General features: G+C 60.8%; 75 protein-coding genes and 1 pseudogene (1 of these 76 running past the window's edge). 31 read left to right on the top strand and 45 right to left on the bottom strand.

Annotated features, from left to right (window positions below):
* Window positions 1–219: 219 nt before the first annotated feature.
* Entirely contained in the window at window positions 220–1,275 is a 1,056-nt protein-coding gene (locus J7E41_RS00875) for a permease (protein WP_214989533.1), read from the bottom strand.
* 84 nt (window positions 1,276–1,359) lie between these two features.
* The gene (locus tag J7E41_RS00870; protein ID WP_214989532.1) at window positions 1,360–2,061 is read right to left on the bottom strand and encodes a histidine phosphatase family protein; all 702 of its coding nucleotides are present in this window, start codon (window positions 2,059–2,061) and stop codon (window positions 1,360–1,362) included.
* Window positions 2,062–2,303: 242 nt separating this feature from the next.
* On the opposite strand from J7E41_RS00870, the gene J7E41_RS00865 reads away from it, so the two are divergent.
* The 3 genes from J7E41_RS00865 (at window position 2,304) to hemB (ending at window position 4,968) form a co-directional block, all read left to right on the top strand.
* Window positions 2,304–3,002: a glutathione S-transferase N-terminal domain-containing protein gene (locus J7E41_RS00865; protein ID WP_214989530.1), complete on the top strand. Its 699-nt coding sequence runs from the start codon at window positions 2,304–2,306 to the stop codon at window positions 3,000–3,002.
* Between the two features lie 24 nt (window positions 3,003–3,026).
* On the top strand, window positions 3,027–3,869 hold the full coding sequence (locus J7E41_RS00860) for a PhzF family phenazine biosynthesis protein (protein WP_214989529.1): 843 nt from the start codon (window positions 3,027–3,029) through the stop codon (window positions 3,867–3,869).
* 124 nt (window positions 3,870–3,993) lie between these two features.
* Window positions 3,994–4,968 (top strand): porphobilinogen synthase, encoded by a 975-nt coding sequence (gene hemB / locus J7E41_RS00855; RefSeq protein WP_214989528.1) that lies wholly within the window; start codon window positions 3,994–3,996, stop codon window positions 4,966–4,968.
* A gap of 67 nt (window positions 4,969–5,035) precedes the next feature.
* On the opposite strand, the gene J7E41_RS00850 is transcribed toward hemB, so the two are convergent.
* On the bottom strand, window positions 5,036–5,650 hold the full coding sequence (locus J7E41_RS00850; protein WP_214989527.1) for a LysE family translocator: 615 nt from the start codon (window positions 5,648–5,650) through the stop codon (window positions 5,036–5,038).
* 136 nt (window positions 5,651–5,786) lie between these two features.
* Here J7E41_RS00850 and J7E41_RS00845 point away from each other — a divergent pair, with 136 nt between their 5' ends.
* Together J7E41_RS00845 and J7E41_RS00840 are read left to right on the top strand one after the other, a co-directional pair.
* A complete protein-coding gene (locus tag J7E41_RS00845) occupies window positions 5,787–6,872 on the top strand; it encodes a DUF1615 domain-containing protein (protein WP_214989526.1) in 1,086 nt (361 codons plus the stop codon).
* A 162-nt stretch (window positions 6,873–7,034) separates the two neighbouring features.
* The gene (locus J7E41_RS00840; RefSeq protein WP_214989525.1) at window positions 7,035–7,445 is read left to right on the top strand and encodes a PaaI family thioesterase; all 411 of its coding nucleotides are present in this window, start codon (window positions 7,035–7,037) and stop codon (window positions 7,443–7,445) included.
* Between the two features lie 189 nt (window positions 7,446–7,634).
* Here J7E41_RS00840 and J7E41_RS00835 read toward each other — a convergent pair whose 3' ends face one another.
* From J7E41_RS00835 to J7E41_RS00825, 3 genes are read right to left on the bottom strand one after another with little or no spacing between them, the layout of a single operon-like run.
* Complete coding sequence (locus J7E41_RS00835; RefSeq protein ID WP_214989524.1) at window positions 7,635–8,816, bottom strand: acetyl-CoA C-acetyltransferase; 1,182 nt, start codon at window positions 8,814–8,816, stop codon at window positions 7,635–7,637.
* 11 nt (window positions 8,817–8,827) lie between these two features.
* A complete protein-coding gene (locus tag J7E41_RS00830) occupies window positions 8,828–9,493 on the bottom strand; it encodes a CoA transferase subunit B (protein ID WP_169353960.1) in 666 nt (221 codons plus the stop codon).
* 34 nt (window positions 9,494–9,527) lie between these two features.
* A complete protein-coding gene (locus J7E41_RS00825) occupies window positions 9,528–10,226 on the bottom strand; it encodes a CoA transferase subunit A (RefSeq protein WP_155584608.1) in 699 nt (232 codons plus the stop codon).
* Between the two features lie 133 nt (window positions 10,227–10,359).
* On the opposite strand from J7E41_RS00825, the gene J7E41_RS00820 reads away from it, so the two are divergent.
* Entirely contained in the window at window positions 10,360–11,265 is a 906-nt protein-coding gene (locus J7E41_RS00820) for a LysR family transcriptional regulator (protein ID WP_214989523.1), read from the top strand.
* A gap of 73 nt (window positions 11,266–11,338) precedes the next feature.
* Here the strand turns inward: J7E41_RS00820 and J7E41_RS00815 are convergent, their stop codons facing one another.
* From J7E41_RS00815 to J7E41_RS00790, 6 genes are all read right to left on the bottom strand, one after another.
* The gene (locus tag J7E41_RS00815) at window positions 11,339–11,668 is read right to left on the bottom strand and encodes a hypothetical protein (protein WP_155584606.1); all 330 of its coding nucleotides are present in this window, start codon (window positions 11,666–11,668) and stop codon (window positions 11,339–11,341) included.
* Window positions 11,669–12,131: 463 nt separating this feature from the next.
* Complete coding sequence (locus J7E41_RS00810) at window positions 12,132–12,977, bottom strand: NAD-dependent protein deacetylase (protein WP_214989522.1); 846 nt, start codon at window positions 12,975–12,977, stop codon at window positions 12,132–12,134.
* 7 nt (window positions 12,978–12,984) lie between these two features.
* Complete coding sequence (locus tag J7E41_RS00805; protein WP_214989521.1) at window positions 12,985–13,425, bottom strand: CBS domain-containing protein; 441 nt, start codon at window positions 13,423–13,425, stop codon at window positions 12,985–12,987.
* 134 nt (window positions 13,426–13,559) lie between these two features.
* Complete coding sequence (locus J7E41_RS00800; RefSeq protein WP_214989519.1) at window positions 13,560–15,509, bottom strand: DNA topoisomerase III; 1,950 nt, start codon at window positions 15,507–15,509, stop codon at window positions 13,560–13,562.
* Window positions 15,510–15,819: 310 nt separating this feature from the next.
* A complete protein-coding gene (locus tag J7E41_RS00795) occupies window positions 15,820–17,442 on the bottom strand; it encodes an MFS transporter (protein WP_214989518.1) in 1,623 nt (540 codons plus the stop codon).
* Window positions 17,443–17,506: 64 nt separating this feature from the next.
* Window positions 17,507–19,153, bottom strand: a complete 1,647-nt coding sequence (locus J7E41_RS00790) for a GMC family oxidoreductase (protein WP_214989517.1) — start codon at window positions 19,151–19,153, stop codon at window positions 17,507–17,509.
* A gap of 129 nt (window positions 19,154–19,282) precedes the next feature.
* On the opposite strand from J7E41_RS00790, the gene J7E41_RS00785 reads away from it, so the two are divergent.
* On the top strand, window positions 19,283–20,179 hold the full coding sequence (locus J7E41_RS00785) for a LysR family transcriptional regulator (RefSeq protein ID WP_214989516.1): 897 nt from the start codon (window positions 19,283–19,285) through the stop codon (window positions 20,177–20,179).
* Window positions 20,180–20,287: 108 nt separating this feature from the next.
* Here the strand turns inward: J7E41_RS00785 and J7E41_RS00780 are convergent, their stop codons facing one another.
* The 6 genes from J7E41_RS00780 to J7E41_RS00755 form a co-directional block, all read right to left on the bottom strand.
* Window positions 20,288–21,385, bottom strand: a complete 1,098-nt coding sequence (locus J7E41_RS00780; RefSeq protein WP_214989515.1) for a DNA alkylation repair protein — start codon at window positions 21,383–21,385, stop codon at window positions 20,288–20,290.
* A gap of 130 nt (window positions 21,386–21,515) precedes the next feature.
* Window positions 21,516–22,862 (bottom strand): glutamine synthetase family protein, encoded by a 1,347-nt coding sequence (locus tag J7E41_RS00775; protein ID WP_214989513.1) that lies wholly within the window; start codon window positions 22,860–22,862, stop codon window positions 21,516–21,518.
* 33 nt (window positions 22,863–22,895) lie between these two features.
* Complete coding sequence (locus J7E41_RS00770) at window positions 22,896–23,453, bottom strand: helix-turn-helix domain-containing protein (protein WP_214989512.1); 558 nt, start codon at window positions 23,451–23,453, stop codon at window positions 22,896–22,898.
* A 135-nt stretch (window positions 23,454–23,588) separates the two neighbouring features.
* Window positions 23,589–25,751, bottom strand: a complete 2,163-nt coding sequence (locus J7E41_RS00765) for a WG repeat-containing protein (RefSeq protein WP_251029280.1) — start codon at window positions 25,749–25,751, stop codon at window positions 23,589–23,591.
* Between the two features lie 37 nt (window positions 25,752–25,788).
* Window positions 25,789–27,690: a M48 family metallopeptidase gene (locus tag J7E41_RS00760; RefSeq protein ID WP_214989505.1), complete on the bottom strand. Its 1,902-nt coding sequence runs from the start codon at window positions 27,688–27,690 to the stop codon at window positions 25,789–25,791.
* Between the two features lie 21 nt (window positions 27,691–27,711).
* On the bottom strand, window positions 27,712–28,311 hold the full coding sequence (locus tag J7E41_RS00755; RefSeq protein WP_214989503.1) for a LemA family protein: 600 nt from the start codon (window positions 28,309–28,311) through the stop codon (window positions 27,712–27,714).
* A gap of 176 nt (window positions 28,312–28,487) precedes the next feature.
* Between J7E41_RS00755 and J7E41_RS00750 the strand changes: the two genes are divergently transcribed.
* The gene (locus J7E41_RS00750) at window positions 28,488–29,672 is read left to right on the top strand and encodes an MFS transporter (protein ID WP_214989501.1); all 1,185 of its coding nucleotides are present in this window, start codon (window positions 28,488–28,490) and stop codon (window positions 29,670–29,672) included.
* Between the two features lie 453 nt (window positions 29,673–30,125).
* On the opposite strand, the gene J7E41_RS00745 is transcribed toward J7E41_RS00750, so the two are convergent.
* The 3 genes from J7E41_RS00745 to J7E41_RS00735 all read right to left on the bottom strand — a co-directional run bounded on the left by J7E41_RS00745 (window position 30,126) and on the right by J7E41_RS00735 (window position 32,469).
* Window positions 30,126–30,395: a DUF1652 domain-containing protein gene (locus J7E41_RS00745; protein ID WP_214989499.1), complete on the bottom strand. Its 270-nt coding sequence runs from the start codon at window positions 30,393–30,395 to the stop codon at window positions 30,126–30,128.
* Between the two features lie 10 nt (window positions 30,396–30,405).
* Window positions 30,406–30,657: a CsbD family protein gene (locus J7E41_RS00740; protein ID WP_214989497.1), complete on the bottom strand. Its 252-nt coding sequence runs from the start codon at window positions 30,655–30,657 to the stop codon at window positions 30,406–30,408.
* Between the two features lie 315 nt (window positions 30,658–30,972).
* Entirely contained in the window at window positions 30,973–32,469 is a 1,497-nt protein-coding gene (locus tag J7E41_RS00735) for a PAS domain S-box protein (protein WP_214989496.1), read from the bottom strand.
* A gap of 182 nt (window positions 32,470–32,651) precedes the next feature.
* Here J7E41_RS00735 and J7E41_RS00730 point away from each other — a divergent pair, with 182 nt between their 5' ends.
* The 4 genes from J7E41_RS00730 to J7E41_RS00715 all read left to right on the top strand — a co-directional run bounded on the left by J7E41_RS00730 (window position 32,652) and on the right by J7E41_RS00715 (window position 35,342).
* On the top strand, window positions 32,652–33,620 hold the full coding sequence (locus J7E41_RS00730) for a hypothetical protein (protein ID WP_214989495.1): 969 nt from the start codon (window positions 32,652–32,654) through the stop codon (window positions 33,618–33,620).
* A gap of 129 nt (window positions 33,621–33,749) precedes the next feature.
* Window positions 33,750–34,370 carry a hypothetical protein gene (locus tag J7E41_RS00725; RefSeq protein WP_214989494.1) on the top strand — a complete coding sequence of 207 codons (621 nt, stop codon included), beginning with the start codon at window positions 33,750–33,752 and terminating at the stop codon, window positions 34,368–34,370.
* 15 nt (window positions 34,371–34,385) lie between these two features.
* Entirely contained in the window at window positions 34,386–34,727 is a 342-nt protein-coding gene (locus J7E41_RS00720) for an FKBP-type peptidyl-prolyl cis-trans isomerase (protein ID WP_214989493.1), read from the top strand.
* A 12-nt stretch (window positions 34,728–34,739) separates the two neighbouring features.
* Window positions 34,740–35,342 carry a GNAT family N-acetyltransferase gene (locus tag J7E41_RS00715; RefSeq protein ID WP_214989491.1) on the top strand — a complete coding sequence of 201 codons (603 nt, stop codon included), beginning with the start codon at window positions 34,740–34,742 and terminating at the stop codon, window positions 35,340–35,342.
* Window positions 35,343–35,517: 175 nt separating this feature from the next.
* Here J7E41_RS00715 and J7E41_RS00710 read toward each other — a convergent pair whose 3' ends face one another.
* The 7 genes from J7E41_RS00710 to ctlX all read right to left on the bottom strand — a co-directional run bounded on the left by J7E41_RS00710 (window position 35,518) and on the right by ctlX (window position 41,666).
* Window positions 35,518–36,015 carry an Lrp/AsnC family transcriptional regulator gene (locus J7E41_RS00710; RefSeq protein WP_005787545.1) on the bottom strand — a complete coding sequence of 166 codons (498 nt, stop codon included), beginning with the start codon at window positions 36,013–36,015 and terminating at the stop codon, window positions 35,518–35,520.
* A gap of 14 nt (window positions 36,016–36,029) precedes the next feature.
* A complete protein-coding gene (locus J7E41_RS00705) occupies window positions 36,030–36,884 on the bottom strand; it encodes an ABC transporter ATP-binding protein (protein ID WP_251029279.1) in 855 nt (284 codons plus the stop codon).
* Window positions 36,885–36,887: 3 nt separating this feature from the next.
* Window positions 36,888–37,601: an ABC transporter permease gene (locus J7E41_RS00700; protein ID WP_214989490.1), complete on the bottom strand. Its 714-nt coding sequence runs from the start codon at window positions 37,599–37,601 to the stop codon at window positions 36,888–36,890.
* Entirely contained in the window at window positions 37,598–38,299 is a 702-nt protein-coding gene (locus J7E41_RS00695; RefSeq protein ID WP_214989489.1) for an ABC transporter permease, read from the bottom strand. Before J7E41_RS00695 ends, J7E41_RS00700 begins: the two co-directional genes overlap by 4 nt.
* 208 nt (window positions 38,300–38,507) lie before the next feature.
* On the bottom strand, window positions 38,508–39,287 hold the full coding sequence (locus J7E41_RS00690; protein ID WP_214989488.1) for an ABC transporter substrate-binding protein: 780 nt from the start codon (window positions 39,285–39,287) through the stop codon (window positions 38,508–38,510).
* Window positions 39,288–39,692: 405 nt separating this feature from the next.
* Window positions 39,693–40,727: an ornithine cyclodeaminase gene (locus tag J7E41_RS00685; RefSeq protein ID WP_214989487.1), complete on the bottom strand. Its 1,035-nt coding sequence runs from the start codon at window positions 40,725–40,727 to the stop codon at window positions 39,693–39,695.
* Window positions 40,728–40,739: 12 nt separating this feature from the next.
* Window positions 40,740–41,666, bottom strand: a complete 927-nt coding sequence (gene ctlX / locus J7E41_RS00680) for a citrulline utilization hydrolase CtlX (protein WP_214989486.1) — start codon at window positions 41,664–41,666, stop codon at window positions 40,740–40,742.
* Between the two features lie 284 nt (window positions 41,667–41,950).
* Here ctlX and J7E41_RS00675 point away from each other — a divergent pair, with 284 nt between their 5' ends.
* On the top strand, window positions 41,951–42,841 hold the full coding sequence (locus J7E41_RS00675; RefSeq protein WP_214989485.1) for a GNAT family acetyltransferase: 891 nt from the start codon (window positions 41,951–41,953) through the stop codon (window positions 42,839–42,841).
* A 132-nt stretch (window positions 42,842–42,973) separates the two neighbouring features.
* Here the strand turns inward: J7E41_RS00675 and J7E41_RS00670 are convergent, their stop codons facing one another.
* From J7E41_RS00670 to J7E41_RS00650, 5 genes are all read right to left on the bottom strand, one after another.
* A complete protein-coding gene (locus tag J7E41_RS00670) occupies window positions 42,974–43,993 on the bottom strand; it encodes a branched-chain amino acid aminotransferase (protein ID WP_214989484.1) in 1,020 nt (339 codons plus the stop codon).
* Between the two features lie 244 nt (window positions 43,994–44,237).
* A complete protein-coding gene (lpdA, locus tag J7E41_RS00665; protein WP_214989483.1) occupies window positions 44,238–45,617 on the bottom strand; it encodes a dihydrolipoyl dehydrogenase in 1,380 nt (459 codons plus the stop codon).
* Window positions 45,618–45,620: 3 nt separating this feature from the next.
* Window positions 45,621–46,889 (bottom strand): dihydrolipoamide acetyltransferase family protein, encoded by a 1,269-nt coding sequence (locus J7E41_RS00660; RefSeq protein WP_214989482.1) that lies wholly within the window; start codon window positions 46,887–46,889, stop codon window positions 45,621–45,623.
* Window positions 46,890–47,948 (bottom strand): alpha-ketoacid dehydrogenase subunit beta, encoded by a 1,059-nt coding sequence (locus tag J7E41_RS00655; RefSeq protein ID WP_155584576.1) that lies wholly within the window; start codon window positions 47,946–47,948, stop codon window positions 46,890–46,892.
* A gap of 1 nt (window position 47,949) precedes the next feature.
* A complete protein-coding gene (locus tag J7E41_RS00650; protein WP_214989481.1) occupies window positions 47,950–49,185 on the bottom strand; it encodes a 3-methyl-2-oxobutanoate dehydrogenase (2-methylpropanoyl-transferring) subunit alpha in 1,236 nt (411 codons plus the stop codon).
* A 195-nt stretch (window positions 49,186–49,380) separates the two neighbouring features.
* Between J7E41_RS00650 and J7E41_RS00645 the strand changes: the two genes are divergently transcribed.
* Window positions 49,381–49,866, top strand: coding sequence for an Lrp/AsnC family transcriptional regulator (locus J7E41_RS00645; RefSeq protein WP_155584574.1), 486 nt, complete (start codon window positions 49,381–49,383; stop codon window positions 49,864–49,866).
* A gap of 133 nt (window positions 49,867–49,999) precedes the next feature.
* Here the strand turns inward: J7E41_RS00645 and J7E41_RS00640 are convergent, their stop codons facing one another.
* Window positions 50,000–50,863: an MBL fold metallo-hydrolase gene (locus J7E41_RS00640; RefSeq protein WP_214989480.1), complete on the bottom strand. Its 864-nt coding sequence runs from the start codon at window positions 50,861–50,863 to the stop codon at window positions 50,000–50,002.
* Window positions 50,864–50,958: 95 nt separating this feature from the next.
* Here J7E41_RS00640 and J7E41_RS00635 point away from each other — a divergent pair, with 95 nt between their 5' ends.
* From J7E41_RS00635 to J7E41_RS00625, 3 genes are read left to right on the top strand one after another with little or no spacing between them, the layout of a single operon-like run.
* A complete protein-coding gene (locus tag J7E41_RS00635; protein ID WP_010166774.1) occupies window positions 50,959–51,294 on the top strand; it encodes an ArsR/SmtB family transcription factor in 336 nt (111 codons plus the stop codon).
* 49 nt (window positions 51,295–51,343) lie between these two features.
* On the top strand, window positions 51,344–52,588 hold the full coding sequence (locus J7E41_RS00630) for an NAD(P)/FAD-dependent oxidoreductase (RefSeq protein ID WP_214989479.1): 1,245 nt from the start codon (window positions 51,344–51,346) through the stop codon (window positions 52,586–52,588).
* A 9-nt stretch (window positions 52,589–52,597) separates the two neighbouring features.
* Entirely contained in the window at window positions 52,598–53,404 is an 807-nt protein-coding gene (locus J7E41_RS00625; protein ID WP_214989478.1) for a sulfite exporter TauE/SafE family protein, read from the top strand.
* A gap of 203 nt (window positions 53,405–53,607) precedes the next feature.
* Here the strand turns inward: J7E41_RS00625 and pvdO are convergent, their stop codons facing one another.
* The 3 genes from pvdO to pvdM all read right to left on the bottom strand — a co-directional run bounded on the left by pvdO (window position 53,608) and on the right by pvdM (window position 57,160).
* Window positions 53,608–54,435, bottom strand: a complete 828-nt coding sequence (gene pvdO, locus J7E41_RS00620; protein ID WP_237151360.1) for a dihydropyoverdine dehydrogenase — start codon at window positions 54,433–54,435, stop codon at window positions 53,608–53,610.
* A gap of 74 nt (window positions 54,436–54,509) precedes the next feature.
* The gene (pvdN, locus tag J7E41_RS00615; protein WP_214989477.1) at window positions 54,510–55,787 is read right to left on the bottom strand and encodes a pyoverdine-tailoring periplasmic protein PvdN; all 1,278 of its coding nucleotides are present in this window, start codon (window positions 55,785–55,787) and stop codon (window positions 54,510–54,512) included.
* Between the two features lie 20 nt (window positions 55,788–55,807).
* A complete protein-coding gene (gene pvdM / locus J7E41_RS00610; protein WP_214989476.1) occupies window positions 55,808–57,160 on the bottom strand; it encodes a pyoverdine-tailoring dipeptidase-like protein PvdM in 1,353 nt (450 codons plus the stop codon).
* A gap of 174 nt (window positions 57,161–57,334) precedes the next feature.
* On the opposite strand from pvdM, the gene pvdP reads away from it, so the two are divergent.
* Both pvdP and J7E41_RS00600 read left to right on the top strand, forming a co-directional pair.
* Window positions 57,335–58,939 carry a pyoverdine maturation tyrosinase PvdP gene (gene pvdP / locus J7E41_RS00605; protein ID WP_214989475.1) on the top strand — a complete coding sequence of 535 codons (1,605 nt, stop codon included), beginning with the start codon at window positions 57,335–57,337 and terminating at the stop codon, window positions 58,937–58,939.
* Window positions 58,940–59,068: 129 nt separating this feature from the next.
* A complete protein-coding gene (locus J7E41_RS00600; protein ID WP_214989474.1) occupies window positions 59,069–60,103 on the top strand; it encodes a hypothetical protein in 1,035 nt (344 codons plus the stop codon).
* Window positions 60,104–60,109: 6 nt separating this feature from the next.
* Here J7E41_RS00600 and J7E41_RS00595 read toward each other — a convergent pair whose 3' ends face one another.
* The 3 genes from J7E41_RS00595 to J7E41_RS00585 are packed head-to-tail and all read right to left on the bottom strand — an operon-like array spanning window position 60,110 to window position 64,652.
* Complete coding sequence (locus J7E41_RS00595) at window positions 60,110–61,498, bottom strand: efflux transporter outer membrane subunit (RefSeq protein WP_214989538.1); 1,389 nt, start codon at window positions 61,496–61,498, stop codon at window positions 60,110–60,112.
* A 7-nt stretch (window positions 61,499–61,505) separates the two neighbouring features.
* Window positions 61,506–63,479 carry a MacB family efflux pump subunit gene (locus J7E41_RS00590; RefSeq protein ID WP_214989473.1) on the bottom strand — a complete coding sequence of 658 codons (1,974 nt, stop codon included), beginning with the start codon at window positions 63,477–63,479 and terminating at the stop codon, window positions 61,506–61,508.
* Complete coding sequence (locus tag J7E41_RS00585) at window positions 63,480–64,652, bottom strand: efflux RND transporter periplasmic adaptor subunit (protein WP_214989472.1); 1,173 nt, start codon at window positions 64,650–64,652, stop codon at window positions 63,480–63,482.
* 273 nt (window positions 64,653–64,925) lie between these two features.
* Between J7E41_RS00585 and J7E41_RS00580 the strand changes: the two genes are divergently transcribed.
* Window positions 64,926–65,408, top strand: coding sequence for a sigma-70 family RNA polymerase sigma factor (locus J7E41_RS00580; RefSeq protein ID WP_285229482.1), 483 nt, complete (start codon window positions 64,926–64,928; stop codon window positions 65,406–65,408).
* A 126-nt stretch (window positions 65,409–65,534) separates the two neighbouring features.
* Window positions 65,535–66,872: a lysine N(6)-hydroxylase/L-ornithine N(5)-oxygenase family protein gene (locus J7E41_RS00575; protein WP_214989471.1), complete on the top strand. Its 1,338-nt coding sequence runs from the start codon at window positions 65,535–65,537 to the stop codon at window positions 66,870–66,872.
* 629 nt (window positions 66,873–67,501) lie between these two features.
* Here the strand turns inward: J7E41_RS00575 and J7E41_RS00570 are convergent.
* Window positions 67,502–68,443, bottom strand: coding sequence for a SphA family protein (locus tag J7E41_RS00570; protein ID WP_214989469.1), 942 nt, complete (start codon window positions 68,441–68,443; stop codon window positions 67,502–67,504).
* Window positions 68,444–68,645: 202 nt separating this feature from the next.
* Here J7E41_RS00570 and J7E41_RS00565 point away from each other — a divergent pair, with 202 nt between their 5' ends.
* From J7E41_RS00565 to uvrA, 6 genes and pseudogenes are all read left to right on the top strand, one after another.
* Window positions 68,646–69,683, top strand: coding sequence for an AraC family transcriptional regulator (locus J7E41_RS00565; protein ID WP_214989468.1), 1,038 nt, complete (start codon window positions 68,646–68,648; stop codon window positions 69,681–69,683).
* 77 nt (window positions 69,684–69,760) lie between these two features.
* Window positions 69,761–70,378: a transcriptional repressor LexA gene (gene lexA / locus J7E41_RS00560; RefSeq protein ID WP_214989467.1), complete on the top strand. Its 618-nt coding sequence runs from the start codon at window positions 69,761–69,763 to the stop codon at window positions 70,376–70,378.
* A complete protein-coding gene (imuA, locus tag J7E41_RS00555) occupies window positions 70,378–70,995 on the top strand; it encodes a translesion DNA synthesis-associated protein ImuA (RefSeq protein WP_214989466.1) in 618 nt (205 codons plus the stop codon). Before lexA ends, imuA begins: the two co-directional genes overlap by 1 nt.
* A gap of 7 nt (window positions 70,996–71,002) precedes the next feature.
* Window positions 71,003–72,417, top strand: a pseudogene (locus tag J7E41_RS00550) (Y-family DNA polymerase).
* Window positions 72,393–75,491, top strand: coding sequence for an error-prone DNA polymerase (locus J7E41_RS00545; RefSeq protein WP_214989465.1), 3,099 nt, complete (start codon window positions 72,393–72,395; stop codon window positions 75,489–75,491). Before J7E41_RS00550 ends, J7E41_RS00545 begins: the two are co-directional and overlap by 25 nt.
* Window positions 75,492–75,653: 162 nt before the next feature.
* Window positions 75,654–78,185, top strand: coding sequence for an excinuclease ABC subunit UvrA (uvrA, locus tag J7E41_RS00540; protein WP_214989464.1), 2,532 nt, complete (start codon window positions 75,654–75,656; stop codon window positions 78,183–78,185).
* 173 nt (window positions 78,186–78,358) lie between these two features.
* Here the strand turns inward: uvrA and tkt are convergent, their stop codons facing one another.
* Window positions 78,359–80,422, bottom strand: coding sequence for a transketolase (gene tkt / locus J7E41_RS00535; protein WP_214989463.1), 2,064 nt, complete (start codon window positions 80,420–80,422; stop codon window positions 78,359–78,361).
* Between the two features lie 188 nt (window positions 80,423–80,610).
* Between tkt and J7E41_RS00530 the strand changes: the two genes are divergently transcribed.
* On the top strand, window positions 80,611–80,832 hold the full coding sequence (locus tag J7E41_RS00530) for a DUF465 domain-containing protein (RefSeq protein ID WP_214989462.1): 222 nt from the start codon (window positions 80,611–80,613) through the stop codon (window positions 80,830–80,832).
* Between the two features lie 167 nt (window positions 80,833–80,999).
* Here the strand turns inward: J7E41_RS00530 and hglS are convergent, their stop codons facing one another.
* On the bottom strand, window positions 81,000–82,388 hold the full coding sequence (gene hglS, locus J7E41_RS00525) for a 2-oxoadipate dioxygenase/decarboxylase HglS (RefSeq protein ID WP_214989461.1): 1,389 nt from the start codon (window positions 82,386–82,388) through the stop codon (window positions 81,000–81,002).
* Window positions 82,389–82,584: 196 nt separating this feature from the next.
* Between hglS and J7E41_RS00520 the strand changes: the two genes are divergently transcribed.
* Window positions 82,585–85,227: an MGH1-like glycoside hydrolase domain-containing protein gene (locus tag J7E41_RS00520; protein ID WP_214989460.1), complete on the top strand. Its 2,643-nt coding sequence runs from the start codon at window positions 82,585–82,587 to the stop codon at window positions 85,225–85,227.
* 44 nt (window positions 85,228–85,271) lie between these two features.
* Window positions 85,272–85,865 (top strand): hypothetical protein, encoded by a 594-nt coding sequence (locus tag J7E41_RS00515; RefSeq protein ID WP_214989459.1) that lies wholly within the window; start codon window positions 85,272–85,274, stop codon window positions 85,863–85,865.
* Between the two features lie 82 nt (window positions 85,866–85,947).
* Here J7E41_RS00515 and J7E41_RS00510 read toward each other — a convergent pair whose 3' ends face one another.
* Window positions 85,948–86,262, bottom strand: coding sequence for an SCP2 sterol-binding domain-containing protein (locus tag J7E41_RS00510; protein WP_214989458.1), 315 nt, complete (start codon window positions 86,260–86,262; stop codon window positions 85,948–85,950).
* 56 nt (window positions 86,263–86,318) lie between these two features.
* Window positions 86,319–87,029: a histidine phosphatase family protein gene (locus J7E41_RS00505; protein ID WP_214989457.1), complete on the bottom strand. Its 711-nt coding sequence runs from the start codon at window positions 87,027–87,029 to the stop codon at window positions 86,319–86,321.
* Window positions 87,030–87,221: 192 nt separating this feature from the next.
* Here J7E41_RS00505 and sohB point away from each other — a divergent pair, with 192 nt between their 5' ends.
* Window positions 87,222–87,588, top strand: the start of a protein-coding gene (gene sohB / locus J7E41_RS00500; RefSeq protein ID WP_214989456.1) for a protease SohB. Its footprint extends 656 nt past the window's final position; 367 of the gene's 1,023 nt are visible here — the first part of the coding sequence; it begins with the start codon at window positions 87,222–87,224; the stop codon falls past the right edge of the window.

Genomic DNA, 87,588 nt, shown 5'->3' with positions numbered 1-87,588 from the left:
TCAAATGTGTAAACGATGTCCCCGGTTTCAGATGTAAAGGATGTCTACGGTTCTACACCCCGTTGGGCTGCGAAGCAGCCCTAAAAACAGACACTCAGTTTTATCTGAAGAAGTGTAGTGGTCTTATTGGGGCTGCTTCGCAGCCCAACGGGGGCAAGCCCCCTCGCCACAGGTTACTCGCTGCCTGTTCGATCGCCTGACTGACATAAGTTCGGGTGACTACAGAATGGCCATTCCAATCAGGCCACACACCACCCCCATCAGCATGGTCAACCCGGCCACCGTCACCAGCACCCGAGCGTCGAAGTCCTTACGCAGCATCAACAGCGACGGCAGGCTCACGCTCGGTAGAGTCATCAGCAACGCGACGGCCGGGCCAGTGCCCATGCCCAGCGTCATCATGGTTTGCACGATGGGGATTTCCGCCGCGGTCGGGATCACAAACAGCGTGCCGACGATTGCCAGGGGCACCAGCCACATCAGGCTGTTGGCCATCGCGCCATCGACATGGGGAAACAGCCAGACCCGCGCCGCGCCCAGGATCAGCACCGCCAGGATATAGACCGGAATCGTGCTCCAGAACAGCTGCCACAAGGTGCGCAGCCAGCGGCCCAGGAACGGTTGGGTTTCGACGGTGCTCGCTTCGGCGACGGCGTCCAGCGCCGCTTCCGGCACCAGTTCAGGACGCGCGATACGTTGGGCCACCAACGAAACACCCACCACCAGGACGATACCTGCTACCAGGCGCAATGCGGTAAACCCCCAGCCAAGCACAAAACCCATGAACACCAGGGTCGCCGGGTTCAGCACCGGGTTGGCGATCCAGAATGCCAGCGCGGCGCCAACCGAGACCTTCTGGCGACGCATACCGGCGGCCACCGGAGCGGCACAGCAACTGCACATCATCCCCGGCAAGGCGAACAGCCCGCCCCGCAAGGTCGAACCCAGCCCGGCGCGGCCGAACAGGCGTAGCAACCAGTCCCGGGGAATCAGCACTTGCAGCAATGAACCGAGGATCACTGCCAGCACGGCGGCTTTCCAGATGGCCAGGAAATACACCTGGGCGTAGGCCAGTGCGGCAGCCAGCGGTGCGCTTTGCTCGTCGTTGAGGATCGAGGCACCGATGCTGTGGTTATCGGCCGCAACAAAGGCCTTGAAGTAGTAGGGCGACCACTTCACGTAATAGAGGCCGACACAGGCCACCAAGAGAAACAGCGCCGGTTTCCACCAGAGGGACCAACCCCGGGCGGGGTGGGTGGAGGAGAGGTTGGACATGTTGATGATCCGCAGATGAGTCAATAGCGGCGCATCATACGCCGCTATTGCCCTTCATGCGGGTTCTCTGAGGTGTAGGAACGGTCAGGTATCGGCACTCACCTGAGTCGCCGCCGGGCACGTCTGCTCGCCGTTATCCAGCCCTTGCTTGTAATTGCGGCTGAGCAGTGTCGCTTTGCCGTTGTGCCAGGTCAGAGTCAACACATACAGCGTATCGAAATCACTGCCGGACCAGTCTTCGGTGATGGTGTGTTTTTCACCAACCGCTTCGCTCGCCACCTTGTTGATCAGCTCCGGCAGGTAGCCATGGGACCAGGCGGTGTAGATGATCGAGTTGTGGTACTTGTCTTCCACCAGTTCGTCGGCCAGGGCGCTGGTGTCATTGGCTGAGTACTCGATGTTCACCGGCAAGCCAAGTTTGATGGCGCTGGGGCTGATGGTCATCAGCGGACGAATGTAGCTGTAGGAGTTGTCGAGCTCGCCTTCCTCGACATTACGGGTCGGGTTGGCGGCAAATACATAATTGGCCTTGCCAAATTTTTCCGGCAGTACGGTGGCCAGGTTCATGGCGCGGTTCAGACCCTGGCAATTGAGCTGGCCCAGGCCGCCCGCGGGTTTTTCCCCGTGGCGCAGGAATACCAGGGTCTGTACGCCGTCCACTTGCTGAGCACGGCTTTCGCGGGCTTCCAGGGTCACGACCAGCGCGCCAACCACCAGCAGTAGCGGCAACATGACATATGAATAGCGTTTAAGGCGTTTGGCAAGGCACAGAGGCTTAAGAATCATTATGTTTTTAGTCTTCAGTGCTTAGGATTAATGCGGACAAGCCTGGTTTCAGGCGTCGAGTGGCTCTCCATATCGTTGTCGTGGTGCAGGTCCTTTTACCGGTTCGGGCGCACTTAAGAGTGCGTTTAGGGAGTTTGGTTCGCATCGACGGGATATTAACGAGGCGATGTTGCGAATTGAAGACCGATGCAGGCGGCCCGCCAGATGACTATGATGGACCCTTCTTGCCTTGGAGCTTTGCGATGAACTCACTCTCCACGTTCCCGATCACCGGCAAATGGCCGGCGCAGCATCCCGAGCGTCTGCAACTGTACTCCTTGCCGACGCCCAACGGGGTCAAAGTGTCGATCATGCTGGAAGAGTTGGGCCTGCCGTATGAGCCACACAAGGTCAGTTTCGAGACCCAGGACCAGCTCAGCGCCGAGTTCCTGTCGCTGAATCCCAACAACAAGATTCCGGCGATCATCGACCCTAATGGCCCCGGCGGACAGGCACTGGCGTTGTTCGAGTCCGGTGCGATCCTGATTTACCTGGCCGAGAAAAGCGGCCATCTCTTGCCCGAGGATCCGGCGGCGCGTTACGAGACGATTCAGTGGCTGATGTTTCAGATGGCCGGTATCGGGCCGATGTTCGGCCAGGTCGGCTTCTTCAACAAGTTCGCCGGCAAAGCCTACGAAGATAAACGTCCCCGTGACCGTTACGCCGCTGAAGCCCGGCGCTTGCTGGACGTGCTGGAAAAACGCCTGTTGGGCCGCACCTGGATCATGGGTGATGAATACACCATCGCCGATATTGCGACCTTTCCCTGGATCCGTAACCTGATTGGTTTCTATGAGTCGGGCGACCTGGTGGGTATTTCCGATTTCCCCAATGTGCTGCGGGCGCTGGATGGCTTTGTCGCACGGCCGGCGGTGATCCGTGGGTTGAACATTCCCGCCTGACAATAACCGACTGACAGGGGTCCCATGCTTTCCTTCGACTTCAAACAGCTGGATGTCTTCAGCAGTGTCGCCCTCAAGGGCAATCCCCTGGCCGTGGTGCTGGGGGCCGACAGCCTGAGCGACCAGCAGATGGCTGATTTCGCCCAGTGGACCAACCTCAGCGAAACCACCTTCCTGCTCAAACCCCGTGATCCAAGGGCCGACTACCGGGTAAGAATCTTCACCACCCTGCAGGAACTGCCGTTTGCCGGCCATCCCACCCTGGGCAGTTGCCACGCCTGGCTGCAAGCCGGTGGCGAACCCAGGGGAGAGGAGATCATCCAGGAATGTGAAATCGGCCTGGTGCGCATACGGCGCCAGGGTGATGAACTGGCCTTTATTGCGCCGCCGTTGTTGCGCTCAGGCCCGGTGGAGACCGAGTTGGTAGAGCGGGTCCGGCGGGCATTGGCGCTGGAGCCGGGGGCGATTATTCGCAGCCAGTGGGTCGACAACGGCGCGGGCTGGCTGGCGGTGATGTTGGCGGATCGTGAGGCGGTTCTGGAACTGCGCCCGGACTACTCGCAGTTGTACGGGCTGGCGGTCGGGGTGATCGCTGCGTGGAACCCTGAACGGGATGGTCTGGAGGCGCAGTTTGAAGTCCGCGCGTTTATTGCCGGCGATGGGGCCCCGGAAGATCCCGCTACCGGCAGCCTCAACGCTGGCGTGGCCCAGTGGTTGCTGGGCGAAGGCTTGGCGCCAAGTCGTTATGTGGTCAGCCAGGGCGCGGCCATGGGGCGCGCCGGGCGAATTCGGGTGGAGCAGCAGGGCGAGCATATCTGGATCGGCGGTGCGGTGGCGGTGCGCATAGAAGGGCGTCTACACCTGTAGGTCAATGCAATTGTTACCGGTGTCGCAATAAACTGTTCTGCATCAGGTGTTTGTACCGTCAGGTGCCGCGGGCATAAGCTTGCGCCCCAAAGATTTTCGCCTTGGTCCATTTTCAGGAGTCCCCATGTCCAGCCAGTTCCCCGAAGCCCGTCCTCGCCGCCTGCGCCGCTCCCCGGAGCTGCGTGGCCTGTTCCAGGAAACCGAGTTCACCCTGAACGACCTGGTGCTGCCGATTTTCGTCGAGGAAGAAATCGACGACTTCGTGCCGATCACCAGCATGCCTGGGGTGCTGCGTATTCCCGAGTCGAAACTGGCCGGTGAAATCGAGCGCTATGCCCGTGCCGGGATCAAGTCGGTGATGACCTTCGGCGTGTCACATCATCTGGACGCCAGCGGCAGTGACACCTGGAACGAACGCGGGCTGGTGTCGCGCATGTCGGCGATCTGCAAGGATGCGGTGCCGGAAATGATCGTCATGTCCGATACCTGTTTCTGTGAATACACCGACCACGGCCACTGCGGCGTGATGCATGGCGCTGAAGTCGACAACGATCGCACTTTGGTCAACCTCGGCAAGCAAGCGGTGGCGGCTGCCCGCGCCGGTGCCGATGTGATTGCACCCTCGGCCGCCATGGACGGACAAGTCCAGGCCATCCGCCGGGCGCTGGATGAGGCTGGTTTCAGCCATATCCCGATCATGGCCTATTCCACCAAGTTCGCCTCGGCCCTCTATGGTCCGTTCCGCGAAGCCGGCGGCAGCGCGCTCAAGGGCGATCGCAAGAGCTACCAGATGAACCCGATGAACCGTCGCGAAGCCGTGCGTGAATCGCTGCTGGATGAGCAGGAAGGCGCGGATGCGCTGATGGTCAAACCGGCCGGTGCCTACCTGGACATTATCCGCGACATCCGCGAAGCCTCGCGTTTGCCGGTGGCGGCGTATCAGGTCAGTGGCGAGTACGCGATGATCAAGTTCGGTGCCCAGGCCGGTGCCATTGATGAAGGGCGGATCGTGCGGGAAACGTTGGGTTCGATCAAGCGGGCCGGCGCGGACCTGATCTTTACCTACTTCGCGATGGACTTGGCTCTGGCCGGGATCTGATAAGTCGGACGACGACCTTGTGGCGAGGGGGCTCGCCACAGAAACCCGATCACTACAGGTTCCGTGCCTAGCGTTGCGCAAACGCCAGATTCAGCCCCAACCCCGCAAATGTCGCGGCAAAGCTGCGGCGCAGCCAGTTCTGTACCCGTGGTGATTCGATCACCGCGCGGCGGAACACATTGGCCAACAGGCCGTAGATTACAAACACCGCCAATGTCATCGCCATGAACACACTGCTCAGCAACAGCATTTGCACGGCCGGCGCGGTGCTGCCTGGGGTAACGAACTGTGGCAGGAATGCGAGGAAGAAAATTGTCAGTTTAGGGTTGAGGATATTCAGCAGACAGCCCCTGACCATCAGGCTGCGGGCGCTGGAAACCGTCGGCGTGTCATTCATGGCAAAGGCCGAGCGATCCCGCCAGGTGGCGTAGGCCAGGTACAGCAAGTAGGCGGCACCGGCAAACTTCAGCGCTTCGAAGGCCAGCGCACTGGTGTGCAACAGTGCGGACAGCCCGAGCACCGATGCCAGCAAGTGCGGGACGATTCCGGCAGTACAGCCCAGCGCGGCAAAGGCACTGGCTCGCTTACCAGCGGCAAGCCCCGTGGAAATAGTGAAGATAACGCCGGTGCCGGGGATCAGCACGACGATCAGGCAGGTGATGAGAAAATTCATGCTGAGCATGGCATTCAAACTCCTTGTTGGAACGGCAGGAGTCCGATCCTGTCACAGTTGCGCTGTGGCTGGCGAGTGCAGCAGGTCGGCAAACCCGCGTTAGACTTGTCCACCATGATTGCCCATCGTTGTCCAAGGAAGCCCCATGCCCTCATCCCGCCTGATTCTCTGCCTGACCACGCTGCTGGTGCTGGCCGGTTGTTCCAGCCAACGCACCCAGCAGCAACCGGAGCGTAGCGAAGCCGAGGTCAAGGCGCAGATTGTGCGGTTGTTGCCGGCTAAAGTCCCGGACCGGGCGGGTTGGGCCCAGGACGTCTACACCGCGTTCAACACCCAGAAGATTTACCCCAGCACTGAAAATATCTGCGCGGTGCTGGCGGTGACCGAGCAGGAATCCACCTATCAGGTCGACCCGCCAGTGCCGAACATGGGCAAGATTGCCCAGGATGAAATCCTCCGGCGTGCGGGCAAGGTGCACATCCCAGCCGTGTTGGTGCGTACCGCGCTGCAACTGCGCTCACCCACAGGCAAGTCCTACGCCGATCGCTTGAATGCTGCCCGTACGGAAAAGGACCTGAGCGGGATCTTTGACGACTTCATCAGCGTCGTGCCGTTGGGGAATACCTTGTTTGGTGGCTTCAACCCGGTGCACACCGCAGGCCCCATGCAGGTCAGCATTGCCTTCGCTGAAAAGCAGTCCCGGGATTATCCCTACACGGTGGATGGCACGATTCGCCGGGAAGTCTTCACCCGTCGTGGCGGCCTGTACTTCGGCATTGCTCACTTGTTGGGGTACCCGGTGAGCTACGACCAGCCGCTGTACCGCTTCGCCGACTTCAACGCCGGCTGGTACGCCAGCCGCAATGCTGCGTTCCAGGCTGCCGTGAACCGCGCCTCGGGGAAGTCACTGGCGTTGGATGGGGATCTGATCCGCTACGGCTCGATCCTGCCCGGCACGACCGAGCTGGCAGTGCGTTCGTTGGGCAAGGCGCTGGATATGCGCAACCCCAGCATCCGCAGCCAGTTGGAGCAGGGTGATCGCCTGGACTTTGAAGAGACCACCCTCTATCAACGAGTCTTTGCCCTGGCCGAGAAGGCCGAAGGCAAACCATTACCTCGGGCTATCTTGCCGGGCATCGTGCTGAAAAGCCCGAAGATCACCCGCAACCTGACCACGGCCTGGTTTGCCAAGCGGGTGGATGAGCGCTATCTGCGGTGCATGAAGCGTTAGGTGCGACGCTTGACGAAGGGGCATTCGAGAGAGGTCAGGGCGATTAAAGTGGCTCCTGCGGATTAACGCAAAGTATCGCCCGGGATTTGCGGGGCTGATCTTGATAGTCGTGATAGGGACGTCGGGTTACACCTCAAGCCAGACTCCCACGAGGAACTCGTCATGATCGCTATTCCTGAAGGTTTTATCCCGCTATCTCGAAGCAGCCCGCTGCTGGACCTGCTTGGTCCGGTGTATTGCCGTGGCGAAGGCCTGCAACTGGAAATCGGCCTGCGTGCCGACCAGCGTCATGCCAACGGGCGTGGCACCGTCCATGGTGGTGTGTTGGCAACCCTGGCGGATGTCGGTATGGGCTACGCCATGGCGTTTTCCAGTGAGCCGGCGCTGCCGTTGATTACTGCGAGCATGACCCTGGACTATATGGGCACCGTGCAGGTGGGAGAGTGGATCGAGGTGCGGCTGGAAAATCACAAGCGTGGGCGGCAGATGGCGTTTGCCACGGTCAGCTTGCAGGTGGGGGAGAAGGTGGTGGTACGGGCGAGTGCGGTGTTTGCGGTGCCGCGTGCTGACTGACAATGAAGATCATCGGTGGGAGCGGGCTTGCTCGCGAAAGCGGTGTGTCAGTCAACGAATACATCAACTGATAGACTGCATTCGCGAGCAAGCCCGCTCCCACATTTTGATCGTATTTCTTCAGGGCAACCGAGCAAAGAAAAGGCCCGGTTTTTGTGGAACAGGCCTGTTCTCTGTTGCTCGCTAAACTCAGCTGCGTTCGAGCGCCAGAGCCACACCCTGACCGCCACCGATGCACAGGGTTGCCAGACCTTTCTTGGCATCACGTTTGATCATTTCGTGGAGCAGGGTCACCAGCACTCGGCAGCCTGACGCACCGATCGGGTGACCGATGGCAATCGCGCCGCCGTTGACGTTGACCTTGGCCGCATCCCACTCCAACTCCTTGCCCACCGCCAGCGACTGCGCGGCAAAGGCTTCGTTGGCTTCGATCAGGTCCAGGTCACCCAGTTTCCAGCCGGCCTTGTCCAGGCAACGGCGGGTGGCCGAGACGGGGCCAATGCCCATGATCGCCGGGTCAACGCCGGCATTGGCGTAGCTCGCGATGCGAGCCAGTACCGGCAGGCCGAGGGACTTGGCCTTGTCAGCACTCATCAACAGCACCGCCGCGGCGCCGTCGTTGAGGCTGGAGGCGTTGCCCGCGGTGACGCTGCCGTCTTTCTTGAATGCCGGCTTGAGCTTGGCCAGGGATTCGGCCGTCGTGCCGGCACGGGGTTGTTCGTCCACCGAGAAGGCAATCGAGTCGCCCTTGCGTTGGGGAATCAGGATTGGCGTGATCTCATCGGCAAAACGCCCGGCCTCGATGGCGGCCGTGGCTTTTTGCTGGGACGCAGCGGCGAACGCATCCTGGGCTTCACGGCTGATACCGTACTTGTCCACCAGGTTCTCGGCGGTGATACCCATGTGGTAGTCGTTGAACGCATCCCACAGGCCGTCGGTGATCATGCTGTCGAGCATCTTGGCGTGGCCCATGCGCAGCCCGGTGCGGGCGGCTGGCAGGACGTAGGGGGCCAGGCTCATGTTTTCCATGCCGCCGGCGATGATCACGTCGGCGTCACCGCAACGGATCGCCTGTGCGCCCAGGTGCAGGGCCTTGAGGCCTGAGCCGCAGACCTTGTTCAGGGTCATGGCCGGCACGGCGTGCGGCAGGCCGGCGAGGATGGATGCCTGGCGCGCCGGGTTCTGGCCCGAGCCTGCGGTGAGTACTTGACCGAGGATCACTTCGTCCACTTGGGCGGGGTCAAGGCCGGTCTGCTCCAGCAGGCGGCGGATCACCGCAGCGCCCAGCTCCGGTGCCGGGATACTGGCCAGGGAGCCCTGAAAGCTGCCCACGGCGGTGCGGGTGGCAGCAACAATGACGACGTCTTGCATGGAATCTTTCCTCACTGGGCAGCGAACTGCATTTCTGGAACATGGTCCGGGACGATCAGTTTACCGGCGGTCTTGCTGACAATCTCTTCAACGCTGACGCCAGGTGCGCGTTCCTTGAGGACAAAAGCGCCATTTTCGATTTCCAGGTAAGCCAGGTCCGTCAGCACGCGCTTGATGCAGTTGGCACCGGTCAGTGGCAGGCTGCAACGGCTCAGCAGCTTCGACTCGCCGTCCTTGGAAGCGTGGGTCATGATCACGATGATGTTGTCCGCACCGGCTACCAGATCCATGGCGCCGCCCATGCCTTTGACCAGCTTGCCGGGGATCATCCACGAGGCAATGTTGCCCTGGACGTCGACTTCAAAAGCACCCAGCACCGTCAGGTCGACATGCCCGCCGCGAATCATCGCGAAGGACTCTGCGGAGGAAAAGATCGAGGCCCCAACACGGGCGGTCACGGTCTGTTTGCCGGCGTTGATCATGTCGGCATCGATGGTTTCTTCGGTCGGAAAGGGGCCCATGCCCAGCAAGCCATTTTCCGACTGCAGCATCACTTCCATGCCGTCGGGGATGTAGTTGGCCACCAGGGTCGGAATGCCGATGCCGAGGTTGACGTAGAAACCGTCCTGCATTTCGCGGGCGACGCGTTGAGCCATTTGTTCGCGGGTAAGCGCCATGTTGTGTCTCCTTATTATTCGGGCTGGGACGGGATTATTTGCGGACGGTGCGCTGTTCGATGCGCTTCTCGAAGGTGCCGCAGATGATCCGGTCGACGTAGATGCCAGGAGTATGGATCTGCGACGGATCCAGCTCGCCGGGTTCAACGATTTCTTCGACTTCGACCACGGTGATCTTGCCGGCGGTGGCGGCCAACGGGTTGAAGTTCTGTGCGGTATGACGGTAGATCACGTTGCCGAAGTGGTCGGCTTTCCAGCCTTTGACGATGGCAAAGTCGCCGGTGATGGATTCTTCCATCAGGTATGGGCGACCGTTGAATTCGCGGGTTTCCTTGCCTTCGGCCACAGGGGTGCCGACACCGGTGGCAGTAAAGAAGGCCGGGATACCGGCGCCGCCAGCGCGCATTTTTTCCGCCAGGGTACCTTGGGGCGTCAGGACCACTTCGATTTCGCCGCTGAGCAATTGCTTCTCGAACAGGGCGTTTTCACCGACGTAGGAGGCGATCACTTTGCTGATCTGCTTGCCTTCCAGCAGCACGCCGAGGCCAAAACCGTCGACGCCGCAGTTGTTGGAGACCACGGTCAAGTCACGGGTGCCTTTGCGCTTGATCTCATTGATGAGGTTTTCCGGGATCCCGCACAGGCCAAAACCGCCAGCGAGGACCGTCATGCCATCTTCCAGGCCTGCCAGCGCTTCTTCGTAGGACGCCACGCGTTTATCGAAACCTGCCATATGCACCTCTTTTATTGTTTGTGGGCCAGCCATATGCCCCGAGTGTTGCGCTGACGGATTGATTTGTTAAGTTGTTTTTTAAGGTTGATTGATTTAAAAAACAGCACAATCGTCGGTTGTCTGGAGCAGCGTCATGACAGTTAAACAGATGCGGGCCTTTCTTGCCGTGGCCCAGAGCCTGAGTTTTGCCGCCGCGTGTGAGCGCTTGCACCTTTCCCAGTCGGCCTTGAGCTTGACCATCAAAGGCCTGGAAGAGGGGTTGGGCGGGCGCTTGTTCAGCCGTAATACCCGCAACGTCGCGCTGACGCCCGAAGGTGAGTCGCTGTTGCCCCTGGCCCGGCGCCTGATTGCCGACTGGGACAACGCCGAGGACGAACTGCGCCAGCGCTTCACCTTGCAACGCGGGCGGGTAACCGTGGCGGCGATGCCCTCGTTCGCCGGCAACCTGCTGCCACCGGTGCTGAAGATCTTTCGTGCGCGCTATCCCCAGGTCAACGTCACGGTCAACGACGTGATCAACGAGCAAGTGCTGGAGATGGTTCGCGATCGTCAGGTGGAGTTAGGCGTGGCGTTCGAGCCATCCACGGGTTCGTCCCTGGCGTTTACTCCACTGTATCTGGATCGTTTTATTGCGGTCGTGCCGGGTGATTCGCCCTTGGCCCGGATGGCCGAGATCGACTGGAAAACCTTGCTGGAGCAACCCTTCATTACCTTGCAACGACCCTCCACGGTGCGGGTGATGTTGGAGGAGCACCTTGGGGCGCTGAACCTGAAACTGCCGGTGGCGTTGGAGAGCCATCAGTTGGCAACGGTAGGCAAAATGGTAGCCAGTGGCCTGGGTGTCAGTGCGGTACCAGCGCTCTGTGCGCGGCAGATGGAGGAGGCGGGTGCCCATTGCATCATCCTTCGCGACCCGGTGATCGAACGGCCGATTGGTGTCTTGACCAAACCCGGTCATGAACTGTCGGCGGCGGCTCAGGCATTATTTGATATTTTTCGGGATGAAGCGGGGAAGGGACGTTTTCCGGCTTTGTTATAACTTTCAGTCTGTCGTGCATATTAAAAAGCCTGCTCGTTTAATCGAGCAGGCTCAAGTTGTGAGTGCGTATTTATCAGCAGTATCTATCGATCACTTTAACCTGCGAATGGCCCTTGAGGTTCTGCCATTCGGTATTAAGTGTGTGGAACACCTGCTCGATAAAGTTGCGATCGGCGGCAGCCTTTTTGCCGACATAACCCTGGCCACGACGGTACATCTTCAGGCGTGCGGCCAGTTCACGGTTATTCTTGTCGAACTCTTCTTCCACGGTATGGGGCGCCAGGCAGTCAATATGGACCTGGCCCGATTTACCAATCCAGAGGATATGGTCGTCGAGCTTGTCTTTCTGCGCTGCGAACATCTCAGCCAATTCTTCGATAGTTGGTTGGTTGTTCAGATTCATGTGTAAGCCCCTTGACCAGTTGGCGATCTTCAGTTGATTCGTTAATGCACGTTAGTTATCTCCGGTTCCGAAAACCGGGCGTCAGTGACGGTCTGCCAAGTACGGGCAGGGTCTTGAACCTGATGCATGTAGTCTTGCTGATGAACTGCTACGCAATGGTTTCATAACGAAGACAAGCAGCGTTTGAGCTCCTTGTACCGATCCTTCCGGGCCGGTCAGCTTCATCAATCTGCCTTGTGGGCAGTGCACATCCGGAAAAAACAGCTCGGCGGTCAGACGAGCTTGTTCAAAACGCTTGTTACCAACGCTCCCGATCCGGGAGACGCTTGAATCATGCAATTACAAAAAGGTTACGTCAACGATTATGTAGTGATTATTTTTGCGCACTACATAAATCGTTGTGGGGACGGGAGAATGCGTGGAAACGTGACTTGTACGTCATTTTCTGGCCCTGTAGCCGCTGCTACAGGCGTGCGGCCAGCAACGGTAGCAAACGCTCACAGGAGGCTTCGATCTTCACCTGCAGGAGCTCATCACCCCGGGTTTTACCCAGGTTGATGGCAATGACAGGTTTGTCCTGGTCAACCATCGCCTTGCACAGGCGAAACGCCGAATAGGCCATCAGCGACGACCCCACCACCAACAACCCTTCAGCGTGCTCCACGGCGGCCATTGCCTTGGCTGCGATGGCTGGGGCGACGTTCTCACCAAAAAACACCACATCCGGTTTCAACCGCTGGCCATTGCAATGGGGGCAGTGGGGCACTTGGAAACGCTCTTCAAAGGTTGGATCCAGCAACGTGTCGCCATCGGGGGCCTGGATGGCGTCGATACCGGCCAGGTAGGGGTTCTCGCTTTCCATCAGGTGCTGGATCAGGTCGCGCTGGCTGTGTAAGTGGCAGTCGAGGCAGAGTACCCGGTGCAAGCTGCCATGCAATTCGATCACGTCACGGCTGCCGGCCTGGTCGTGCAGGGTGTCGACGTTCTGCGTGATCAGCCCGGTGATGAGCTGACGTTCCTGCAAGGTCGCCAGCGCGATATGGGCCTTGTTCGGCTGCGCCAGGCGCACCCTGGGCCAACCGAGCATCGCCCGTGCCCAGTAGCGCCGTCGTGCTTGCGGTGTGGCCAGAAAATCCTGGTACATCATCGGCGCCTTGCCCCGGCGCACGCCTTCGTTGTCGCGATAATCGGGAATCCCGGACGATGTGCTGATACCCGCACCGGTCAGGACCAGAAACCGCCGTTCGGCCATGGCCCGGTGCAGGATGTCGAGGTGAGTGTCGGTTTGATGGTCCGGGGTATCGAGCATGGAGCCCTCATTCGCCGCGAATGTACTGTTCCAACTGTTTGATCAGATCAGCCTGTTCGGCGATGGCTTCCTTGACCAGGTCACCGATCGACAGCAGGCCTAGGAGCTCTCCGTTCTCTACGACAGGCAGATGCCGTAGATGGCGGTCGGTCATGATATTCATGCAGGCCTCGACACTCTGGTGGGTGTCAACGGTAATCACCGGTGAGTTCATGATCTCGCAGGCCTTGGTCTTCACGGAGGACAAGCCATGGAGGATTACCTTACGGGCGTAGTCACGCTCACTGATTATCCCGACTACCTTCCCATCCTTCATGACCGGCAAGGCGCCGACGTTTTTTGACGCCATCACGATCAGAGCCTCAAACACCGTATGGTCATGGGGGACGGTGTGGACTTGCTGGTTTTGCTGGTCTTTGGACTTGAGCAGTTGCGCAACGGTTTTCATGGAGGCCACTCCGGTGTTGTTATCGTTGGGAGGTTAGCAGTTCCTACAGAATCCTAGACCGCCCGCGATGGGACAAGGTCCAAAGCGCCACATAACCAGCCGAAAAACGTCATTGTCGGGATTTTTTGGTGGTTTCAGCCTTTGCTTGCCGGTTTTGTTGCCCTTTTTGGGGCTGAGCTCGTCTTGCGTTTAGCCGGTTTGCGTTTGTTCTTCCACGGCGTAGCGCCACGTCCCGCCGGGCTGGCCGGACCGCTGATGGTCAAGCGCATGCCGGTACAACGCGTCACCTGCTTGCTCATCCATGCGGCCTGTTTGGCAACGAATTCCTCCAGGCTCATCTCACCGCTCTGGACCATGTCCAGGGCTTGTTCCCAGATGGCCGTAGTACCGGGGTCGGCAATCGCCCGTGGCACCGCATCGATAAGGCTGAACGCAGCCGGTGTTGCCGACAGAGCCTTGCCGTTTTTTACCAGGTAACCCCGATCCAGCAGCCCCTGGATAATCCCGGCGCGGGTGGCTTCGGTGCCAATCCCGGTGGTGTCCTTGAGCTTCTGCTTGAGCAGCGGGTCTTCCACCAGCTTGGCAACGTTTTTCATCGCCTTGATCAAGTCGCCTTCGGTGAACGGCTTGGGGGGTTGAGTCCACAGGTCCTTGAGGTTGACCTTGGCCACCGCGTAATCATTACCTTGTACCAGCGTCGGCAAGGACTGTGGCGCTGGCGCCTCGCGCCCTTTGGTCGGTGCCAGCGCTTCAGGCAATGCGCGCTTCCAGCCCGGTTCGACGATGACTTTACCCACTGCCCGCAAGGCTTCGCCCGCGCAATCGAAGTCAGCCTGGGTACGGTCGTATTCGTGGTTGGGCAGGAACTGCGCCAGATAGCGGGCGCGAATCAGGGTGTAGACCGCCCGGTGTTTACCCGTCAGTTGCCCGAGGTCCTTTCCGGCCCCAGTGGGGATGATGCCGTGGTGGGCGCTGACCTTGGCATCGTTCCAGGCCCGGGAGCGGCGTTGCGGTTCGATATGCGGCATCAACGCCTGGACCGCCTGATCGGCCCGACCCAGCGCAGCAAGAATGCCTGGCGCGTCGCTGTGCTGGCTCAGGGGCAGGTAGCCGCAATCACTGCGCGGATAGGTGATGACCTTGTGGGTTTCGTAGAGTGATTGGGCAACATCCAGGGTTTCCTGGGCGCCCAGACCGAGCTTTTTCGAGCAGATTTCCTGCAGCGTGCCGAGGTCGAAGGGCAGGGGCGCTACTTCGCGCATGCGCTCGGTGCGCAGCTTGATCAACCGCGCAGTGGCAGCTTTGCTCATGGCGTTGGCTGCGTCTCGGGCCAGTTGCGGATTGAGGCAACGACCCTGGTCGTCACAGGCGTCTTCGGTGGCGCGCCATTGGGCGGTGAAGGTGATGTGGTCGTGGAGCAGGTCGACATCGATGGCCCAGTAGGCCACGGGTACGAAGTCGGCGATGCTGCGGTCGCGGTCGACCACCAGGCGCAGGGTCGGGGTTTGTACCCGGCCGACCGGCAATACGCCCTGATAGCCGGATTGGCGCCCCAGCAGGGTAAACAGGCGACTCATGTTCATGCCGATCAGCCAGTCGGCCCGGGATCGTCCGAGGGCCGAGTGATACAGGCTGAAGGTTTCAGCACCGGGCTTGAGGGCTGCGAGGGCCTTGCGGATCGAGGCATCGTCCAGCGCCGAGAGCCACAGGCGCTGGATCGACCCGCGATAACGGCAATGCTCCACCAGTTCCCGGGCGATCATTTCGCCCTCACGGTCGGCGTCGGTGGCGATCACCAGTTCCTGGGCTTCCCCGAGCAGGCGCTTGACTGCCTTGTATTGGCTGGCGGTTTTGGGTTTGACCAGCATCTTCCATTTTTCCGGGACGATGGGCAGGTCGGCCAGTACCCAGCGTTTGTATTTGGCGTCGTAGGCGTCGGGCGGGGCGGTTTCCAGCAGATGGCCGATGCACCAGGTCACCGTGACGCCCGGCCCCAGCCAGCAACCGTCGCCACGACGGCTCGCGCCGAGCACGGCAGCGATATCCTTGGCCTGGGACGGTTTTTCACAGAGGAACAGCCGCATGGTCACCACATTCGAATCGGATTGATGGTGTGCAGGATGCTCAGTACGGCGGATTTCAGCAACTATTATCTGTATGGATGTACAGCAATTTGTGTGTTCACCCCAAACCTAATGTGGGAGCGGGCTTGCTCGCGAATGCCTTTGTAGCCGCTGCCGAAGAATGAGGCTGCGATGGGACCGGGGTCGCGCTCGACCGTAGCGGCCCCAGGGCGGTCCTGCGGACACGCATCGCAGCCTCATTCTTCGGCAGCGGCTACAACGGTCTCCGCGAGCACATTGGATCTCCAGCGCAATGAGACTTGGGCATTCTTCAGTTGTTATCGATGTCCACGTTCCTGGTTTCTTTCAGGCAAATCAGCCCGACAATCAAACTCACCCCGGTAATCACCACCGGGTACCACAAGCCGTAGAAGATATCGCCGGTGTACACCACCAAGGCAAACGATACGGTCGGCAGGAAGCCACCGAACCAGCCGTTGCCGATGTGGTAGGGCAGGGACATCGAGGTGTAGCGGATGCGGGTGGGGAACAGCTCCACCATCAGCGCCGCCAGCGGCCCGTAGCACATCGCGGCGATGAGGATCAGCGCGACGATCAGCACCACCACCATGGTTTTGTTGACCTGTGCCACGTCGGCCGATTGCGGGTAACCCGCCAGTGTCACTGCGCCTTTCAGGGCGGCTTCGTCATAGCCGTCGATACGCACGTCACCCACGCTCACTTGCACCGCGCTGCCCGCTGGGGCCGCAGCACTGTGGTAGGGCAGGCCCTGTTTCACCAGGAAGGTCTTGACCTTGTCGCAGGGGCTGTCGAAACGCGCCTTGCCCACCGGGTCGAACTGGAAGGTACAGGTAGCCGGGTCCGCCAATACGGTGATGGGTGCCTGGGTGCTGGCCTGGTCCATCGCCGGGTTGGTGTAGTGGGCCAGGCCCTTGAAGATCGGGAAGTACAGCGCGGTGGCCAGCAGCAGGCCGACCATCAGCACCGGCTTGCGCCCCAGCTTGTCCGACAGCCAGCCGAAGAAGATAAAGAACGGCGCACCGATCACCACGCTGATGATCAGCAGCATGTTGGCCAGGGCCGGGTCCATCTTCAGGAACTGGGTGAGGAAGAACAGCACATAGAACTGCGCGGCGTAGAACGTCACGGCTTGCCCGGCATTGATGCTGAACAGCGCGATCAGTACCACCTTGAGGTTTTCCCATTTGCCGAAGGACTCGCGGATGGGCGCCTTGCTGGTCTTGCCTTCTTCTTTCATTTTCAGGAAGGCCGGCGACTCATGCAGGCTCATGCGGATCCAGGTGGAAATCCCCAGAAGTACGATCGACAGCAGGAACGGCAGGCGCCAGCCCCAGACTTCAAATTGGTCGCCGGTGAAGTAACGGCAGGCCAGTACGACCAGCAACGACAGCAGCAGGCCGAGGGTAGCGGTGGACTGAATCCAACTGGTGTGGAAGCCACGCTTGCCAGCCGGGGCGTGCTCCGCCACGTAAGTGGCTGCGCCGCCATACTCGCCGCCCAGCGCCAGACCCTGGAGCATGCGCAGGGCCACCAGAATGATCGGCGCGGCGATGCCGATACTCGAATAGGTGGGTAGCAGGCCGACGCAAAAGGTCGCCAGACCCATCAGGATGATGGTGGCGAGGAAGGTGTATTTGCGCCCGATCATGTCCCCCAGTCGACCGAACACCAGCGCGCCAAACGGGCGCACCACAAAGCCGGCCGCAAAGGCCATCAGCGCAAAGATGAACGCCGTGGTGTCGTTGACCCCGGCAAAGAACTGCTTACTGATCACCGCCGCCAAGGCGCCATACAAGAAAAAGTCATACCACTCGAACACCGTCCCCAGGGAGGAGGCGAAGATGACCTTTTGCGTGTCGTTACTGGATCGCACGCCGATAACGGGGTCCAGGGGTTGAGCATGTTCTGACATTGGGTAGTCCTCACAGTGATTATTTATTGTTGTTCCACTGTCGACGCCGGATCGGCGCCGCTGTTCAGATTGCGGTGACGAGTTCTTTCTCCGGTGCGAGGCTCCTTGTGTTCGGCGAAAGGATTAGCTGCGCGGCTTTTTCCGCGATCATCAGCGTCGGTGAGCAGGTGTTGCCGGAGGTGATGCGCGGCATGATCGACGCGTCGGCGATGCGCAGGCCGGGGACGCCATGAACCCGCAATTGCGCGTCGACCACGGCGTCCTTGTCGCTACCCATGCGGCAGGTGCCCACCGGGTGAAAGATGGTGGTGCCGATACGTGCAGCGGCTTCTTGCAGTTGTTCTTCGGTTTGCAGAGCATCGCCGGGCAGGTATTCCACAGGTTTGAACTGTTTCAAGGCGGGAGCGGCAACGATACGCCGGGTCAGGCGAATGGCATCGGCGGCGACCCGCAAGTCTTCCGGATGGCTCAAGTAGTTGGGCCGGATCAGCGGCGCATCAGCCGGATTGGCCGAGCGAATATCGATGCGTCCACGGCTTTGCGGACGCAGGTCACAGACCGACGCGGTAAAGGCCGGGAAGGCGTGCAAGGGTTCGCCGAAGCGCTCCAGGGACAGCGGCTGCACGTGGTACTCGAGGTTGGCCGAGGTCTGCTCCGGCCCCGAGCGTGCAAACGCGCCAAGCTGGCTGGGCGCCATGGACAGTGGGCCGCTGCGGTCGTAGAGGTATCGCAGCCCCATGCCCATCTTGCCCCACAGCGTGCCTGCGATCTGGTTCAGGGTGCGAGCATTTTCCAGCTTGTAGATCAGTCGCAATTGCAGGTGATCCTGCAGGTTGCCGCCGACACCGGGCAGCTCATGCAATACCTCAATCCCCAGCGGCTTGAGCACACTGGCCGGGCCAATGCCGGAGCGTTGCAGGATGCCGGGCGAGCCGACGGCGCCGGCGCACAGGATGATTTCCTTGCGCGCCCGCCAGGTGTTCTGCTGGCCTTGCTGACGCCCGGTGACGGCGGTGGCGCGGCCGTTTTCCAGCAGCACACGGTCCACTTCAACCTCGGTCAGAACCGTGAGGTTGGGCCGCTGGCGAATCGGTTTGAGAAACGCCTTGGCTGCGTTCCAGCGCACTCCGGATTTCTGATTGACCTGGAAGTAACCGCAGCCTTCGTTATCGCCCTGGTTGAAGTCGCTGATGCTGGCGATGCCGCTTTGTTCGGCCGCATCGCGAAAGGCATCGAGGATCGGCCAGTGCAGGCGCTGCTGTTCGACGCGCCATTCACCGCCGTCACCGTGAAACGGCGAGTCGCCGGCAAAATGGTTTTCACTGTGTTTGAACAGTGGCAGCACGTCGTCCCAGGCCCAGCCGGGGTTGCCTTCAGCCGCCCAGCCGTCGTAGTCGCGGGCCTGGCCGCGCATATAAATCATGCCGTTGATCGATGAGCAGCCGCCCAGCACCTTGCCTCGTGGGTAGCTCAGGGCACGGCCTTGCAGGCCTTCCTGGGCTTCGGTCTTGAAGCACCAGTCAGTGCGCGGGTTGCCGATGCAGAAGAGGTAGCCGACGGGGATATGAATCCAGGGATAGTTATCGCGCCCGCCCGCTTCAAGCAGCAGCACGCGATGGGCAGGGTTGGCAGAGAGCCGATTGGCCAGCAGGCAGCCTGCGGGGCCGGCGCCTACCACCACATAATCATATTCAGCAGCTGCAATGGGCATCTGAGGTCTCGCTTGTTTTTCTTATTGGTTCCATCCTAGTTGTTAGTTTTCGTCTTAAAAATGTTAGTTTTTACCCACCTGCTGTGCGTTTTTAGACAGCGCTGCTCTTATTGAGTGAGGGGAGGCGAGATGTTCGACTGGAATGATCTGCGGTTCTTTCTTGAGTTACAGCGTAGCGGACGCCTGCTCACCGCCGCGCAACGTTTGAAAACCACCCACGCCACGGTGGCACGGCACATCGAGGCCATCGAAAAAAGCCTTGGCACCGCGCTGTTTGTACAGCACGCCCAAGGCTATGAACTGACGCCCTCCGGCGAAGCGCTGCTCAAGCATGCCGAGGCCATGGAAAACGTCGCGCTGCTGGCCGAGGAGGAGTTGACGCATTCCGCCGCACCCCTGGGCAAGATTCGCCTCGGCGTGGCCGAAGGGCTGGGCGTGATGTTTCTGGCTGGGCGCATGGGCGGCCTGTTCGAGCGCTATCCAGGGTTGGAAGTGGAACTGGTGGCAGTACCGCGCTTTGTCAGCATCCTCAACCGCGAAGCGGAAATCAGCATCCACCTGGAACGGCCCAGCGTCGACCAATTGGTGACCCGCAAACTCACCGACTACCGCCTGGCTCTCTACGCCAGCCGTAGTTACCTGGACCGCACGCCCCCCATCGAAAAACGCGAAGACCTGGCGGTACATGCCTGGATCGATTACGTCGATGACCTGCTGTTCAGCCAGGAACTGAAATTTCTCAGCAGCTTTTGCCGCAACCCCAAAGTGGTGTTTCACAGCACCAGTGTCATCGCCCAGCACCAAGCGGCCCGCTCGGGGTTGGGGATTGCCGTGTTGCCGTGCTTCATGGCGGCAGGGGATCCGGACCTGGTGCCGCTGTTGCCGGGAGAAAGTATCCAGCGCAGTTATTGGATCAGTTCAAGGCGCGAGCTGCACAAGTCGGTGCGGTTGCGGGTGTTGTGGGATTACGTGGTGGAGTTGTGCGCGCGGGAGCAGGGGTTGTTGTTGGGTGAGACGATGGTGTAGTCGAGCGTTTCGGGGTTGCCCATGTATAAGTCCCACAACTGGGCATTGCTCCGGTAGTTGAGCCGCTCAGAAAGGCCCGAGTTAGAAGGTTCTGTTGTGCGGGGCCGTTCAAGATTGCAGTTCGAACTCAGTGCTGGCCAGCTTTTCGCCATTCACCAGCACATGCACTGTGTGCTTGCCGGGGTAGTGCTTGCGGGTGGTCAATTCGCGTATGTGTTGGGCTCGGGTAATCGCGTGGTGTTCACCGACGCCTAAGGTGAAGGCCTTGAGTTTGAACACTTTGGCGGCGCTATGGCCGGCACTTTTCACGTAGTCGATGGCGTAATCCACCACCAGTTTCTGTGGGGCGTTGGCAATCGATTCCAGGGTGAAGGACAGGTTGATTCGCTCACCCAGTTTGACCATCGCCGGCGTCACCTTCAGGTGCCGGATGTTCACCTCGGCCCTGGCTCCCGCACCCATGATGGTCAGCGCCCGGGTGTTGCCCAGCTTGATCAGGCTGCGCAAGGCATGGCGGGCGATCCAGGCGGTGTGGGGATTATCCAGCGACCAGCTTTCAATCAAGGTCAGCACCCAGGCCGGATGGTCCTTGGTGATGTCGTTGAGGTGGTTAGCCACTGACTTGCGCACGTAAAGACTGCTGTCGGCCTTGAGGTTGTCGAGGATCGAGGCGCAGAGCGTCGGATTTGCCTGCACTTGGGCCAGGCGAAACGACCAGGGCAGCCTCGGCCTGGAACCTTCACTGGCCAGGCGTCGTACGTGCTCGTTGGCATCCAGCGACCACTGTTGCATCACCGCCAGGGTGCGCTCGAAGTCCCGTAGCAGGAAATGCCGCACAGCAAATTCGGCGGAGCCAAAGGTGGTGAAATACTTGAGGGCCGCCATGGAGCGCTTGAAGTCATCGGCACCGTAGCTCGCCACGAAGTGAGGCAGGAACAGGCTGACAAAGCTGCTGTTGATCCGGGGCGCGAGGGCATATAACAGTTTTAGCGTCTGCGGATAATCCAGCGGAATCACCGCGTGCAGGCTTTCGCTGACCCGGGCTATGCGTTGCATCACCGACAGCTCAGCCAGCCCGGCTTTGGCGTGTTTGAGGAAACCTTTGGCGTTGAATGCCGGGTACACCTGCGTCATTTCGGCGGCGATGTGCTGCAGGCGTTCGACGTTGAAGATTTCCTTGAGGGCCGGGGCGCTTTGGTCGGTCATGGGCAAGTCCTTATTGTGTAGACGCTGTCGAGGCACGAGGCTGCGATGGGTTGCGAAGCGACCCCCGAGGGCGGTCCTGCGGACACGCATCGCAGCCTCGTGCCTCGGCAGCGGCTACAGGTTTACAGATTTACAGATACCAGCGATATTCCCGCGCCTGGATCTCCTGCTGGAAGGCCAGGTGGTCCTGGCGTTTGTTTTCGCAATAGACGTCGACAAACTCTGCCCCCAACCCTTCGCGTAATATCGGTTGATGCTGCATGGCACGCACCGCTTCGAGCATTTCCAGAGGGAAGTCTGCACCGCTGTTGCGGTCTTCATTCAAGGGTGTGATGGGCTCGCGACCGGCGTCCAGGCCATGTTCCAGGCCCACCAGAATGGCGGCGAGTACCAGGTACGGGTTGGCGTCAGCACTGGCCAGACGATGTTCGATCCGCAGGTTGCGCGGGTCGGACTCAGGGATACGCACACACGCATCACGGTCCTCAAAACCCCAGCAAGCACGGGTCGCGGCGTTGACCGTGCCACCCAGGCGGCGGAAGGCGTTGTGATTGGGCGAGAAAATCGGCATGCAATGGGGCAACAGCTCCAGGCAACCGGCCACCGCGTGGCGCAGCGGTTGCTGTTGATGCGCCGCCAACAGGTTATTACCCGCCGGGTCGTACAGGCTGACATGCACATGCATGCCGCTGCCCGGATGCTGCAAGTACGGCTTGGCCATGAAGCTGGCGCGGTAGCCGTGCTTGAGCGCCACGCCGCGTGTGCTGCGGCAGAACAGCGCGGCCCAGTCGGCGGCGCGCAGGCCGTCATCCAGGTGGCCGAAATTGATTTCAAACTGGCCCGGGCCCAGTTCGGCGGTGATCACGGTGATGTCGATGCCCTGGGCCTTGGCGGTTTGCTCTATGTCGTCCAGCACCGTGCCAAAGCGCGACAGGCGCTCGATGTGCAGGTTGGGCTGATCGTCGTGGTCATCGCTCAACGGGTCGCGGGCAAATTGCGGCAGGCCGCCGTCGAGTTTTTTATCGAACAGATAAAACTCCAGCTCGAAGGCCACCACCGGGTGAATCCCCTTGCGGCTCAGGCGTTCCAGGACCTTGGCCAGTACTTCGCGAGGTTCGAACTCGATGGGCGCGTCGGTGCCGTCCGAGGTGATCAGCATCTGGCCCAGGGGCTGCGCCTCCCAGCTCACCGGCTTGAGGGTGCCGGGTACCAGGCGGCGATTGGCATCCGGGTCGCCGTCGTTGAAGCAGTAATCGCCAATCTTGAACAGCCCGCCCTGGGCGCCGAGCAATACGGCGTTCTGCGGCAATTTCAGGGGGCTGCCGGCGGCGACTTTTTCCAGCATCTCTACCGGGTAGCGCTTGCCGTAGAAGTGTCCGGGGATGTCCAGGGCGATCAGGTCGACGTAGCGCACCTCAGGATGGTTCTGGCGAAAGGTCCGGACTTCGGCCAACAGCGTGGAAGACTTGCTTTGCACGGGTGACGCTCCTTTGTGTGCCGTGATCGGCGCTCAGTTATAGACCCACAGGACGCGGGCGGGCAGATCGGTCAGGTTGCCGTAGCGGCAGTGGGCGAAGGCGGCCAGGTGAAAGCTGTCGCCAGGGCCCAGGGTCACCGAATCGGCTTCGCCTTCGACCCACAGCGTCAATTCGCCCTCCAGTACGTAGCCGGCTTGTTCGGCTCGGTCGCTCATGGTCTGTTCGCCACTGTTGGCGCCGGGGGCGAGCAAACTGTCGAGGATCGAGAACGCCCCCTGCATGCTCGGCGAGACCAGGATGTCGGTGATGCCGTTGGCGTAATACACCGTGCGCCGTTCGTTGGGCCGGGTGACCCAATCCACTGCCTTGGGTTTGGACAGGCTGTAGAAATAGGTGGTGGGCACATCGAGGGCGTGGCTGATGGCGGTCAGGTCGGCCACCGTCGGCCGGGACAAACCGCGCTCGACCTGGGACAGGAAACCCACCGACCGGTCGATCTTTTGCGCCAGTTGGGTCAGGGTGAGTTTCTTGTGCTTGCGCAGGTCATGGATCAGGATCGCCAGGGCGGCCAGTTCTTCTTGTTTGTCCATGGGGTGGGTTCGTGAAATTTTTATCAATAAATTTCATGAAAAATTACAGGATTAATTTCATGGGTGCAATGACAAAAACAATCGTGCAGCGGGCTCGTGTGGCGAGGGGCAAGCCCCCTCGCCACAGGTCAGCGCTCACTCCCGCAGATAACTGTTCGTCTGCTTGCCATCGGCATCAAACACATTGATCCGGTTTTCCTCCTTGGCATCCCACACCTGATACATCGCATCGTTGCTGTTGGCCTTGATCTCGGAATAGAGCCGATGCCCCAGCTTTTTAACCAGCGTGTTGTCCTTGTCGATCAGTACCAGGCCATCGAAGCCTTCCATTTCGACGGCCGCGAGGCTTTTCTGGAAGAAGTTGATTGCTTCATAGGTCGGCGGCACCCGCACCTTGCCGGTCAGGTCAATGGCGCCGTAACGGTCACCTTTCTTGATCACCGCCATGCCATTGGAAAAGCTCTCGACTTGATCGTACGGCAGGCTGATGGGCAGGGTTTTGCCCTGGGTGTCGATGAAGGCGAACTTGCGGGTCTTGCGCTCCTGTATCAGCAGCGGCTGGTCGTTGGCGAAGGTACCGAGCGCGGTGAAACCCGGCGGCGTGAGCTTTTTCAGCGCCAGGTCGTAGACATCGCGTTGGTCCTCGTCGATGGCAGTGGTGTAGATAAACCCGTCCTGGGCACTGATGGACCGATAACGCGGCGCCAGTAGTTCCTTGCCAGAGAGGGACCAGATGCCGTAGCGGGAGTCGGTCTGGTAGGTCTTGGTGCCAGGCCGGGCAATGAACAGTGAGCCCACCACCTCAGGATTGACGTATTTCATCGGCACCACGATCTGCTGCTTCTTGACGTCGAAGACACCATAAGGGCCATTGGTTATCTGCTCGACGACGATCAGGTCGTCGTTGATCTGTTGCTCGATAATGTCGAACGGCAGTTGCTTGAGGGTGTGGGTGCCGGGCGTGAACATGAAGTACTTGGTGATGAGCTCCCGCCACCCGTCGTCGTCGCCGAAAGGCCGTTCACCCACCACCATGCTGTAGATGCCGGGCACTTCGCTGTCCTTGGCTCGTTCAAAGCGTGGTTTCACCACCCAAACGCCATTCTTATCGATGAAGCCGTTCTTTTCGGTCTTGTTGTCGTAGGCGATGTAGCGTTCCTGGGCCGCCACACTATTGTTCATCTCCAGCGTCAGCGTCTGAGGCTGGGCCGGGTCCAGCAGATAGATCACGATGCTTTCGGGGGTGTCTTCAAAGCGGTAATGGGCCTGGATGTTGTTCAGGTCGCTGTCGGTGCTCGGCAGGTCCTTGGCGAACTGCTCCAGGTGATCCTGCACCGCTGCGGCACTCTTGAAACTCGAAAAATTGTCTTCCATGCGCAGCAACTCGTCGTAGTACGTGCGCAGGTTGGCCTTTTGCCCGGTGGTGGGCGAGGAGTTGGAGCTGTTGCCCCCACTGAACAGAGGCTTGCCGTCGGCGGTCAAGCCTTGGATCACATAGGTTTTACCCTTGGGCGTGGCCAGCAGCAGGGACGCGCAGGCGTCGGCCAGGGCGGTCAGTTGATACACTTCGCCACCGTCAGCGGTGACTTTCGGATGAGCCTTGTCCAGTACCACCTTCTTGAAACCGGGGTAGCTCTGGTAAGTGAGCGCGACACTGATGCGCTCCACCGGTTTATTCAACGTGAGCTCTACCTTGGTGGTGTCTTGCTCTTGCTCGTCGACACTGCTGTCCTTGACCGCCACCTCGGCGAATGGTCGTTGCGTGCCATCGCGAAAATAAACGGTCTGGAGCTGATAGCGATCCTCCACCCGCTGATCCGGCAGCGCGCCGCGTTTGAGCACGTCACGAATGGGCTCGACCGCCAGTTTCAGTCCTGACTGGTTGTCGAAAAAAAGCTGCTGGAACTGCATGGGGGGTTGCTTGAGGGACGCCAGTGCGGCTTGCAGGTCTTGAGTGGGGAAGGGCACGAACGGCTGCTCATATTGCAGCTCTTTTTTCTCCTGGGGATCCGCTGGCGTGGCTTTAGTCGAGGAAATCTCCAGACGCATGCCCTCGATCATCGCGATACGGTTGATGCTGTCACGCACATCGAGGACCAGGTAGTTGAGGCGTTTTTTCGCTTCCGGCAGCGACAGTGCCTTGAGGTCCTCGACGCTGCCTTCATTGAGCTGTTCTTCGCTGAACTCGACACCGCTGAGCAGGCCATTGTCCGCACGCCTGTCCATCAGGTAATACGCCGAGCCACCGATCACCGCGATGACGATCAGGGAACTGGCGAGAAGCTTGGTTCGGGTCATGGCTGTCTTCATTGTTATCAGACTCGGTGATGGGCAGTCAGGGGGTTGCCAGTAATGGCGGCATCGGGCAATCCAGCACATCGGCCACGGCCCGCATCAGTTCGGCCTCTGCCGGGGTGATTTGGCCGTCTTGTTCGATGCACACGGCCATGGCCTTGAGCAGGGTGGGCTTTTCCAGGGGCTTGAGTTGGCGCAGGCGGTTGAGGGCGGTTTCAAGGTCCTGCCATTCATTGGCGCCGGCGGCATTCAGTGCCAATGCGGGCAACGGGAGACCGGCACTGGCCTGATCGAAAGCCTTGCGTACGTGTGCAGGGTCGCTGTTGCCGGCGCGGGCGAGGGCGCCGAGCAGCAGGGCGATGTCATCCGTTACCTGGTGGAGGCTGTATTTGGCGGTGACTTTGGGCGCACCCAATACGTTGCGTTCAACGATACGCAGTAGGGTCCACTCCAGCAGGTCGATCCGGTCATCCGCCAGGATCAACAGGGCCAGGTGGCTTCTGAAGGTCTTGAACTGTTCAGTGCTCAGTTGCTTGAGGGCGGGGATGGCCAGGTCGATCAGTGGCAGACGCAGGTGTTGATCCAGGCTGGTCAAATCGGGACGCAAGGCTTCCAATTGCCGGGCGATATCCGGCGCAAGCTTGGGTAGCAGGCGCTCCATCTGCTGGGCTTGCAGCACCGGTATTGGGTCCAGCAACAGCCCGCAGATCAACGCCTGGGCGCCGTTGCTGCTATGGGCGGCTTCTCGCAGGGCGCCCGGCAGGTTGTTCAGGGCAGACTGCGCGTGGTCGAGGTGTTCAGGACCCGGCTCACCAATGGCGGCGATGGATTGTTGGATGGCCAGCAGGTCGAACACCAGCTCCTTGGCGGGAGCCGGTTCGTTCAAGCCAGCCTGGAAACCGGTGCTGGGCGGTGGTGCCTCTCCCAGGAACTCCACGGCGGGAAACTGGCCGTTCCACTGCGGGTCGACCCGCTGAATACGCACTTCCAGCGGCGGATGAGTCGCCATCATGCCGCTCATGGCGGCCTTCACGCCGGCGCCAAAATACAGATGACTGAACTCGGCCGCATGAGCTGCTTGCAATTGTGAACCCTGGGCGTGGCCGCCGATTTTCTTCAGCGCGCCGGCGATGCTCTGGGGGTTGCGGGTGAATTGCACCGCCGAAGCATCGGCGAGGAATTCCCGCTCGCGACTGACGGCTGCCTTGATCAGGTTACCGAAAAACGTCCCGGTGTAACCCAGTACCCACAGCGCGCCACCGACGGCCATAATCGCCATCGCCCCGTTGTTACCGCTCTTGTTGCTGCTTGAGGATGAACCGCGATAGGACACCCCGCGCAGGATCAACGCGCCAATCAACCCCAGCAGTAACAGCCCGTGGATCACCGCCGTCAGACGGGTATTGAGGCGCATGTCGCCGTTGTAGATGTGGCTGAACTCGTGGGCAATCACCCCTTGCAACTCTTCGCGATTGAGCAGGGCCACAGCGCCCCGAGTAACGCCAATCACGGCGTCCTGGGGCGTCAACCCGGCGGCGAAAGCGTTGATCGAGGTGTCATCCAATACGTAGACCGCCGGTACCGGCGTGCCCGAGGCGATGGCCATTTCTTCCACTATATTGAGCATCCGGCGTTCGTCCAGGCCTTGCGGGGCGAGGTTGATCAACCGGCCACCCAGGCGTTCGGCAATCACCTTGCCGCCCGCTCGTAGCTGGATGGTTTTGTAGAGGCTGCCCAGCAACACCACGGCGAACACCACGATAGAGACGTCCAGCAGCAGTTGCCAGTTGGAGAAGTTCACCGACAGGTCTTTCTGGCTGCGCAGGATCACGATCAGCACCCCGCTGGTGACGATGATCAGGCTCAGCACTGCGGCGCCCATCAACAGCACCAGACGCCCGGTGTGGCGCCGGGCGCGGTCTTGGTGTTCGAAAAAGTTCATCGGGCCATCCGTGGGCGAAGGTTAGTTGAACGACACCTTGGGTGCGTCCTGGATCTGTACGCTGTCGGCAAACTCCAGCAGGCTGGCATCGGCGCTGTGCCCGAACAGGTTGGCGAACAGCACCGGCGGGAACGTCTGCTTGTAGGTGTTGTAGGCCATGACCGAGTCGTTGAATGCCTGGCGCGAGAAGGCCACCTTGTTCTCAGTGCTGGTCAGTTCTTCGCTCAATTGCTGCATGTTCTGCGAGGCTTTGAGGTCTGGGTAGGCTTCCATGGTCACGTTAAGGCGGCCCATGGCGCTGGTGAGCGCTCCTTCGGCCTGGCCCAGTTGTGCCATCGCCTGCGGGTTACCCGGCTGGGCCGCCGCCACCTTGAGGCCGGCCAATGCGGTATTGCGCGCCGCGACGACCGCTTCGAGGGTTTCGCGCTCATGACTCAGGTAGGCCTTGGCGGTTTCCACCAGGTTGGGGATCAGGTCGTAGCGGCGCTTGAGCTGCACTTCGATCTGGGCGAAGGCGTTCTTGAAGCGATTACGCAGGGTCACCAGCTTGTTGTAGATCCCGATGGCGTAAAACACCAGCAGGACGGCGATGACCAGAATCACGATGGCGGTGACAGACATGGGGATATCCTTATCAGGTGCGAGGGAGTGATCGATCTTAGCTTATAAATAATGCATTTAATTTTTGCGTAAATGCATAAATCCGCCTTTTTTGTCCTTCATCTTGGGTTAATGTACATCCGCCCGCCGGCCGCACCAGCGTCCTTGAGCGGCGCCCTTGAAAGAATGAGAGCAGGATGCTGAAGACAATAAAAAATTACCCCCGTGCCGTAAATCTGTTGCTGTCGGCCACGTTGATCCTGACGCTGGCCAGGGCGATTACCTTTCCGTACCTGGTGATTTACCTGACTGACCAGTTTGCCCTGAGCATCAGCCAGGTCGGCCTGGTGATCGGCAGCTCGTTGATCGTCGGTTCACTGCTCAGTGTGTACGGCGGTTTCCTGGTGGACCGGATCAGCAGTTATCGGCTGTTGCTCGGTTTGAGCCTGTTGTTTGCCTTCGGATTCTTCGGGACGCTCCTGGCGCGGGGAATCGAGTCGTTCTATGCCTGCCTGATCCTGATCAACCTGGCTTACTCAGTGATCGACATCGCGGTCAAAGCCGGCTTTGCCAGCCTGCTGCCTGAAGACGCGCGCAGTGAAGTGTTTTCCATCAAGTACACCCTGACCAATATTGGCTATGCGGTGGGGCCGTTTTTTGGGGCGATGGTGGCGAAGGTCGATATCAGTCTGCCATTTATGTTCTCGGCGGGCCTGGGGGTGGCTTTTTTCCTGCTGTATTGGCGCTGGGGTGACAAGACCCTGGCCACCGCTGAGGTTGCGCAAAAGCCGGTGCCATTCCTGGCGGTTCTCCGGGTGCTGGTGCGGGATCGTCGGTTGGTGTGTTTCACCGTGGGGTGCTTGCTCAGTGCCGTGGTGTTTGGCCAGTTTACGGCGTACCTGTCTCAGTACCTGGTAACCACCAGCACAGCGGAGTATGCCTACAGCGTCATCAGCGCAGTGCTCACCACTAACGCATTAGTGGTGATCGGCTTGCAGTATGCGATTGGTCGGCGCATCTCCCATCGCCACCTCAGCCGCTGGCTGATGCTGGGCCTGGGCATGTTCATGCTGGGGTTGATCGGGTTCGCGCTGGCTACCCACCTGTGGTGGTGGGTGGCGGCGATGGTGATTTTCACGGTGGGGGAGATCATCGTGATTCCGGCCGAGTACATGTTTATCGACCGGATTGCCCCGGACCACCTGCGAGGCATGTATTACGGGGCGCAAAACCTGTCCAACCTCGGTGCCGCACTGGGGCCGGTGTTGTGCGGGCTGGTACTGGCCAGCCTGCCGGCCCACTACATGTTTTACATGCTGGCGGCGTTCATTGTGGGGGGCGGGGTGTTCTACTTTATTGGGGCGTCACTGAAGGCGCGCTGATCTGTAGATAACGTCTTGCGCGTCACCAGGCAAGAGCGCTGTCAAATCATACATTTGGCCCCTTGTAGCCGCTGCCGAGGTACGAGGCTGCGATAAGGGCCGAAGGACCTTCAGTGGTTCAAGACCCTGGCGACTGCTGCGCAGCCGATCGCAGGCTGCGCCAGCGGCTACGGTGATCGACATATTCCCTGTGATCGACACGGCTCTGTAGCCGCTGCCGAGGTACGAGGCTGCGATAAGGGCCGAAGGACCTTCAGCAGTTCAAGATCCTGGCGACTGCTGCGCAGCCGATCGCAGGCTGCGCCAGCGGCTACGGTGATCGACACATTCCCTGTGATCGACACGGTTCTGTAGCCGCTGCCGAGGTACGAGGCTGCGATAAGGGCCGAAGGACCTTCAGCAGTTCAAGATCCTGGCGACTGCTGCGCAGCCGATCGCAGGCTGCGCCAGCGGTTACAAGGCGTTCAGGGGTAAATCATCCAGATTGACCCGGCCCACGGTGTTGCTTTGCAGCTCGTAACGCAGTTCCTCGACCATCGTTTCCACGTCTTGCGAGGTTCTCAGTTTGTTGACACTGATCCCCGTCACTACCAGGTCCACCCGGCCGGTTTCGGCATCGAAGACTTTCAGGGTCAACGACGCATCCCGGCACAAGGTGAATTCGCAGGTCAGGGGCAGCAAGGCTTCTTCGATGCAGTTGCGCAGTTGCGAGAGGCTAAACATTCAGGCCCCCTTAGCGACGACGCAGCAGCAGGCCCAGCAACAGACCGACGCCGGCCACAATGGCCACGGTAGCCAGGGGTTTGTGCTTGGCAAAATCACCGACAGTCTCCAGCGCATCGCCATAGGTTTGTTGCAACTGGCCGGCCGCCTGACGGGCCAGGCCTTCGGCTTGCAGCTGTTCATCACCGGTCAGGTCACCGATAAAATCCTGAGCCTTGCCGGTCACTTTTTCGACGGTGCCTTTGACGTGTTCGCTTTTCATGGTGAATTCCTTAAAGGGCAAAAAAACGCTTTGGCACGGGATTCAAGCCCTGTGCCCACCCTTCAAGGTTAAGTAGTGCACCTTCACCCGATAAGGCGAATTTGCACCGGTCGCACTAGTGCATTTGCACCTGAATCCAGCGCCCTTCGCAGGTACCGCCTTGAACCTCACTGGACAAGATCCCGTAGCAGCTGTCGAGCGCCAGCGAGGCTGCGTGGGCCGCACCGCAGCTTTCAAGTCAGCCTGCGGCACCGAGTCGAACCTTACGCAGCCTCGCTGGCGCTCGACAGCTGCTACGAAAAAAGCTGTAGATCGTTATTTCTTGGGCTTCACTCGGTGGTCTCCGGCGAACAGACCGCGCTCCCGCGCCCACACAATCGCCGCACTGCGGCTATGCACGCCCAGTTTGGAATACACCGTCGCCACATGGTTGCGCACGGTGTTGGGCGCCAGTTTCAGGCGTGAGGCGATCTCCTTGTCGGCCAGACCCTCGCAGATCAAACCCAGCACATCGCGCTCGCGGGCGGTGAGGTCGGTGAAGGAAACGCTGGGCAGGTTGGGGCTGTTGACGTTCTTGGCGTTGGCCAGTTTTTCAATCAGTGTCTGGCTGAACCAGGAGGCGTCCTGCATGACTTCTTCGATGGCCGCCACCAGTTCCAGCTCCGAGCGCTTGCGCTCGGTGATGTTCATCAATACCAGCAGGTAGCAGGGCACGTTCTGGATACTGACGGTGTCGGCGGACAAGACGCAGTCGATCACTTCGTTGCCTTTCTTGCGGATCTTCAGGTCCAGGCTGTCGACATTGCCGGCCTTCTCCAGGGCGGCGAACACTCGGGTGCAGTTCTGGGCGCCGTCGATAAAGTCGATCTCGGCCACGGATTTGCCGATCAGTTCTTCACTGGTGTAGCCGGTGGTGTTGATGAAAGCTTCGTTGATGTCCACCACCTGCTGGTTGTCGGCGCTGCACACCAGGGTCGGTACCGGCGTCAGGCGAAAGGACTTGGCGAACCGTTCTTCGCTCTGGCGCAACGCGGTTTCGGCCTTGCGCCGGGGCTCAAGGTCGGTGAAGGAAAACAACATGCAGTCTTCCTCATTCATGTCCAACGGCTGGCCGGCGACAATCACCAGTTTGCTGCCGCCTTCGGGCAGCTTCAGTTCCGCCTGCATCTGCGGGATGGTTGCGCCTTCCCCCAGACGCTGAATCGCCAGGTCCTTGCGTTCGGCCTGTTCCAGCACATCGAGCTCATACACCGAGCGGCCGATCACCTGATCGCGGTTGTAGCCGGTCATCTCCAGGAAGCCCTGATTGACCTTGATATAACGCAGGTCGCTCAGGCGGCAGATCACGGCGGGCGCCGGGTTGGCGTTGAAGGTCTTCTCGAAACGTTGCTCGGCGCTGGCCCATTCGGTGGCATCGCTGAGGATCAGTACCAGCATTTCCGGTTCGCCGGAAGCGTCGTTGAGCACCAGGCTGCGCAGACGGTGGACCCAGGTTTTTTCGTCGTCGCCAGTGGGTGTGACTTCCACCACCACATCGCTGAATTCTTCACCATCCCCCATTCGGCTCAGCGGGTAACTCTCCAGGGGCAGCGGGTGATTGTTGCGGTAGCGCAAGGCAAAACGGGTCGCGTACTCCTGGGTGTTGGCGCCCAAGGCTTCGACGTTGTCGACACCATGCATGGCCAGCGCGGCTTCGTTGGCCCAGAGGATCGTCTGGTCGACCTCGGCAAGGATCACCCCGTCGGACAACCCGGAGATGATCTGCTGCAGTTGGCGGCGGTTGGTTTCTTTGGCGAGGACGGCCTGGCTCATGGTTTCTCCGGGGGGTAGGTCGCGTGAGAAGTACGACACCTGGGGCTCAGGATAGTGCAGAGAAAGTCCCCGGCGCGGGGTGCGAATGCACCAGTGCGCCTAGTGCAATTGTGCCGAGACCGCAGAACGCGGGCTCGACACACTGAGCCGGTCTGTACTTACTCACTGTCAAAGGATCGATCATGACCACTGTCTATGAAAGCAACCGTTCACTGTTTCGCGTGTCCTGGGGCTCGGTGTTGGCCGGTAGTGCAATTGCCCTGGTGACGTACCTGGTGCTGAGCGTGCTGGGCACCGCCATTGGTGCCAGTGCCGTCAACCCGATGGCGGCCGGCAACCCGTTGAGTGGCTTCGGCACCGGGGCCGGGATCTGGCTGTTCGTCTCAACCCTGCTGGCCATCGGCGCCGGTGCGTTTGTTGCCGGGCGTACAGCACCGGATCGCGGCGGTTTGCATGGTGTCCTGAGCTGGACCATCACCACCTTGCTGACCACTTGGTTGCTGGCAGCGTTGGCTACCAGCGTGGTGGGCGCCGCCGGGAATGTGGTCGGTAAAGGCCTGTCGGCAGCCGGCAGCGGGATTGCCGCCGTGGCACCGGGCATCAGCGACAGCGTCAAACAGCAACTGGACGAGAAGGGCATCAGCCTGGATTGGAACAGCTTGCAAGGCCAGTTGGACACCTTGCTCAAGCAGACTGGCAAACCTGACCTGGCCCCGGCCAATGTCGAGCACAAAGCTGACCAGGCTGCAGCGGATGGCAAGCAATCGGCCGCCGATGCCGCCACCAACCCGGCTCAGGCCACCGAAGAACTGAAGCAATGGTTCGAGCGGGTCAAGGCATCTGGTGAGCCAGCCTTGAATGCGGCGGACAAAGAAGCGCTGGTCAACATCGTCGCCGCCCGTACCGGCAAGAGCCAGGCCGAAGCCACCCAGATCGTCGACAACTATGCCCAGGCCTATCAGCAGGCGGTGCAGAAGGTTGAAGAACTGAAGAAGCAAGCCGAGCAGAAAGCCCGTGAGGCCGGCGAGGTTGCCGCCAAGCAACTGTCCCGTGCCGCGTGGAGCACTTTGCTGATGTTGCTGTTGGGTGCGGCGTTGAGCTTCGGTGTCGGCCGGATGGCGATGTCCACCCGTAAAGTGCCATTGGCCTGATGCATCACCGTGCAGGCGCCGGCCTGGCGCCTGCACGGTGAACAAGGCAAATTAATGTCTTATCGGCATCACCTCCCGTGAACGCGTAAACTGTCGACTTTTTTACGCGCATCACGCGAAGGTAAGCTTTTGAACCTGGCAAAAACCATAGCCCTCTTATTACTGACCTCCTTGCTGGCAGCCTGCGGTACTTCGCCGCCACGCACTCCTGATGACCTCTGCGGCATCTTCCGGGAAAAGGACGATTGGTACGACGCGGCCAAGGTCACCCAGAAGCGCTGGGGTGTGCCGATCCAGGTGCCGTTCGCCATCATGTACCAGGAGTCGGGCTTCCGGCAGAACGCCAAGACCCCGCGCAAATACCTGCTGTGGATCATCCCATGGGGCCGCGTATCCACCGCTTCCGGCTACGCCCAAGCTAAGGACGAGGTGTGGAGCGACTACCGCAAAAGCACCGGCCGTAGCTGGGCCAGCCGGCAGGACTTCGACGACGCCATCGACTTTGTCGGCTGGTACATGGACAAGACCACCACCATCAACGGCGTGTACAAATACGACGCCTATGGCCAGTACCTGAACTACCACGAAGGCTGGGGCGGCTATCGTCAGCGAACCTATGCCAGTAAGGCCTGGCTGTTGCCGGTTGCCGGAAAGGTCAAGGCGCGTTCCGATATGTATGCGCGGCAATATGCGGGGTGTAAGGCGGATCTGGATCGAGGGTTCTGGAGCCGGTTTTGGCATTGGTTGTGAGTGAGGCCTAAAGGTATGAACAACGAACTACAAATCACCGACATCCGCCTGGGCGACGGCAAAGCCGTGGTCAAGGGGGCGCTGATCACCACGCAATACACCGGCACCCTGGACGACGGTACGGTGTTCGATTCCTCCTGGGAGCGAGGCAAGCCGTTCCAGTGTGTTATCGGTACCGGACGGGTGATCAAGGGTTGGGACCAAGGCCTGATGGGCATGAAAGTCGGCGGAATTCGGACACTGTTTGTGCCGGCGCACCTGGCTTATGGCGAGCGGTCGATGGGCGCACATATCAAGCCCAACAGCGATTTACGCTTCGAGATTGAGTTGTTGGAAGTACTGACGCGGGACGATTGAGGCGTGGCAAACATGGAGGTTGCGAAAATATTGCACCTGCCCATCAGTTCCGTCGCCGGTATTCGCGTGGTCGAGCTGACAGTTCGTGATGAGGCTGAGCTACAGCAGTTGTTTGAAGACAGTCCGGGGTATTTTCTGGCGGTCAATGGCGAGCCCGCCAGGCCGTTGGAGGCTCGCGAAGAGCTGAACTTCCAATTGCCCGATGATTGGCCGCATACGCGCATGTATTGGTTGGGCTATCGCGACGCCGAGGGCGTATTGGTAGCCGTGGTGAATGTGGCATCAGACCTGTTGGCGACCGGGGTCTGGCATATCGGGTTGCTGCTGGTGGCCACCTCGCTGCATGGCACTGGGTTGGCAAATCGGTTGCACGCCGATCTTCAGAACTGGGCAATGAGCCTGGGGGCTCGCTGGCTGCGGCTGACGGTGGTGCAGGGCAACACCAGGGCCGAGCGATTCTGGCCCAAGCTTGGGTATGTGTCGGTGCGGGCCCGGGAGGGGATCAAGATGGGGCGGCAGGTGAATCGGGTGTTTATCCTGGTCAAGCCGCTGGCTGGTGCAGATATCGAAGGTTATCTGCGTTCAGTCTCGCGGGATCGCCCCGATGCTCCGTGAGTCTGAGCACGGTTAAACTGTGGGAACTGGCTTGCCTGCGATAATGTGTAGCCGCTGCCGAGGTACGAGGCTGCGATGGGACCGGGGTCGCGCTCGACCGTAGCGGCCCCAGGGGCGGTCCTGCGGGCACGCATCGCAGCCTCGTGCCTCGGCAGCGGCTACAACGTATCAAGCGTCACGCCAACTCGGTCGCGGTGTTTTTCACCACCGCCAACTCCGGATGCGCCACCAATTTATCAATGTGCAACTCATCATTGTTCAACCAGATTTCCGTCAGCACCCGGTAGTGCTCCATGTCCCGGCAGCGCATGCGCAGGCTGTAGTCGAACGGTCCGCTGATCAGTTGGCATTCGAACACTTGAGGGCAGGCTTTGACGCACGCTTCGAAGGCTTTTTGCGCCGAGCGCCCGCTCTGGTTGGAGAGGGCCACCAGCACCAGCAACGACAGCCCCGGCGAGACCATCTGCACATCGATGATCGCGCCATAACCGCGGATCACTCCCCGTCGTTCCAGTTTGCGCACCCGTTCCAGGCAGGGCCTGGGGGTCAGGTGCACCAGTGACGAGAGTTTCTCGTAGGTGATACGCCCCTGATGACGCAGCACATCAATGATGGCCTCGTCGATGCGATCCAGCGCAGGGGAGGAATGGGGTCCGTTGGCCTTGGTATCCATGGTTGGCTTCGTGTTCACTTCAAACGGTTGGAAAGAAATTGCTGCAGGCGTTCGCTGTTGGGATGGTCAAGGATCTCGGCGCCGCCGTGTTCCTCGACCCGGCCCTGATGCAGGAACAGCACCTGGCTGGACACCTGCCGGGCAAAGCCCATTTCGTGGGTGACCATGAGCATGGTACGACCTTCCTCAGCCAACGTCTGTATGACTTTGAGGACTTCTCCTACAAGTTCAGGGTCAAGCGCCGAGGTGGGTTCGTCGAACAGGATAATCTCCGGCTCCATGGCCAGGGCCCGGGCAATTGCCACCCGCTGCTGCTGGCCGCCGGAGAGAAACGCGGGGTATTGATCGGCAACCCGACCCGGCAGGCCGACCTTGTCCAGGTACATCCGCGCGCGCTTTTCCGCCTCGGCGGCGCTCACGCCCAGCACGCGTCGGGGCGCCATGCAGATGTTTTCCAGGACCGTCATGTGGCTCCACAGGTTGAAGTGCTGGAAGACCATGGCCAGTCGCGTACGCAGGTTTTGCAATTGGGCTTGATGAGGGGCCTGGGCGCCGGAGCGGCCCTGGCGCATTTCAATGCTGATGCCATCCAGGGTGATCACCCCGGCGTCCGGCTGCTCAAGAAAATTGATGCAGCGCAGCATCGTACTTTTGCCGGAACCGCTGGCGCCGATCAGGCTGATTACGTCGCCGTTGCGTGCATTCAGCGAGACGCCTTTGAGCACTTCGTGTTCGCCATAGCGTTTGTGCAGGCCTTCGACCTTGAGTTTGACGTTGGCGTTTTCCGCCACCACGGTGGCTCGCGGAGCGGGGCGGGTGTCGATGACGGAAGCGGGATGTGCGGCCAGGGCCTGCGCGGACTGATTCATGGGTTAGCCTCGGGTAGGAACAAGAAAACGCATCCAGCGACGTTCGGCCAGTCGAAACAGGCCCACCAGTGCAAAGGACAGCAGCATGTACAACAGAGCGGCAATACCGAACGCCTGGAAGGTCAGGAAGGTCTCGGCATTGGCATCGCGCGCCACCTTGAGGATGTCGGCGATGGTGGCGGTAAACGCCAGGGATGTGGCGTGGAGCATCAGGATCATTTCGTTGCTGTAGGCCGGCAGCGCGCGGCGCAAGGCGGCGGGCACGATCACAAACAGGTTCAACCGCCAGCCGTGCAAGCCGTAGGCTCGCGCCGCTTCAATCTCGCCGTGGGGGATGTTGCGAATCGCCCCGGCGAAGATTTCCACGGTGTAGGCGCAGGTGTTCAGTACAAAGGCCAGCAGCGTGCAGTTCAGCGCATTGCGGAAAAACTGGTTAAGCAGGGCGTTGTCTTGCACCACGTCCAGGCCGTAGAGCCCGGTGTAGCAAATCAGCAGTTGGATATACAGTGGCGTGCCGCGAAACAGGTAGGTGTAGACCTCCACCGGCCAGCGAATCCAGAAGTGTTCCGACACCCGCGCGATCGCCAGCGGGATCGACAGGAAAAAGCCCAGCACCACCGAGATAATGAACAACCACAGGGTCATGGCCACACCGGAAAAGCCGTTGCCATCGGTGAACAGGTAGGCCAGGCCGTATTGCTGGATCAGTTCGATCATCGCGCCATCCCCTTGATGCCGACGTTGTAGCGCCGTTCCAGGCGTTTGAAGATGCGGTTGGAGAGGGTGGTGATCACCAGGTACACCAGGCCTGCGAGGATCAGGAAATACAGCGGATCATTGGTGGTCTTGCCAGCGTTTTGCGCGGCCTTGACCAGGTCCGACAGGCCGATGATCGACACCAGCGCCGTGGACTTGAGCAACACCAGCCAGTTATTGCCCAGGCCCGGCAGGGCAAAGCGCATCAGTTGCGGGAACAGCACCAGGCGAAACCGCTGCCAGCGGCTCAGGCCGTAGGCGGTCGCGGCTTCGAGTTGGCCCGCGGGTACGCTGAGAATCGCCCCGCGAAAGTTCTCGGTGAAATACGCACCGTAGATAAAACCGAGGGTGAGTACGCCGGCGGTGAACGGATCGATTTCGACGTAATCCCAGCCGAGCATCTCGGTCAGGTCGTTCAGCCACAGTTGCAGGCTGTAGAAGATCAGCAGGATCAGCACCAGGTCCGGCACGCTGCGAATCAGCGTGGTGTAGAGCGTGGCCGGAACCCGAAGCAGCTTGACGCTGGAGAGTTTGGCACCGGCGGCGATCAGTCCCAGGGACAGGCTCAGCACCAGTGCCAGGAACGCCAGCTTGACCGTCATCCAGGCGCCCTGAGCCAGCAGCGGGCCGAAGCCCTGCAAGTTGAGGAATTCATTCACGGGGGAAATTCTCTATAGAACGGGAGAGCATCGGCACATCTTCATCTCCCCCGCGTAGCAGCTGTCGAGCTCCAGCGAGGCTGCGTAAAGAGCGCCTCGGTACCAAGCCAGACGCGAGGACAGCGGTGCAACCTACGCAGCCTCGCTGGGGCTCGACAGCTGCTACGGGAGTGTTATTTCAAACGTTGGGAGATGCGCAGGCCGTTGTTCATTCGTTGTAGATGTCCTGATCGCCGAAGTACTTCTTCTGGATCTGCGTGTAGGTGCCATCGGCTTGCACGGCAGCGATGCCTTTGTTGATCAGCGCCAGCAATTCCTGGTCGTTCTTGCGCAGGCCCATGGCGATGTCCAGAGGCAGGGTCGGGTCCTTGAAGGCCGGTCCGGTCTTGAAGTCGGCGCCTTCGGGCTTGGACAGGAAGTTGAGCTGGGCTTCGAGCTTGTCGGTCAGGGTGGCGTCCAGGCGACCATTTTGCAGGTCGGCGTAGTTCTGCTCCTGGGACTGGTAAGCCTTGATCTGCGCACCGAGTTTAGCCAGGTGAGCGCGGGCGTAGGCTTCTTGCAGCGAGCCTTGCAGCACGCCGACCTGTTTGCCTTTCAGCGATTCAGGGGTGTCGCCGAAGTCGGCGCTTTTGCGGGTGATCACCGAGGTCGGGCTGAGGAATAACCGGTCGCTGAAGTCGATGACTTTCTGACGGGCCGGGGTCACGGCCATGGAGGACATGATGGCGTCGAACTTGCGAGCACGCAGGGCTGGGATCATGCCGTCGAATTCGTTGTGGACCCACACGCACTTGACCTCAAGCTTGGTGCAAATCGCATTGCCCAGCTCGATGTCGAAACCTTGCAGGCTGCCGTCGGCGGCGACTGACTCAAAGGGCGGGTATTCGGGGAAGACCCCGAAGCGGATTTCTTTCCATTCCTGGGCCTGGGCGGCAGAGGCGCACAAAGGCAGGAGCAGCGCAGCGAAAAGTGATCGGAGCGGAGTCATGTGTATTCCCTATATTTTGTAATTGATGTCAGGGCAGTTAAAAGGTGGAATCAGAGTTTTTGTGTCGAGCTGGCTTGTTGTTTGTGGCGAGCGGGCTTGCCCGCGTTGGACTGCGCAGCAGTCCCTAAACCCGTTACCTCATTTTTTCTGAAAGAACTCTGTGACGTTGATGGGGCCGCTTCGCGACCCAACGCGGGCAAGCCCGCTCGCCACAACAAGCCTTCACAGGCCACAAGAATGCTTCATGAAGGTGCGTTTTTTGTGTCGTTTACCCCGGTTGTGGCGCTCGGAATGTGCTGTTAAAACGCGGATGTCAGCGGAATCGGCTGTATCACCCGCAAAATCGGCTTTTTACGCGCTGTTGTCTGGCCCGTCCTATGCTCAAAGCGGCAGACCAGAGCGGTCTCAGGCGCGCTTTTTGTGCTGTGCGGCAGGGCGTTGCGCAAGGCGCGCAAACAGGTCCTTCGGGTTCGCCAGCTCGGGCACCAGTTCCAGGGTGCTACCAATGTCCAGCGCCTTGGCCACGTCGAGTACGTAACGCAGGGCCGAGTAGTCTTCGATGGCAAAACCCACCGAATCGAACAGGGTGACCTGGCGTGAATTTTCCCGGCCGTTGATGACTTGCCACAGTTCGGTGACCGGGGAATCCTGCGGCATGTGCTGGATTTCGCCTTCGATACGGCTTTGTGGCTCGTACTCGACGATTACCCGGGCGCGTTCGACGATGCGTCGGTCCAGTTCGGTCTTGCCCGGGCAGTCGCCGCCCACGGCATTGAGGTGCATGCCGGGTTCGATCATTTCGTCAGTAAGAATGGTGGCGTAGGCCTTGTCGGCGGTGACGGTGGTGACGATGTCGGCTCCGCGCACTGCCTCGGCGACGCTGCTGGCCAGGATCACCTTGATCGCCGGGAACGCCCTGAGGTTGGCTGCCAGCTTGGCGGTGGCCTTGGCGTCGATATCGAACAGGCGGATTTCGTTGATACCCAGCATGGCGTGGAAGGCCAGGGCCTGGAACTCGCTTTGCGAGCCGTTGCCGATCAGCGCCATGCTGCGGCTGTTTTCACGGGCCAGGTAGCGGGCGACCAGGGCCGAGGTGGCCGCAGTGCGAATCGCGGTGGTCAGGGTCATTTCGCTGAGCAGCACCGGCGCGCCCGTGTCGACATCCCCCAAGGCGCCGAACGCCATGACCGTGAGCATGCCGCTCTGGGTGTTTTTCGGATGGCCGTTGACGTACTTGAAGGCGTACAGCGCGGCGTCCGACACGGGCATCAGTTCGATCACACCTTCCGGCGAGTGGTTGGCCAAGCGTGCGCACTTTTCAAAGTCCTGCCAGCGCAGGTAATCGGCGCGGATGTATTCGGCCATCTCGCTGATGCAGGTTTGCAGGCCTTTTTGCGACACCAGGTAGCTGAGGTCGTTGACGTCGATATAGCGGGTCATGGCAAGACTCCTTTATTGGAATGAAGGGCGGGCAGGCAAATGCACTTCCGCCAACATGCAGCGGGCACTGCCGCCGCCGATGCGTTCGATGTGGTCGATATTCACCACCACAGGCAGCGTGTGGCGTTCCACGTGCTGGCGCTGGGCGGGCTTGAGGGATTGCCAGGCACTGGCGGACATCACCAGCAGCGGCTGGCCGTTGCGGTCGTGGACTTCCAGCATGTTGCCGGCGAAGGCCTCCAACTGGTCGAAGTCAAGGGCGAGGATGTCCTTGCCGGTGTCCCGCAGGGAGCGTTCCAGGGCCAGACGTTCCTGGTCCTCGGGCAACGCTTGCAGGCACACCACGGAGAGGTCGCGACCGACGCTCATCATCACGTTGCTGTGGTAGATCGGCGTGTGATGGCGGTCGACGGCGTGGAACACACAGACCTGATAGTCGAGGCGCTCGGCAAATTGGCGTAGGGCATCTTGGTGGGTACGCCCGGAGTGGCAGGCGTAGCTGATACGGTGCTGACGGTCGAGGACCATGCTGCCGGTGCCCTCCAGGAACATATTTTGTTGTTCCAGGTGGCTGAGGTCGATGGTGTCGCGGATCGCGAAACGCTGCTCCAGCACTTGCAGCACGCCTTTATTGCGCTCCAGTCGGCGGTTCTGGCCCTCCATCGGGTACAGCACCAGGCTGCCGTCGGCATGGCTGCTCCACCAGTTGTTGGGGAAAATCGAATCCGGGGTATGGGGCGCCAGGGTGTCCTGCACCACCAGCACTTCCACTCCGTGTTGGCGCAAGGTCTCGACATAACCGTCGAACTCTTCCAGCGCTTTCTGCTGCGCGCCGAGTGGGTCCAGGGGCGGGCGCTGGAAGCGGTTGTTGATCGCGGTGTCCGGGTTGAAGGCAAAGCGCGCCGGGCGGATCATCAGGACGGTGTTGGTGGTTTGCATGGGGGCACGGGTCCATGAAGGTTAGGCATTGAGGCTATTTTGTGCGTTATAGCGGGAGAATCTCGGCTGAAACCGGGAAGTGGCTCAGCGGGGAAAGCTGAAAAGTGAGGCGTGACAGCTGAATCGGCTGCGTGGGGGTGGAGATTAAAATGTGGGAGCGGGCTTGCTCGCGAAGGCGGAGTGTCAGCCTATACATTTGTGACTGATCCACTGCCTTCGCGAGCAAGCCTGCTCCCACATTGGTATTGTGCTAACAGTGATATCCGTGTCAGGAAGGAGTGCCCATGCCCACTGAAGTCCGTCTCGCCCAAACCACCGATGCCGAGGGCATCAGCCAGGTAATCCTGGCTGCCCTGCATGACAGCAATGCCCGGGATTACCCGGCTGATGTCATCGCCCGAGTGGCGAGCAACTTCACGCCCGACGCCGTGCTGGCATTGCTCCAGCGCCGAACGGTGCTGGTGGCGGTCCAGGACGAAGGGATCGTCGCCACCGCAGCCCTTGATGGCAGCGTGGTGCGCTCGGTATTCGTCAACCCGGCGCTGCAAGGGCAGGGTATTGGTCGCCTGCTGATGATCGAAATCGAACTGCGCGCCCGGGAGGCCGGTGTCACGGTGCTCAATGTGCCGTCCTCGCTGACCGCCGAGCCGTTCTACACCACGCTGGGTTTCCATACGGTGCGCGACGTCTACCACGGCAACGAACGCACTCTGGTCATGGAAAAGGCTCTGTCGTCACGCCATCCCATCGGTCTGTATCGCGATCGTCAGCACCGTGGCCAAGTGATCGCGTTGTGGCAGGCAGCCTTCGGTTATGACACGGCGCACAATATGCCGGCCCTGGCCATTGATAAGAAACTGGCGGTCAACGATGCCTTGTTCTTTGTCGCTACGGACAAGAAAACCGTGATTGGCACCATCCTCGCCGGCTATGACGGCCATCGTGGCTGGCTGTATTCGGTGGCGGTGCATGCTGACTATCGCCGTCAGGGCCTGGGCGCCTCACTGGTACGGCATGCAGAACAGGCCTTGATTGCCTTGGGCTGCATGAAGATCAACCTGCAGGTCACCAGCGGCAACGAAGCGGTGGTGGGGTTTTATGAAGCGCTGGGGTATGGGGCGGAGCCGAGGATCAGCATGGGCAAGAAGATTGTGGAGAATAGTTCGAAAGATTGAGGAGCAAATGTGGGAGCGGGCTTGCTCGCGAAGGCGGTGGATCAGTCGATATATTCTGCGACTGATACTCCACTTTCGCGAGCAAGTCGAATCGTCGCACCGCCGCTCCCACATTTCGTTCAGCGGTGTTGGTCAGACCTTGACGATCCAGCCTTCAGGCGCTTCAACGTCGCCGGACTGCACGCCGGTCAGCTCTTTATAGAGCTTTTGGGTGACGGGGCCGACGTCTTTCTCGCTGTAGAACACGTGCAGCTTGTCCTTGTATTCGATACCACCGATCGGCGTGATCACCGCAGCAGTACCGCAAGCGCCGGCTTCCTTGAAATCTGACAGCTTGTCGACGAACACATCACCTTCGACCACTTCCAGTCCCAGGCGGGACTTGGCCAGTTCGATCAACGACAGGCGAGTGATGCCTGGCAACACCGACGGTGAGTTCGGGGTGACGAACTTGTTGTCGTGGGTGATACCGAAGAAGTTGGCCGAACCGACTTCCTCGATTTTCGAGTGGGTTTGTGGGTCCAGGTAGATGCAATCGGCGAAGTTGGCTTTTTTCGCCAGGGAGCCCGGCATCAGGCTGGCGGCGTAGTTGCCACCGACTTTGGCCGCACCGGTGCCGTTCGGCGCGGCGCGGTCGTAGCTGGAGATCAGGAAGTTGTGTGGCGTCAGGCCGCCCTTGAAGTAGGCGCCGACCGGGATGCAGAAGATCGAGAAGATGAACTCGGGTGCCGTGCGCACGCCGATGTTGTCACCGGTACCGATGACGAACGGACGCAGGTACAGCGCGCCGCCGGTGCCGTACGGCGGGATAAACCGCTCGTTGGCGCGAACCACTGCCTTGCAGGCTTCGATGAAGGCTTCGGTCGGCACGTGCGGCATCAGCAGGCGTGCGCAGCTGCGCTGCATGCGCAGGGCGTTCTGGTCTGGACGGAACAGGTTGATCGAACCGTCCTTGCAGCGATAGGCCTTCATGCCTTCGAAGCATTGCTGGCCGTAGTGCAGGGCGGTGGAGCCTTCACTGATGTGCAGCACGTTATCTTCGGTCAGGGTGCCTTCTTGCCAAGCGCCATCCTTCCAGGTCTGGAGAAAACGCTTGTCGGTCTTGATGTAGTCAAAACCCAGCTTGTCCCAATTGATGCTTTCGTTACCCATGACACCCTCTATCTCTTGTCAACCGCCTGGTCGAAGGCAGGCGTGTGGTTTATTTCTGGATGGGCGCAACAATACTTCATTCCGAGGTGAATTCGCAGCCTTGGCTTACGCAATCTGACGTCATCCTCTGTAGCCGCTGCCGAAGGCCGCGATAAGGGCCGCAGGATCTTCAGCAGTTTAAGGCCCTGACGCCTGCTTCGCAGTCGATCGCAGGCTGCGCCAGCGGCTACAGGATTGGTACGTGTTACAGGTGCAACGCATGCCCCAACGCCCGCAGTGCTGCTTCCTGCACCGCTTCACCCAGGGTCGGGTGGGCGTGAATGGTGCCCGCCACATCTTCCAGGCGCGAACCCATTTCCAGGCTCAGGCCAAACGCCGTGGACAACTCCGAAACGCCAACCCCTACCGCTTGCCAGCCGACGATCAGATGATTGTCACGCCGTGCCACCACCCGCACGAAGCCGGTTTTCGATTCCAGGGTCATGGCCCGGCCATTGGCGGCGAACGGGAAGCTGGACACGATGCAGTCCAGGCCGGCCGCGTTCGCTTCATCCGGGGTCTTGCCGACCACTACCACTTCCGGGTCGGTAAAGCATACGGCCGGGATCGCCGCCGGGTTGAATTCGCGGTGTTTGCCGCTGATCAGCTCAGCCACCATTTCACCTTGGGCCATAGCCCGGTGCGCCAGCATGGGCTCGCCGCTCAGGTCGCCGATGGCCCAGACATTGCGCATGCTGGTCTGGCAGCGGCTGTCGATCTTGATCGCCGAGCCATTCATGTCCAGGTTCAGCGCTTCCAGGTTCCAGCCTTGGGTGTTGGGTTTGCGACCGACGGCCACCAGTACCTGGTCGGTTTCCAGGGACAAGGTCTCGCCGTTGGGATCGCGCACTTGCAGGGTGTTGTTTTCAAAACCGGTGACACTGTGTTTCAGGTACAGCTTCACCCCCAGTTGCTTCAGGGACTCGGCCACCGGCTGTGTCAGCTCACCGTCATAGGCCGGCAGGATGCGGTCCTGAGCCTCGACCACGCTGACTTCGGCACCGAGCTTACGATAAGCGATCCCCAGCTCCAGCCCGATATAACCGCCACCCACCACGATCAGCCGCTTGGGCACGCTTTTCGGCGCCAGGGCTTCGGTGGACGAGATGATCGCACCGCCAATCGGCAGCATTGGCAGGTTGACGCTTTTCGAACCGGTGGCCAGCAGCAGGTGCTCGCACTGGATACGCTGATCGCCGACTTCTACGGTCTTGCCATCGATGACCTTGGCCCAGCCGTGGATCACCTGCACCTTGTGTTTTTTCAATAGTGTCGCGACGCCGGTGGTCAGGCGATCGACGATGCCGTCTTTCCATTCCACACTTTTGCTGATGTCCAGGGTCGGTGCGGCAACCTTGATCCCCAGGTTCGAACCCTGGCTGTGGTGCACGGTTTGCTGGAACTGCTCGGCGACGTGAATCAACGCTTTGGAGGGAATGCAGCCGATATTCAGGCAAGTACCGCCCAACGATTGGCCTTCCACCAGAATGGTCGGGATGCCCAGTTGGCCGGCACGAATCGCCGCCACGTAACCGCCAGGGCCGCCGCCGATAATCAGCAGCGTGGTATTTAATGTCTGCGACATGACTTACTCCAGAAACAGGCTGGCGGGTTGTTCGAGCAGGCCACGGATGGCCTGGATGAATTGCGCCGCGTCCATGCCATCGACCACCCGGTGATCGAAGGAGCTGGAGAGGTTCATCATCTTGCGGATCACAATCTGCCCCTTGATCACCATCGGCCGCTCAACAATACGGTTGACGCCGACAATGGCCACTTCCGGCAAATTCAACACAGGTGTGCTGACAATCCCGCCGAGCGCACCAAGGCTGGTCAGGGTGATGGTCGAGCCCGACAGTTCATCGCGGCTGGCCTTGCCGTTGCGCGCGGCAGTGGCCAGGCGGGTGATTTCTTCAGCCGTGCCCCACAGGTTGCGGGCCTCGGCGTGACGCACCACCGGCACCATCAGGCCGATATCGCTCTGGGTCGCGACACCGACATGCACCGCGCCAAGGCGGGTGATGACCTGGGCTTCGTCGTCGTAGCGCGCATTGATTTGCGGGAAGTCCCGCACCGCCACCACCATCGCTCGCACCAGGAACGGCAGCAAGGTCAGCTTGCCGCGTGTGGCGCCGTGTTTTTCATTGAGGTGCACCCGCAGCTCTTCGAGGGCAGTGACGTCGATTTCTTCCACGTAGCTGAAATGCGCGGCGCGCCGGGTGGCGTCCTGCATGCGCTGGGCGATCTTGCGGCGCATGCCGATCACCGGGGTTTGCTGTTCGTCGTTGCGTTCGGCATAGGGGCTGGCCGAGGTAGCGCTTTTTACGCTGCCTTGCTGCAAGTAGGCCTCAAGGTCTTCATGCAGAACGCGACCGGCCGGGCCGCTGCCCTGGACCAGACGCAACTGGATGCCGGCATCCAGCGCATGCTTACGCACGGCCGGGGAAGCCAGCGGACGCTCATCGGCGTCGCGTGCTACAGGTGCCTGAGCCACAACCGGCTTGGTGACTGGCCGGCTTTCGACGACCGGCGCCTTGGCTTCAACTTTCGGCGCAGGCGCAGGGGCTGCTTCTTCGACCACGGCCGACAACGCCGACTCCTTGGTATTGCCCGCGCCTTCCACCTCAATGCTGATCAAAATACTGCCCACCGCCATGACTTCGCCCGGCTCGCCGCCCAGGGAAATCACCTTGCCATGCACCGGTGAAGGAATATCCACCATGGCCTTGTCGGTCATTACATCCGCCAGCACCTGATCTTCTACCACCAGGTCGCCGACCTTGACGTGCCACACCGACAGTTCAACTTCCGCGATGCCTTCGCCAATGTCCGGCATCTTGATAACGTGCGTGCCCATTCAGACCTCCATGACCCGATGCAAAGCCGCGCCCACTCGGGACGGGCCAGGGAAATACGCCCACTCTTGCGCGTGGGGATACGGCGTATCCCAACCGGTGACGCGCTCGATCGGCGCTTCCAGGTAGTGGAAGCAGTGCTCTTGCACCAGCGCCACCAACTCGGCGCCGAAGCCGCAGGTGCGGGTGGCTTCGTGGACGATCACGCAGCGACGGGTTTTCTTCACGGAATTGACGATGGTTTCCAGGTCCAGCGGCCACAGGCTGCGCAGGTCGATGACTTCGGCGTCAATGCCGGTTTCTTCGGCGGCCACTTGCGACACATACACCGTGGTGCCGTAGGTGAGGATGGTCACGTCCTTGCCCGGGCGGGCGATGGCGGCGACATCCAGCGGCACGGTGTAGTAACCGTCCGGCACTTGTGCTTGCGGGTGTTTCGACCACGGGGTTACCGGGCGGTCGTGGTGGCCGTCGAACGGGCCGTTGTACAGGCGCTTGGGTTCCAGAAAGATCACCGGGTCATCGTTTTCGATGGAGGCGATCAGCAGGCCCTTGGCGTCGTAGGGGTTGGACGGCATCACCGTGCGCAGGCCGCAGACCTGGGTGAACACCGCTTCAATACTCTGGCTGTGGGTCTGGCCGCCGTAGATACCGCCGCCGCAAGGCATGCGCATGGTCAACGGGGCGGTGAACTGGCCGGCCGAGCGATAACGCAGGCGCGCGGCTTCGGAAATGATCTGGTCGGTGGCCGGGTACACGTAGTCGGCGAACTGAATCTCCGCCACTGGTCGTAAGCCATAGGCGCCCATGCCCACGGCCACGCCGATGATCCCGCTTTCGGAGATCGGTGCGTCGAACACCCGTGAGGTGCCGTACTTGGTCTGCAGGCCTTCGGTGCAACGGAACACGCCGCCGAAGTAACCGACGTCCTGGCCGAACACCACCACGTTGTCGTCGCGCTCAAGCATCACATCCATGGCCGAGCGCAAGGCCTGGATCATGGTCATGGTGGTCGTGGTCATGGCGGTTTCCAACTGGATATTGTTGTTGTGATCGTTCATGTCAGATCCCCAGTTGCTGGCGTTGGCGCTTCAGGTGCTCGGGCATTTCCTTGTACACATCCTCGAAGATCGAGGCGGCGCTAGGGATCTGGCCGCCGGCGAGGGTGCCGTACTGCTCGGCTTCTTTCTGGGCCTTGATGACTTCGGCTTCAAGCTCGGCACTGACCGCGGCGTGTTCCTCTTCGGACCACTGGCCGATACGGATCAGGTGCTGCTTGAGACGGGCAATCGGGTCACCCAACGGGAAGTGGCTCCAGTCGTCGGCGGGACGGTACTTGGACGGATCATCGGAAGTGGAGTGCGGGCCTGCGCGATAGGTGACCCACTCGATCAGGGTCGGCCCCAGGTTACGTCGGGCGCGCTCGGCGGCCCAGGCGGAGGCGGCGTACACCGCGACAAAGTCGTTACCGTCCACACGCAGCGAAGCAATGCCGCAACCGACGCCGCGTCCGGCGAATGTCGTGGCTTCACCGCCGGCGATGGCCTGGAAGGTGGAAATAGCCCACTGGTTGTTAACGACGTTGAGGATCACCGGCGCCCGATAAACGTGGGCGAAGGTGAGGGCGGTGTGGAAGTCTGATTCAGCGGTGGCGCCGTCGCCGATCCAGGCTGAGGCAATCTTGGTATCGCCCTTGATCGCCGAGGCCATGCCCCAGCCCACGCCTTGTACGAACTGAGTGGCGAGGTTGCCGGAAATCGTGAAGAAGCCGGCGTCCTTGACCGAGTACATGATCGGCAACTGACGGCCTTTGAGCGGATCGCGCTCGTTGGACAGCAGTTGGCAGATCAGGTCCACCAGCGGCACTTCCCGGGCCATCAGGATGCTTTGCTGGCGGTAGGTGGGAAAGCACATGTCGTCGATGTTCAAGGCCAGGGCCTGGGCGCTGCCGATGGCTTCTTCGCCAAGGCTTTGCATGTAGAACGACATCTTTTTCTGACGCTGGGCGACCACCATGCGGTTGTCGAAAATCCGCGTCTTGAGCATAGCGCGCATGCCCTTGCGCAGGATTTCCACCGGCACGCCTTCGGCCCATGGGCCCAGGGCTTGGCCCTGATCGTCGAGCACGCGGATCAGGCCTTTGGCCAGGTCGGCGGTGTCAGCGGGTTCTACGTCAATGGGGGGCTTGCGCACCAGGCCGGCGTCGGTCAGACGCAGGTAGGTAAAGTCGGTCTTGCAGCCTGGGCGGCCCGAGGGTTCGGGCACGTGCAGGCGCAGTGGTTCGTACTGCTGAGTCATGGCTTTCTACGCTCTATCTTGTGAATTTCTTGTAGTGGGCGCGCTAGCTGACAGTCAGTCTTCGGGTAGAAGAAATCGTGTCCTACAAACATCATAGGCTCGGTTTGGGAGAATATTTATCTCTGTTTCGTTGCGTCGGGGATCATTTGAGGATAAAAAAACTGCATAAACATAATAAACAGGTGGTTTTGTCTCATGCGCAAACTGGACCGTATCGATATCGGCATTCTTAACGCTCTTCAGGAGAATGCCCGCATCACCAACGCCGACCTGGCTCGCTCGGTCAACCTGTCGCCCACGCCGTGTTTCAACCGGGTCAAGGCGATGGAAGAGTTAGGGTTGATTCGCGACCAGGTAACACTGCTGGACGCCGACCTGCTGGGGCTGCACGTCAATGTGTTCATCCATGTCAGCCTGGAAAAGCAGAACGAACTGGCGTTGCAACAGTTCGAGGGGGCGATTGCCGACCGCCCGGAAGTGATGGAGTGCTACCTGATGGCCGGTGATCCGGACTATCTGATTCGGGTACTGGTGCCGACCATCCAGTCCCTGGAGCACTTCATGATGACGTTCCTGACCAAGGTGCCTGGGGTCGCCAATATCCGCTCCAGCTTTGCCCTCAAGCAGGTGCGCTACAAGACAGCGTTGCCGTTGCCGGCCAATGGCATCAACCTGGGATAGTGTGGGAGCCGGGCTTGTGTGGGGGCTTGCTCGCGAAGGCTGCAGTTCAGTCAATACATGTATAGGCTGATAAACCGCATTCGCGAGCAAGCCCGCTCCCACACAAGCCCGCTCCCACATTTTGTAATGTATTTCATAGCTGGTTGAGCGGGATCTTCAGGTACACCACACCATTGTCTTCCGCCGGCGGCATATGCCCGGCCCGCACATTCACCTGGATCGCCGGCAGCAACAGCGTCGGCATGCCCAGCCCGGCATCCCGCTCGGTGCGCATCTTCACAAACGCTGCTTCATCCACCCCGTCATGCACATGAATATTCCCCGCGCGCTGCTCGGCCACCGTGGTCAGGCACTTGGCCGCGCGGCCTTCGGGTGGGTAGTCGTGGCACACGTACAGGTGGGTTTCGGGCGGGAAGGCCAGCAGCTTGCGCATCGACGCGTAGAGTTGGTGCGCGTCCCCACCGGGAAAGTCGCAGCGAGCGGTGCCGACGTCGGGCATGAACAGGGTGTCGCCCACCAGGATCAGTTGCCCGTCGATCAGGTAAGCCATGTCCGCCGGCGTGTGGCCGGGGACATGCAGCGCCTGGGCCTTGAGGTTGCCGATCTGGAATTGCTCGTCGGGCGCAAACAGGTGATCGAACTGCGAACCGTCGACCCGAAACTCCGGTTCCAGGTTGAACAGGTGCTTGAACACGTCTTGCACCTTGCTGATGGACTGGCCGATGGCGATCTTGCCGCCCACTTGCCGTCGCAGATAAGGCGCAGCAGACAGGTGATCGGCATGAGCGTGGGTTTCCAGCAGCCATTGCACCTGCAGGCGATGTTCGTGGACAAACGCGATCACCCGGTCGGCCTGGGCGGTCTCAGTGCGCCCGGCCGCCGGGTCGTAATTGAGCACCGAGTCGACAATCGCACATTGGCCGCCGTCGTGTTCATAGACGACATAGGTGTAGGTCGACGACGCCTCGTCCAGAAAGGATTGAATCAACGCTGGCATAAGGGCTGTCCCAGGTGGCGTAAATAAGTAGTTACAATCACTTTACGTTTACACATAATGTTTTGAGCTTAAGTGAGAGAGAGAGTCTGAAGCAAATGGAATCGAACCTGAGTGAAGGTGAAGTCGCCCAGTTGCGCGCGTCGGCCTCCAAGGCCTGCGCCTTGCTCAAGGCCCTGGCCAATGAGGACCGGCTGCTGATTCTCTGCCAGTTGACCCAGGGCGAGCGCAACGTCGGCGAGTTGGAAACCATGACCGGCGTGCGTCAGCCCACGCTGTCCCAACAGTTGGGCATCCTGCGTGACGAAGGCCTGGTGGCCACCCGCCGCGAAGGCAAATACATTTTCTACGGGCTGGCCAGCCACGAAGTGATCCAAGTGATGAAGACCTTGTCCGGCCTGTATTGCGGGGCGGTGATCAAAAGCTGGGCGTGATGCCATACGGCGGCGACCCTTGTGTGCATTCAGAAAAAAGGCGAAGACCATGAACGACCAACACTGGGGACCCACCATCAGTGGCGACATCGTTGTCATCGGCGGCGGCTCGGCAGGCATCGGCTTGTTGGCCAGCCTGCTCAAGCGCGACCCACACCTGAACATCACCCTGATCGAACCCAGCGACACCCACTACTACCAGCCCGCCTGGACCCTGGTGGGCGGCGGCGCCTACGACGTGAAGAAGACCGCGCGACCCATGGCCGACGTGTTGCCCGACGGCGTCACCTGGGTGCAAGCGAGCGTCGCCGAGTTGCTGCCCGATGAGCAGGCCCTGGTGCTCGACAGTGGCCAGCGGGTGACGTGGAACAACCTGATTGTCTGCCCCGGCCTGCGCCTGGCCTGGGAAAAAATCGACGGCTTGCCAGAGACCCTTGGCCAGAATGGCGTCACCTCCAACTACAGCTACCAGCACGCCAGCTACACTTGGCAACTGGTCCGCCAGCTCAAGGGCGGCAAGGCGATCTTTACCCAGCCTGCCATGCCGATCAAATGCGCCGGCGCACCGCAGAAGGCGATGTACCTGTCGTGCGATCACTGGCTCAAGCAAGGCGACCTGAAAAACATCAACGTCGAATTCAACCTGGCCGGTGCCGCGCTGTTTGGTGTGGCGACCTTTGTGCCGCCGTTGATGAAGTACATCGAGAAATACTCGGCGCAGTTGGCCTTCAATTCCAACCTGGTCAAGGTCGACGGCCCGGCGCGCAAAGCCTGGTTCGAGATCAAGGACGCTGATGGCACCGTCACCGTCGAGGAGAAATCCTTCGACCTGCTGCACGTCGTCCCGCCGCAAGTCTCCCCCGACTTTATCCGCCAAAGCCTGCTGGCCGACGCCGCCGGCTGGTGCGAAGTGAATCCCCAGAGCCTGCAACATGTGCGTTATTCCCACATCTTCGGCCTCGGTGATGTGTGCTCCACCACCAACGCGAAAACCGCCGCTGCGGTGCGTAAACAGATTGTGGTGGTGGCTGAAAATCTGCTGGCCCTGCGCAAGCAGGCACCGATGCTTCTCAAGTACGACGGCTACGGTTCGTGCCCGCTGACGGTAGAGAAGGGCAAGGTGGTACTGGCCGAGTTCGGCTATGGCGGCAAGTTGCTGCCGACATTCCCCCTTGATCCGACCGTTGCCCGACGCTCCGCCTGGTTCCTCAAGGCGACGTTGCTGCCGTGGTTCTACTGGAACGGCATGCTCAAGGGTCGCGAATGGCTGACCAGCCTGTCCAAGGTGGATTGAGAAAACCCTATGTTGCTGGCAAGTTTTTTTGGCGTGCTCATGGGCTTGATCATGGGGCTGACGGGAGCCGGTGGCGGCATTCTTGGCGTACCGGCGTTGGTGCTGGGGCTCGGTTTGACCATGACCGAGGCGGCGCCGGTGTCGTTGTTCGCCGTAGGTGCGGCGGCGGCTGTGGGTGCGATCGATGGCTTGCGCCATGGCCTGGTGCGCTACCGGGCGGCGCTGCTGATTGCGTTGCTCGGCGCCCTGTTTTCACCGCTTGGGGTGTTCTTCGCCCATCAACTGTCGGACAAGATCCTGATGGGCCTGTTCAGCGCGTTGATGGTGCTGGTGGCCTGGCGGATGTTGCAGCGCGAGAAGGTCGAGGCCGGGCCCAGTGACCATGGCGCCGCGTCTTGGGGCCAGAAGAACTGCATGCTGGATCAACAAACCGGACGCTTTTCCTGGACCGCCAAATGCACCGCCACCTTGGCCGCCCTTGGCGCGGTGACGGGCGCGGTATCGGGGTTGCTGGGGGTCGGTGGCGGGTTTTTGATCGTGCCGGCGTTCAAGCAACTGACGGATGTGCAGATGCGTGGGATTGTCGCGACGTCGTTGATGGTGATCAGCCTGATTTCCCTGATCGGCGTGGTGGGTGCGTTTCATGCCGGGGTGACAATCGACCGGATGGGCTGGGTGTTTATTGGGGCGAGCATCGTTGGGATGCTGGTAGGGCGCAGGCTGTGTTCGCTGATCCGGGCGCGTACCCTTCAAGTCGGTTTTGCCGCGCTGTGCCTGGGAGTGGCAGCCTGCATGCTGTTGAACGCCGTGATTTAACGTGTGGCTCGCCTGCGATAGCCATGAATCGAATCGCTGAAAACTCTGTATCCGCTGCCGAGGTACGAGGCTGCGATGGACTTGGTGCGGCATTCCGACGTCGCAGACCTCGACGGCGGTCCTGCGGCCCGCATCGCAGCCTCGTGCCTCGGCAGCGGCTACAGCGCATCGCAGGCGGCGGCAGAGGAACGTGGCGTTGTCGTTCAGAGTTCTCTTGCCACCCTGAACCCCAACCAATCCCCCCGCGTCGTCGCCGGTCGATCATTGCGATTGCCCGAGCGCGAGAAAATCGGCGCTTCGCCCCAGTCATTCCCTCGGATATGCCGGGTTTCGCAGTTCTTGTCCTGCCAGGCACTGCCATCAGTCGGTGCACCGACGTAGCTGTCGTGCCAACAATCGGCAACCCATTCATACACATTGCCATGCATGTCATATACGCCAAACGCGTTGGGTGGGTAGCTGCCGGCGGGCGAGGTAAAGCTGTAGCCGTCCTTGGGACCGTAGGTATTGGCATGCTGGCTGATGCCGTATTCGGTGTCTGGGTCCATGGGAAACGGGAACGATCCGGTACTGCCGGCGCGGGCGGCATATTCGCGTTCGGCTTCGCTGAGCATCCGGTATTTCTGGCCGGTCTTTTTCGATAGCCAGGCGACATAGTTTTCGACGTCCTGGAAGTCCATGCACACCGCCGGTTGTTTCGGCCCTTGGGTGTACGTCGGCTTGCTGGCCTTGCACGCACGGCCGGGGCGGGTGTCACCGTCGGCGATCTTGACGCCACTCTGGCGAATATAGGCGTCCCATTCGCTGGCCTGGACCTGGAACCGGCTGATGGCAAACGGCTTGGCAAACGTCACCGTGTGCAGCGGGCCTTCGTCCGACTGGCGGCCCAGTTCGTCGTCCGGCGTGCCCATGACGAAACTGCCGGCCGGCAAGACCACCAGCTCCGGGCAACCGTCCTTGCAGTCCTTGAACACCTTGCCGGGAGCAGGTGTCGCGGCGTGGGCGCTGCCGGCGGCCAAGGTGGCGAGCATGACCCCCAGGGACAAGCGATACAGTGCGGTTCGAGACATTATTTGCAGCCTTCTCGTCAGTGTCAGGAAAGGGTTCAGTATTTGTTCGTCAGCACAGCCATGGCTCGGTCGATCTCCTGCTCGGTGTTGAGCAGGCCCGGCGCCATGCGCACCACCGGGCCGACATCACGGTCCACGGCATCCACCACAATGCGGTTCTGGTTCAGGTAGGAAGCGACCGCGTCGACGTCCTGGCCCTTGACCCGGAAGAAGGTGAAACCGGCCGAGTATTGCGCGCTGTCGGGCGTCACCAGTTCGATGCGGGCGTGTTCTTTCAGGCGCTGCTTGAGGTAGGTGTTGAGCTGATGGATACGCGCCTGCACCTCGGCCTTGCCCAACTGCAAGTGCAGTTTGAATGCTTCGCCCAAGGCCCAACGATGCTCGAAGGCGTGATAGCCGCCGGGAGTCATGATGGTGCCGAAGTCCTTGTTTTCCGAGAAGGTCGGGAAGGTCGGCGTCAGGTCGCTGATTTGCTCCGAGGCGGCACAGATGATCCCGGTGCCCCGTGGGCCGAACATCCATTTATGGGTGCCGGCAATGAAGTAGTCGCACTTGAAGTCAGCGAAGTTCATGTCCTCGACGCCGAAACCGTGTACGCCGTCGACCACGTAGATAATCCGGTCCTTCTCATTCCGCTGGCGATTGTGCTCGCGCACCAGGTCGCCGATCTCACCCACGGGCAGCTTGACTCCGCTGCCCGACTGCACCCAGGTCATGCCCAATACCCGGGTTTGCGGGCGGATATTACGTGCAATATTACCCAGTACTTCATCGCTGGAGACGCTACGTGGGTCCTTGAACAAGCTGATCTTGCGCACATGGGTGCCTTCACGCTTGACCCGGAAATTCAGGGTGTTGCGGGTGGAATAGTGCTCGTGTTCGGTGGTGAGGACTTCCTGGTTGGCGTTGACGTGCAGCCCGCCGTAAATCATCACCAGCCCTTCGGTGGTGCTGCCGGTCAGGGCGATCTGCCGTGGCTTGACGTCCAGGTAGCGGGCTGCCCAGTCGCGCACTTCGCCTTCGCGTTTCCATTCGGCCTGGGTTTCCCAGTCGACCCACTTGGCCGGGTTGAGGTCCAGCTCGGCACGGAAGCGGTCGATGGCGTCTTGCACCGGTTTTGGGTGCGAAGTGATCAGGAAGTTGGCGAAGTGCGCGTAGTTCGGGTCGAGCTTGAACAGCTGGCGCAGGGCTTGCCATTTATCAGCGGCGACGGCTTGCGTGGCGGCCGCGGCCGAGGGAATCAAGTGACTGCTCAACGGCAGGCTGGCCGCAAGCACACCTGCGGTTTTCAGAAAGGTACGGCGATCAGTCATGGCAAGGCTTCGCTGCGGATTCAAGGTTGGGTGAGGGCGACAGGCTGGGCGGCTTTTTGTACCTGATCCCAGACCCTGAGGAAGTTGCCGCCCCACAGCTTGGTGATGTCCGCTTCGGAGTAACCACGGGTAATCAACTCGGCGGTCACGTTGCGGATTTCGCTGACGTCCTTGAAACCTTTCACACCGCCGCCTTCGTTGAAGTCCGAACTGATGCCGACATGATCGATGCCGATCTTCGTCACCGCATAGTCGATGGCGTCACCGAGGTCCTTGAGGCTGGCCTGGGGTTCTTCGTCGAGGATGTCGTACAGCGCACTGGCGTACTGGCCAAACTTCTGCGAAGGCCAGGCGGCGATGATCGGGTCGCCGGGCATCAGTGCTACGTGCAGGTTGGGCAGGGGCGGCAGGTCGAACTTGGCACGCAGGCGGTTGAGTTTGTCTTGGGTGGCTTGGGTCAGCGGGCGCAAGTAGGCGGAAAACGCCACGATCTGCACCACGCCACCGCTGTTCTTGATCAGCTGCATTTCCTTGTCACTGAGGTTGCGCGGGATATCTACCAGCGCCCGCGGCACGGAGTGCGAAGCAACCATCGGCGTACGGCTGAGCTCGGCCACTTGCTCCAGGGCCTTGGTCGACATCTGCGACACATCGATGATCACCCCGAGGTCATTGAGCCGGTGTACGGCGCGTTTACCCAGGTCTGACAAGCCATTAAAGGCGTCGGGTGTGTCATTGAAAAATGGCAGCGGCCGAGAAGAGTCGGCCCACGGGTTATTGCCCACGTAGCTGAAACCGAACATGCGCATGCCGCGCGCGGTCCACAGGTCCAGTTGGCTGATGTCTTCGCCCAATGGGTAGGCATTGAGCATGCTGATAAAAACCGCGAACTTGCCTTCACCGTGCAGGCGCCGGAAGTCGTCCGGGGTGTAGGCGATGCCCACCTGATTGGGGAAGTCGCGGACCATCCCGGTGATTGCCTTGTAGCGCACTTCCTGCTGCTGGCGAGACTGATCGACAAAGGCGGCCGTGGGTTTGTGCGGAGCATTGGGGCCATTCCACATTTCCGGCCAGCCGAAAATCGTCAGGGCCGCCCCCGACAGGCGTCCGCGCTGTGCCTTGACCAGGTCGAACTTGTCCTGGCCGTCCTTATCCGCCTCGTCGCCCTCGCTGCCGAAGCGCAGGGGCAGGGTGATGTGGCTGTCGAAGGAAATGATCCGGTCCTGCAACTCGTCAGCCTGCTTCATGACCTTGAGCGGATAACCCGCGCTGTCGTACAGGTATTTCCAACCCAGAAAACCGCCGCCGGCGGCAATCGCCAGCGCCAGGGGCAGGCCGATCAGAAGAGCTTTTTTCGAGCGGGTTTTGGTCATTGCCATCTCAGTGTCGCTTTCCGGTGGATGAGGTGCAGGCGAGGCCTTTGCTATCTGGGAAGAACGAGTGATGGCGGGGGAAATTTAGGCGCTTGCCCAGGCCCCTAAATTTGTTCGGCCAATGCTCGTTCTAGCTTGGATAAAGCCTGCTCCATGGCTGACACAGGTAGGGCAATGACGATTTCTCGACGAGGCTTCATCGCGGGCCTGGCACTGACCGGCGCCGCGGTGCCTGCCGCCTATTACGCCCACCGTCAATTGACGCAGCCGGACGAACCGATTACCCCGGGCGAAGCCACGGTGGACCTGCCGGACATGGCCGGTCAGCAGATGGCCAATGCCTTGCGGGGCGTGTGGGACATTCGTCTCGAAGGCCGTGACGCCGGGCTCGATGGCGTGCCCGGTGAAGGCCTGGAACTGTTGCTCGATATCGCTGCCCGGGGTCGTGGCTTGCGTGGGTATCTGGACAGTGCGCAGGTATTACGCAGTGAAGCCACGCCTCGCTATGAAGTCCTGGGCGACCTGGCGGACGTCAAGCAAGGGCAAATCAGCTGGCGGCTGCTGGACAGCCGCAGCGGTATTGTCCGCTATCAGTTTGTTTCCACCCTCGATGAGGTCTGGGCGGCCTTCGGCAATGCCGGCACCGCCTCGCTCAGTGGGCGCGTGTTGCGTATGGATCGTGCCCTCGGCTTGCCCGAAGACGACAACCGGTTTGTGGCGATCAAGCGGCTGTTCCCCGAAGCCCGTGAGCGGGCGCTGCTCAATCCGACTCTGGAGGCCTGGCTGATTTCGCCGGAGCACCGGCTGTTTCACCAGCTATGGCATGCGTCTCGGGACAAATGGCACAAGCTGCCTGAAGACAAACGCGACGCCCTGCGAGGGATCGGCTGGCAACCCGGCCCTCGCGACCGTGAGCGTGATGCTCGCGGGCCACGCAAGGACCGCAATGGGTCAGGCATCGACTTCTTTTTCATGCACCGGCATATGTTGGGCACGGCGCGTTCGATGCAGCACCTGCCGTCCTGGCCGCGCTTTCCGTTGCCGCAGCCGGAGCTTGAGCGTGATCGCCTGGGGTTTATCCGTTACTTCGATAATCATGATGGATTCTCGGTGCCGCCGACCTGGGTTTCCCGGGGGGATGACACCTTTACCCAGTGGGTCAGCGATATCAAAAGCGGCGAGACCTATTGCAGCAACTTCCAGGTGTGGGAGTCGCAGTATCGGGATCCGGCTTATCTGTCACGCATGACGTTGGGGCAGTTTGGCTCGGAGGTGGAGCTGGGGCTGCACGACTGGTTGCATATGCGCTGGGCGTCGGTGGCGCGTGATCCGTCCAATGGTGCTCCGGCGCCGTTGGCCCGTGATCCGGCGGATTTTGCCGGGCGCTGGTTCGGGCCGGAGAACGACTTTCTCGGCGATCCGTTTTCGTCTCATGTGAACCCGGTGTTCTGGCATTTTCACGGATGGATTGACGATCGGGTCGAGGATTGGTTTCGTGCCCATGAACGGTTTCATCCGGGTGAGGTTCAACGCCTTGAAGTGAGCGGTGTGCCGTGGTTTGCGCCGGGGCGTTGGGTGGAGGTGGATGACCCCTGGTTGGGGCCGGATACCCATGGCTGCAGTACCACGCCCGGGTTGCAAAGGGGGCGGTCGATGGAGATGGACCCGGAGACGATGAAGTTGGCGTTGCGGATTACGTTTGGGGATGAGGAGACGGTCAAAAGCTTGTTCAGGAAGGTGCCGAGACGTCCCTGGTATGCGCGGCACCTGAAGGTCTAGACGGCGGTCTTGGATGATTTGATTGTTACTCTTTGTGTCTCGGCTGGAAGATGAATTTGGGTGGCGGCACAATGTGGCGATCGGGCCTCTTTATCGTTGGCCTCGAACCGAATTTGGCGTTATGGATGTATGTTTTCGAATCAGCTCCTCTATCTGCTCTATGGCAACAAAACCGTTTACCGGCACGAAGCAAAATTCAGCATTCTGTCGGCCCTGCGTCACAGGAAAGAGCCGTCCAGTTTCACGATCACAGTGATGACGGATCAGCCCGAGTCCTTTGAGGGTTGGCCTGTCACCGTTCTGCCTCTTGACGCGCAGACTCTGGATGCCTGGAAAGGTACCGCAGGCTATTACCATCGACGTAAGGCCTGTGCCATCCAGGCCGGTGTTCAGCTCGCCGACAAAACCATCTTCATCGATACCGATACGGTCTTCTTCAAAGATCCCGCCGAGCTATTCGGGCGTGTCACGGACGATCAGTTTTTGATGGATGCGTTCGAGTGGAGTTGGGCCCAGGCGTCCCGGCGTTCGGAGTACCGCGCATTTGCCGAGGAAGTAGAGGCCGGAAATGAGCGCCCTGCGCCGTCGTTGAAACTCTTCAACAGTGGCATCTGCGGGCTGACCAGGGCCAACGTCGCCATGCTTGATGGCACTATCGGTCTGATTGATCAATGGGCCCACCATGGCTCCACACTGCTGACCATTGAGCAGATTGCCGTGTCCTTCATGCTGGACGGCAAGAAGGTCGTGGAGGCTAACGACTGTATCAATCACTACTTCTCGGTGAAGAGCTACCACCATGCAATGTTAAAGGTGTTCTTTGACCAGCATGGCGAGGCCTATCGCGAGAGTCTGCCGCAGATGACTTTTTCGGTGCCCAACGGCCTTCCGAAAAATGCGCTCTACGATCGACTGCGTCTGAAATGGAAGCTCAAAGGCCAGTGCACGACTTCCCGGAAGGTCGCCAAGTTCTATCTGTTAGGCAAGCAGGCCAAACGGTGTACCTACCTGAATGCTTGCAGGCCGCTGTGGTGGAAAAAGGCGCTTGAAGAGCTGAAGACGCTGGAGGCCGGTGGCGAAACCCGGGTAAAACTGGATTCGTTCTGGCACGCAGACTCAGAGTTCGAACGCTTCGCAAAGAAGCAGATCACACCGCTGGCCTGATGGCCTTCACAACACTCTCCATCCACCCCCTAACGCCTTGTACAGCGCAATACTCGCCTGCACTCGCGCTAACCGCAGCTGTACATTCAAATCCTGCGCCGCATACAGCGTTCGTTGTGTCTCCAGCACCGTCAGCAGATCCTCGGCTCCCGCCTGATAGCGACTCTCGGCAATCTCAAACGCTGTCTGCGCCTGTTGTAATTCCTCAGCCTGCCACTGGCGCTGCTGATCCAGCCCGGTAATGCTGCTGAGGGCCTTTTCCACGTCCGCAAACCCATTGATGATCGAGCCACGATAGACCTCGAGCAGTTCCTCCTGCCGCGCCCTGGCCCGATCGCGCTCGGCACTCAGGCGCCCGTTATTGAAGACCGGCCCCACCAGTCCCGAGGTGAGGGTATAGAACGGGCTGCGCAACACGTCGGCCGCCTTGCTCGATCCTGACCCCAACGACGCCCCCAGCGTCACCGTCGGCAGCATCGCTGCGCGGGCCACGGTGACATCCGCTTGCGCCGCCGCCATTTGCGCCTCGGCACGGGCGATGTCGGGACGGCGCGTCAACAGGTCGCTGGGCATGCCAGCGCCAATAGTCGGCCAGGTCATGGCCTGGAAACCCTCGGTACCCAGGTCCAGTGCTTGCACTGGCTGGCCCAGCAGGGCGGCGAGGGTGATCAGCGATTCCTCGGCTTGTTGTTGAATCAGCGGCAGTTGGCGTTGCTGGCTGGTCACCAGGCTTTTCTGTTGGGCCAGTTCCAGGACGGTGGCCGAACCTGCGTTGTAACGGGTTTGCACCAGGTCGAGGACATTGCGGGCGTTGGTCAGGTTGAGTTCGGCAATCTGCCGACGTTGTTGTGCCGACAAGGTCTGCGCATAACGGTCGGCGACGTTGCTGAGCAGGGTCAGTTCCACCGTCGCCTGATCGAACTCACTGGCGCGCACGCTTTGCAGCGCGCTGTCGCGGGCGGCGGCGCGACCGCCCCAGAAGTCCAGTTCATAGCTGGCGGTGAGGTTGGCGCTGTAGCTGTTGACCGTGCTGCTGGTGTCAGTGCTGTCTGAGGTGCTGCTGCCGCTGATGCGTTTCTGGCGATTGGCCTTGAGGTTCAGGCCCACCTCCGGCAACAGCGGCGCACCGGCAATCACTGCGCTGGCCTGGGCCTGGCGCACCCGGGCCATGGCTGCCGCCACGTCATAGCTGTCGCGGCGAGCCTGGTCGATCAGGCGGTTCAATTGTGGGCTGCCGAACTGCGTCCACCATTGTTGATGGGTGGACTGGTTTGCCTGGCGCTCGGCGAATTGCCAGGCCGTGGGCGGTGCAATGCCGGTACCGGAAGAGGGTGAGGTGCCGGCGCAGGCGTTGAGCAGCAGGCACAGGGTGAGCAGGGACAGTCGCGGGGTCATGGGTCGTTTATTCACTGGTCAACGCCTTTACCGGATCAAGCCGGGCAGCTTTGCGGGCCGGCATAAAGCCGAATACAACACCGGTGACAAGTGCGCAGCCAAAGGCGCCGAGCACCGCCAGCAGGGAAAATTGCACCGCCACTTCGGCGAGGATCAGCACGCCGCCGACCATCAGCGCCAGGGCGACACCACACAGGCCGCCGACCACCGAAAGCATCACGGCTTCGGTGAGGAACTGGCGCAGGATGTCGCGCTGGCGTGCACCGGTCGCCATGCGGATGCCGATTTCCCGGGTGCGTTCACGCACGGTCATCAGCATGATGTTCATCACGCCGATCCCGCCCACCAACAGAGAAATGGCGGCAATCGAGCCGAGCATCAACGACAGGGTATTCTGCGTGCGCGCCTCGGCCTGGATCATGGCCGCGTAGTTGGTCACCACGAAGTCGCGGCGGCCGTTGTGCAAGCCCAACATCAGTTCATCGATGGCCTGTTCGGTCTGCTTGACCTGGGAGGCGTCGGCGGCCGCGATGGCCACATACTGCGGGTTCTGGCTGCCGAACAGGCGGATGCTGGCGGCGGAGTAGGGCACAGCAATCCGGTCGTCGCTGTCCTGATCGCCCGAGCTGGCGCCTTTTTCCTGGAGCACGCCGATCACCTGGAATGGCACGTTCTCGATCAGGATGTACTGGCCGATGGGGTCACTGAAGTCCTTGAGCAGTTTGTCCCGCACCTTCTTGCCGATGACGGCCACGGCGGTGGCGCTGTCTTCGTCGGCCTGGGTGAAGTAGCTGCCTTCGACCACCGGCCAGTTGAAGATTTCCGGGAAGTTGATGCCGTTACCGCCGACATAACTGGCGTGGTCGGCATTGCCGAAACGCACCGTGGCCTGCGAGCCGTTGACCGGCATGATCATTTTCACCTGGGGCAACATTGCCACGGCGGCGACGTCGGTCAGGCTGACGATGCCCCTGGGCGCCCGCGGGCTGGAGGACAGGCCGCTGAGGTAGAGAATGTTTGAGCCAAAGGCGCCCATCTGCGCCATGACCTGGCGCTTGCTGCCTTCGCCGACGGCCAGCATCACCACCACCGAGGCCACGCCAATCACGATGCCCAGCAAGGTCAGGGCGGTACGGAAGCGGTTGATCCACATCACACGCCAGGCGGCGTGCACGGCGTCCACCAGTTCACCTTTCCAGGCACCGTTGTGCTCGCTGCCGTCTTCCAGGCGCTGGCGCAGGTCGACGGCTTGCAAGGCGTCGGCGTTGGCGCTGTGTTGCACCTCGGGATGGTCGGCGGCGGTGTCGCTGATGATCAGCCCGTCGCGGATTTCGATGACGCGTTTGGCTCGCGCCGCCACTTCGCGGTCGTGGGTAATCAGGATCACCACGTGGCCCTGGGCCGCGAGTTCGTCCAGCAGCGTCATGACTTCCGCGCCGCTGTGGCTGTCGAGGGCGCCGGTGGGTTCGTCGGCAAGAATGATATGGCCGCCGTTCATCAAGGCTCGGGCAATCGACACCCGTTGTTGCTGACCACCGGACAGCTGATGCGGGCGATTGCCGGTGCGCTCGCCCAGGCCCAGGCGTTCCAGCAGGGCGGTGGCTCGGGCGTGACGTTCAGCGGCCGGGATACCGGCATAAATGGCCGGCATCTCGACGTTTTCACGGGCCGACGCGGCGGGGATCAGGTGGTAGCCCTGGAACACGAAACCGAAGGCTTCGCGTCGCAGCCAGGCCAACTCATCGCTGTCCAGTTGCGCGACGTTTTCTCCGGCAAACAGGTACTCGCCGCAGGTGGGGCGGTCGAGGCAGCCGAGGATGTTCATCAAGGTCGATTTGCCGGAGCCGGACGCGCCGACAATCGCGACAAACTCGCCGGCATGGATCGACATATCAATCCCGCGCAGTACTTCCACCAACGGCGCATCGCCGCCGCCGTAGGACTTACGGATGTCCGACAGGGTGATCAGGGGCGTTTGCATTCAACCTCCGCTATTGGCGGCGGGGCCGATCAGCACATGCTCGCCCTCGGCGAGCCCTTCAACCACTTGGATGCGCAGTCGGTCGCTGAGGCCGGTGCGCACCTGGCGTTGTTCGATGTCACCATTTTTGGCCACCACCCGGGCCTGCTGCAGTTCGGTCCCGACACCGCCCTTGAGAGCGGCGACCGGCGCGGTTAACACGTTCTGCGCACGGCCGGCGACGAAAAACACTTGAGTGGTCATTTCGGCCATCAAGGCGTGATCTGGGTTGTCGACATCCAGCAGCACGGTGTACAGCACCACGCGGCCACTGCCGCTCTTACTGCTGCTGGCAGGGCTGCCGTTGCCTTGGCTGGTTTCATTCAGTGGTTTGGGCGGCACCGGCAGGATCTGCCGCACGGTGCTGGTCCAGCGCCGGGCGCCGCCGCTGAGGGTGGTGAAGTAGGCATGCATGCCGGGTTTGACGTGGCCGATATCCGCCTCGGAAACCTCGGCCCAGACGGTCATCGGCGACAGCTTGGCGATACGCAGGATCAGCGGTGTCTGTTGCTGGGCGTTGAGGGTCTGGCCTTCCCGGGCGTCCACTGCGACCACGGTGCCACTCATGGGCGCATAGATGCGGGTGTAGCCCAGCTCGGCTTCGTCGCTGCGCAAGCTGGCCTGGGCCTGGCGGATCTGGGCCTGGAACATGTCGACCCGCGCCTGGGTGGCGCTCAGTTCGGCCTTGGCGGTTTGCACATCTTCTTCACGGGTGGCGTTGCCGGCCGCGAGTTTTTGCTGACGCTGGTACTTCTGCCGCGCCAGTTCATGCTGGGCCCGTTGTTCCTGCAACTGGGCCTGCAGGTTTTCGATGGCGTAGCGGCTTGCGTCCAGCTTGGCCTTTTGCGTGGACGGGTCGATCTCCACCAGCAATTGGCCTTCTTTGACCTCGGCGCCAGCCTCCACGTGGATTTTCTGGATCTGCCCGGAGGCCTGGGCGCCGACATCGACGTAGCGCCGGGGTTGCAGGGTGCCCAGGGCGGTGACGCTGCTTTCGATATCGCCACGGGTCACGGTGACGGTCGCCAGTTTGTCCCGACCCGGTGGCAGGACCTGCCAGGCGGCGACAGCGATAACGGGGATCAGGCACGTAATGACAAGCAGGGCGCGTCGGGCGGGTCGAGGATGTTGCATGCTTAGGTTCCAGCCGGGAAAGAACGGGCCGCAGGTGCGGGAAGCTGCAAGGTAAACGAGAAAATTGCCCGGCAATTTAGGCTGTTACATATGCGGTTACAGGTGTTGCAGAGAAATAAATGGGCCGTTGATACAAGTATTATTTAAATCTAGATGAGAATTACTATAAATTACACACACTCAAACTGCCATCATCGAAACGTATCGCTGAATTGGCTGTTGTCTTCGCACTCAAGGACCTAATGCCGCTATCCATTCAGGCGGTCGGGAGTCATGTTGGAAAACTACTATCGTGAGCTGGTGTGTTTCCTTAACGCCAAGCTGGGCAACCGCCAGGTGGCCGAGGATGTGGTGCATGACGCTTATGTGCGGGTGCTGGAGCGGGCCAGCGATACGCCGATCGAACAACCGCGCGCCTTCCTTTACCGCACCGCCCTGAACCTGGTGATCGACGGCCATCGGCGCAATGCCCTGCGCCAGGTTGAGCCATTGGATGTACTGGACAGCGAAGAGCGGTTTTCCACGGCTTCCCCTCACGCCAGCCTGGATCATGGCCAGCGCCTGGAGATGTTGGAGCGCGCTTTGGGGGAATTGCCGGCAGCCTGTCGCAATAGCTTTCTACTGCGCAAGCTCGAAGGTTTGTCCCATCTGGAAATTGCCGAGCGCCTGAACATTTCCCGCAGCCTTGTGGAGAAACACATCGTCAACGCCATGAAGCACTGCCGGGTGCGGATGCGTGAGTGGGACACGCACTGATTGCGTCGCGGCTAAATTTTTTTTCATTGTCCTCGTTTCCTATCAACACACGACCTGTTGTTCTGCCTACAGGTCTCTGAGGCTTTCCCGCCCCACCGCCACGGGGCTTATCCAGAGGACACTGGAATGACACAGGCAATTGCATCGCCCGCGGTTCACGACCTGATCGGTATCGGTTTCGGCCCTTCGAACCTGGCGCTCGCCATCGCCCTGCAAGAGCGCGAGAAGGCCCAAGGCAAACTGGACGTGCTGTTTCTCGACAAGCAGGCTGACTACCGCTGGCACGGCAATACCCTGGTAGCCCAGAGTGAATTGCAGATTTCCTTCCTCAAGGACCTGGTCACCCTGCGCAACCCCACCAGCCCTTACTCCTTCGTCAACTACCTCAAGGCCCATGGCCGCCTGGTGGACTTCATCAACCTGGGAACCTTCTACCCGTGCCGGATGGAGTACAACGACTACCTGCGTTGGGTGTCCGGCCAGTTCCAGGCACAAAGCCGTTATGGCGAGGAAGTGCTGGCCATCGAGCCGATCCTGCATCAGCAGCAGGTCGAGGCGCTGCGGGTAATTTCCCGGGATGCCCAGGGTGAGCAACTGGTGCGCACGGCCCGTTCGGTGGTGGTCAGCGCCGGCGGGACGCCGCGTATTCCACCGGCGTTCAAGGGCCTCAAGGAGGATGGCCGAGTGTTCCATCATTCCCAATACCTGGCACGCATGGCCCAGCAGCCGTGCGTCGATGGCAAGCCGATGCGCATTGCGATCATCGGCGGCGGCCAGAGCGCGGCCGAAGCCTTTATCGACCTCAACGACAGCTTCCCGTCGGTGCAGGTGGACATGATCCTGCGGGGCTCGGCCCTCAAGCCGGCCGACGACAGCCCGTTCGTCAACGAAGTGTTCTCGCCGGAATTCACCGACCTGGTGTTCCAGCAAGCCAGCGGTGAGCGCGAGCGCCTGGTCAACGAGTACCACAACACCAACTATTCGGTGGTGGACCTGGACCTGATCGAGCGCATCTACGGTATTTTTTATCGCCAGAAAGTCTCGGGTATTGCCCGTCACGCCTTCCGTACCCTGACCACTGTGGAAAAAGCCAGCGCCGGCCCGTTGGGTGTCGAGTTGGCGCTGCGCAACAACGCCACCGGGGAGGCCAGCCTCAACCATTACGACGCGGTGGTATTGGCTACCGGGTATGAGCGGCAGATGCATCGCCAGTTGCTGGCGCCGTTGCAGGAGTACATGGGTGAGTTCGAGGTCAGCCGTGACTACCGCGTGGTGACGGATGAGCGCTGCAAGGCGGGTATCTACATGCAGGGGTTCAGCCAGGCCAGCCATGGTTTGAGCGACACGCTGTTGTCGATCCTGCCGATTCGGGCGGACGAGATTGCAGCGTCGTTGTATGAGCATGACCGTAGTCGTGGGCAGGGAAGGTCGGTGCGGGATTTGTTGTTGGCTACTGCTAGTTGAGTGGGGTTGGGTTGGGTGGATTGGGGGGGGTATATCCGTTGCTGCGGTAACGGCCACTGTTGGTTCCACCCTGACGGCGGGTCACTTTGGAAAAGCCCCAAAGTAACCAAAACGCTCTTGCCCCACCACTCGGTGCCTCGCCTGGGCTCGGCATGCCCTCACTCCGGCATTGCCATCGTGGTTTAACGGGGCGCCCAAGATCAAAAACAAAGCGAGGCGGCCTAGTAGCCGACCTATTCTTTGAAGCGTATGCGTTTCTTCCTCCCCACCCTCGCGTAGCAGCTGTCGAGCGCCAGCGAGGCTGCGTGCTCTTGATCTGCTTTTGATCTTGATCTTGATCTGAGGCGCCCCGTTAAACCACGCTGGCCGAACGCAGGTATTACGCAGTGGGTAAACCGGCAGGACGCCGGTTTAGCCGCGTTGGGCCATGGATGGCCCGTCGCGGCGGCCCACGGAGTAATGCCTGCGTTCGGGCACACCGAGCACTAGCGAGGTGCCGAGTGGTGGGGCAAGAGCCCTTTTGGTTACTTTTGGGGCTCTTTTCCAAAAGTGACCCGCCGTAAGGGCGGAACCTGAGGAGGCCGTTACCACAGAAATGGATATGTACCCCAGCCCAGCCCCCCCCCGCATTACAGCGCAAACGGAATCGTCAACTTAGCCCACAACATATCCCCCTCCGGCCGATTCTTCACATCAAACTCCTTGGCCCACCGCACCTCCGCACTGGCGTACTTGAGAAAAGTGAAATACACCGCCGGACCTATGGCAAACACCTGCCCCTTCACCCCGTCATCAACATCCTCCCCGTAGATATTGACCACCGTACGCCCATATTGCTTATCGTCAGTGGTCTGCTTGAGGTAGTACCCATTCACCCCCAGGCTCAGGTTGTCGGTCACTTTGTAGCTGGCCGAATAATCAAAGTGGAAAATCTGCCCCGAGCGGTAATGGGTATCAGGGTTTTCCTTGTTGAAACTGTAGGTGGTCTTGATCGACAGCTCGGTACGCTCATTAGGCATCCAGGTCGCGGACACCAGCGGTTTGTAGGTGTAGAAATTGTTGCTGGTGTTGGCCAGCCGCGTGGCGTCGTACTCGCCGGTGGGCAAGGTGATCTCCAGGGCCGTCGCCAGGGTCAGGTTCTTGCCCATGTCCCAGAGGATGATGGGGGCCAGGGTGGTATCGCCCATGCTTTCGCGCTGGTCAGACATGTCGAACATCGACACTTGCTGTTTGATCCAGGGTTGGGCGATGTAGGCGCCCAGTCGCCCGCCGAACACCCGCACCGGGCTGAGGTAATCCAGGCGCGGGATGACCGCATCGGATTGGATATTCACCCCCGGCACCTTGCCGCCCAGGGAACTGATATTGAGCTTCCTGGCTTCGTAGTGGTTGTAGTAGAGGTTGAACGCGAACATGTGGTCCGGCAGGTTGTTGACGTCCAGCGGCAAGATGTAGAAGCCGTCGGTGCCGGGGCCGATGTTGTCGACACCGCCTTCGGTGGCCAGGGCCGGCAGGCTGATCAGGGTCAACAGGGCGAGTTGCACGGGGCGAAACGCACGGATCGGTTTCATGTCTGGGCTCATTATTATTGTTAGGGGGACGCTACCTATACAAATAAGCCCTTGGCGCCCAACGGGGCAGGGTATTGGCGGCCAGATAGGGGGACTTTGGCGGACAGTCTTTATCCAGAGTGCGGCGAATCTGGCAAGCGCCTATGATTGTCAGGATGTTTCTAAAACAACAACCGAGCACTCAGTCGGGAATCGAAGATCCATGCAAAGCAAAGCCGTTGATCCGCACTATGAACTGGCTCTGGTTTCGCCATTTCTCCTGCAAACCCTCGGGCAAGTCGTCGCGCAAAAGGGCGCCAGCGCCGAGCATTTGTGTCGCGGCCTGGGGTTTACCCTCGATGACCTGGATGACCCGGCCCAGCGGATTTCCTATCGCCAGGCGGTCACCATGATTCAGCGTGCGCTCAAGGTCTTGCCCGATCAGGGATTGGGTTTGTGTGTGGGCAATCAGAATGTGCTGGGCACCCTGGGTCTGCTGGGGCACGTGATCTCGCTGTGCAAGACCCTGCGCGATGCATTCGCCGTCGGCGAGCGTCATCAGCACACCTCCGGTGGCATTGCCACCACGCGTACCCACGAAAGCGCCGACGAGGTGTTTGTCGATATCGAATGCCTGTTGCCCTACGCACAGGTGCAAATGTTTGCTGCCGAAGAGTTCTTCGCCAGCCTCATGGTCTATGGCCGGGCGTTGGTAGGCGCCGACTTCATGCCGCAGCGGGTGGAGTTCATGCATGCCGCGCCGTCGTATGTCGCCGAGTACATGCGGCTGTTCGGCGCGGATGTGCGTTTTGGTTGCCTGCACAACCGCATGGTCCTGGCCCGCCATTGGCTGGACGTGCGCTTGCCCAATCATCATGCCCTGGCGTTGCGCCAGGCCCTGGAATTGCTGGAGCTGGAAAGCGCTCAGTTGCACCAGAAGATGGACTTGATCCAGGCGGTAGAGCGCGCGATTTCCCGTGACTTGCAGGGCAGCCAGCTGGAAAAGGTCGCCGGTGACTTGAACATGAGCGGCCGCACCTTGCGCCGGCGCCTGACTGAGCATGGGCTGACGTTTGAAGGGTTACTGGAACATGTACGGCGCGCACGTACCATGGGGTTGTTGAGCAACCCGGGGCTGTCCATCGAGCGCATCACCGAGGTCGTGGGTTACAGCGATGTACGCAGTTTCAGGCGGGCGTTCAAACGCTGGACGGGGCTGAGCCCCAGCGCGTTTCGCAGTGAAGGAGGAGGGGTAGTGTGATGTTGGGGCAGCTCTTGGCGGGCTGATATCCCCTCCCGACTGGCGGCGCTTGTCAGCGATTTCCTGAAAGAGTACAAATGTACTCCATGACGACTCTATCTCCCCGCCGCTCCGCCATCCTGACCTTCATCCGCGACCGTATCGCGCAGCAAGGCCAACCTCCCAGCCTCGCCGAAATCGCCGAGGCCTTCGGCTTTGCCTCCCGTAGCGTCGCCCGCAAGCATGTGCTGGCCCTGACCGAAGCCGGTTTTATCGAGGTCAACCCCAATCAGGCCCGCGGTATCCGCCTGCTCAATCAACCGCTACGGCCCGAATGGCTGGACATTCCTGTCCTCGGCCGAGTAGCGGCAGGCCTGCCCATCGGTGCCGACGCCGAAGTCCACAACCGCCTGATGCTCGACCCGGCCACTTTCGCCCGAGTGCCGGATTACCTGCTGCGGGTCCAGGGTGACTCAATGATCGAAGACGGCATTCTCGATGGCGACCTGGTGGGCGTACGTCGCAGTGCCGAGGCCGTGAATGGGCAGATTGTGGTGGCGCGCCTGGACGGTGAAGTCACCATCAAACGCTTTGAGCGCACGGGCGAAAACGTACGTCTGCTGCCACGTAACCCGGCTTATGCGCCTATCGTTGTCCGGCCCGATCAGGACCTGGCCATCGAAGGCGTGTTCTGCGGTCTGGTGAGGCAAGGTTGATGAGCGCCGTTGTTGCCCTGGACTCGCTGTTCAATGGTGGTCGAGTCTGGAAGGGCCGGCCCGTTGCGCCACCGGCCAGCGTTCATGCCACCGGACTCGCCGCCCTGGATGCGGTGCTGCCTACGGGTGGCTGGCCGGAGTCGGCCTTGAGTGAAATCCTGGTAGCCAAGGAGGGTGTGGGCGAGTTGCAACTGGTATGGCCGACCCTGGCGCGACTCTCGGCGGCGGGGGAGCGAATTGTGCTGGTGGCACCGCCCTATATTCCCTATCCCCATGCCTGGCAGAACGCCGGTGTGGACCTGCGCCAGCTCTCGGTGATCCGGGCGGATGAGCGCGATGCCTTGTGGGCCGTGGAGCAATGCCTGCGTTCCGGCAGTTGCGGGGCGGTGCTGTGCTGGCCGCGCAAGGCCGACGACCGAGCCTTGCGTCGCTTGCAGGTGGCGGCGGAAACCGGCCAGACCCTGGCGTTTGCCTGGCGCCCGTTAAGTGAGACGATCAACCCATCGCCGGCGGCTTTACGTCTGGTGGTCGAGGCCAGGCCCGCTCAGGTGCGGGTGCTCAAGTGCCGGGGCGGGCTGGCTCACCCGGCGCCGATTGCTCTTGCGCTCGGGCACTGAGGTTGGCATGCGCTGGGTCTGTATTGTCTTCCCGCAATTGGCGCTGGACGGGGTACTGCGCCTGCGTCCCGAACCGGATCAGCCATTGGCATTGCTGGCAGGTACTCCGCAGCGACGGATGCTGCAAACCGTCAACGAGGCGGCGCGCAAGTTGGGGCTGCGCCCAGGCCAGTCCCTGACGGCGGCCCATGCCCTGACCAAGGCCTTCGCCTGCGCCGAATACGATCCGGTGGACATCGAGCGCTGGCAGCAATTTCTTGCCGCCTGGGCCTACCGTTTCAGCTCCCAGGTCAGTGTGTTTTACCCGCGTGCCCTGTTGTTCGAGATTGAATCGAGCCTGGGTCTGTTCGGGCCATGGCCACAGCTCGAAGCACGCCTGCGCAAGGAGTTGACGGCGCTGGGCTTTCGTCACCGCATCGTCGCCGCCCCCAACCCGACCGCCGCCCGGGTGCTGGCCAATGTCTACGATGGTGTGGCCGTGGCGGATGATGAAGTGCTGCAACAGGCCTTGGGCCCGATTCCCATCGACCGTGCAGGCCTCGATCCGCAAGCCGCCACCGCCTTGTTGCGGATGGGCCTGCGCACCCTGGCTCAGGTGCAAGCCTTGCCCCGGCATACCCTCGCCAGGCGTTTCGATGCAGCATTGCTCAAACACCTGGATGCGCTGTCCGGCCAGCGCCCACTGGCCCTGGCTTTCTACCAGCCACCGGACCAGTTCGATGCACGCATCGAATTGAATTTTGACGTGCTGTCTCATCAGGCGTTGCTGTTTCCGCTGCGTCGCCTGACGGGCGATCTGTCGGCGTTTCTGTGTGGTCGAGACAGTGGAGTGCAGCGTTTTGACCTGCATCTGGAACATGCCGAAGAGGCGGACACGCTGATCAAGGTTGGCCAGCTCAGTGCCGAACGTGATCCGGCGATGTTATTCGAGCTGGCCCGAGGCGCCTGGAGCAGGTCCAGGTGACATCACCGGTGCGCGGCTTTCGCCTGACGGCCCAGGACCTGCCGGTGTTTGTGCCCCAGCGCCAGGACTTGTTTGATGAACGCCCACAACAAACCCTGCCTTGGGAACAGTTGCGCGAACGCTTGCGGGCGCGCCTGGGTGACGAGGCGGTACAAGGCTTGCGTTTTCAAGCCGATCATCGTCCGGAATGTACCTGGCAACCTGGCGTCGACAGCCGGGCGTGTCCGCCCTTGAGCAAGGTGCAACGGCCCGGCTGGTTGTTGAGTGAGCCCATGGCATTGGCCGAGCAGGGCATACAGGTTCTTAGGGGGCCGGAACGCATTGAATCCGGCTGGTGGGACGGTGCCGATGTGCGCCGTGATTATTACCTGATCCAGACCCGCGCGGGCCAACAAGGCTGGGCCTATCGAACCGTGGGCGAAAGCGGTGCGCTGTGGCTGCAAGGCTGGTTTGCATGAACCCGGATTATGCCGAGCTGCACTGCCTGTCCAATTTCAGTTTCCAGCGCGGTGCGTCCAGCGCCCGCGAGTTGTTCGAGCGGGCCCGGCAGCAAGGCTACCAAGCCCTGGCAATCACCGATGAATGCACCCTGTCGGGCATCGTCCGCGCCTGGCAGGCGGCCAAGGAGGTCAAGCTGCCGTTGATCATCGGCAGTGAGATGCGCATCGAGAACGGCCCCAAGCTGGTGCTGTTGGTGGAAAACCTGGAGGGTTATCAGCACCTCTGCCGGCTGATCACCCTTGCCCGGCGCCGTGCCGAGAAAGGCCATTACCGCCTGCTGCAAGAGGACTTCGCCGATCCCGTGCCGGGGTTGTTGGTGTTGTGGGTGGCCGAAGAGTCCGACACCGAGGCCCACATCCAGTGGCTGTGCAGTACGTTCGCCCAGAGAGTGTGGCTGGCGGTGCAGCTGCATTGCGGCCAAGATGATGCCCGTCTTCTTGAGCAACGCTTGAAGCTGGCGGCCCGTTTGCAGATCCCGGCAGTCGCCTGCGGCGATGTGCATATGCATGTGCGCAGCCGTCGTGCGTTGCAGGACACCATGACCGCGATCCGTCATCACGTGCCGGTCGCCGAGGTGGGCGCGCGCCTGTACCCCAATGGCGAACGCCACTTGCGCAGCCTTGACGCCCTGCGCGCCCTGTATCCGCCGCACTTGCTGGAAGCGTCGTTGAGCATCGCTCGTCGTTGCACGTTCGACCTGGGCCAACTGCATTATCAATACCCACGGGAGCTGGTGCCCGAAGGGCAGGACCCGAAATCCTGGCTGCGAACCTTGACCGAGCAGGGCATGGTCCAGCGCTGGCCGAAAGGTGTCGAGGCCAAGACTCTCCAACAAATCAACAGAGAGCTGGAACTGATCAGCGAGCTGGGTTATGAAAGCTATTTCCTAACGGTGCATGACATCGTGCGCTTTGCCCGCAGCCGTTCAATCCTCTGCCAGGGCCGTGGCTCGGCCGCCAACTCGGCGGTGTGCTACGCCCTGGGCATCACTGAAATCGACCCGAGCCTGATGAACATGCTGTTTGAGCGCTTCCTGTCCCGAGAGCGCAACGAGCCGCCGGACATCGACGTCGATTTCGAACACGAGCGCCGGGAGGAAGTGCTGCAATACGTGTTCCAGCGCTATGGTCGCACCCGCGCTGCCTTGACGGCGGTGGTCAGCAGCTACCATGGTGCCGGCGCGGTGCGTGACGTGGCCAAGGCCCTGGGCCTTCCGCCGGATCAGGTTAATGCGCTGGCTGATTGCTGTGGGCGCTGGAGCGATGAAGCACCGCCCCTGGAGCGCCTGCGTGAGGGAGGTTTCGACCCCGACAGCCCGGTGCTGCGCCGGGTGCTCAGCCTGACTCAGCAACTGATTGGCTTCCCCCGGCATCTGTCCCAGCACCCCGGTGGTTTCGTGATTTCCGAACACCCGTTGGACACCCTGGTGCCGGTGGAGAATGCCGCCATGGCTGAGCGCACCATCATTCAATGGGACAAGGACGACCTGGATGCCGTCGGCCTGCTCAAGGTCGATATCCTGGCCTTGGGCATGCTTAGCGCCATTCGTCGGTGCTTCGACCTGCTGCGTCGTCATCGCCACCGTGATCTGACCCTGGCGGAAATTCCAAAGGAGGACCCGGCCACCTACGCCATGATCAGCCGCGCCGACACCATTGGCGTGTTCCAGATCGAGTCCCGGGCGCAGATGTCGATGCTGCCCAGGCTACGGCCGAAGGATTTCTATGACCTGGTGATCGAGGTGGCCATCGTCCGCCCCGGGCCGATTCAGGGCGGCATGGTGCATCCATACCTGCGTCGGCGGAACAAGGAAGAGGAAGCGACCTATCCGTCTGCGAAGCTCAAAAGCGTGCTCAAGCGCACCTTGGGCATTCCGCTGTTCCAGGAGCAAGTGATGCAGATCGCTATCGTCGCCGCTGGCTACAGCCCCGGTGAGGCCGACCAGTTGCGTCGCTCCATGGCTGCCTGGAAACGCCACGGTGGCCTGGAGCCTCATCAGGAACGACTGCGCAGCGGCATGGTGGAAAGAGGCTACAGCGAAGCCTTTGCCGCGCAGATTTTCGAGCAGATCAAGGGCTTTGGCAGCTATGGTTTTCCGGAGTCTCACGCGGCCAGCTTCGCCTTGCTGACCTACGCCAGTTGCTGGCTCAAATGCCATGAGCCGGCGGCGTTTGCCTGCGCCCTGATCAACAGTTGGCCCATGGGTTTCTACAGCCCGGACCAGATTCTCCAGGACGCGCGTCGTCATCACTTGCAGATTCGCCCGGTGGACGTGAGCACCAGTGACTGGGATTGCAACCTGGAACCGATCGAGGGCCAGCAGCCGGCAATCCGCATGGGGCTGCGCATGGTTTCGGGGTTTCGTGAGGAGGATGCACGGCGCATTGAAGCCGCGCGCCAGGGCGGTGAGTTTCTCGACATTGCCGACCTTGGCGAGCGCGCCCGGCTGGACGAGCGCGCCCAGGAGCTGCTGGCGGATGCCGGTGCGTTGCGCAGCTTGGCCGGGCACCGATATCAGGCGCGCTGGGAAGTGGCCGGGGTACAGCGGCAGATGGGCTTGTTTACCGGCGTGCCCAGCCCCGAAGAGTCTGTGGTGGCGTTGCCGCAACCGACGGTAGGCGAAGACCTGCAGGCCGACTATGCCAGCGTCGGTACTACCCTGGGCCCACACCCGTTGGCGCTGCTGCGTGATGAACTGCGCACGCGACGTTGCCGCAGTTCCCGGGAGCTGCTGACAGTGGAGCATGGGCGTCATGTCAGCATCGCCGGCTTGGTGACCGGCAGGCAACGGCCTGGGACCGCCAGCGGAGTCACCTTTGTCACCCTGGAAGATGAGTTCGGCAATATCAACGTGGTGGTTTGGCGCGACCTGGCAGAGCGCCAGCGCCAGGTGCTGGTAGGGTCGCAGTTGCTCAAGGTAGACGGGCGCTGGGAGGCGGTGGGGGAGGTCCGGCACTTGATCGCCGGGCGCTTGAGTGACCTGACGCCATTATTGGCCGGGATCAATGTGCGCAGTCGGGATTTCCATTGAGGTTCTGGCCATGCGCCTTGCCCGTTCATGGCCGCATAAGCTATATGGATTGCCGCCAGTGGCCGTGTTGCTCACCTTGAATTACACGCAGGGGGCACAGCGATTGAACGTTCGCTTGCCTTTCTCGATCAACACCTGGACTCACCCCTTATAAGGTTGACCATGACTTCACAGCGCAACTTGCCGCCAGACACCGCGTTATCCAACCCACGCACGGGCTTCGTCCGGGTGCGGGGCGCCCGGGAACACAACCTGCGCAACATCGACGTGGACATTCCCCGAGATGCCCTGGTGGTGTTTACCGGGGTATCGGGATCCGGCAAGTCATCCCTGGCCTTTTCCACTGTGTATGCCGAGGCCCAGCGCCGCTATTTCGAATCGGTGGCACCCTATGCCCGACGCCTGATCGATCAAGTGGGCGTGCCGGACGTGGACTCCATCGAAGGCCTGCCACCGGCCGTGGCCCTGCAACAACAGCGGGGCACGCCGAGCACGCGGTCGTCGGTGGGCAGCGTGACCACCTTGTCGAGCCTGATCCGCATGCTGTATTCCCGCGCCGGCAGCTACCCGCCGGGGCAGCCGATGCTGTATGCCGAGGACTTTTCCCCCAACTTGCCCCAGGGCGCCTGCCCGCAATGCCATGGGTTGGGCCGGGTGTATGAAGTCACCGAGGCGTTGATGGTGCCCGATCCGTCCCTGACCATTCGCCAGCGGGCGGTGGCTTCCTGGCCGCTGGCGTGGCAGGGGCAGAACCTGCGGGACATTCTGGTAACGATGGGTTATGACGTCGACATCCCGTGGCGCGATTTGCCGAAAAAACAGCGGGACTGGATTCTCTTCACCGAAGAAACCCCAACCGTGCCGGTGTACGCCGGCCTGACCCCGGCGCAAACCCGCGATGCCCTCAAGCGCAAGCTGGAGCCCAGTTACCAGGGCACGTTCAGCGGGGCCCGGCGCTATATCCTGCACACCTTTACCCATTCCCAAAGCGCGCTGATGAAAAAGCGTGTCTCGCAGTTCATGCAGGGCAGTCCGTGCCCGTTGTGCGAGGGCAAGCGCCTGACTCGGGCGGCGTTGTCGGTGAAGTTCGCAGGTTATGACATTGGCGAGCTGTCACAGATGTCATTGCTGCAACTGGCCGAGATGCTGCGCCCGGTGGCCGAGGGGCAGGACAAGGGCAAGTTGTCGGTGGAAAAACGCCTGGCCGCCCAGCGGATCGCCCAGGATTTGCTCGAGCGGGTCAGCACCCTGACCGACCTGGGGCTGGGTTACCTGGCCCTGGAGCGCAGCACGCCGACCTTGTCTTCCGGTGAGTTGCAACGCTTGCGGCTGGCCACGCAATTGGGTTCGCAGTTGTTCGGGGTGATCTATGTGCTGGACGAGCCCTCGGCCGGCTTGCATCCTGCTGACGGTGAGGCGCTGTTCGCGGCGCTGGATCGATTGAAGGCCGCGGGCAACTCGTTGTTTGTGGTGGAACACGACCTGGAAACCATGCGCCGTGCCGATTGGCTGATCGACGTTGGCCCTGCGGCGGGTGAGCATGGCGGCCAGGTACTCTACAGCGGCCCGCCAGCGGGCCTGGCTCAGGTTGAGGCGTCACAAACCCGCGAGTACCTGTTCGCCGAGCAGCGCCCGGCCGGCCGTTCGCCCCGTCAACCGACAGGCTGGTTGAGCCTGGAAGGGGTGAGGCGCAATAACCTGGATGACGTGAGTGTGGACTTCCCGTTGGGTTGCTTTACCGCCGTCACCGGGATCTCCGGTTCGGGCAAGTCCAGCCTGGTCAGTCAGGCGTTGTTGGAGTTGGTGGGCGCTGGGCTGGGTCGTATGGTGCAAGCCGAAGAGGACGAGCCAAGCCTTGAGGATGAGCCTGTGCAAACCAGCGGCGGCCGTATCAGCGCCGGGCTTGAGCACATTCGACGCTTGGTACAGGTGGACCAGAAACCCATCGGCCGCACGCCGCGCTCGAACCTGGCGACCTACACCGGTCTGTTCGATAACGTGCGCAAACTGTTCGCCGCCACAACAGCGGCGAAAAAACACGGCTACGACGCGGGGCAGTTCTCCTTCAACGTCGCCAAAGGCCGTTGCCCGAACTGTGAGGGCGAAGGTTTCGTCAGCGTCGAATTGCTGTTTATGCCCAGCGTGTATGCGCCGTGCCCGACCTGTCATGGCGCGCGCTATAACCCTGAGACCCTGGCGATTACCTGGGAAGGTTTGAACATCGCTCAGGTGCTGGGGCTGACCGTCGAGCAAGCCGTGGAGGTATTTGCCGAACAATCCGGCGTCTTGCGCTCGCTGCAAGTGCTGAGGGATATCGGCCTGGGCTACCTGCGACTGGGGCAGCCGGCGACTGAGTTGTCCGGCGGCGAAGCCCAGCGGATCAAACTGGCCACCGAGCTACAGCGCAACGCTCGGGGCGCCACCTTGTATGTGTTGGATGAACCGACCACCGGGTTGCATCCGCGAGATGTCGACCGCTTGCTCAGCCAGCTCAACCATCTGGTGGATGCGGGGCATACGGTGATTGTGGTGGAACATGAAATGCGGGTGGTGGCCCAGAGTGACTGGGTGATTGATATTGGACCGGGGGCGGGCGATCGAGGCGGGAAGGTTGTGGTGAGTGGGACGCCGCAAAAAGTCGCCCGGAGTAAGAGCAGTCGTACCGCACCGTTCCTGGCGCGGGAACTGCCCTGACCTTCGATATGACTGGGCCATTGTGGCGAGCGGGCTTGCCCCGCGTTGGGCTGCGCAGCAGCCCCAGTAAGGTCATCGAATTCTTTCAGACAGAACTCTCTGTGACAGAATTTAGGGCTGCTGCGCAGCCCAACGCGGGGCAAGCCCGCTCGCCACAAAGTGGCACTCATTGATTAGTGGTTACTGTGTCGAACCTGCTCCTTGGCCACCTTCACCACATTCTCCAGCGTAAACCCGAACTTGGCCTGCAACTTGGCCAACGGTGCCGAAGCCCCGAAGCTGTTCATTACCACCTTGGCCCCGGTTTGCCCGACATAACGGTCCCAACCCAAGGGGCCGGCCTGTTCCACCACCACCCGAGCTTTCACGGCCGGCGGCAAGACGCTGTCGCGGTAGGCCTGGTCCTGTTCCTCAAACAACTCCCAACTGGGCATCGACACCACCCGCGCCGCTACCCCGTCCGCTTTCAACTGCTCATAGGCGTCAACGGCCAGGCTGACCTCGCTGCCGGTCGCCATCAGGATCACCTCGGGCTTCTCGGCCCCGGCCAATACATAGGCCCCGCGGGCAGTACCCGATGCTGCTGCGTATTTCGTGCGATCCAGCGTCGGCAGGTTCTGACGCGACAGCACGATACAACTGGGGCGATGGGTCTGGGCGAGCGCGATCTTCCAGGCCTCCAGGGTTTCATTGGCATCCCCCGGACGCAGGGTCAGCAAGCCCGGCGTGGCGCGTAGTTGACTCAGGTGTTCGACAGGCTGGTGCGTCGGGCCATCTTCGCCCACGCCAATCGAGTCATGGGTAAACACAAACACCACCGGCAGTTCCATGATCGCCGCCAAGCGGATCGGCGGTTTCATGTAGTCGCTGAACACCAGGAAGGTCGAGGTGTAGGGCCGCAAATAAGACAGCGCCATCCCGTTGGCGATGGCACCCATGGCGTGCTCGCGGATACCGAAGTGCAGGTTGCGCCCACTGTAGTCCTCGGCACTGAAACGCCCGGCACCGTCGAAGGTCAGGTTGGTCTTGGTGGAAGGCGACAAGTCCGCCGAGCCCCCGAGCAGCCAGGGAATCTGCTGGGCAAAAGCGTTCAACACTTCGCCACCCGAAGCACGGCTGGCCAGGCCTTTGGCATCGCAAGCAAAGGTCGGCAGGCGGTCGCCCCAATGCTCGGGCATCTCACCTGCGCGCATACGCCGCAGTTCATCGGCCAGTTCCGGCTCGTGCTGTTCGAGCTGGGACAAGGTTCGCGACCATTGCTCATACAAGGGCTGGGCGCGTGCCACCAGCGCATCGTGCAACACGCTGCGGGCTTCGTCCGGAACCAGGAAGCTTTCGTCCTCGGGCCAACCGTAGGCTGCTTTGGTCAAGCGGATTTCATCCACGCCCAAGGGCTCGCCATGGGCAGCAGATGTATTGTGTTTGTGGGGTGAACCGTAGCCAATCACACTGTCGACCACGATCAGCGTCGGCGCTCCGGTGTTGGTCGTGAAGGTGTCCAGGGCATCACTCAGGGCTTTGAGGTCATTGGCATCGGTCACGTGCAAGGTGTGCCAGCCATAAGCCTGGAAGCGCGTGATCACATCTTCGCTGAAGGCCAATTCGGTGTGGCCCTCGATGCTGATGGTGTTGTTGTCATAGATCCAGCACAGGTTCGCCAGCTTCAAATGCCCGGCCAGTGACGCGGCTTCGCTGCTGATACCTTCCATCATGTCGCCGTCGCCGCACAGGGTGTAGACGTTGTAGTCGAACAACACCTTGCCGTCCCGGTTGAAGCGCTGACCCAGCCAGCGCTCGGCCATGGCCATGCCGACGCTGTTGGCACAACCCTGGCCCATAGGTCCGGTGGTGGTTTCCACCCCGGTGGTCATGCGGTATTCCGGGTGGCCTGGCGTTTTGGAGCCCATCTGCCGGAACTGCTTGATGTCTTCAAGGCTGATGGCCGGGTTACCGGAGCGCTTGCCGTGCTCATCAATCTCGACCACGCCGGCCAGGTGCAGCAGCGAATAGAGCAACATCGAGGCATGGCCCACCGATAATACGAAACGGTCACGGTTGGGCCAGTCGGGATGCTCGGGGTGATAGCGCAGGAAGCGGTTCCACAAGGTATAACCCACCGGAGCCAGGCCCATGGGCGTGCCGGGGTGGCCGGAGTTGGCCTTCTGCACGGCGTCCATGGCCAGGGTGCGAAGGGTGTTGATGCACAGGGTGTCGACAGCGTTGGCAGCGTGACTCATGGAACCTGTCCTCCTCGGGTGGCGATCTACAGTGGAAGGCAGGGCACGGCAAAGGTTTTGTCTCATGACCCTTCCTGCGACGAACGGGGCTGCAAACGCGACAGCCTTGATCTCAAACATGACAAGGGCCCCTCCGATAGGCTAGCTTCAAAGGGCATCAGCCATTGATCAACTTGCGGAGGTACGCCATGCCAGTGAAACACGACCTGTATCAGGACCTGGGTTTGAGCAAGGAAGTTGTCGACGGGCGCCGGGCAGAGAATCCCCATTTGAATGCGCTGCTCGATAAATACAAAACTGTCGATGAACAGGTATTGAGCGCTGAAAAGGCGGCCGGCAGTGATGATGAGTTGAAGAAGTTGAAGGAGAAGCGCTTGCTCGTTAAGGACGAGATTGCCAAGTTGTTGTAAGCGGCATACCTCTAATGTGGGGACGTGGTACTGCCGCTCCCACATTTGTTCAGAATTCTCCGAAGGACAGCATCCCCTTCACTGCCTATCATGCCAATCGTTCGCCCGACCCTGGGGCTCGTTTACGGCGCAAGGATTGCGCTGTGGCGTCGGGCGAACTCCTTACCTCACGCCAGTGCCGGCAAGCCCAATGCTTGCGCACACATCATGATCGACCGCTGTTGGGTTTCCCCGTACAGCTTCAACTCATCAATCGTCTGGCGCCCCAAGGCCTTTTCAAACTCCGCTTGATTGGAGTTGGCTGCGTAGTGACTTTGCGCCGCATCCCCCAGGTTCGACTGGAAAATACCCGCCGCGCTCACCGGCAGGAAGTCCTCATACACCAACGGCTCCACATCCACATGCCCGGCCTCGATCAAAGCACCCAATGTGCGTGGCACGCCTGCCCGACCCTGTGCCGCAAGCCCCTTATCGGTCACGAAATAACGAAAGAACGCCAGTTCCTGTTCGCGCATTTGCCGATGATCATCCGGGAAGGCCCGGAAGTGCTGTTCCATCAGTTCGGTGTAGCGCCCGGCATTGGCTTCAGTGGGGAATGCGCCCAGTTCATCCCGCACCGCATTCAGTAGTTCGTCGTACAAGGCCCGGCCTTTGGGCGTCAGCGCCACGCCGCGCTGTTCGATTTCGCCGAAGCGCGCACTGTGGCTGCCCTTGGCGTCGGTAAACGCAATGGCTTCGTCCAGGGCCTTGAAGCTGGTTTGGCGCAGCAGGATAGGGCATTGGCGGCGAGGCGGGCCTTCAATCACGGCTTTGGGGGTGATGCCTTTGCCGGGCATGGCGGCCTGTACCTGGTCGATGTCCAGGGTGCGCGGGGTCAGGTGATTGATGTGTGGGCCCTTGAAGGCCACCACGTCGGCGATCAGCCGGTGTTGGTCGCTCAACTGCTGGTATTGCGTGGCGCTGACGGTGGCGGTGTGGTGCCAGCGGAAGGTTTCCAGGGCTTGCTGGGTGAAGGCTTCGGCATCGGCGGCGTTGAGGCCACCGTCTTTTTCCGCTTGTTCGATCAGTGCCAGTGCACCTGGGGTGAAAATCGAACGTTTGGCCAGTGCGGCCTGGGCGAACGCCCGCAGCTCGGGGTTTTCGATCAGTTCCAGGCGCAGCAACGAGGTGAAGACCCGGAATGGGCTGGCTTGCAATGCGCTTTCATGTACGGCGCGAAAGGCCGTGGAATGCACCGGAACCCCGGCCGGGGTCAGGTCGTAGTAGCCCACCGGCTGCATGCCCATCACCGCAAACAGGCGGCGGATGGTAGTCAGCTCTTCGGCGGTGCCCAGGCGGATGGCGCCGTGGCGCTCCATGTCCAGCCGCTGGATTTCACCGGTGCGCTGCAGCTGTTGTGCCAGGGCTACGTCCGTTTCCAGAACGCGCGCATTGGTCTCGGCCACCAACTCCATCAAGGCGCCATACAGCGGCACTTCATCTCGGTACATGTCGGACATGGCTTTGGAGAAGCCTTTACGGATCTCGTCAGGACTGACATGGCGGGCAGTTGGCATAGAAAAATTCCTGGCAGCGGTTTAGAAAGGCATGGCCGTTTCCGCGATTTTGTTGGGTGCATCGGCTGCTTGCAAACGAAGATTCCTCGGGACTTCATTCTACAAATGAATGCGTGGAACCTATGCGTCTTCATGTGCATCTCACCGTCGATGGGCTCTACACTGGCCCTCACCTCAATGTGCGACGGAAGAATCGATGACGGCCAAGCCTGCGACGAACATTCTGCAAACGATTGAAGGCCAGCGCCTGGCCGCCGAAGACGGTGAGCGCTGGCGCCAATGGGGGCCTTACCTCAGCGAGCGGCAATGGGGCACGGTGCGCGAGGACTACAGTGCCGACGGCGATGCCTGGCGCTACTTTCCCCACGAGCACGCCCGCAGCCGCGCTTACCGTTGGGGTGAGGATGGTCTGGCCGGGTTTTCCGACAAGGCTCAACGCTGGTGCCTGGGCCTGGCGCTGTGGAACGAGCACGACCGGATCCTCAAGGAACGCCTGTTCGGCCTGAACAACGCCGAAGGCAACCACGGCGAAGACGTCAAGGAGTTGTACTTTTTCCTCGATGGCGTCCCCAGCCATGCCTACATGCGCATGCTCTACAAATACCCTCACGCTGCGTTTCCCTACGACGACCTGATCACCGAGAACGCTCGCCGTGGCCTGGAGGATACCGAATACGAAATCCTCGACACCGGGGTCTTCGAAGACAACCGCTACTGTGACGTCAGCGTCGAATACGCCAAGCACCAACCCGACGACGTGTTCATGCGGGTGACCGTGCACAACCGCTCGGATCAAGCGACCCGTTTGCAGGTATTGCCGCAGGTCTGGGCGCGTAACGACTGGAGCTGGACGACCGGCTCGCCCAAGCCGGAATTGCGCCTGGAGGGCGAGCACGTCCTGGCGCGCCATCATGAGCTGGCGGACCGCCATCTCAGCGCCTGGGGTCAGGACGGCGTGGAATGGCTGTTCTGCGAGAACGAAACCAATTTCCCCAAGCTCGATGCCACCCCGGCGCCGGGGCCGTTCAAGGACGGGATCAATGATTATGTCGTAGAGGGCGCGCAGGCGGCGATTAGCCGGGAGGCGGGAACCAAGGTCGCGGCGCGCTTCACCCTTGAATTGGCGGGCCTGGAAAGCAAAGTCCTGTACCTGCGCTTTGCCCCGGTAGATGCACCTCAGATCAATGCCCGAAAGCTGTTCGAACAACGCCGCCAGGAGACCGACGACTTCTACGCCGCCCTGCAACAAGGCATCACTGACGAAGACGCGCGCAATGTACAGCGCCAGGCCCTGGCCGGGTTGCTGTGGTCCAAGCAGCTGTATTACTTCGATGTGAACCAGTGGCTCGACGGTGACCCGGCCCAGCCCGCGCCACCGCCCGAGCGCCTGCATATCCGCAATACCCATTGGCGACACCTGTCCAACTTCGACATTCTGTCCATGCCCGACACCTGGGAATACCCGTGGTACGCATCCTGGGACCAGGGCTTTCAGGCGGTGGCCTTTGCTCTGATCGACCCGGGGTTCGCCAAGCAACAGTTGCTGTTGTTGGTCAAGGATCGCTTCATGCACCCCAATGGCCAGTTGCCGGCTTACGAGTGGCGCTTCGATGACGCCAACCCGCCGGTGCATGCGTGGGCCAGTTGGCGGGTGTATCAGCAAGACAAGGCGCTGACCGGCGTCGGCGACATGGACTTTCTGGAACGGATCTTCCACAAGCTGCTGCTGAATTTTTCCTGGTGGGTCAACCGCAAGGACGCCGAGGGCCGCAACCTGTTCCAGGGCGGGTTCCTGGGGCTGGATAACATTGCCTTGTTCGACCGCTCGGCCGACTTGCCGCCCGGCTATCAACTGGATCAGGCCGACGGCACCGCGTGGGTCGCCGCTTATGCCCTGGACCTGATGCGTATGGCTCTGGAACTGGCCAAGCGCAACGTGGTGTATGTCGACATCGCGGTGAAGTTTTTCGAGCATTTCCTGTACATCGCGGGGGCTATCAACCGGGTCGATGATAGCGCCGAAGGCCTGTGGGATGAGCAGGACCAGTTCTTCTACGACGTGCTGCATCGCCCTGATGGCCAGAGCGAGCCAGTGCGCCTGCGTTCCATCGTCGGCCTGATGCCATTGTTTGCAGTGCTGGTGCTGGAACAGCGTGAGCACGAGGGATTGGAAGGCTTGCGTGAGCGCTTGGTGGGCTTTATGAAACACCGGCCGGACCTGGCGAAGCTGGTCTCACGCTGGAATGAACCGGGGCAGGGCAATCGCCTGTTGCTGGCGCTGTTGCGCGGTGAGCGCACCAAGGACTTGCTCAAGCGTATGCTCGATGACGCGGAGTTCCTTTCGGCCTTTGGCGTGCGTTCGCTGTCCAAGGCTTATGCCGAGCATCCCTTGGCGCTGAAGATGAACGGGAATACCTTGTGCGCCCGCTATACGCCTGCGGAATCCGATTCACGCTTGTACGGCGGCAATTCCAATTGGCGCGGGCCGTTATGGATGCCGGTCAACTACATGCTGATTGAGTCGCTGCGGGAATTTCACCGGTACTACGATGAAAATTTCTCGGTGGAGTACCCCACCGGCAGCGGTTACCTGTCGTCACTGGAAGAAGTGGCCGACAGCCTCAGCCAACGCCTGACCCGGCTGTTTTTGCGGGATGAAAATGGTCTGCGGCCGTCCATGGCGGGTTACCCGCAATTGGAGGCGGACCCGGCCAGTCGCGATCTGGTGCTGTTCCATGAGTATTTTCATGGTGACACCGGACGTGGGCTCGGGGCTTCGCACCAGACGGGGTGGAGTGCGTTGGTGGCGTTGTTGTTGAATGTTCCGTCGAAGGCTTGAATCGGGTAAATTCGCCGCCCCCGACTCTTACAAGGATGTAGAACATGGCGAATGCTACCACCGCGTTAAGCCCTGCCAAACTTCTGGGCGCCTTGCTGATTACCACCAGTGTCTTTGTGACTGGCCTGTATTCTCCAAGCAGTAGCGCAGCGTCGATGATGGTGTATTGCATACGGTGCCAGGAGGATAGTGTCGATGCGACGAAGTGGGTCCGAAATGGCATGTATCGTCTCGCCACAAGCACTGCTCCTGATTCAGAGCAGAAGATGATCCGCAACAAACCTGTGGTTTTTACCGCCGACGACAATGACCCACTGATCGAAGAAACCATACGCGCGATGGACATCGTGGGTGAAAAGGGCGATTCCGCTGTGCTGCAAGCACAGTGGCCCAACCTGACCCGCCGAGTGCGTTACTCGTACAGTATCTTTATGACTTCCGATCAGCTCGTGGACTTCTATGAGGTGTATGTGCGAGTTGGCCGCAATAAGTATGTGATTGTGATTGGTCGGGATGTGGCGTCCGGGGAATTCATGGTGAGGTCGGGTGAGGGGCGACTGATCAACAGGTATGGTACGGAGGGAAAACCACGGGATTTAGAGCAGTTTAAAAAAATCGAAACTGCCGCTGACCGCTGACCGCCTGCCTTGGGCCTGAAACGACAAATCCCGCCATAAGGCGGGATTTGTCGTTTTAAAGCGTGCTTCGCAACCAGGCTTATCAGGCCGGGAACAGTTCGCTCAGCTTCATCGCCAGCATCATGTCGCCTTCGGTGCGCAGTTTGCCGCCCATGAAGGCCTGCATGCCGTCGGTGGAACCGTCAACGATGCCTTTCATGGTTTCGCCATCCATGACCAGGGTCACTTGGGCGTCAGGGTTTTCGCCTTCCAGCAGTTCGCAGGTCTTGTCTTTGACCACCAGCGAGAAGTTCTGGGTGTCGTCGATACGGAAACCGAACACCAGGTCCAGGCCTTCGGCAGCGGCTGGGTTGAATTTGGCTTTCATTGCTTCTACGGCTTTAGCTACGTCAGTCATGGTTTCGGTCCTTTATGGGTGAGTCCAGTGACCTTGGGGTCACGGTTGGCCGCAATTCATCGGAAAGTGATGAGCTGCGGCGCCTTCAACAGTTGCAAGTGGGTATGACTGTTGAAGGAAGCCAGTGCCACCTCGCGACCACGGAACTTCAGTTGGTTGAGCGAGGTGTTAACAATTTGCCAGTTCAGTTCGAAGGCCTGGGCGGCAGGCATCCGGGTAATCAGGTGGAGCAGGGCGGTGATGGTCCCGCCGGAGGTAAATACAGCGATTTTGTCACTGTTATCGGCGGCTTCAAGGATGCGTTGCAAGCCACCCTGGACACGCTCGACAAACCCCAGCCAGCTTTCCAGGCCTGGTGGATCATACGTGCCGGCGAGCCAGCGTTCGACGATCAGGGCGAAGATGCGCTGGAATTCGCTGCGGTTTTGCGCGGCATTACGCAGGATGTCCAGGGCTTCAGGTTCGCTGTTGAGCAAGTCGGGGAGCAGGGCGCGGATGATCGCGTCGGCATCGAATTCGTTGAAGGCGCTGTCGATCTCCAGGGTAGGCGCCGGCAGACCCAGAGCGCTGTATTGTTCGAACGCGGCGGTAGCGGTGTGTTGCTGCCGACGCAGGTCGCCTGACACGCAACGGTCGAAGGTCAGACCCAGTTGTGCCAGGTGGTTGCCGAGGACTTGCGCCTGTTCCACGCCGATGGGCGACAACACGTCGTAGTCGTCTGCACCGAAGGAGGCCTGGCCATGTCGAATCAAATAGATGCTGCCCACGTCCGTTTTCCCGGTACGTTGAAAGTCTGGCGAGGTTATGAGGATGCCGGGAAGCTGTCAATGAAAAAACATACGCTTGTTTTAAAAGATCGTTAGAGCTTTGCTGCTGGCGGTTTGATCACTGGCTCACCGGCAGTCCCGTCGGTATGCTTGGGCAATCCGCGCCTGGCGCACCGCATGTGAAGGAGTCTTATGGAGTTTCTGGCTGAGTACGCAAGTTTTTTGGCTAAAACGGTCACCCTGGTGGTCGCCATTCTGGTGGTCCTGATCAGCTTTGCAGCGTTGCGCAGCAAAGGCCGTCGCAAGGCGGCAGGTCAGTTGCAGGTCAGCAAGCTCAATGATTTCTACAAAGGGTTGCGTGAGCGCCTGGAGCAGACCTTGCTGGACAAGGATCAGCTCAAGGCCCTGCGCAAGTCTGAAAGCAAGACCGAGAAGAAGAGCAAGAAAAAGCCCGAGGCCAAGCCACGGATCTTCGTGCTGGATTTCGACGGCGATATCAAGGCGTCGGCCACTGAAAGCCTGCGTCACGAAATCACTGCGCTGCTGAGCCTGGCCACGC

Origin of the sequence: Pseudomonas fluorescens (genome assembly GCF_018614655.1) — a bacterium.
Lineage (GTDB): Bacteria > Pseudomonadota > Gammaproteobacteria > Pseudomonadales > Pseudomonadaceae > Aquipseudomonas > Aquipseudomonas fluorescens_BX.
Note: the sequence above shows the minus strand (reverse complement) of the source record. Positions and strands in the feature narration are given on the sequence as shown.

Excerpts from the sequence above, each read along its gene's own strand:
- J7E41_RS00875 (WP_214989533.1), bottom strand. The coding sequence starts at position 1,275 with ATGTCCAACCTCTCCTCCACCCACCCCGCCCGGGGTTGGTCCCTCTGG.
- J7E41_RS00870 (WP_214989532.1), bottom strand. The coding sequence starts at position 2,061 with ATGATTCTTAAGCCTCTGTGCCTTGCCAAACGCCTTAAACGCTATTCA.
- J7E41_RS00865 (WP_214989530.1), top strand. The coding sequence starts at position 2,304 with ATGAACTCACTCTCCACGTTCCCGATCACCGGCAAATGGCCGGCGCAG.
- J7E41_RS00860 (WP_214989529.1), top strand. The coding sequence starts at position 3,027 with ATGCTTTCCTTCGACTTCAAACAGCTGGATGTCTTCAGCAGTGTCGCC.
- hemB (WP_214989528.1), top strand. The coding sequence starts at position 3,994 with ATGTCCAGCCAGTTCCCCGAAGCCCGTCCTCGCCGCCTGCGCCGCTCC.
- J7E41_RS00850 (WP_214989527.1), bottom strand. The coding sequence starts at position 5,650 with ATGCTCAGCATGAATTTTCTCATCACCTGCCTGATCGTCGTGCTGATC.
- J7E41_RS00845 (WP_214989526.1), top strand. The coding sequence starts at position 5,787 with ATGCCCTCATCCCGCCTGATTCTCTGCCTGACCACGCTGCTGGTGCTG.
- J7E41_RS00840 (WP_214989525.1), top strand. The coding sequence starts at position 7,035 with ATGATCGCTATTCCTGAAGGTTTTATCCCGCTATCTCGAAGCAGCCCG.
- J7E41_RS00835 (WP_214989524.1), bottom strand. The coding sequence starts at position 8,816 with ATGCAAGACGTCGTCATTGTTGCTGCCACCCGCACCGCCGTGGGCAGC.
- J7E41_RS00830 (WP_169353960.1), bottom strand. The coding sequence starts at position 9,493 with ATGGCGCTTACCCGCGAACAAATGGCTCAACGCGTCGCCCGCGAAATG.
- J7E41_RS00825 (WP_155584608.1), bottom strand. The coding sequence starts at position 10,226 with ATGGCAGGTTTCGATAAACGCGTGGCGTCCTACGAAGAAGCGCTGGCA.
- J7E41_RS00820 (WP_214989523.1), top strand. The coding sequence starts at position 10,360 with ATGACAGTTAAACAGATGCGGGCCTTTCTTGCCGTGGCCCAGAGCCTG.
- J7E41_RS00815 (WP_155584606.1), bottom strand. The coding sequence starts at position 11,668 with ATGAATCTGAACAACCAACCAACTATCGAAGAATTGGCTGAGATGTTC.
- J7E41_RS00810 (WP_214989522.1), bottom strand. The coding sequence starts at position 12,977 with ATGCTCGATACCCCGGACCATCAAACCGACACTCACCTCGACATCCTG.
- J7E41_RS00805 (WP_214989521.1), bottom strand. The coding sequence starts at position 13,425 with ATGAAAACCGTTGCGCAACTGCTCAAGTCCAAAGACCAGCAAAACCAG.
- J7E41_RS00800 (WP_214989519.1), bottom strand. The coding sequence starts at position 15,509 with ATGCGGCTGTTCCTCTGTGAAAAACCGTCCCAGGCCAAGGATATCGCT.
- J7E41_RS00795 (WP_214989518.1), bottom strand. The coding sequence starts at position 17,442 with ATGTCAGAACATGCTCAACCCCTGGACCCCGTTATCGGCGTGCGATCC.
- J7E41_RS00790 (WP_214989517.1), bottom strand. The coding sequence starts at position 19,153 with ATGCCCATTGCAGCTGCTGAATATGATTATGTGGTGGTAGGCGCCGGC.
- J7E41_RS00785 (WP_214989516.1), top strand. The coding sequence starts at position 19,283 with ATGTTCGACTGGAATGATCTGCGGTTCTTTCTTGAGTTACAGCGTAGC.
- J7E41_RS00780 (WP_214989515.1), bottom strand. The coding sequence starts at position 21,385 with ATGACCGACCAAAGCGCCCCGGCCCTCAAGGAAATCTTCAACGTCGAA.
- J7E41_RS00770 (WP_214989512.1), bottom strand. The coding sequence starts at position 23,453 with ATGGACAAACAAGAAGAACTGGCCGCCCTGGCGATCCTGATCCATGAC.
- J7E41_RS00765 (WP_251029280.1), bottom strand. The coding sequence starts at position 25,751 with ATGACCCGAACCAAGCTTCTCGCCAGTTCCCTGATCGTCATCGCGGTG.
- J7E41_RS00760 (WP_214989505.1), bottom strand. The coding sequence starts at position 27,690 with ATGAACTTTTTCGAACACCAAGACCGCGCCCGGCGCCACACCGGGCGT.
- J7E41_RS00755 (WP_214989503.1), bottom strand. The coding sequence starts at position 28,311 with ATGTCTGTCACCGCCATCGTGATTCTGGTCATCGCCGTCCTGCTGGTG.
- J7E41_RS00750 (WP_214989501.1), top strand. The coding sequence starts at position 28,488 with ATGCTGAAGACAATAAAAAATTACCCCCGTGCCGTAAATCTGTTGCTG.
- J7E41_RS00745 (WP_214989499.1), bottom strand. The coding sequence starts at position 30,395 with ATGTTTAGCCTCTCGCAACTGCGCAACTGCATCGAAGAAGCCTTGCTG.
- J7E41_RS00740 (WP_214989497.1), bottom strand. The coding sequence starts at position 30,657 with ATGAAAAGCGAACACGTCAAAGGCACCGTCGAAAAAGTGACCGGCAAG.
- J7E41_RS00735 (WP_214989496.1), bottom strand. The coding sequence starts at position 32,469 with ATGAGCCAGGCCGTCCTCGCCAAAGAAACCAACCGCCGCCAACTGCAG.
- J7E41_RS00730 (WP_214989495.1), top strand. The coding sequence starts at position 32,652 with ATGACCACTGTCTATGAAAGCAACCGTTCACTGTTTCGCGTGTCCTGG.
- J7E41_RS00720 (WP_214989493.1), top strand. The coding sequence starts at position 34,386 with ATGAACAACGAACTACAAATCACCGACATCCGCCTGGGCGACGGCAAA.
- J7E41_RS00715 (WP_214989491.1), top strand. The coding sequence starts at position 34,740 with ATGGAGGTTGCGAAAATATTGCACCTGCCCATCAGTTCCGTCGCCGGT.
- J7E41_RS00710 (WP_005787545.1), bottom strand. The coding sequence starts at position 36,015 with ATGGATACCAAGGCCAACGGACCCCATTCCTCCCCTGCGCTGGATCGC.
- J7E41_RS00705 (WP_251029279.1), bottom strand. The coding sequence starts at position 36,884 with ATGAATCAGTCCGCGCAGGCCCTGGCCGCACATCCCGCTTCCGTCATC.
- J7E41_RS00700 (WP_214989490.1), bottom strand. The coding sequence starts at position 37,601 with ATGATCGAACTGATCCAGCAATACGGCCTGGCCTACCTGTTCACCGAT.
- J7E41_RS00690 (WP_214989488.1), bottom strand. The coding sequence starts at position 39,287 with ATGACTCCGCTCCGATCACTTTTCGCTGCGCTGCTCCTGCCTTTGTGC.
- J7E41_RS00685 (WP_214989487.1), bottom strand. The coding sequence starts at position 40,727 with ATGACCCGCTATATCGACGTCAACGACCTCAGCTACCTGGTGTCGCAA.
- ctlX (WP_214989486.1), bottom strand. The coding sequence starts at position 41,666 with ATGCAAACCACCAACACCGTCCTGATGATCCGCCCGGCGCGCTTTGCC.
- J7E41_RS00675 (WP_214989485.1), top strand. The coding sequence starts at position 41,951 with ATGCCCACTGAAGTCCGTCTCGCCCAAACCACCGATGCCGAGGGCATC.
- J7E41_RS00670 (WP_214989484.1), bottom strand. The coding sequence starts at position 43,993 with ATGGGTAACGAAAGCATCAATTGGGACAAGCTGGGTTTTGACTACATC.
- lpdA (WP_214989483.1), bottom strand. The coding sequence starts at position 45,617 with ATGTCGCAGACATTAAATACCACGCTGCTGATTATCGGCGGCGGCCCT.
- J7E41_RS00660 (WP_214989482.1), bottom strand. The coding sequence starts at position 46,889 with ATGGGCACGCACGTTATCAAGATGCCGGACATTGGCGAAGGCATCGCG.
- J7E41_RS00655 (WP_155584576.1), bottom strand. The coding sequence starts at position 47,948 with ATGAACGATCACAACAACAATATCCAGTTGGAAACCGCCATGACCACG.
- J7E41_RS00650 (WP_214989481.1), bottom strand. The coding sequence starts at position 49,185 with ATGACTCAGCAGTACGAACCACTGCGCCTGCACGTGCCCGAACCCTCG.
- J7E41_RS00645 (WP_155584574.1), top strand. The coding sequence starts at position 49,381 with ATGCGCAAACTGGACCGTATCGATATCGGCATTCTTAACGCTCTTCAG.
- J7E41_RS00640 (WP_214989480.1), bottom strand. The coding sequence starts at position 50,863 with ATGCCAGCGTTGATTCAATCCTTTCTGGACGAGGCGTCGTCGACCTAC.
- J7E41_RS00635 (WP_010166774.1), top strand. The coding sequence starts at position 50,959 with ATGGAATCGAACCTGAGTGAAGGTGAAGTCGCCCAGTTGCGCGCGTCG.
- J7E41_RS00630 (WP_214989479.1), top strand. The coding sequence starts at position 51,344 with ATGAACGACCAACACTGGGGACCCACCATCAGTGGCGACATCGTTGTC.
- J7E41_RS00625 (WP_214989478.1), top strand. The coding sequence starts at position 52,598 with ATGTTGCTGGCAAGTTTTTTTGGCGTGCTCATGGGCTTGATCATGGGG.
- pvdO (WP_237151360.1), bottom strand. The coding sequence starts at position 54,435 with ATGCTCGCCACCTTGGCCGCCGGCAGCGCCCACGCCGCGACACCTGCT.
- pvdN (WP_214989477.1), bottom strand. The coding sequence starts at position 55,787 with ATGACTGATCGCCGTACCTTTCTGAAAACCGCAGGTGTGCTTGCGGCC.
- pvdM (WP_214989476.1), bottom strand. The coding sequence starts at position 57,160 with ATGACCAAAACCCGCTCGAAAAAAGCTCTTCTGATCGGCCTGCCCCTG.
- pvdP (WP_214989475.1), top strand. The coding sequence starts at position 57,335 with ATGACGATTTCTCGACGAGGCTTCATCGCGGGCCTGGCACTGACCGGC.
- J7E41_RS00600 (WP_214989474.1), top strand. The coding sequence starts at position 59,069 with ATGTTTTCGAATCAGCTCCTCTATCTGCTCTATGGCAACAAAACCGTT.
- J7E41_RS00595 (WP_214989538.1), bottom strand. The coding sequence starts at position 61,498 with ATGACCCCGCGACTGTCCCTGCTCACCCTGTGCCTGCTGCTCAACGCC.
- J7E41_RS00590 (WP_214989473.1), bottom strand. The coding sequence starts at position 63,479 with ATGCAAACGCCCCTGATCACCCTGTCGGACATCCGTAAGTCCTACGGC.
- J7E41_RS00585 (WP_214989472.1), bottom strand. The coding sequence starts at position 64,652 with ATGCAACATCCTCGACCCGCCCGACGCGCCCTGCTTGTCATTACGTGC.
- J7E41_RS00580 (WP_285229482.1), top strand. The coding sequence starts at position 64,926 with ATGTTGGAAAACTACTATCGTGAGCTGGTGTGTTTCCTTAACGCCAAG.
- J7E41_RS00575 (WP_214989471.1), top strand. The coding sequence starts at position 65,535 with ATGACACAGGCAATTGCATCGCCCGCGGTTCACGACCTGATCGGTATC.
- J7E41_RS00570 (WP_214989469.1), bottom strand. The coding sequence starts at position 68,443 with ATGAAACCGATCCGTGCGTTTCGCCCCGTGCAACTCGCCCTGTTGACC.
- J7E41_RS00565 (WP_214989468.1), top strand. The coding sequence starts at position 68,646 with ATGCAAAGCAAAGCCGTTGATCCGCACTATGAACTGGCTCTGGTTTCG.
- lexA (WP_214989467.1), top strand. The coding sequence starts at position 69,761 with ATGTACTCCATGACGACTCTATCTCCCCGCCGCTCCGCCATCCTGACC.
- imuA (WP_214989466.1), top strand. The coding sequence starts at position 70,378 with ATGAGCGCCGTTGTTGCCCTGGACTCGCTGTTCAATGGTGGTCGAGTC.
- uvrA (WP_214989464.1), top strand. The coding sequence starts at position 75,654 with ATGACTTCACAGCGCAACTTGCCGCCAGACACCGCGTTATCCAACCCA.
- tkt (WP_214989463.1), bottom strand. The coding sequence starts at position 80,422 with ATGAGTCACGCTGCCAACGCTGTCGACACCCTGTGCATCAACACCCTT.
- J7E41_RS00530 (WP_214989462.1), top strand. The coding sequence starts at position 80,611 with ATGCCAGTGAAACACGACCTGTATCAGGACCTGGGTTTGAGCAAGGAA.
- hglS (WP_214989461.1), bottom strand. The coding sequence starts at position 82,388 with ATGCCAACTGCCCGCCATGTCAGTCCTGACGAGATCCGTAAAGGCTTC.
- J7E41_RS00520 (WP_214989460.1), top strand. The coding sequence starts at position 82,585 with ATGACGGCCAAGCCTGCGACGAACATTCTGCAAACGATTGAAGGCCAG.
- J7E41_RS00515 (WP_214989459.1), top strand. The coding sequence starts at position 85,272 with ATGGCGAATGCTACCACCGCGTTAAGCCCTGCCAAACTTCTGGGCGCC.
- J7E41_RS00510 (WP_214989458.1), bottom strand. The coding sequence starts at position 86,262 with ATGACTGACGTAGCTAAAGCCGTAGAAGCAATGAAAGCCAAATTCAAC.